This is a genomic window from Lysobacter sp. ISL-50 (assembly GCF_018612875.1).
Taxonomy (GTDB): Bacteria; Pseudomonadota; Gammaproteobacteria; order Xanthomonadales; family Xanthomonadaceae; genus Lysobacter.
Map to the genome: position 1 here is coordinate 1 of NZ_JAGGRI010000005.1, position 115,343 is coordinate 115,343.

General features: G+C 67.1%; 93 protein-coding genes and 1 riboswitch (1 of these 94 running past the window's edge). Of the genes, 43 read left to right on the forward strand and 50 right to left on the reverse strand.

The window, feature by feature from the left end:
* From J7J50_RS03685 to sctT, 3 genes are all read left to right on the forward strand, one after another.
* The coding region (locus J7J50_RS03685) for a hypothetical protein (RefSeq protein ID WP_215097459.1) at positions 1-527 on the forward strand (527 nt) is incomplete at its 5' end.
* A 135-nt stretch (positions 528-662) separates the two neighbouring features.
* Positions 663-929, forward strand: coding sequence for a type III secretion system export apparatus subunit SctS (sctS, locus tag J7J50_RS03690; RefSeq protein WP_057941203.1), 267 nt, complete (start codon positions 663-665; stop codon positions 927-929).
* 46 nt (positions 930-975) lie between these two features.
* A complete protein-coding gene (gene sctT / locus J7J50_RS03695) occupies positions 976-1,761 on the forward strand; it encodes a type III secretion system export apparatus subunit SctT (RefSeq protein WP_215057828.1) in 786 nt (261 codons plus the stop codon).
* A gap of 222 nt (positions 1,762-1,983) precedes the next feature.
* On the opposite strand, the gene sctU is transcribed toward sctT, so the two are convergent.
* Positions 1,984-3,084 carry a type III secretion system export apparatus subunit SctU gene (sctU, locus tag J7J50_RS03700; RefSeq protein WP_215057827.1) on the reverse strand — a complete coding sequence of 367 codons (1,101 nt, stop codon included), beginning with the start codon at positions 3,082-3,084 and terminating at the stop codon, positions 1,984-1,986.
* Between the two features lie 282 nt (positions 3,085-3,366).
* Here sctU and J7J50_RS03705 point away from each other — a divergent pair, with 282 nt between their 5' ends.
* The 4 genes from J7J50_RS03705 (at position 3,367) to J7J50_RS03720 (ending at position 5,703) form a co-directional block, all read left to right on the forward strand.
* Positions 3,367-3,690, forward strand: a complete 324-nt coding sequence (locus J7J50_RS03705; RefSeq protein ID WP_215057826.1) for a hypothetical protein — start codon at positions 3,367-3,369, stop codon at positions 3,688-3,690.
* Between the two features lie 149 nt (positions 3,691-3,839).
* On the forward strand, positions 3,840-4,520 hold the full coding sequence (locus tag J7J50_RS03710) for a hypothetical protein (protein ID WP_215057825.1): 681 nt from the start codon (positions 3,840-3,842) through the stop codon (positions 4,518-4,520).
* A gap of 99 nt (positions 4,521-4,619) precedes the next feature.
* On the forward strand, positions 4,620-5,243 hold the full coding sequence (locus J7J50_RS03715) for an SCO family protein (protein WP_343222427.1): 624 nt from the start codon (positions 4,620-4,622) through the stop codon (positions 5,241-5,243).
* Between the two features lie 7 nt (positions 5,244-5,250).
* Complete coding sequence (locus tag J7J50_RS03720) at positions 5,251-5,703, forward strand: copper chaperone PCu(A)C (RefSeq protein WP_215057824.1); 453 nt, start codon at positions 5,251-5,253, stop codon at positions 5,701-5,703.
* A 148-nt stretch (positions 5,704-5,851) separates the two neighbouring features.
* Here J7J50_RS03720 and J7J50_RS03725 read toward each other — a convergent pair whose 3' ends face one another.
* Positions 5,852-6,445, reverse strand: coding sequence for a response regulator transcription factor (locus tag J7J50_RS03725; RefSeq protein ID WP_215057823.1), 594 nt, complete (start codon positions 6,443-6,445; stop codon positions 5,852-5,854).
* Positions 6,446-6,630: 185 nt separating this feature from the next.
* Positions 6,631-8,994, reverse strand: a complete 2,364-nt coding sequence (locus tag J7J50_RS03730; protein WP_251044582.1) for a glycoside hydrolase family 3 protein — start codon at positions 8,992-8,994, stop codon at positions 6,631-6,633.
* Between the two features lie 370 nt (positions 8,995-9,364).
* Here J7J50_RS03730 and J7J50_RS03735 point away from each other — a divergent pair, with 370 nt between their 5' ends.
* Positions 9,365-10,390, forward strand: coding sequence for a LacI family DNA-binding transcriptional regulator (locus J7J50_RS03735; protein ID WP_215057821.1), 1,026 nt, complete (start codon positions 9,365-9,367; stop codon positions 10,388-10,390).
* Between the two features lie 125 nt (positions 10,391-10,515).
* Here J7J50_RS03735 and J7J50_RS03740 read toward each other — a convergent pair whose 3' ends face one another.
* The 8 genes from J7J50_RS03740 to glnA all read right to left on the reverse strand — a co-directional run bounded on the left by J7J50_RS03740 (position 10,516) and on the right by glnA (position 22,599).
* Positions 10,516-12,078 (reverse strand): sodium/sugar symporter, encoded by a 1,563-nt coding sequence (locus J7J50_RS03740; protein WP_215057820.1) that lies wholly within the window; start codon positions 12,076-12,078, stop codon positions 10,516-10,518.
* A gap of 497 nt (positions 12,079-12,575) precedes the next feature.
* Positions 12,576-15,245, reverse strand: a complete 2,670-nt coding sequence (locus J7J50_RS03745) for a TonB-dependent receptor (protein ID WP_215057819.1) — start codon at positions 15,243-15,245, stop codon at positions 12,576-12,578.
* A gap of 516 nt (positions 15,246-15,761) precedes the next feature.
* A complete protein-coding gene (locus tag J7J50_RS03750) occupies positions 15,762-17,159 on the reverse strand; it encodes a S8 family peptidase (protein ID WP_215057818.1) in 1,398 nt (465 codons plus the stop codon).
* A gap of 509 nt (positions 17,160-17,668) precedes the next feature.
* On the reverse strand, positions 17,669-19,039 hold the full coding sequence (locus J7J50_RS03755; RefSeq protein WP_285222303.1) for an ammonium transporter: 1,371 nt from the start codon (positions 19,037-19,039) through the stop codon (positions 17,669-17,671).
* A 37-nt stretch (positions 19,040-19,076) separates the two neighbouring features.
* Positions 19,077-19,415, reverse strand: coding sequence for a P-II family nitrogen regulator (locus J7J50_RS03760; protein WP_057941192.1), 339 nt, complete (start codon positions 19,413-19,415; stop codon positions 19,077-19,079).
* 37 nt (positions 19,416-19,452) lie between these two features.
* Positions 19,453-20,259, reverse strand: coding sequence for a TorF family putative porin (locus tag J7J50_RS03765; RefSeq protein WP_215057817.1), 807 nt, complete (start codon positions 20,257-20,259; stop codon positions 19,453-19,455).
* 198 nt (positions 20,260-20,457) lie between these two features.
* The gene (locus J7J50_RS03770) at positions 20,458-20,916 is read right to left on the reverse strand and encodes a GNAT family N-acetyltransferase (RefSeq protein ID WP_215057816.1); all 459 of its coding nucleotides are present in this window, start codon (positions 20,914-20,916) and stop codon (positions 20,458-20,460) included.
* Between the two features lie 273 nt (positions 20,917-21,189).
* Positions 21,190-22,599, reverse strand: coding sequence for a type I glutamate--ammonia ligase (gene glnA, locus J7J50_RS03775; RefSeq protein WP_057941189.1), 1,410 nt, complete (start codon positions 22,597-22,599; stop codon positions 21,190-21,192).
* 290 nt (positions 22,600-22,889) lie between these two features.
* Between glnA and J7J50_RS03780 the strand changes: the two genes are divergently transcribed.
* The 4 genes from J7J50_RS03780 (at position 22,890) to J7J50_RS03795 (ending at position 25,815) form a co-directional block, all read left to right on the forward strand.
* Complete coding sequence (locus tag J7J50_RS03780; protein WP_215057815.1) at positions 22,890-23,696, forward strand: undecaprenyl-diphosphate phosphatase; 807 nt, start codon at positions 22,890-22,892, stop codon at positions 23,694-23,696.
* Positions 23,697-23,727: 31 nt separating this feature from the next.
* Positions 23,728-24,243, forward strand: a complete 516-nt coding sequence (locus J7J50_RS03785; RefSeq protein WP_215057814.1) for a DUF2750 domain-containing protein — start codon at positions 23,728-23,730, stop codon at positions 24,241-24,243.
* Between the two features lie 100 nt (positions 24,244-24,343).
* On the forward strand, positions 24,344-25,192 hold the full coding sequence (locus J7J50_RS03790; protein WP_215057813.1) for an META and DUF4377 domain-containing protein: 849 nt from the start codon (positions 24,344-24,346) through the stop codon (positions 25,190-25,192).
* 68 nt (positions 25,193-25,260) lie between these two features.
* Positions 25,261-25,815 carry a hypothetical protein gene (locus J7J50_RS03795; protein ID WP_215057812.1) on the forward strand — a complete coding sequence of 185 codons (555 nt, stop codon included), beginning with the start codon at positions 25,261-25,263 and terminating at the stop codon, positions 25,813-25,815.
* A gap of 167 nt (positions 25,816-25,982) precedes the next feature.
* On the opposite strand, the gene J7J50_RS03800 is transcribed toward J7J50_RS03795, so the two are convergent.
* From J7J50_RS03800 to J7J50_RS03835, 8 genes are all read right to left on the reverse strand, one after another.
* Positions 25,983-26,456, reverse strand: coding sequence for an RDD family protein (locus J7J50_RS03800; protein ID WP_215057811.1), 474 nt, complete (start codon positions 26,454-26,456; stop codon positions 25,983-25,985).
* 154 nt (positions 26,457-26,610) lie between these two features.
* On the reverse strand, positions 26,611-27,237 hold the full coding sequence (locus J7J50_RS03805; protein WP_215057810.1) for a YbhB/YbcL family Raf kinase inhibitor-like protein: 627 nt from the start codon (positions 27,235-27,237) through the stop codon (positions 26,611-26,613).
* A gap of 176 nt (positions 27,238-27,413) precedes the next feature.
* Positions 27,414-29,486, reverse strand: coding sequence for a tetratricopeptide repeat protein (locus J7J50_RS03810; RefSeq protein ID WP_215057809.1), 2,073 nt, complete (start codon positions 29,484-29,486; stop codon positions 27,414-27,416).
* Between the two features lie 126 nt (positions 29,487-29,612).
* A complete protein-coding gene (locus J7J50_RS03815; RefSeq protein ID WP_215057808.1) occupies positions 29,613-30,647 on the reverse strand; it encodes an NADP-dependent oxidoreductase in 1,035 nt (344 codons plus the stop codon).
* A gap of 114 nt (positions 30,648-30,761) precedes the next feature.
* Positions 30,762-31,361, reverse strand: a complete 600-nt coding sequence (locus J7J50_RS03820) for a TetR/AcrR family transcriptional regulator (RefSeq protein ID WP_215057807.1) — start codon at positions 31,359-31,361, stop codon at positions 30,762-30,764.
* A gap of 73 nt (positions 31,362-31,434) precedes the next feature.
* Positions 31,435-32,424 carry an alpha/beta fold hydrolase gene (locus J7J50_RS03825; RefSeq protein WP_215057833.1) on the reverse strand — a complete coding sequence of 330 codons (990 nt, stop codon included), beginning with the start codon at positions 32,422-32,424 and terminating at the stop codon, positions 31,435-31,437.
* A gap of 7 nt (positions 32,425-32,431) precedes the next feature.
* A complete protein-coding gene (locus J7J50_RS03830; protein ID WP_215057806.1) occupies positions 32,432-33,238 on the reverse strand; it encodes a lysophospholipid acyltransferase family protein in 807 nt (268 codons plus the stop codon).
* A gap of 278 nt (positions 33,239-33,516) precedes the next feature.
* A complete protein-coding gene (locus J7J50_RS03835) occupies positions 33,517-34,836 on the reverse strand; it encodes a sugar MFS transporter (protein ID WP_215057805.1) in 1,320 nt (439 codons plus the stop codon).
* A gap of 428 nt (positions 34,837-35,264) precedes the next feature.
* Here J7J50_RS03835 and J7J50_RS03840 point away from each other — a divergent pair, with 428 nt between their 5' ends.
* From J7J50_RS03840 to J7J50_RS03870, 7 genes are all read left to right on the forward strand, one after another.
* The gene (locus J7J50_RS03840; RefSeq protein ID WP_215057804.1) at positions 35,265-36,326 is read left to right on the forward strand and encodes a glucokinase; all 1,062 of its coding nucleotides are present in this window, start codon (positions 35,265-35,267) and stop codon (positions 36,324-36,326) included.
* A gap of 190 nt (positions 36,327-36,516) precedes the next feature.
* Positions 36,517-39,189, forward strand: a complete 2,673-nt coding sequence (locus J7J50_RS03845) for a TonB-dependent receptor (protein ID WP_215057803.1) — start codon at positions 36,517-36,519, stop codon at positions 39,187-39,189.
* A 242-nt stretch (positions 39,190-39,431) separates the two neighbouring features.
* Complete coding sequence (locus J7J50_RS03850; RefSeq protein ID WP_215057802.1) at positions 39,432-42,044, forward strand: TonB-dependent receptor; 2,613 nt, start codon at positions 39,432-39,434, stop codon at positions 42,042-42,044.
* 412 nt (positions 42,045-42,456) lie between these two features.
* Positions 42,457-44,826 (forward strand): family 20 glycosylhydrolase, encoded by a 2,370-nt coding sequence (locus tag J7J50_RS03855; RefSeq protein WP_215057801.1) that lies wholly within the window; start codon positions 42,457-42,459, stop codon positions 44,824-44,826.
* Positions 44,827-45,035: 209 nt separating this feature from the next.
* On the forward strand, positions 45,036-45,674 hold the full coding sequence (locus J7J50_RS03860) for a tetratricopeptide repeat protein (protein ID WP_215057800.1): 639 nt from the start codon (positions 45,036-45,038) through the stop codon (positions 45,672-45,674).
* 261 nt (positions 45,675-45,935) lie between these two features.
* The gene (locus tag J7J50_RS03865; protein ID WP_215057799.1) at positions 45,936-47,132 is read left to right on the forward strand and encodes an EAL domain-containing response regulator; all 1,197 of its coding nucleotides are present in this window, start codon (positions 45,936-45,938) and stop codon (positions 47,130-47,132) included.
* A gap of 6 nt (positions 47,133-47,138) precedes the next feature.
* Positions 47,139-49,997: an ATP-binding protein gene (locus J7J50_RS03870; protein WP_215057798.1), complete on the forward strand. Its 2,859-nt coding sequence runs from the start codon at positions 47,139-47,141 to the stop codon at positions 49,995-49,997.
* A gap of 189 nt (positions 49,998-50,186) precedes the next feature.
* Here J7J50_RS03870 and J7J50_RS03875 read toward each other — a convergent pair whose 3' ends face one another.
* From J7J50_RS03875 to J7J50_RS03890, 4 genes are all read right to left on the reverse strand, one after another.
* The gene (locus tag J7J50_RS03875) at positions 50,187-50,849 is read right to left on the reverse strand and encodes an ankyrin repeat domain-containing protein (protein WP_215057797.1); all 663 of its coding nucleotides are present in this window, start codon (positions 50,847-50,849) and stop codon (positions 50,187-50,189) included.
* Between the two features lie 301 nt (positions 50,850-51,150).
* Complete coding sequence (locus tag J7J50_RS03880) at positions 51,151-52,629, reverse strand: Mbeg1-like protein (RefSeq protein WP_215057796.1); 1,479 nt, start codon at positions 52,627-52,629, stop codon at positions 51,151-51,153.
* Positions 52,630-53,299: 670 nt separating this feature from the next.
* Positions 53,300-53,959, reverse strand: a complete 660-nt coding sequence (locus tag J7J50_RS03885) for an ankyrin repeat domain-containing protein (RefSeq protein WP_215057795.1) — start codon at positions 53,957-53,959, stop codon at positions 53,300-53,302.
* A gap of 120 nt (positions 53,960-54,079) precedes the next feature.
* Complete coding sequence (locus tag J7J50_RS03890; RefSeq protein WP_215057794.1) at positions 54,080-55,060, reverse strand: Mbeg1-like protein; 981 nt, start codon at positions 55,058-55,060, stop codon at positions 54,080-54,082.
* A gap of 171 nt (positions 55,061-55,231) precedes the next feature.
* On the opposite strand from J7J50_RS03890, the gene ggt reads away from it, so the two are divergent.
* The 3 genes from ggt to J7J50_RS03905 all read left to right on the forward strand — a co-directional run bounded on the left by ggt (position 55,232) and on the right by J7J50_RS03905 (position 59,113).
* Positions 55,232-56,980, forward strand: coding sequence for a gamma-glutamyltransferase (gene ggt / locus J7J50_RS03895; protein ID WP_215057793.1), 1,749 nt, complete (start codon positions 55,232-55,234; stop codon positions 56,978-56,980).
* Between the two features lie 573 nt (positions 56,981-57,553).
* Positions 57,554-57,633, forward strand: a riboswitch (S-adenosyl-L-homocysteine riboswitch).
* A 75-nt stretch (positions 57,634-57,708) separates the two neighbouring features.
* Entirely contained in the window at positions 57,709-58,629 is a 921-nt protein-coding gene (locus J7J50_RS03900) for a hypothetical protein (RefSeq protein ID WP_215057792.1), read from the forward strand.
* A 130-nt stretch (positions 58,630-58,759) separates the two neighbouring features.
* Positions 58,760-59,113, forward strand: a complete 354-nt coding sequence (locus tag J7J50_RS03905) for a gamma-glutamylcyclotransferase family protein (protein ID WP_215057791.1) — start codon at positions 58,760-58,762, stop codon at positions 59,111-59,113.
* A gap of 164 nt (positions 59,114-59,277) precedes the next feature.
* On the opposite strand, the gene J7J50_RS03910 is transcribed toward J7J50_RS03905, so the two are convergent.
* From J7J50_RS03910 to J7J50_RS03940, 8 genes are all read right to left on the reverse strand, one after another.
* Positions 59,278-60,615 carry an XVIPCD domain-containing protein gene (locus tag J7J50_RS03910; protein ID WP_215057790.1) on the reverse strand — a complete coding sequence of 446 codons (1,338 nt, stop codon included), beginning with the start codon at positions 60,613-60,615 and terminating at the stop codon, positions 59,278-59,280.
* The gene (locus J7J50_RS03915; RefSeq protein ID WP_215057789.1) at positions 60,605-61,246 is read right to left on the reverse strand and encodes a hypothetical protein; all 642 of its coding nucleotides are present in this window, start codon (positions 61,244-61,246) and stop codon (positions 60,605-60,607) included. The genes J7J50_RS03910 and J7J50_RS03915 overlap by 11 nt, the downstream gene beginning before the upstream one ends.
* Positions 61,247-61,323: 77 nt before the next feature.
* A complete protein-coding gene (locus J7J50_RS03920; RefSeq protein ID WP_215057788.1) occupies positions 61,324-61,845 on the reverse strand; it encodes a hypothetical protein in 522 nt (173 codons plus the stop codon).
* Positions 61,846-61,911: 66 nt separating this feature from the next.
* Complete coding sequence (locus tag J7J50_RS25080; protein ID WP_285222301.1) at positions 61,912-62,046, reverse strand: hypothetical protein; 135 nt, start codon at positions 62,044-62,046, stop codon at positions 61,912-61,914.
* Between the two features lie 21 nt (positions 62,047-62,067).
* Positions 62,068-62,553: a DUF4189 domain-containing protein gene (locus J7J50_RS03925; protein ID WP_215057787.1), complete on the reverse strand. Its 486-nt coding sequence runs from the start codon at positions 62,551-62,553 to the stop codon at positions 62,068-62,070.
* Between the two features lie 4 nt (positions 62,554-62,557).
* The gene (locus J7J50_RS03930; protein ID WP_215057786.1) at positions 62,558-63,700 is read right to left on the reverse strand and encodes a type IV secretion system protein; all 1,143 of its coding nucleotides are present in this window, start codon (positions 63,698-63,700) and stop codon (positions 62,558-62,560) included.
* A 48-nt stretch (positions 63,701-63,748) separates the two neighbouring features.
* Positions 63,749-64,531 carry a hypothetical protein gene (locus J7J50_RS03935; protein ID WP_251044574.1) on the reverse strand — a complete coding sequence of 261 codons (783 nt, stop codon included), beginning with the start codon at positions 64,529-64,531 and terminating at the stop codon, positions 63,749-63,751.
* 49 nt (positions 64,532-64,580) lie between these two features.
* A complete protein-coding gene (locus J7J50_RS03940; protein ID WP_215057785.1) occupies positions 64,581-65,435 on the reverse strand; it encodes a response regulator transcription factor in 855 nt (284 codons plus the stop codon).
* Positions 65,436-65,515: 80 nt separating this feature from the next.
* On the opposite strand from J7J50_RS03940, the gene J7J50_RS03945 reads away from it, so the two are divergent.
* Entirely contained in the window at positions 65,516-65,746 is a 231-nt protein-coding gene (locus tag J7J50_RS03945) for a hypothetical protein (protein WP_215057784.1), read from the forward strand.
* 10 nt (positions 65,747-65,756) lie between these two features.
* Here J7J50_RS03945 and J7J50_RS03950 read toward each other — a convergent pair whose 3' ends face one another.
* On the reverse strand, positions 65,757-67,244 hold the full coding sequence (locus J7J50_RS03950) for an AAA family ATPase (protein ID WP_215057783.1): 1,488 nt from the start codon (positions 67,242-67,244) through the stop codon (positions 65,757-65,759).
* Between the two features lie 199 nt (positions 67,245-67,443).
* Here J7J50_RS03950 and J7J50_RS03955 point away from each other — a divergent pair, with 199 nt between their 5' ends.
* Positions 67,444-68,352 carry an AEC family transporter gene (locus J7J50_RS03955; protein WP_215057782.1) on the forward strand — a complete coding sequence of 303 codons (909 nt, stop codon included), beginning with the start codon at positions 67,444-67,446 and terminating at the stop codon, positions 68,350-68,352.
* Between the two features lie 497 nt (positions 68,353-68,849).
* Here the strand turns inward: J7J50_RS03955 and J7J50_RS03960 are convergent, their stop codons facing one another.
* A complete protein-coding gene (locus tag J7J50_RS03960) occupies positions 68,850-71,282 on the reverse strand; it encodes a S8 family serine peptidase (RefSeq protein WP_215057781.1) in 2,433 nt (810 codons plus the stop codon).
* Between the two features lie 387 nt (positions 71,283-71,669).
* Here J7J50_RS03960 and J7J50_RS03965 point away from each other — a divergent pair, with 387 nt between their 5' ends.
* The 4 genes from J7J50_RS03965 to J7J50_RS03980 all read left to right on the forward strand — a co-directional run bounded on the left by J7J50_RS03965 (position 71,670) and on the right by J7J50_RS03980 (position 75,744).
* Positions 71,670-72,302, forward strand: a complete 633-nt coding sequence (locus J7J50_RS03965; protein ID WP_215057780.1) for a ParA family protein — start codon at positions 71,670-71,672, stop codon at positions 72,300-72,302.
* A 191-nt stretch (positions 72,303-72,493) separates the two neighbouring features.
* Positions 72,494-72,970 (forward strand): histidine phosphatase family protein, encoded by a 477-nt coding sequence (locus tag J7J50_RS03970; RefSeq protein ID WP_057941152.1) that lies wholly within the window; start codon positions 72,494-72,496, stop codon positions 72,968-72,970.
* The gene (locus J7J50_RS03975) at positions 72,967-73,755 is read left to right on the forward strand and encodes a YceI family protein (protein ID WP_215057779.1); all 789 of its coding nucleotides are present in this window, start codon (positions 72,967-72,969) and stop codon (positions 73,753-73,755) included. The genes J7J50_RS03970 and J7J50_RS03975 overlap by 4 nt, the downstream gene beginning before the upstream one ends.
* Before the next feature lie 12 nt (positions 73,756-73,767).
* A complete protein-coding gene (locus J7J50_RS03980; protein ID WP_215057778.1) occupies positions 73,768-75,744 on the forward strand; it encodes a phospholipase D family protein in 1,977 nt (658 codons plus the stop codon).
* Between the two features lie 575 nt (positions 75,745-76,319).
* Here the strand turns inward: J7J50_RS03980 and J7J50_RS03985 are convergent.
* Complete coding sequence (locus tag J7J50_RS03985; RefSeq protein WP_215057777.1) at positions 76,320-77,057, reverse strand: hypothetical protein; 738 nt, start codon at positions 77,055-77,057, stop codon at positions 76,320-76,322.
* A 391-nt stretch (positions 77,058-77,448) separates the two neighbouring features.
* Here J7J50_RS03985 and J7J50_RS03990 point away from each other — a divergent pair, with 391 nt between their 5' ends.
* From J7J50_RS03990 to J7J50_RS04005, 4 genes are all read left to right on the forward strand, one after another.
* Positions 77,449-78,216, forward strand: coding sequence for a hypothetical protein (locus tag J7J50_RS03990; protein ID WP_215057776.1), 768 nt, complete (start codon positions 77,449-77,451; stop codon positions 78,214-78,216).
* Between the two features lie 234 nt (positions 78,217-78,450).
* Positions 78,451-78,642 carry a hypothetical protein gene (locus tag J7J50_RS03995; protein WP_057941148.1) on the forward strand — a complete coding sequence of 64 codons (192 nt, stop codon included), beginning with the start codon at positions 78,451-78,453 and terminating at the stop codon, positions 78,640-78,642.
* Between the two features lie 287 nt (positions 78,643-78,929).
* Positions 78,930-79,400 (forward strand): hotdog fold thioesterase, encoded by a 471-nt coding sequence (locus tag J7J50_RS04000; RefSeq protein ID WP_215057775.1) that lies wholly within the window; start codon positions 78,930-78,932, stop codon positions 79,398-79,400.
* A gap of 69 nt (positions 79,401-79,469) precedes the next feature.
* A complete protein-coding gene (locus J7J50_RS04005) occupies positions 79,470-80,516 on the forward strand; it encodes a LacI family DNA-binding transcriptional regulator (RefSeq protein ID WP_057941147.1) in 1,047 nt (348 codons plus the stop codon).
* A gap of 183 nt (positions 80,517-80,699) precedes the next feature.
* Here J7J50_RS04005 and eda read toward each other — a convergent pair whose 3' ends face one another.
* The 5 genes from eda to zwf form a co-directional block, all read right to left on the reverse strand.
* Entirely contained in the window at positions 80,700-81,347 is a 648-nt protein-coding gene (gene eda, locus J7J50_RS04010) for a bifunctional 4-hydroxy-2-oxoglutarate aldolase/2-dehydro-3-deoxy-phosphogluconate aldolase (protein ID WP_215057774.1), read from the reverse strand.
* 79 nt (positions 81,348-81,426) lie between these two features.
* Complete coding sequence (locus tag J7J50_RS04015) at positions 81,427-82,107, reverse strand: HAD family hydrolase (RefSeq protein WP_215057773.1); 681 nt, start codon at positions 82,105-82,107, stop codon at positions 81,427-81,429.
* Between the two features lie 319 nt (positions 82,108-82,426).
* Positions 82,427-84,259: a phosphogluconate dehydratase gene (gene edd / locus J7J50_RS04020; protein ID WP_215057772.1), complete on the reverse strand. Its 1,833-nt coding sequence runs from the start codon at positions 84,257-84,259 to the stop codon at positions 82,427-82,429.
* A 295-nt stretch (positions 84,260-84,554) separates the two neighbouring features.
* On the reverse strand, positions 84,555-85,310 hold the full coding sequence (gene pgl, locus J7J50_RS04025; RefSeq protein ID WP_215057771.1) for a 6-phosphogluconolactonase: 756 nt from the start codon (positions 85,308-85,310) through the stop codon (positions 84,555-84,557).
* Positions 85,294-86,811, reverse strand: coding sequence for a glucose-6-phosphate dehydrogenase (gene zwf, locus J7J50_RS04030; protein ID WP_215057770.1), 1,518 nt, complete (start codon positions 86,809-86,811; stop codon positions 85,294-85,296). The genes pgl and zwf overlap by 17 nt, the downstream gene beginning before the upstream one ends.
* Before the next feature lie 148 nt (positions 86,812-86,959).
* Here zwf and J7J50_RS04035 point away from each other — a divergent pair, with 148 nt between their 5' ends.
* From J7J50_RS04035 to nagA, 3 genes are read left to right on the forward strand one after another with little or no spacing between them, the layout of a single operon-like run.
* Positions 86,960-87,712 carry a GntR family transcriptional regulator gene (locus J7J50_RS04035; protein ID WP_215057769.1) on the forward strand — a complete coding sequence of 251 codons (753 nt, stop codon included), beginning with the start codon at positions 86,960-86,962 and terminating at the stop codon, positions 87,710-87,712.
* A gap of 35 nt (positions 87,713-87,747) precedes the next feature.
* Positions 87,748-88,758, forward strand: coding sequence for an SIS domain-containing protein (locus J7J50_RS04040; protein ID WP_215057831.1), 1,011 nt, complete (start codon positions 87,748-87,750; stop codon positions 88,756-88,758).
* 11 nt (positions 88,759-88,769) lie between these two features.
* Positions 88,770-89,903, forward strand: a complete 1,134-nt coding sequence (gene nagA, locus J7J50_RS04045; RefSeq protein ID WP_215057768.1) for an N-acetylglucosamine-6-phosphate deacetylase — start codon at positions 88,770-88,772, stop codon at positions 89,901-89,903.
* Between the two features lie 455 nt (positions 89,904-90,358).
* On the opposite strand, the gene J7J50_RS04050 is transcribed toward nagA, so the two are convergent.
* Positions 90,359-91,804: an amidohydrolase family protein gene (locus J7J50_RS04050; protein ID WP_251044573.1), complete on the reverse strand. Its 1,446-nt coding sequence runs from the start codon at positions 91,802-91,804 to the stop codon at positions 90,359-90,361.
* A gap of 37 nt (positions 91,805-91,841) precedes the next feature.
* Positions 91,842-92,096 carry a hypothetical protein gene (locus J7J50_RS04055; protein WP_215057767.1) on the reverse strand — a complete coding sequence of 85 codons (255 nt, stop codon included), beginning with the start codon at positions 92,094-92,096 and terminating at the stop codon, positions 91,842-91,844.
* Positions 92,097-92,259: 163 nt separating this feature from the next.
* Here J7J50_RS04055 and J7J50_RS04060 point away from each other — a divergent pair, with 163 nt between their 5' ends.
* The 4 genes from J7J50_RS04060 (at position 92,260) to yjjJ (ending at position 99,953) form a co-directional block, all read left to right on the forward strand.
* Positions 92,260-93,954 carry a sulfatase-like hydrolase/transferase gene (locus J7J50_RS04060; protein WP_215057766.1) on the forward strand — a complete coding sequence of 565 codons (1,695 nt, stop codon included), beginning with the start codon at positions 92,260-92,262 and terminating at the stop codon, positions 93,952-93,954.
* Between the two features lie 66 nt (positions 93,955-94,020).
* Positions 94,021-94,377 carry an Imm51 family immunity protein gene (locus tag J7J50_RS04065; RefSeq protein WP_215057765.1) on the forward strand — a complete coding sequence of 119 codons (357 nt, stop codon included), beginning with the start codon at positions 94,021-94,023 and terminating at the stop codon, positions 94,375-94,377.
* A 279-nt stretch (positions 94,378-94,656) separates the two neighbouring features.
* On the forward strand, positions 94,657-98,349 hold the full coding sequence (locus J7J50_RS04070; protein ID WP_215057764.1) for an indolepyruvate ferredoxin oxidoreductase family protein: 3,693 nt from the start codon (positions 94,657-94,659) through the stop codon (positions 98,347-98,349).
* 218 nt (positions 98,350-98,567) lie between these two features.
* Positions 98,568-99,953, forward strand: coding sequence for a type II toxin-antitoxin system HipA family toxin YjjJ (gene yjjJ / locus J7J50_RS04075; protein WP_215057763.1), 1,386 nt, complete (start codon positions 98,568-98,570; stop codon positions 99,951-99,953).
* A gap of 45 nt (positions 99,954-99,998) precedes the next feature.
* On the opposite strand, the gene J7J50_RS04080 is transcribed toward yjjJ, so the two are convergent.
* Both J7J50_RS04080 and J7J50_RS04085 read right to left on the reverse strand, forming a co-directional pair.
* The gene (locus J7J50_RS04080) at positions 99,999-100,757 is read right to left on the reverse strand and encodes an anti-sigma factor (protein WP_215057762.1); all 759 of its coding nucleotides are present in this window, start codon (positions 100,755-100,757) and stop codon (positions 99,999-100,001) included.
* A gap of 124 nt (positions 100,758-100,881) precedes the next feature.
* A complete protein-coding gene (locus tag J7J50_RS04085) occupies positions 100,882-101,397 on the reverse strand; it encodes a sigma-70 family RNA polymerase sigma factor (RefSeq protein ID WP_215057761.1) in 516 nt (171 codons plus the stop codon).
* A 128-nt stretch (positions 101,398-101,525) separates the two neighbouring features.
* Between J7J50_RS04085 and J7J50_RS04090 the strand changes: the two genes are divergently transcribed.
* Positions 101,526-102,620, forward strand: coding sequence for a catalase family peroxidase (locus J7J50_RS04090; RefSeq protein ID WP_215057760.1), 1,095 nt, complete (start codon positions 101,526-101,528; stop codon positions 102,618-102,620).
* Positions 102,617-103,210 carry a cytochrome b gene (locus J7J50_RS04095; RefSeq protein ID WP_215057759.1) on the forward strand — a complete coding sequence of 198 codons (594 nt, stop codon included), beginning with the start codon at positions 102,617-102,619 and terminating at the stop codon, positions 103,208-103,210. The genes J7J50_RS04090 and J7J50_RS04095 overlap by 4 nt, the downstream gene beginning before the upstream one ends.
* 18 nt (positions 103,211-103,228) lie before the next feature.
* Here J7J50_RS04095 and J7J50_RS04100 read toward each other — a convergent pair whose 3' ends face one another.
* The 4 genes from J7J50_RS04100 to J7J50_RS04115 form a co-directional block, all read right to left on the reverse strand.
* Positions 103,229-103,531 carry a putative quinol monooxygenase gene (locus J7J50_RS04100; RefSeq protein WP_215057758.1) on the reverse strand — a complete coding sequence of 101 codons (303 nt, stop codon included), beginning with the start codon at positions 103,529-103,531 and terminating at the stop codon, positions 103,229-103,231.
* A 356-nt stretch (positions 103,532-103,887) separates the two neighbouring features.
* Positions 103,888-105,783 (reverse strand): hypothetical protein, encoded by a 1,896-nt coding sequence (locus tag J7J50_RS04105; RefSeq protein WP_215057757.1) that lies wholly within the window; start codon positions 105,781-105,783, stop codon positions 103,888-103,890.
* Positions 105,784-105,995: 212 nt separating this feature from the next.
* On the reverse strand, positions 105,996-107,432 hold the full coding sequence (locus J7J50_RS04110) for a serine hydrolase domain-containing protein (protein ID WP_215057756.1): 1,437 nt from the start codon (positions 107,430-107,432) through the stop codon (positions 105,996-105,998).
* A 122-nt stretch (positions 107,433-107,554) separates the two neighbouring features.
* On the reverse strand, positions 107,555-109,252 hold the full coding sequence (locus tag J7J50_RS04115) for an NAD(P)/FAD-dependent oxidoreductase (RefSeq protein WP_215057755.1): 1,698 nt from the start codon (positions 109,250-109,252) through the stop codon (positions 107,555-107,557).
* A gap of 345 nt (positions 109,253-109,597) precedes the next feature.
* On the opposite strand from J7J50_RS04115, the gene J7J50_RS04120 reads away from it, so the two are divergent.
* On the forward strand, positions 109,598-111,187 hold the full coding sequence (locus J7J50_RS04120; protein WP_215057754.1) for a glucan biosynthesis protein D: 1,590 nt from the start codon (positions 109,598-109,600) through the stop codon (positions 111,185-111,187).
* A 239-nt stretch (positions 111,188-111,426) separates the two neighbouring features.
* Here J7J50_RS04120 and mnmG read toward each other — a convergent pair whose 3' ends face one another.
* From mnmG to J7J50_RS04135, 3 genes are all read right to left on the reverse strand, one after another.
* Positions 111,427-113,313 carry a tRNA uridine-5-carboxymethylaminomethyl(34) synthesis enzyme MnmG gene (mnmG, locus tag J7J50_RS04125; RefSeq protein ID WP_215057753.1) on the reverse strand — a complete coding sequence of 629 codons (1,887 nt, stop codon included), beginning with the start codon at positions 113,311-113,313 and terminating at the stop codon, positions 111,427-111,429.
* A gap of 645 nt (positions 113,314-113,958) precedes the next feature.
* Complete coding sequence (locus tag J7J50_RS04130; protein ID WP_215057752.1) at positions 113,959-114,462, reverse strand: hypothetical protein; 504 nt, start codon at positions 114,460-114,462, stop codon at positions 113,959-113,961.
* Positions 114,463-114,598: 136 nt separating this feature from the next.
* Positions 114,599-114,754 (reverse strand): hypothetical protein, encoded by a 156-nt coding sequence (locus J7J50_RS04135; RefSeq protein WP_215057751.1) that lies wholly within the window; start codon positions 114,752-114,754, stop codon positions 114,599-114,601.
* A 479-nt stretch (positions 114,755-115,233) separates the two neighbouring features.
* Here J7J50_RS04135 and J7J50_RS04140 point away from each other — a divergent pair, with 479 nt between their 5' ends.
* Positions 115,234-115,343, forward strand: partial view of an ABC transporter ATP-binding protein gene (locus J7J50_RS04140; RefSeq protein ID WP_215057750.1) — the 5' end (the start) only. 565 nt of this gene lie beyond the right edge of the window; 110 of the gene's 675 nt are visible here — the first part of the coding sequence; it begins with the start codon at positions 115,234-115,236; its stop codon lies off the right edge, out of view.

Below are 115,343 nucleotides of genomic sequence, written 5' to 3' on the forward strand. Positions count from 1 at the left end.
CCGCCGTCCCGGCCGCTCCGGCCGCGGTCGCCGCGACGCCGGCCGCGGGCGCCAACGCCAACGCCGCAGCGGCCGCCGCCGGGGCGAAGAAACCCGCGGCGCCGTCGGCCTTGCTCGGCGGCGGCAAGATGGACGCCGCGCGCATGCTCGCGCTGATGGACGCCGGCAAGGAACCGCTGCGCGGCTTTCTGATCAAGCATTCCAGCGACGCCGAGCGCGCGTTCTTCCTGCGCAGCGCGCAGCGCCTGCTGCCGCCGGCCTCGCGCGGCGACATCAGCGTCAACGACTTCCTCGTCATCATCCCCGCCTTCACCGTCAGCGAACTCACCGCCGCCTTCCAGATCGGCTTCCTGATCTTCCTGCCGTTCCTGATCATCGACCTGGTGGTGTCCAACATCCTGTTGTCGCTGGGCATGATGATGCTGTCGCCGACCACGGTCTCGCTGCCGTTCAAGCTGCTGCTGTTCGTGCTGATCGGCGGCTGGGCCAAGCTGGTGCATGGGTTGGTGCTGACGTATGGCGCGTAGCTGCCACGGGAATCGGGAATCGGGAATCGGGAATCGGAAAAGCGGCGTTCGCCGCATTACCGACGTCCCACCCGCCGCCTGAAATCCCGCTCTTCCGATTCCCGACTCCCCATTCCCTATTCCCGGCTTTGACCTATGGGCGACATGCTCGAAATGACCAAACAGGCGTTGTGGCTGACGCTGCTGCTGTCGGGCCCGCCGGTGGTCGCCGCCGCGTTGGTCGGACTGGTCGTGGCCTTCATCCAGGCCGCGACCCAGTTGCAGGAACAGACCTTCGCCTACGCGATCAAATTCACCGTGATCGTGGTGACCTTGTTCGTGACCGCGTCGATGATCGGCGGCACCCTGTACACCTTCGCCGACCGCATCTTCATCGATTTCCCGGGCATGGTCCGGCACTGATGCGCGGCGGCGACACCCGCATCGCGCGGCGCGGACGCGGCGCGCGATGAACATCGATTCCTACGGCAACGTGCTGATCGCGCTGGGGCTGGTGCTGCCGCGCGTGATCGGTTCGTTCATGATGTTGCCGCTGATCACCAGCGAGAACATGCCGCCGCTGGTGCGCAACAGTTTCATGGTGAGCCTGGCGATCATCGCCATTCCGGTGGCGATGAACGGCGTGCCGCTCAATCAGCTCAGCGCGCTGAATTTCGCCCCGATCATTCTCAAAGAGTTGTTCATCGGCGTATCGATCGGCTTCTGCTTCGGCATGGTGTTCTGGGCGATCAGCGCCGCCGGCAACGTCGTCGACACCCAGGTCGGCATGACGCTGGCGCAGGTGTTCGACCCGATCCAGGGCCATCAGGCCTCGTTGCACGGCACGTTCCTGTCGCAGTTCGCGGCGTGGCTGTTCATGGCCAGCGGCGCGTTCCTGGTGTTCCTGGACTTGCTGTTGTCGAGTTACGCGATGTGGCCGGTGGTGTCGTTCTTCCCGAATCTGCATGTCTCGGGCATGGACTTGTACGTCGGCCAGTTCAGTTATCTGATGACCGCGCTGCTGGTGATGGCCGCGCCAGTGATGGTGGTGTTGCTGCTGATTGACCTGTCGTTCGGCCTGGTCAACCGCTTCGCGCCGCAGCTCAACGTGTTCACCATCACCATGCCGATCAAGGCGTGGCTGGCGACCTGGATCATTCTGCTGATGCTGGGCGTGTACGTGGAGATCGTGCTCGATCGGCTGGGGGGGAACCGCAGTCTCCTGCAAGCGCTGCATCGGGTGTTCGGCGGCTGAGCCGCGTGTTCGATCGCGAAGGCTGCTGTTGCCCCCTTTGAAAAAGGGGGCGGACGGCCGCGAAGCGGACGCGGGGGATTTGCTTTTTGCTTTTGCCGTGGCTGTTCGCGAGCAAAAAGCGAATCCCCCCTACCCCCCTTTTTCAAAGGGGGGAACTCTTCGGAAGGTTGGGTAGAGCGGGAGGTTCACGGCTTTGGCCAACCGTGACGATGCCGGCGGAACTCACTCCACCGGCGGCGGCAATTCGATCTCGCTCATGTCGCCCTCGCGCAGACGGCGCACGCCCTCGGCCCAATGCAACACCTCGGCCACCGCTTCAAAGAACTCGCTGCCGATGTAATCGTCCAGCGCCACGTGCTCATGCAGCCCGCGCGCCAGTTCGATGTTCTGCAGGATCGGCACCCCGGCCTCGACCGCGGCGCGCTTGATCTGCTCGGCCATGTAGCCCTCGCCCTTGGCCACCACCACCGGCAAATCGGTGGTGCCGTGCTCGTACTGCAGCGCGATGGCGATGTGGGTGGGGTTGGTCACGACGACATTGGATTGGCGGACGGCATTGAGCATGTTCTGCTGCGACCACTCCTGATGCAACTGCCGACGCCGGCTCTTCACGTGCGGATCGCCCTCGCTCTCCTTGACCTCCTGCTGGATGTCGCGCCGGCTCATCCGCAACTGCTTGGTGTAGGAGAACTTCTGGTACCACACGTCGATCGCCGAGACGAAGAAGAACACGAAGATCGTCCAGATCACGATCCGCACCAAGCCATGCCAGATGCCCGCGCCCATCGCCTCCGGCGGCGCGTACGGCAGCAACATCAGCTGGGCCAGCATCTTGTAGATCACGAACACGCCGATGCCGATCAGCGCGCCGCTCTTGATCACCGACTTGACCAGCTCGACCAGGTTGTCCACGGAGAACATCTTCTTGATGCCCTCGGCGGGATTCATCTTGTCCAGGCTGGGCTTGACCTTGCCCAGGCTCAGGATCGGCCCGACCTGCAGGAATTCGATCACCACGCCCAGAAACACCGCCATCGCCAGCAACGGCAACGACAGCCACAGCAACGCGTCGAACGCGGCCGCGCCGACTTCGCGCAGCGCATCGCCGAAGGGCTGGTTGATCGCGCCCAGGCTGGTCTCGAACAAGCGGATCAGCTTCATGCGCATGAAGTCGAGCATCAGCCAGCCGCACACCACCCAGCCGAGCACCAGCACGGTGCTGGTCAGCTCCTTGCTCTTGGCGACGTTGCCTTCCTTGCGCGCGTCGCGGATCTTTTTCTGGGTAGGCGGCTCGGTCTTGTCGGCGCCCTGGTCCTTCGACATGCGCGGCCCTCAGCGAGAGGACGACGAGGCTAGCATGGGCCCCACGACGCGGTAGTGGCGGGTGTCAGCAATCCACGCGCCATCGCTCGAAGCGGCCGGCCCGGCCCGAACCGCGATCCCCTGGGCCGCTCGTACACCGACGCCGGACCCGCTTGCGCGCCGGCCGCGGCCGGCGACGAATGAACGGGCCGGAACCCACCTAGGGTCACCCCGAGTTGGCCCTTTTCCCCCCGGGCGCTACATTTCGCCCATCCCCCCGACTTCACCCGACAACTGCCCCGCATGAGCACCATCGGCCCCGACTCGCGCATCGACCGCACCGGCTTGGACAGCCAGGCCGCGCTCGAAAGCCTGCGCAGTCGCGAACCGGCCGCGCAAGACCCGATCCAGCATGCCAACGCGGTCTCCGAGGCCGTCCCGGCCTACGCCCCGCCCGCGGTCGATGCCGGCGAAGACGTCCTCAACGCCGATGCCTGGCACGGCGTGCCCTCCGGCGAGCGCCTGCTGGCCGGCGACAGCCGCCTGGAGCACGAACTGGGCTCGCTGGACCTGTCCGCGGCCGCCGATCGCGGCGCCGACGCGGTGATGGACTCGTTCACCGTCTGAGTTTTCCCGGCGCCCCCGCGCCCGGACCGACCGATCCGCGCCGCCGCCTTCCTGATCGCCTCCCGCCGCGGCCGCCACCGTCCGCATCGCCGCGCGAACGCGCGCTGGGCTAGGCTACCGATCTCTCCGCTGCCCGCCTGCGTTGCGCCGTGACCGACGCCGCTCCCTCTCCCGAAGCCCTGCGCGCCGCCGCCGACCGGCTGATTTCGGCCCTGGCCGCGCACAGCGACCCCGAGTACCGGCTGACGGTGCTCAAGCGGGTCGTGCGCCGGCTCGGCGAGGAACGCTATCCCTTGTTCATCCGCCTGCTCGGGGTGGTCGCCGAAAGCGACGACGCCCGCGCCCAGCGCCTGCTCGCGGACACCTTCGGCACCGCGCTGCGGCGCATGGACCTGCCCGGCGGCGCCCTGAGTTCATGGGGCGCCACCCGCCTGCCCGATTCCACCGGCCCGGTCGCGGTCAGCGCTTTGTCCGGGCATTTCTTCGGCGCCACGCCGCGGCGCCTGCTCGGGCCGGTCGAATACCTGACCGTGTGGCATCTGCAGCGCACCCAGCGCACCGCGCTGGGCGCGGACACCTTCCGCACCGCGCTGTCGCGCCTGATCGCCCTGCTCAACCGCAGCGAGGACGCGCGCACGCTGTATCCGCAGAAGCTCGCCTCCGATGCGCAGAACGAACTCGAAGGCGCCTACACCCGCGCCACCCGCGAACGGCTGGCGGCGATCGCCGCGGCCTGGCGCGCGGGCAAATCGCCCGATGCGGTGGCGCAGGCCGCGCTCGATACCGACGCGTCGCCGCATCCCAGCGGTTGGGTGGTTCGCGACTTGTAAGCCCGCGGCGACAGCGCATCGGCGCCTGCGACACTGGGCCACATCCGCGCTCGCAACGACGGTGCTGCAATGCGGTCTTCCGCATCCTTGAGGTGAATCGTGCGCGATCACCGCATTACTTCCGTCCTCGCTCATCGACATGACCGCACGCGCCGTCGCCTGCTCGCCGGCCTGGGCGCGGCGACGCTGCTATCGGCCTGCGGCCGCGCCGCGCCGTTGTCGCTGCACGGCATCGACCTGAGCCATCGCAGCGGTTTCGTCCGCGATTTCCGCCTGCTCGATCCGCAAGGCCGGGCGCGCACGCTGGCCGATTTCCGCGGCAAGATCGTGCTGCTGTTCTTCGGCTTCACCCTGTGCCCCGACGTATGCCCGACCGCGCTGACCCGCGCCGTGCAGATCCGCAAACTGCTCGGCCGCGACGGCGAGCGCCTGCAGGTGATCTTCATCACCCTGGACCCGCAGCGCGACACGCCCAAGGTCCTGCAGGCCTACACCCAGGCCTTCGACCCGGGCTTTCTCGGCCTGACCGCGGACGCGCAAACCATCGACGCGACCGCGAAAGCTTTCCGCGTGGTCTACGCGAAGGTACCGACCGGTTCGACCTACACCATCGACCACTCGGCCTTGAGCTATGTCTACGACGCCGAAGGCGCGCTGCGCATGGCGTTGCGGCACGAGCAAAGCGCGGCCGATTGCGTCCACGATATTCGCCAGATCCTGTGAGGCCGGCATGACTTCGATCCACTCCCTCGCCGCGCTCGCGGCCGCGGTCTTGCTGAGCGCATCGGCCGCGGTGTCGGCGCAAGTGTCGGTGGACGCGCCCTGGGTGCGCGCGACCGTGCCGCAGCAGCAGGCCACCGGCGCCTTCATGCGCTTGACCGCGGCGCGCGACCTGCGTCTGGTCGCGGCGCGCTCGTCGGCGGCGCGGACCACCGAGGTGCACGAGATGGCGATGCAGGGACAGATGATGCGCATGCGCCAGGTATCGGCCGTGGCCTTGCCGAAAGGCCGCGCCGTCGCGCTGGCGCCGGGCGGTTATCACATCATGCTGATCGATCTGAAGCGGCCGTTGAGCGCCGGCGAGCAGGTCGCGATCACGCTGGTGTTCGCCGATGCGCAGGGCAAGCGCAGCGAGCAGACGGTGCAGGCGCCGGTACGGCCGCTGGGCGCCGCGGCGCCCTGAGCAAGCTTTTTGCTTTGTTGCTTTGCTGTGGGAGGGAGCTTTAGCCCCGATGCTTTTGGCTCAGATCACTGTGGATTCCGGCAATCTGAGCCAAAAGCATCGGGGCTAAAGCTCCCTCCTACAGCAAAGCTGCACAATGGCTTCGCGCTTATAAGCCGATCAGACTGCGCTCCGGCCCCGGCCGCTTGCCGAGCTTGCGCTGCAAGGACCGCCGGTGCATGCCGAGCAACCGCGCGGTCGCGGAAATATTGCCGCCGGTGTCGTTGAGCGCCTGCTGGATGTGCTCCCACTCCAGCCGCCGCAGCGGCGTCATCGTGTCGGGCGCTTCCGCCACGGCCGGCGCGTCGGCCGATTCCAATCCCAACGCGGCCAGGATCGCCGCCACGCTGGCCGGCTTGGGCAGATAGTCGTCGGCGCCGCGCTTGATCGCGTCCACCGCGGTGGCGACGCTGGCGTAGCCGGTGACCAGCACGATCCGCATCTGCGCATGCAACTCGCGCAGCGGCCGGATCAGTTGCAGGCCCGACTCGCTGCCCAGCTTGAGGTCGATCAACGCGAACGAAGGCGGCTGCGCCATCGCCAGATCCAGGGCCTGACGCACGCCGGCGGCGGTGCGCGCCTCGATGCTGCGCCGTCCCAGACTGCGCTGCAAGGTCGCGGCGTAGGCCGCATCGTCGTCCACGATCAAACCGCTCACGGCATGCCCGTGGACCACGGTGCGGGAAAAAGTCGTTGCGTTCATGCGCCGCATCCTAATCCCGCCGCCGCGCGGCGGGACTGCGGCAAACCGCCACAGGACAAACTGTCCATGGCTGTGCTGGACAACGGAATCCCGCCATCGCCCTTCTCCCGCGATGGGAACAAGGGCGATCGCCTCGCGCCGCCGGAAACGGCGGCGCGGATCAACACTTCAATGCTTGCCGGCCGTCACTGCCGCTTGCAGTCGACCACCTGTTCGGCATCGGTGCCGTAGGCGACTTCGTGCAGCGTGATCGAAGTTCCCTTCGACGCCTGCAGACCGAACGGCACCTCCAGCTTGCCCATCTCGGCGCCGGCCGCGCGCACGCACTTGAACGGAATGCCGATGCGCTGCCACTGCCCGCGCGGCAGGCCGCGCAGGATATCGCCGAGCGGCATCTTCGCTTCGCACTTGGGACCGGTGCATACGGCGATCAGATTGGTATCGCCGGCGCCGACCGCATCGACCTTGAGCGTGATCAACAACTGCACGTCGCCGTTGGTTTCGCGCACCAGTTCCATCGGCGCATCGGCGACCCACTCCACGCGCGCATCGCCCTTCCAATCCACGCGCCAGGCATCTTCCTGCGCCTTGTAATCCACCGCCGACACCGTCACCGCACCGTCGGCGGTGGCCAGCGGCGGCTTGATCGCATCGGCGCGCTTGCCCTGCGAATCCACGCGCAGCTTCCAACCGCGCGGCAACGCGCCGCGGCCGAGGAACTGCATCGCGCGCTGATCGATATCGGCCGTGCCCGGATCTTCCGCGAGCGCGCCGACCTGGCCCGGCTTGGCGTAGCTCAAGCCATAACCGAAGGCGAACTGCGGCGAATAGTCCTTGTCGCCGACGTTGGCGATCTGCACCGCCGTGCGCGGCCACGAATACGACAGCTTGCCCTTGAAGTCGTGAGCGACGCCGCCGGCGCCGTTGCGCAGCAGCACATCGGCGATGCCGCCGCCTTCCGAACCCGGCAGCCACGCGGCGACGAACGCGTCGGAGGCGTTGATCTCGCGATTGACCCACAACGGCCGCCCGGACAGGAACACGCTCACCACCGGGATGCCCTCGGCCTTGAGCCGCTTGATCGTTTCCAGCTCCGGATTGCGCGTCGGCCGGAACGTCACCGTGCGCAGATCGCCCTGAAATTCGGCATACGGATCTTCACCATAGACGAAGATCGCCACGTCCGGCTTGGTCTTGTACTTGCCGTCCGCGGCCAGCTCGGCCTGTCCGCCGGCGGCCTGGATCTGCTCGCGCAATCCGCTCCAGATCGACTGCGCATGCGGGAAATCGCTGGCTTTCAGCCCGGTGCCCTGCCAGTTCAAGGTCCAGCCGCCGGACTGCTTGGGCAGGTTGTCGGCGCCGTCGCCAAGCACCAGCACGCGCGCCTTGGGCGAAATCGGCAGCACGCCGCTGTCGTTCTTCAACAGCACCAGCGACTCGCGCACGGCCTGGCGCGCGATCGCGCGATGCTCGGCGCTGCCGAGCAATTCGAACTTGCCGCCGAGCGGGCGCTGCGACGGCGCGCCGGCTTCGAATAGCCCCAAGCGCAGCTTCACCCGCAGGATGCGGGTGACCGCGTCGTCCAGGCGCGCCATCGAAATCTCGCCGCTTTTGACCTGCTTGAGCGCGTTGTCGTAGTAACCGCGCCAACTGTCGGGCGCCATCAGCATGTCCACGCCGGCGTTGAACGCGGCCGCGCAATTGTCGTTGCTGCAACCGGTCAGCTGGCCGTGCGCGTTCCAGTCGCCGACCACGAATCCGTCGAAGCCCATGCGCTGCTTGAGTACACCGGTCAGCAAAGCCTGGTTGCCGTGCATCTTCTGGCCCTGCCAACTGGAGAACGAGGCCATCACCGTCTGCGCGCCGGCCTTCAATGCCGGCGGATAGCCGGCGCCGTGGATGTCGCGCAGTTCCTGCTCGCTGATTTTCGCATCGCCCTGGTCGCGGCCTTCGAAGGTGCCGCCGTCGGCGAGGAAGTGCTTGGCCGAGGCGATCACATGGCTGCCGTCGAGGAACTGCCTGGTCCCGATCTTGCCCTGCAGGCCCTCGATCGCGGCGGCGGCATAGCTGGCGACCACCCGCGGGTCCTCGGAATACCCTTCATACGTGCGGCCCCAGCGATCGTCGCGCGGCACCGTCAGGGTCGGCGCGAAGGTCCACTCCATGCCGGTGGTGCGCACCTCGGCCGCGGTCGCCGCGCCGATCCGCCGGATCAACTCGGGATTGCGCGTGGCGCCCAGGCCGATGTTGTGCGGGAACAAGGTCGCGCCGATCAGGTTGTTGTGGCCGTGCACCGCGTCGATGCCGAAGATGATCGGCACGGCGACCTTGCCGTCGCTGTCGTCCATCGAGGCTTTGTAGAATTTGTCCGCGACATCCAGCCATTCCTGCGGCGCCGCGGCGTAATTGCCGCCCGGCTCGGAGATGCCGCCGGGCTCGGAATTGCCGCCCGCCAGCACCGAGCCGATGTGGTACTTGCGCACGTCGTCGGGCGTGGCGCTGTTGATGTCGGCCTGGACGATCTGGCCGACCTTCTCTTCCACGCTCATCTTCGCCAGCAGCTGCGCGATGCGTTTTTCCAGGCGGGCGTCGCGCGCGATCGGCGGTTTCAGGCCAGCCCAATGCGCCGGGTCCACGGTCGCCGCGGCCGCCGGCGCCCCGTCGGCCGCCGCCAGCCCGGGCAGCAGGGCCAGCGCCAACGCGCAGACCAGCCGCCGGCGCCGGGGATATCGCGATTGGGTCGGAAGAATCGCTGCGCGCTGGTGTGCGCTAAGCTCTGCGTTCATGCACTGCTCCTGGTGGCCTGAAAACGACGCGCGGCTTGCGCATGAAAATAGCGAAAGCCGGGCGAAATGGATGAGTATTGGCCGCGCGTTCTGGCAAAATACGCGTAACGCGCGGCAAGGGAAACGACCGGTTATGCGGGTTCGCATCGAAGATGTGGCGGAAGCGGCGGGCGTGTCGATGAAGACCGTCTCGCGCGTGCTCAATCAAGAGCCCAACGTCAGCGAGGACACGCGCAAGCGCGTGGAAGCCGCCGCGCGCAAGCTGCAATACCGGCCCAATCCGTCGGCGCGCAGCCTCGCCGGACAGCGCTCGTTCCTGGTCGCGCTGCTGTACGACAACCCGTCCAGCAACTACCTGATGGAAGTGCAGGCGGGCATGCTCGATGCCTGCATCGCCCAGCACTACAACCTGATGCTGGCGCCGGTCACCTACGGCGAGCGCAAGTTCCTCGCCCACGTGGACGAGATCATCCAGCACTCGCGCGCCGACGGCCTGGTGCTGACGCCGCCGCTCACCGACCATCCCGGCCTGATGAAGCGCCTGGGCCAGCTCGGCATTCCCTACGCCAACATCTCGCCGAAGCTGCGCGGCGGGCGCATCGGCGTGGTGCTCGACGAAGAACGCGCGGTGCGCGAGATGATGGCGCACCTGGTCTCGCTCGGACATCGGCGCATCGCCCACATCAAGGGCCATCCCGAGCACGGCGCCAGCCAGTGGCGCTTGAACGGTTACCGCGACGGCCTGGCCGCGGCCGGCATTGAGTTCGATCCGGAGCTGGTGGTGGAAGGCGATTTCCATTACGACACCGGCGCGATCTGCGCCCAGCGCCTGCTGCTCATGGACAACCCGCCGACCGCGATCTTCGCCGCCAACGACGACATGGCCGCCGGCACCATCCGCACCGCCAGCGAGATGGGCCTGTCGATTCCCGGCGACGTGTCGGTGTGCGGCTTCGACGACACGCCGATCTCGCGGCAGATTTATCCGCCGCTGACCACGGTGCGCCAGCCCACCCGCGAAATGGGCCGGCTGGCCACCAATGAATTGTTCAAGCGGATCAAGGCGCCCGACGGCGGCCAGATGATCACCGCCGGCTACGAGCTGCAGCTGCGCCAGTCCACCGGGCCGATCGACAAGGGCCGCGCGCGACGGCGCTGACATCGCCCGGGTCGGATGCGAGTCCGACGCCGCGGCGTCGGACTCGATCGCAATCGCACCGGTTCGCGCGCGCGCCACGCCCTCACGCAAGACGCGCGAAGCCTGGACGGTGCGCGTCCCCGCCGTCACCAGAACAGCGCGTACAGCGCGATCAGGATCGCGACCACGGCGATCGCGGCGACATTGAACGAAGGCGTGGTGGCGTAGCTGACGCCATCGTTGTGGATGCGGTCCTGGCCGGCGCCGGAGCGCGTCGTCAGCGACACGATCACCGCCAGCGCGGCGGCCAGCACGAACACCACACCGACGCGATTGACGAAGGCAAGCTCCGGCCATGCCAGCTTCAGCGCCACCGACAGCACGAACGAACCGATCGCCGCGGCCAGCGCGCCGGCTTCGTTGGCGCGCTTCCAGAACAGACCGAACAGGAAGATCACCACGATGCCAGGGGTGAAGAAGCCGGTGTATTCCTGGATGTACTGGAAGCCCTGGTCGAAGCCGCCGATCAGCGGCCGCGCGGTCACGATGGCGATGGCGATCGCGATCGCCGCGGCGATGCGGCCTACCCGCACCAGCCGCTGTTCGCTCGCCTGCGGCCGGTACTTGGCGTAGAAATCCAGGGTGAAGATGGTCGCGACCGAATTGATCTTCGACGCCAGCGAAGCGACGATCGCCGCCACCAGCGCCGCGAACACCAGGCCGAGCACGCCGCTGGGCAGCAGCGACATCATCGCCGGGTACGCATCGTCGGAACGCTTCAGGCCCGGCGCCAGCATCACCGCGGCGATCCCAGGCAGCACGACGATGATCGGCAGGATGATCTTCAGGGCGGCGGCGAACACGATGCCCTTCTGCGCCTCGCGCAGATCCTTAGCCGCCAGCGCGCGCTGGATGATGTATTGGTTGAAGCCCCAGTAGCTCACGTGCATCACCCACAGGCCGCCGAGCAGCACGCCGATGCCGGGCAGGTCCTTGTAGTGCGGATTGTCGGGCGACAGGATCATCTTGAAATGATCCGGGTGGGTCGCGATCAACTTGTTGAAACCGGCGATCACGCCGGCGCCGTCGCCGATCTTGCTCAGGGTCAGCCCGGCGACCAGCAGGCCGCCGAGCACCAGCAAGGTCACCTGCACGATGTCGGTCAGCGCGACCGCCTTCAGGCCGCCGTAGAGCTGATAGGCCAGCGCGAACGCGCCCAGCAAGGTCAGCGCCAGCATCTGGTCCATGCCGGTGACTTGCGACACCGCCAGCGAACCCAGCCACACGATCGAGGTGAGGTTCACGAACACGTACAGGCCGAGCCAGAACACCGCCATCAGCGTGCGGATGCGATTGCCGTAACGCTCCTGCAGGAACTGCGGCATGGTGTAGATGCCGTTGCGCAGGAACACCGGCAGGAAGAACTTGCCGACCACCAGCAAGGTGGCCGCCGCCATCCATTCGTAGGATGCGATCGCAAGGCCGAGCGCGTAGCCCGAGCCGGACATGCCGATGATCTGTTCGGCCGAGATGTTGGCCGCGATCAGCGAGGCGCCGATCGCCCACCACGGCAGCGCCTTGCTCGCCAGGAAGTAGTCCTTCGCGGTTTTCTCGTGACCGGATTTTTCGCGCGAGACCCATTGCGCGAGAGCGAACACGCCGGCGAGGTAGACCAGGACGATCAGGGTGTCGAGCAAGGGAAGTTTCATGGAGCTCCGCTGGGTCTGGGCGGGATTGAGGGATGGTTGCTCGTTCGGCTTGCTTTGTTGCTGGTGTGTTGCTGCTGGCGGCTTGTTGTCTGCGTGTTACTGCTTGTGTGCTGTTGCTTGTGTGCTGTTGCCGTGTGATGTCGCCTACGTCTCAGCCGCGCGCATCTTTCCTACCGTCATTCCCGCGAACGCGGGAATCCAGGGCCTTTCGTGCGAGAACCTTTGAAGTCGCTGGATGTTCGGCTCCGCCGAAGTAAAGCGGAGCCCGCGTTCGCGGGAATGACGGTATGGAGAGATGGCGCTGAAGTCTCTGGATTCCCGCCTTCGCGGGAATGACGGCGTGAGGGAAGCGTCGCGCAAAAACGCAACGCCGCCGTCCTCACTCGATAGCCACGTGCATCTACCGCCCAAGACACCCCGCAGCCCCGGCCCCACGCACCGTGGGGGTACGCGCGCGGAAGCCGGAGCGGCGAGGTTGGGACGCGGCGACGCCGTCATCAGAAGTTCCAGCGCACCCGCACGCCGTAGCTGCGCGCGTCGTTGAGGAAGCGCGTGTTCACGCCCGAGCCCACCAGCGCCTTCTGCGATACGTCCTTGTTCGTCAGGTTGCTGCCCCACGCCTCCACCCGCCAGGCGCCGCTGAGCGAGCTGAAACCGATGCCGGCGTTGACCTGGGTGAAGCCCTTCTGCTTGTCGGGGAAACCGGCGGTGGTCGCATCCTCGACCCGCGCCACCGCGCCGGACGCGTCGCGCAGGAAGGTCACGTCGCGGTCGTTGTACTGGGTCAGGAAGAACGAGGAGCGATGCGCGGCCAGGATCTGCCAGTCGAAGGTGCCGCGGCTGAAATCGATCGCCTGCTGCAGGCGCGCGTTGAAGGTGAACTCCGACGACAGCGGCAACTCGTTGCCGGTCAGGTCGATCTGCGAGGTGATGCCGCCGTTGCCGAAATCCTGGCTGCGCACGTCGGCGACCATGCCCTGCTTGATCTGCGTCTTCAGGTACAAAGCGTTGAGGTCGAGGGTGAACCCCGCGCCCAGGCGCAGCCGGCTCTCGGCCTCGATGCCGTACAGCTCGGACTTGCCGACATTGCGGTTGACCAGGGCGAAACCGTTCGGCCTGCCGTCCGGGTCGAACGCGATCGTGGTCAGGTCCTGGAACACCTGATCCTGGTAGTCGTAATAGAAACCGCTGACGTTGAAGGTCGAAGTGCGGCCGAAGAATTCGAACGAGTTCTTCGAACCGATCTCCAGCGCCGTCAGTTCTTCCGGCTTGTAGGTTTCCGGAATGACGTTGACGTCGAAGCTGTCGTTGAAGCCGCCGGCCTTGTGGCCGGTGGAGACGGTCGCGTACAGCAGGTTGCGATCGCTCAGGTCGTACTCGAAGCCCAGGCGCCAGTCGAGGAAATCGAATGCGCTCGAACCGTGCTGCTCGGAAGGAATGCCGAGTGAGATGAAGCTGTGCTGGCCGTTGGCCGGGCAGTTGACGGTGTTGCCGCCGATGTCGGGCCGGTCGATGCAGGTGCCGTTCGGACGGCTGCCATCGACGATGCCCTGCAACTGCTGCTGCATGGTGTCGCGCGCGCCGGCGCGCAGGATGCCGTCCAGCAGATAGCGCGCCTTGTCGGCGTCGGTGACCAGACCGGTGGTGTGGAAGCTGGGGCGATTGAGCAAGCTCGGCATGAAGCCTTCCGTGCCCAGGCGGGTCTGGAACACGCCGCCGTCGCCGCCCAGGCCGATGGCCCAGTTGCCGCCGATGCCGTCGCGCGACTTGCGCTCGTCGGTGTAGCGCAGGCCGCCCTTGACGCGCAGGCGATCGTTGACGTCGAAGGTGCCGTCGCCGAACACCGCCCACGACTTGCCGTCGACATCGGGCATGGTGAATTCGGTGCCCGAGTAGAACGCGCCCTTGTCGGCCAGCGCCATGAAGCCGACCTGCTGCTTCTCATGGAAGTAGAAGCCGCCGGTGGTCCAGCGAAAGCGCGCGTCGTCGTCGGACGACAGGCGCAATTCGTGGGTCTGCGATTGCGAACGCGCCTGCAGATAGTTGGTGCCGAAGTTGTCGTAGTCGATGCCGCCCCAGGTCGCCGGCTGGCCCGGCGGGCGCTCGCGCAGGTCGCGGCCCGGCCAGGTGTTGCCGTCGGCGGCGGAGTTGATCTGGAAGTAGTCGACGTCGCGATAGCTGCCGTTGTATTCCAGGTTCACGCCGCCGAAGTCGTAGCGCACCGTGCCCTGGAAACCCCACAGCTTGTTATCGACCTTGCCCTGCACGCCGCGATACACGACCGCGCGCATGTCGATGTCGTCGGGTTGGAAGCCGGCCCTGGCCGCTTCGAACACGCCCGCGCCCGGATAGCCGGTGCCCAACTCGCGGCCGACGTCGAGCATGGCGAACACCGACAGCTTGTCGTCGGGCTCGTACAGGAACGACAAGCGCCCGGCGCTGTCGTCCTGGATGCCGGCCGACTGGATGTGTTGCCACAGGCCGGCGTTCTTGAAGCCGGCTTCCTTCTCGACGTGATAGCCGGCGAAGCGCAACGCGGCGTATTCGCCCAGCGGGAAATTCACCGCGGTCTCGTAGCCCTTCTGGTCGCGATTGCCGACCTCGCCCTGCACATAGCCGCTGAAATCGCCGCCCAGCTCGGGCTTCTTGGTGATGATGTTGAGCGTGCCGGCCAGCGCGTTGCGGCCGCGCAGGGTGCCTTGCGGGCCCTTGTTGATCTCCACGCGTTCCAGGTCGTAGAACATCGCGCCCAGGCCGCGCGGACGCGGGATGTAGGCGCCGTTGACGTGCGGCGCGGCGCCCGGATCGCCGAGTTCGGTGTTGTTCGACGAGCCCACGCCGCGAATGAAGACTTCGGTCGCGCCTTCCTGGTTGGCGATGCTCAGGCCCGGCACGGCGACCTGGATCTGGCGCAGTTCGTTGTTGATGCCCAGGCCGCGCAGATCGTCCTGCGACAGGGCCTGCGCGGTGCCGGCGAATTTCTGCAGACTCTGCGCGCGGCGTTCGACGGTGACGATCACCGAATCCAGATCGGTCGCGTCCTTGCCCGCGGCCGCCTCGCGCGCGGGCGCGTCGGCGGGCGCGGCGTCCTGCGCGGCGGCGTTGCTGGCGATCAGTGCGGCAAAGACGGCAAGGCTCAAACTCGAACAGCGGTTACGCACGGTCATCAGAACATCCCCTCCCCGGGGTCGGCTTCGCGGCCGATCATGTTGTGGGTGTCGCGGCCATCCGGCGCTCACGCTTCGCGCGGAAGCCGGCCGGTGGTGCGGGACAGCTTGTAGCGCGGCCATGACAGCGCTGTCAACAGAACGGACAGCATGCGGCAATGCAGCATGGGCGCGCGCGACAACCGTCGTTGCGGCAGCGCGCGCGCCGTGGTCCGGCGGTTGCGTGATGCGAATCACGCGCACAGCCCGTTCATGCACGCGTTGCGCGCATTCGCCGCTTCGATGAAGGCGGCAGGTGTAGACCAAAGTCGCGCCCGCGCGTACGTGCGGGCGCACGCGAGAGAGTTCCGATCGGGCCGCGGATTGCGCGATGCATCACGGCCGGTGCGCCCTCTGTCGGCGCAAGCGCGGCGGCGCAACGAAGAACCCCGGCCGAAGCCGGGGTTCAAGATCGCCCGTGCGATCGTTCGCTTCAAACGCGGCCCGGCCGTTGTCGCCGGCCGGTTCGCGCCGCGATCACGGCGTGGCGTCGGTGGCCTTGTCCGCGTTGACGATGCCCGAGCCGATCGTCGGGTTCTGCACCACCGGGAACGGGGTGATGTTCGCCGCCGCCTTGACGATCGCCTCGGCCTGCGCCGGCGTGCGGTCGACGCCCGGCTTGGATTGCATCAGCGCGACCACGCCGGCCACGAACGGCGAAGCCATCGAGGTGCCGCTGTAGCTCGCATAGCTCGCCGCGCCCGGCACGGTGGTGCCGGAGTTGAGCGTCGACAAAATGCTCTGGCCCGGCGCGGCCACATCCACCAGCGGTCCCCAGTTGGAGAAGCTGGCGCGCACGCCGGCCGAGGTGGTGGCACCGACCGTGATCACGTTGGCGCAGCTGGCCGGCTGGAAGCCCGAAGCGTTGGCGTTGCTGTTGCCGGCCGCCACCACCACGGTCACGCCGCGCGCCACCGCGCCGTTGATCGCGGTCTGGAAGGTCGAGCTGCATGCGCCGCCGCCGCCCAGGCTCATGTTGATCACCGTGGCCTTGTTGACGCCGACCGCGGGCACGCCGCTGACGGTGCCGCCCGACGCCCAGGTGATCGCGTCGGCGATATCCACCAGCGTGCCGCCGCAGGCGCCGAGCACGCGCGCGCTGAGCACCTTGGCCTTGAACGCGGTGCCGGCCACGCCGACCGCGTTGTTGGTCACCGCCGCGGCGATGCCGGTCACGTGAGTGCCGTGCCAGCTGGAGTTGGTGGCCGGGCGGCCGGCGCCGCATTGACCGGCGGTGGTCCAGTCGCCCTGATCGGCCGGATTGGCGTCGCGACCGTTGCCGTCGCGCGCGGCGGCGGCGTTGCTGATGAAGTCGTAGCCGGTCGGCGAGGTCAGATTCGCGGCCAGGTCCGGATGGCTGGTGATGCCGGTGTCGATCACCGCGATGATCTTGCCCTGGCCCTGGTAGGTGTTGTCCCACGCGGTGTTGGCGCGGATGCCCCAGGTGCCGCCCAGGCCGAACTGCGAGGGATAGCTGGGATCGTTCGGGGTCAGCGCCGGGTAGAACATCGAGTTGGGCTCGATGTATTCGACCTCGGGATTGGCCGCGATCTGCTGCATCAGCGTGGTCGCTTCGACCACGTCGAGCGGACGGTTGACTTCGATCAGCTCGCCGCCGGTCGACACCGCGCGCACGTGCTTGATCGTCAATCCTTTCTGGCCCAGCGTGCCGGCCGCGATGCTGAGCTGGCGCTGCAGATCCAGGCTCTTGGGCGTGCCGGACTTGTACGCGACGATGAAACCGGCGACCGGCTGCTGGGGGTCCAGGCTGGTCAGATTGACGCGGTCGGCGGCGAAGGCCGGCGCGGTGGCGATGACGCAAACGGTGGCGGCCGCCAGCAGGTGCAGGCGGAAATACTTGGATTGCTGAGCCATTGCGAAACTCCCGTGAGATTTCGTTGAGCCGCAGGTGCGGCGGAACCGTCCTGGTCCCCTCTCGCGATCGAGCGTGTTTGGAATGAGGTCGCCTTGCGCGAGCGCGTCCGGACGTGTCGGCGGACAGCGCTATGTCCGCGTTACGCAGACTAGGCGGGAATATTTATTCGACAATGCGTAAAAGACTATTCGTCACACCGCGTTCGTTGATGCGGATCATGGATTGCGCATCGGCAACTGCGCCGATTGCATGAGTCGGCGCGTGAGCACGCAGCGGCGAAAACCAAACTGCGACGCGCATCGTGAAGCGGCGATAGCGCGTGAATCGTGCGGAAATCGATTACCCAACCCAGAGTGGCGCGGCGGCCGGATCGATGGGTATTAAAAAAATGGATTCGGGCTTGCGCCGGAATCCATTTTGATTCTTGCATGCAACGTCCGCGTCGCCGAAGGCGCATCGCGCGCATTCGTCCAACCCCTCTCCCGCGCACGGGAGAGGGGTTCGCTTGTCAGCTCTCGTACGCCGACTCGCCGTGAGTGGTGATGTCCAGGCCTTCGCGTTCGGCTTCTTCCGGCACGCGCAGACCGATCACCAGCTTGACGATCGCGAACGCGACCACCGACACCACGCCCGACCACACGATGGTGATGCCGACGCCGAGCGCCTGCACGCCCAGCTGCGAGGCGATGCTGTCGTTGCCCGCGCCGAAACCGAAGCCGCCCAGCGACGGCGCGCTGAACACCGCGGTCAGCAACGCGCCGATGATGCCGCCCAGGCCGTGCACGCCGAACACGTCGAGCGCATCGTCCGCGCGCAACAGACGCTTGAGCCCGTGCACGCCCCACACGCACACCGCGCCAGCGATCGCGCCGATGGCGATCGCGCCGAACGGACCGACCGTGCCGCAGGCCGGGGTGATCGCGACCAGTCCGGCGACCACGCCCGAAGCGCCGCCGAGCATCGACGGCTTACCCTTGATCAGCTTCTCCACCAGGCTCCAGGCCAGCGCCGCCGCCGCGGTCGCCAGCAGCGTGTTGAGGAACGCCAGCGCCGCGCCCGCGGTCGCTTCCAGGTTGGAGCCGGCGTTGAAGCCGAACCAGCCCACCCACAGCAACGACGCGCCGATCATGGTGAAGGTGACGTTGTGCGGCTTGATCGCCTCGCGCCCGTAGCCCACGCGCTTGCCGACGAAGTACGCGCCGACCAGGCCGGCGACACCGGCGTTGATGTGCACCACCGTGCCGCCGGCGAAATCGATCGCGCCCTTGGCGAACAGGAAGCCGTCCGGCCCGTACCAGACCATGTGCGCGATCGGCAGATAGGCGAAGGTGAACCACAGCACCGAGAACAGCAGCACCGCCGAGAACTTGATGCGCTCTGCGAAGGCGCCGACGATCAGCGCGCCGGTGATGCCGGCGAAGGTCGACTGGAAGGCGATGAACACGTACTCGGGCAGCGACACGCCGGCGCTGAAGGTCGCCGCCAGCGATTCCTTGTTCACGCCCTTGAGGAACAGCTTGTCGAGATTGCCGATGAACGCATTGCCGCCGTTGAAGGCCAGCGAGTAACCGTAGACCACCCACAACAGCACCAGCAGCGAGAACACCGCCAGCACCTGCATCAGCACCGACAGCACGTTCTTGGAGCGCACCAGTCCGCCGTAGAACAGCGCCAGGCCGGGCACGGTCATCAACAGCACCAGCAGGGTCGAGGTCAGCATCCAGGCGACGTCGCCTTTATCGACGATGGGTTTGGCCGCTTCCGCGGCCGCCGCGGCGTCCTGCGCATGGGCCGGGGCGAGGGCGAACAAGGCCGCCGCCGGCAACGCGCTCCAGGCCAGGGTTCGCAGCATCCGCTCGCGCGAGCGGGGTTCGAGCATCGTGTCGTACTTCATGTTCGTCTCTCGCAGGCAGGGGTCAGAGGGCATCGTCGTCGAGCTCGCCGGTGCGGATGCGCACCGCGCTTTCCACCGGCAGGACCAGGATCTTTCCGTCGCCGACCTTGCCGGTGCGCGCGGCGTTCTGGATCGCTTCCAGCGCGGCGTCGAGCAGGCTCTCGGGCACGGCGCATTCGATCTTCAGCTTGGGCAGGAAATCGACGACGTACTCGGCCCCCCGGTACAACTCGGTATGGCCCTTCTGGCGCCCGAAGCCCTTGACTTCGGTGACGGTGATGCCCGATACGCCGACTTCGGTCAGCGCTTCGCGCACCTCGTCGAGCTTGAACGGGCGGATGATGGCGGTGATCAGTTTCATCTCGCGGCTCCGGTGGTTTCGATCAATGCGCGCGGCGTCAGAACGCCTTGCTAACGGTCAAGGTGAAGGCGCTGTCGGCCAGGAAGTTGTTGTGGGCGTTGGTGTAGAGCGCCTTCTCGGCATCGGTATCGCTGTAAGCGGCGGCCACGGAGAAGCCGCTTTCGAACGTCTTGGTCACCCCGAGCTTCCAGTCGGTGTATTCGAAGGCTTCGTTGTTCTCGATCCACTGCTTGCCGCCGTGCAGGTTGAGCGTCCAGCCCGGCTGGAAGGTCCAGTTGAGGTTGGCGTCGATATAGCCGCTGCCGTCGGAATCGGCGTAGCCGAACAGATCGGTGACGGAATAGGAGTATTTCAGGCCGACCGACACCGTTTCGCTGGGCGCGAGCGTGCCGCCCAGATAGATCTCGGTGGTGTTCGGGCTGTTGAAGCCGGACGGGTAGTCGCCCGGGTAGTAGTAGGTCAACACGCCGACGTCGTACGAGAAGATCTCGCCGGCCTTGCCGCGATAGCCCAGATAACCGTCGAGCTCCAGGCTGCTGGAGATGTCGTCGCCGACGACGACCGTGTCCGACAGCCAGCTGATGTTGCTGCCCCAGGCGCCGACATAGAAACCGCTGTCGTGCGCGTATTCGATACCGCCCTGCAGGGCCGGCTCCTGATTGGTCTGCGAGACCCCGCGAAACAGGTAGTCCGAGGTCAGACTGATCGAGCCCGTGGTTCCGGCGCGCGCTTGCGTCGCCGCGAGCGCGGCGCAGGCGAGCGCGAGTGCGAGCGTCGCCTTGGCGACGGCATGGGCATGCGCGTATGCGGCGTTGTGGTTTTCAGTCTTGAGATGAGACGACATGACGCAGGCTCCTCATAAGCGGTGGCCCCTCCCCGGTCATTGCGATGTGCTCGGTATCGCGGGGCGCTTCGTAGTCGCCCTCGCTGTTTTTCGGAAACAAGCCGCCCCGCGGCGGGCCTGGCCCGTCGTGCGTGTCCTCATGGGTTGTCGGTGGAAAACGAAAACGGCCCGGGGCATGCGCCCCGGGCCGTGTGTGGGTTACAACGCCTTGCTCATGAACACGCTGTTGGGATCGTCGCGATATCCGGCGAAGGGCCCGCAGTAGTCGAAGCCGTAACGCGCGTACAGGCTGCGCGCCGGCTCGAATCCATCCATCGAGCCGGTTTCCAGGCTCAGCCGCCGATACTCGCGCCGGCCGGCCTCGCCGAGAATGTGTTCGAGCATCGCCGCGGCGACGCCGCGACGCCGATGCGCGCTGGCGGTGCGCATCGATTTGATTTCCCCGTGCCCGTCGTCGAGCCGCTTGAGCGCGCCGCAGCCGAGCAGATCCTCGCCTTCGCCCCAGGCGCTCCAGAACGTGATGTCCGGATGCTTGAGCCCGTCCAGGTCGAGCGCGTGGATGCTTTCCGGCGGCGACAGTTCGGCCATGCCCTGCAGGTGTTCGCGCAACAGCGCGATCACTTCGGGATGGTCGAGTTCGCCGGTACGGATGTGCATCGGGCGTTGCTCTCCTGGTTCACGACGGTGCGCGTCATTACTCGGCGTATCAGCGGCGTATCGGTCCGCGACGGCAAGAACATTGCCGTTGCGGACCTGATGCGCACGCCGTGGCCGCTTAGACGGCGTAGTACATCTGGTATTCGAGCGGGCGAACCGGGAGCTTTCCGGAATGCGTTGAAGCGCATTCCGGCCCGGTGAGCGCCCGGTCCGCGAGGACCGGGCCGGACATCCGCCGATCCGAAGACCCGATATACACATGCAGCAACTGCTTTAGACGGCGTAGTACATCTGGTATTCGAGCGGATGAGTCGCGGCGCGGAACTTAGTCACTTCCTGCATCTTCAGCGCGATGTAGCCGTCGATGAAGTCGTCGGTGAACACGCCGCCGGCCTTGAGGAACTCGCGATCCTTGTCCAACGCTTCCAGCGCCTGGTCGAGCGAATGGCACACGGTCGGGATGCCCTTCTCCTCTTCCGGCGGCAGGTCGTACAGATCCTTGTCGCTCGGGGCGCCCGGGTCGATCTGGTTCTTGATGCCGTCCAGGCCGGCCATCATCAGCGCGGCGAAGGTCAGGTAGCCGGACTGGATCGGATCGGGGAAGCGCATTTCGATGCGGCGCGCCTTCGGATTGGCCACGTACGGAATGCGGCAGCTCGCCGAACGGTTGCGCGCCGAGTAGGCCAGCATCACCGGCGCTTCGAAGCCCGGGACCAGACGCTTGTAGCTGTTGGTGCCGGAGTTGGTGAACGCGTTGATGGCGCGCGCGTGCTTGAACACGCCGCCGATGTACCACAGCGCCATCTGCGACAGGCCGCCGTAGCCGTCGCCGGAGAACAGGTTGACGCCGCCCTTGGCCAGCGACTGGTGCACGTGCATGCCGCTGCCGTTGTCGCCGACGATCGGCTTGGGCATGAAGGTCGCGGTCTTGCCGTTGCGGTGGGCGACGTTCTTGATGATGTACTTCATCGTCAACAGCTCGTCGGCCTTGGCGACCAGCGAGTTGAACTTGGTGCCGATCTCGCACTGGCCGGCGTTGGCGACTTCGTGGTGGTGCACTTCGACTTCGATGCCGACCGCTTCGAGCGTCTTGCACATCTCCGAGCGGATGTCGTGCAGCGAGTCCAGCGGAGCGACCGGGAAATAGCCGCCCTTCACGCCCGGACGGTAGCCGCTGTTGCCGCCTTCGTACTCCTTGCCCGAGTTCCACGCCGCTTCTTCCGAATCGATATGGAAGAAGGTGTGGCCCATCTCGTTGGCGTAGCGCACCGAATCGAAGATGAAGAATTCCGGTTCCGGGCCGAAGAAGGCCTGGTCGGCGATGCCGCTGGACTTGAGGTAGGCCTCGGCGCGCTTGGCGACGCCGCGCGGATCGCGCGAATAGGCCTGCATGGTGGCCGGGTCGAGGATGTCGCAGGTCAGGATCAGGGTCGGATCGGCAGTGAACGGGTCCAGGACCGCGGTCGAAGCGTCGGGCAGCAGGATCATGTCCGACTCGTTGATGCCCTTCCAGCCGCTGATCGAGGAGCCGTCGAACATCTTGCCGTCTTCGAACAGCGCCGGCTCGACGATCGACTTGGGGAAGGTCACGTGGTGCTGGACGCCACGCATGTCGGTGAAACGCAGATCGATGAATTCGACCTTGTGATCCTTGACGAGCTTTTCGACGTGTTCGAGAGACATGGGTTCTTCCGGGAATGGGGAATCGAGAATGGGGAATCGTGCAACGCGAGGGCGTTGGAGTCGCCTGCCCGTTGTACAAGCAAACGGTGTGCCAACTATTTTTCTATCGCAAGCCAATGATTTAAATAGATATAACTATTTAGCTCATCGCCGCACGCATTTCTTTGGTGCATAAATTCCGACATCTGCACCAATTTGGAACATCGCACTTTCCGCTATCCTGGCGCGCCGTCGCGGCTCCCCCGGGCCTACGTCGATTCCCCATCCCCCTCCCCGATTCCCCACCCCCAATGACCGATCTGCTCGCCGCCCTTCTCCTCGGCATCATCGAAGGCATCACCGAATTCCTGCCGATTTCCAGCACCGGGCATCTGCTGATCGCGCAGCACTGGCTCGGCCCTCGCTCGGACCTGTTCAATATCTCGATCCAGGCCGGCGCGATCCTCGCGGTCGTGGTCATCTACTGGAAGCGGCTGTGGGGGCTGGCGACCGGCTTCACCCGCCGCGACAACCTCGACTACCTGCTCAAGCTCGGCCTGGCCTTCGGCATCACCGCGGTGCTCGGCGTCGCGGTCAAGAAGGCCGGCTTCGCGCTGCCCGATCACGTCACCCCGATCGCCTGGGCGCTGGTGCTGGGCGGCGTGTGGATGATCGCGGCCGAGCATTTCGCCGCCAAGCGCGCGGCCGCGCTGGGCGAACGCAGCCAGATCACCTGGACCGTGGCCACGCTGGTCGGCGTCGCCCAGGTCGTGGCGGGCGTGTTCCCGGGCACCTCGCGCTCGGCGGCGACGATCTTCATCGCCTTGCTGGCCGGCACCACCAGCCGCGCGGCGGCGACCGAGTTCGCCTTCCTGGTCGGCATCCCGACCATGTTCGCGGCCACCGGCTACGAGCTGATGCACGTGGCCGGCACTCCGGCCGCGGCCAGCGAGGACTGGAGCGCGCTGGCGGTGGCCTTCATCGCCTCGGCCGTGACCGCCTTCATCGCGGTGAAGTGGCTGTTGCGTTATATCCAGAGCCATCGCTTCACCGCGTTCGCGATCTACCGCCTCGCCTTCGGCGCGGCCTTGCTGCTGTTGATGCCCACGGGCAGCTGATCCGCACCGATCCCTTGCCGGAACCTCGCCGATGAACGAACAAGACCGCCTCGCCGAACAGCAGTTGCTGGAGTACGTCCAGCTGTCCAGTCCGGAGCGTTACGCCGCGTTCCTGGAATCGGTGGCGCGCACCGGGCGGTTTTGGATCGCGATGTCGGGCGAGTTCGTGCTGACCTTGTTCGACGAAGACGGCCAGGAACTGCTGCCGGCCTGGCCCTCGGCCGCGACCGCGCGCGCCTCGCTCGCGCAGGCGCCGCAACTGCGCGAGTACGCGCCGGCCGAGCGCGAACTGGGCCCGTGGCGCGAGCAAACCGCCGCCGCGCTGACCGAAGCCAAGGTCGCCGTCGGCGTGTTTCCCAGCGACCGCATGCAGAGCGTGACGGTCGATGCAGGCTTGCTGCTGTCGCATATCGATGAAGTGATCGCGGAGGATGCCGCGCTCGACGACGACACCGTGGACGACGAAGCCGACGGCAGCGGCGGCCTGGATCTGGAACGCGCGCAGCGCGAGCTGATGCGCAAGTTCGCCAAGCCGCCCAAGTCCTGAGCCTCGTCGCCGCCGACCGCCCGCTGAACGCGCGCAACCCCATCGCCCGCGCCGGCCCGTTGATCCTGTCTTCGCAACGCAACCCGGATCATTGCGCCCCATGAACATCACCCGCCCGCTCGTCCTCTCCGCCGCCGCGCTGTCGCTGGCCCTGCTCGCCGCCTGCGCCGCGCCCTCGCACAACAACGCCGACGGCGCCGCCGCCGCGCCCGCTGGCGATTCCGCCGACACCGGTTTCGCCAAGTCGTCCATCGACCTGGGCGCGTATCGCTGGAACCTCGACACCGCCAGCGACGCCGCCGGCAAGCCGATCGGCGTGCTGCAGCGCGAAGGCAAGTACGGTCTGCAGCTGAGCTTCCTCAAGGACCGCCTGGGCGTGTCCGGCGGCTGCAATCACGTCGGCGCGACCTATGCGCTCAACGGCGACAAGATCGAGGTCAAGAATTTCCAGACCACGCTGATGGCCTGCCAGGACCCGCGCCTGATGCAGATGGACAGCGAGATTTCCAAGCAGCTCGAAGGCAGCACCGTGTTCGCGATCGAAGGCCAGGCGCCGCAACCGCGCCTGCTGCTGACCACCGCCTCGGGCAGCAAGCTGGTCCTGAGCGGCCAGCCGACGCCGGAAACGCGCTACGGCGGCGCCGGCACGACGATGTTCTTCGAAGTCGACGCAAAGCGCCGCAGCTGCCCGCATCCGCTGATGCGCGACTACCAGTGCCTGTGGGTGCGCGAGCGCAAGTACGACGCCAACGGCGTCGCCCTGGCGCCGGCGGAGGATTGGCATTTCCTCTACCAGGACATCGAGGGCTACACCCACGAAGCCGGCGTGCGCAACGTGGTGCGGATCAAGAAGTTCGACATCAAGAACCCGCCGGCCGATGCCTCGTCGGTGGCGTATGTGCTCGACATGGTGGTCGAGAGCGAATTGGTTCCGCCGCCCAAGTCCTGAGGCAGCTGCGCGGGCGCGCCTTGATGCGCGTCCGCGCTATCGCGGCGAGATCGTGGATAGGGGAAACGATGGCTCTGGATTATCGCCGCGTTGCACGAACGCATCCTTCATTTAGCCTCGCGCTGGCATTGATTGTCAGCGCCCTGGCGTCATGCAGTACGACCGGAGCAAGCGTGTCCGGGCAGCAAGCATCTGCGAGCGCGAAGGACGCGATAACCATCGAGCATTTGTTGCGGTGGTCGCTCGATGGCGAAGCAGGCAAGAACAGGATCAAAGCCGCATTGGGCAGTGTTCTGGATTTAGAGCCGCTTCCGGGACAGGATCTTTCCGGACAAGGGCCAGCCAGACTGGAAGACGGCTACGTCCTGAGCTTCGGCTCGATAGGACAGTTGACCGGTCAGATCGATATCGGCGTTGCGCCGGCGCCCTGCCTATCCCCGGAACTCGCCTCCAAATTGCTCGGCGCGCAAGGCAAGCCGACCGTCGATGCGCATGGCGAAGATCGAGGAAAAACATACACAACGCAGCGCTCCGGCAATTGGATCAACTTCACCACCACGCCGCCGACTTACCGTTGCGTCGACTCGATCCACATCCACCCGATACGCGCTTCACGTCCGTGAGCAGCCGCGCTCGAGCGTTCAGGACTTCCTGATCACCCGCGTCTCGGACAGACGATCGTGCCAGGCGATGCGATCTTCGCCGGAGAAGAAGATCGAGAACGGTTCGAACGGGATGCAGCGGCCCAGGGTGCGCACGATGACGCCGCCCCAACCGGGCGGCTGGCGCTTCAGCGCGCCCGCACCACCAGGGTCTTCGGCAGGCGATCGTGCCAGGCGGCGACGCGCTGGGTTCCGGAGAACAGGATGGTGAACTGTTCGAACGGGATCAGCCGCGCGGCGGTGCGGCCGAATACCTGGCCCCAACTCGGCGGCCGGCCTTGTTCGTCCACCACCCGGGTATTGGTGACCAGCTTGCCCAGGGTGACGCCGAACATGCCTTCCATCGGCACGTAATAGATCAGCAGCGCGATCGGCGTCATGACCCAGTCGCGGAACAGGTTCGGCTCGCGCAGCGAGTTCACCACGGCTGGATCGTAGGCGGTGTACAGCGTCAGCGCGCAGACGATCAGCGCGACGCAGGCCAGCGAGTCGATCAGGTAATTGATCAGGCGCTGGCCGCGCGTGGCGGTGACCAGTTGCGCGATGCGTTCGGCGCGCACCTGGGTCTGCGGTGCGTCGTAGGGGTTGTGCGGGTCGTTCATTTCGTCGCTCGGTGAACAATCGCCGCGCGCCGTGGATCGGCGGCGGCGCGGTCGGTCAAAGGTAAGCCGGATCGGCGCTCACAGGTTGCGGGTCTGGCCGCGGCCGACATCGACGATGCCGCTGACCAAGGCCACGCGCGTCGCGCTCATCGGCTCAGCCCTTGACCGCGGGGTTGAGCGAATACGTGCCGTAGATCGAGGCCTCGCCCAGCACGTGGCCCTGCATCGCGTTCAACACGTCGGCGGCGGTGAAGCGCGCGTCGAGTTCCAGCCGCTCCACGTCCAGGGCGAACACGCGGAAAAAATAACGATGCAGGCGCAGATCGTTCGGCGGCGGGAACGCGCCGTCGTAGCCGTACCAGTCGCCGGCCATGTCCGGATCGCTCGCGAACCAGCCGGTGTAGTCGTTGAGGCCCTGGCGCGAGCCGCGCGGGCCGGACGGATCGCGCTTGCCGTGCGCGGTCACGCCGTCGCTGCAGCTGCCGGCGGCGATCTCGCCCACGTCGGCGGCGATGTCGGCGACCACCCAGTGGATGAAATCGGTGCGCACCTGATGCTCGGGAATCTGCACGTCGCTGCGGCCGACCATCTCGGCCACGGTCGGCACGTCCGGGTCGATGCACACCAACGCGAACGAACGCGTTCCCTGCGGCGCGTCGTCCCAGGCCAGATGCGGATTGCGGTTCGGCGCGAAGCCATAGCCGTCGCCGCTGGCCTGGCCGGCGGCGAATTCGGCCGGCAGGCGTTGACGGTGCTGGAAGCTGTTGCTGTGAATGCGCATGAAGGGCTCCTGGGCGCGGCTGATTCGCGGTGCGGGCATCGCACCAAGACGGTGAGGGTGCACGATAACGCGCGTTATCGATCCGCGACGGATCGATAACGCGCGGGGAAGTATTCCGCAGCCGGCCGCCGCGAACCGGGTGGTCGATCGCAGCGGCCGTTGCTACCGGCGCGCGCTCAGGCCTGCGGATAGCCCAAGCGCTTGGCCACCGGCGCGAGCAGGGCGAACGCTTCGCCCAGCGCGCCCTGATACGCGCGCCAGCGGCCGTTGCCGAGGCGCTCGTTCATCACGATGCCGCCGGGCAGCGATACCTGCACGCGCAGGGTGTCGGCGATGATCTGCGCGATCGCGCCGGAGTCTTCGCCGGTTTCGTCCAGACGCACCAGGTTGTGCGGGAACAGATTGCCTTCGTGCAGATCGGCGATCTGGTCCAGGCACTGCGCCAGCCAGCGCGCGCCGTCTTCGGGCGTGGGCAGCGCATACGGCGTCGGACTGCCGCAGGCCAGCCAGTCCAGCAGCATGTCGCGCGGATCGCGGATCGGAATCAGCAGGAACGCTTCCGACAAGTACGGACGCAGCGCGCGCAGCAGCGCGTTGTCCCACCACAGCAGCCAGTCGAACACCGGGCCGTCGGCGGCGCCGCGCGCGGGCAAGGCGGCGCGGTACATCTTGATCAGGAACGCCGGATCGAGCGAACCGGCGAGCAGTTCCTCGACCGTGCCGTAGCGCTGCATCGGATCGGTCGGCGGCTGCGGGCCGTAGCGATCGACCAGCAGCGGCGCGCCGACCGCGCCGAGCACCTGGGCGATGCGCTCCACCCGCGAACCCGGCGCGCCCCACAGCAGCAGGATGCCGCGGGTGCCTTCGGCGATGGTGGCCATCGCCGGCCAGTCGCTGCCGCTGCGCGCGCTGATGGGGTTGAACGGCAGGCGTTGATCGACGACTTCGGCGTGAAGCTCGGCCCAGGTCGCCGCGGCCGCTTCGGGCTGCGCGGCCAGATCCAGGGTGCGGCCGAGCAACTGCCGCAGCTCGCGCTTGGCGGCCGGATCGACGGCCTGTCCGATCAGGCGTTCTATGCGCTCGGCGGCGGCGTCGGGATCGCGTTCGGTCAGGCCCTGGACGATGCGCATCTCGGCGGCGACATCGCCCGGGCTGAGTTCGACGATGCGTTCGGCGATGGCTTCGGCCTGGCTGTGTTCGCCGAGTTGATCGTGCACCGCCGCGCGCGCTTCCAGCGCGGCGAGGTTTTCCGGCATGGCCTGCTGCCAGCGGTCGAGGACCGCCAGCGCCGACGGCTCGCCGAACGGTTCCAGCACCAGCCGCGCGCGCCACAGGTCCTGCTGCTGCGGATGCGCGGCGAGCGCGGTTTCCAGCGACTGGCGCGCGTCGTCGATGGCGCCGAGGCGGCGCCAGGCTTCCATGATCGCGTTGAGCGTGCGCGGATCGTAAGGCTGATCGTCGAAGGCCTCGCGCAGCAGCGACAGGGCGCGGTCGTTGCGGCCGGCGTCGAGTTCCAGCTCGCCGGCCCAGCGGCGCACGCCGAAGCCGGCGTCTTCGCGCTGCGCCACCGGCGCGATGCGATCGGCGGCTTCGGCATAGCGCGATTGCAGGCGCAGCAGATCGGCGATCAGCAGTTGCAGCGTGGGCTGGTCCGGGCTGCGTTCGGCCAGCGCGGTGAAGGCTTGTTCGGCGAAGGCCAGATGGCCCTTGGCCAGATAGGCGAAGCCCAGGCCGTGCAGCACCTGCGGATCGTCCGGCGCCTGCGAGGCGGCGTGGCTGAGGATCGCCAGGGCGCGGTCGGCGTCGCCGCGGCGCAGCGCCAGCACGCCTTCGATCGCGGCGACCTGCGGGTGATTCGGGGCGATGCGCGCGGCGGTGCGGCCCAGGCGCTCGGCGTCTTCGAGGTCGCCGCGCACGATGGCGAGCTGCGCTTTGACGACGTAGGCCGGGAACTGGTTCGGGTCGAGCCCGATCGCGCGCGCGAGCGAGGCCTGGGCCTCGTCGAGGTGGCGGCCGTCGAGCAGCGCGCCGGCGCGTTCCAGATGCAGTTGCGCATCCTCGGGCGTGAGGCCGATGGCGCGATCCAAGGCCGCCACGGCGCTGTCGCGATCGCCGTTCAGACGCAGGGCGGCTGCGTGCAGGCGATGCAGGCCGGCGTCTTGCGGGTCGGTGCTCAGCGCTTGTTCGGCGGCGGCCAGCGCTTCGGCGGGGGTGCCGCGGCGCAGCGCGTCGAGAATGGGTTCGTACATTCGTGTGCTTCGGACGGGATAAGAGGAGGGGGATTGTAGGGGCGCGCGCGGTTTCGCGCTTTTTATGCGCTGGCCGCTGGCCGCGATCGATCCCTGCCCCCCTCGCTCCGTCCCGCCCGGCCGGGCTCAGGCCTGCGCCACGCGCACCACCAGCTTGCCGAAGTTATGCCCCTGCAGCAGGCCGATGAACGCGGCCGGCGCGTTCTCCAGGCCGTCGACGCGGTCCTCGCGCAGCTTGACCCGGCCGGCGGCGACCCATTCGCCCATCTCGCGGCGGAACGCCTCGAAGCGCTCGGCGTAGTGGTCCAGGATGATGAAGCCCTGCAGGCGGATGCGTTTTTGCAGCAGCGTGGTCATCAGATGCGGCAGCGGGTTGGGCACCGGCGGCTGCGCTTCGTCGTTGTAATGCGCGATCACCCCGCACACCGGCACGCGCGCATGGTGGTTGAGCCGCGGCAGCACCGCCTCGAACACCGCGCCGCCGACGTTCTCGAAGTACACGTCGATGCCGTCCGGGCAGGCCTGGGCCAGGCGTTGCGCCAGCCGCGGATCGTGGCGGTCGATGCAGTCGTCGAAGCCGAGTTCCTCCACCGCGTAGCGGCACTTGTCCGCGCCGCCGGCGATGCCGACCACGCGCGCGCCCTTGAGCTTGGCGATCTGCCCGACCACCGCGCCGACCGCGCCGGTCGCCGCCGCCACGACCACGGTTTCGCCCGGCTTGGGCTGGCCGATGTCGAGCAGGCCGACGTAGGCGGTGAAGGCGGGCATGCCCAGGCCGCCCAGCGCCAGGGACGGTTGCGCCATGTCGCCGAGCGCGGTCAGGTCGGTGCCGTCCGACAGCGCGTAGTCCTGCCAGCCGGCGTTGCCCAGGACCAGATCGCCGGCCTTGAACTGCGGATGATCGGAGCTGACCACCCGGCTGACCGTGCCGCCCACCACCGGCGCGCCCAGCGCGATCGGCGGCGCGTAGCTGGTGCCGGCTTCGTCCATGAGATTGCGCATGTACGGGTCCAGCGACAGATACAGCGTGCGCAGCAGCAGCTGGCCCGGGCCGGGCGTCGGCGCGGCGGTTTCTTCCAGACGCAGGTCCTGCGCGGTCGGCACGCCGGTCGGGCGGGCGGCGAGGACGATGCGGCGATTCACGGGTTGGGGCTGCGACATGGGGGCTCCTATCGGGTGCGTGGGGTGGGTTCGGACGACTTGGGCGACGCAAATAGACCGGTCGCCTAGTAATTGGGTGCAAAAAATCGCGGCCGGCATTCACGCCGTCCCGCTTCAAACGTTTTGGGTCAGGCCGAGCAGTTGCCGGGTGCCGGCCATGGCCGTGTCCAGCGGCGCGCGGTCGCGGGCGATCTTGGCCAGCAGGCTGGCGCCGAGCCAGTTCTGGTAGAGCGTCACCGCCGCGGCGCGGCTGTCGGCCGGCGCCGACAGGGAACCGTCGGCGCGGCCGGCATCGATGCAGCGCGCCAGGCGCTCGGTGATGCAACGGGTGCCGCGTTCCAGCGCCGCGCGCATGCTCTCGGACAGGTCGCTGACTTCCGCGCCGAGCTTGACCACCGGACAACGGCTGCTGGCCTCGTCGCCGGTCTGCGAGTCGAGCCAGTCGTGGAAGTAGCCGCTCAGCCGCTGCGCGGCCGTGCCCGGTTGGCTCAGCAGCAGGTCCATCCGCGCCAGATACCCGGCGAAATAGGTCTCCAGCACCGCCTCGCCGAAGGCTTCCTTCGAGCCGAAGTAGTGATAGAACGAGCCCTTCGGCACCTGCGCGGCGGTCAGCACCTCGGTCAGGCCGACCGCGGTGAAGCCTTTGCGCAGCAGCAGCGGCAAGGCCACATCGAGGATGTGCTGGCGGACGTCGCTGGGGGCGGTGGAGGTCATGGCGGCACTCTAGACCCAATTAGACCGGTCGTCTAGAGGTGCTGCGAATGATCGCCGGGTCAGCGGCGACGGCTCAGACCGAAGCCAGCTTCTCCAGGCGGTCGGCGATCCAGCGCTCGGCGAAGCCGTCCAGCTGGGCGTTCTCCAGGAACCCGCAATGCCCGCCCCAGGACGCGACTTCCAGCCGCGCGTCGGCGGGCAGCTCCAGTTCGCGGAAGCCCGCCACCGGAATCACCGGATCGTCGGCGGCCATCAGGATGCTGACCGGCACCTGCAACCGCGCCAGGCGCTGGCCGGCGACCGAATAGCCGTCGAAATAGCGATCCAGGGTGCCGAAGTCGGTATGGCGCTCGACCATCCACTGGGTCAGCGGACGCATGCTCAGGCCGAGCGTGCGGTCGTCGAAGTTGTGCACGCCCGGAAACAGCTCGCGTTTGCGCGCCAGCGAGTCGCGCCATTTGCGTTCGAAGTACCACAGGTAAAAACGCAGGCCGTTTTCCATCGACTCCATCGTGCGCGCCGGGTCCAGCACCGGACACACCGAGGCCACGTGCGCCAGCGGCAGCCCGGCCTCGGGCGCGCGCAGCGCCAGGCGCAGGGCGAAGTTGCCGCCGAGCGAATACCCGGCCACCGACAGCGGCCGCAGCGGAAACATCCGCGCGATCTGCGCGGTGGCCTGCACCACTTCGTCGATGCGGTTGGAGTGGAACAGGCCTTCGTTGAGGTGATGGGTGTCGCCGTGATCGCGGAAGTTGAGCCGGAACACTTCGAAGCCGCGCGCGAGCAACTGCGCCGCGGTCAGGCGCATGTAGTTGGAATCCACGCTGCCTTCCCAGCCGTGCAGCAACAGCACCAGCCCGCGCGGCGTGACGCCGTCCACGGCGCTGTGCAGGCCGTGCAGGCGCACGCCGCCGTCGGTCTGGATGATGTGCGCCTGGGTGCGCGCGCCGATCGCCGCCAGCCGGCGTTCGGCGTTGCGGCGGCGCAGGGGACTGGAACCCAGCGCCGATTGCACGTGGGCGTTGCGCAGCCAGCGCGGCGGAGCGTAATCGGCTGCAGTCAACATGGGATCAGCTCGCCATCGCCTCGATGATGCGCAGCCGCGCCAGTTCGGCGATGCGGCGCCGTCCATCGGCTTCGCCCGGGCCGATCGGTGTCAGGAAATGGATTTCGGCCACGCGCCCGGGTTCGCCGAGCAGGCGCAGGAAGTTGGCGAAAAAGCTTTCCTTGTCCTGGAACGCGACCACCGCCTGGGCGTCGCCGCGCTCGCCGTAGCGCAGCGCCACCGGCTGCACCGGCACGCCGGCTTCGACCGCGGCCAGGAAGATGCGCGCGTGGAACGGGCCGATCTCGCGGCCGCCGCGGGTGCCGCCTTCGGGAAACACGCCGACCGCACGGCCCGCGCGCAGGCGCGAGAGCATTTCGTGCAGCACGCCGCCGAGCGACTCGGTGTTGCCGCGGTGATGGAAGATGGTCTGGCCGCGCGCGGCGAGCCAGCCCACCACCGGCCAGCCGGCGATTTCGCGCTTGGCGACGAAGCCCATCATGCGTTGGCTGTGCAGGATCTCGATATCGACCCAGCTGACGTGATTGGCGACGAACAAGGTCGCCCCGGCCAGCGGCGTGCCGATCCGGCGCAGGCTGAAACCGAAGATGCGCATCAGGCCGCCGGCCCAGGCGCGGATCAGGCGTTCTTCCAGGGTTTCCTCGCCCAGCGGCAGCCGCGAGGTCGGCAAGGTGATGAGCAACAGCACCAGCGGCAGGTGGATGAGCAGATGCCACACCAGCAGCGGCACACGGATCAGGTAACGCAGCGCGCGCGCGGCCGACGCACCGGGAGGCGCGACCGCGCCGGCGTGGGGAGGCGGCGCATTCATTGTGTGCACGATACCGAAGCGATGTCGCAGCGGCCAGCGGCGATTGCGGGTGGCGGCGGCGTTTTAAACGCGGTGGTGAAAATTTGACCGTCCGGGTGGGGCTGAATGGGTGCGCAGAGGGGTTAAAGGCTTAACAGCTTCAAGAGCGAATCCCCCCTGCCCCCCCTTTTTCAAAGGGGGGAACAGCCTCGGCGAAGGTGGGTCCGCAAGGCCTCCGGATTCCCCCCTTTGAAAAAGGGGGGTTAGGGGGGATTTGCTTTTGCCTTCCCCCAGCAACCTCAATTCGAAGAAGCCGCCACCGCCCCATTCGACGACACCGCGCCGCGATCGCGCAGCCCGACCTTATGCCCGGCCTTGGCGAAGTACAGGATGTACAGATAGCAAGGCACCATCAGCAGCAAGAACACCAGCTGGAAGTCCATGTGCTGCTTGAGCGCCGCGAACAACTGCGGCACCACCGCGCCGCCGGCGATGCCCATCACCATCACCGCCGAACCGACCTCGGTATGCCGTCCCAGTCCGCGGATGCCCAGCGGGAAGATCGCCGGCCACATCATCGCATTGGCGAAACCCAGCGCGGCGACGAAGGCCACCGACACATAGCCGTGGGTGACGAAGGCGCCGACCGACAACACCACGCCGAGCACCGCCGACAGGCTCAGGTAACGCTCCTGCGAGATGAAACGCGGAATCACGATCAGCCCGACCACGTAGCCGACCAGCATCCCGCCCAGCGTCAGCGAGGTGAAGAACTTGGTCTTGTCCAGCGGCAGGCCGAAGCTGTGGCCGTAGGTGCCGATGGCGTCGCCCGCCATCACTTCCACGCCGACGTAGACGAAGATGCACAGCGCGCCCAGCCACAGGTGCGGGTACTGGGTCAGGCGGGTGCGGCCGTCGTTTTCGCCGTTCGAGGCGCGATTGGCCTCGGCCGCGCGCAGTTCCGGCAACGGCGAGAACAGCACGCCGACCGCCAGCAACGCCAGCAATCCGGCCATGACCAGATACGGCGCGTGGATGCTGGACGCGAAGGTATCGAGCAACTGCGCCTTGGTCGCCGGATCGGCCGCCTTGACCTGCGCGGCCAGATCGCCCATGCCGTGCAGCACCAGCGCGCCGAGCAGCAGCGGCGCCAGGATGCCGGCGATCTTGTTGCAGATGCCCATCACCGCGATGCGCTGCGCCGCGCCTTCGATCGGGCCGAGGATGCTGATGTAGGGATTGACCGCGGTCTGCAGCACCGCCAGGCCCGCGCCGATCACGAACAGGCCGCCGAGCGCGCCCGGATACCAGCGCTGGGTCGTGTACTCGCCGAACACCGCCGCGCCGATCGCCATGACCAGCAGGCCCAGCGCCATGCCGCGCTTCATGCCGGTGCGGCGCAGGATCGCCGACGACGGCAGGGCCAGGAAGAAATACGACAGATAGAACGCCATCGGCACCAGGAAGGCGCCGACCTCGTCGAGGTCGAAGGCGAGCTGGGCGAAGGTGATCAACGGCCCGTTGAGCCAGGTGACGAAACCGAACACGAAGAACAGCGCGCCGATGATCGCGATCGAGCCGAGATACCGCGGCTGAGCGCTGGCGTTGGAAACCGACATGAGACATCCCCTCCCAGAGCAGCGGGTGACGCCCGCCACGCGTCGCCTGTCCCGGTTGACCGGCACGACAAGCGACCGCCCAACGTTGTCACATCTGCCCGGGTCCTGCCAACACAACCGGGGCGAATGGGCTGAAACCCGCGCCAGAACGTGATCTCAGGCGCGCGACGGCATGTTGCGCCGCATCATTAAAAATGGCGCGAGTACACGGTTTGCGCAAGCAGATGACACTTTTGACGACGTTTGTTGACAACGTTGTCAAAGCCGGAGCAATCTCGGCGCCGCCAGGGGAAACCGATGGGCAGCCGTGGAGGGCGCATGCAGTGGGACGGGCTGTTGAAGGCATTGTTTGGGGGAAGCAGGCACGGGGTTTCGACGCCCCGGCACGAACGCATCGGCGCGACCGCGCCGGGCGGATGGGTGCGAGCATGAGCGCTGCGCCTCAGCTCAAGCGAACCATGCCCGCGAACATGAATACTTTTATCGCCGCCGATGTCGGCGGTACGCACACCCGTGTCGGCCTGGTACGTCCAGGCCATGGCGGCGAATCCACCGTGGCCGTGCTCGCGCACCGCAAGTACGTGTGCGCCGACTACCCCGGCCTGGCCGCGATCCTGGCCGAATTCATCGCCGGCAACGGCGTCGGCGTGGACCGGGTGGTGATCGCCACCGCCGGCGTCGTGCTCGACGACGAGGTGGTCAATTCCAATCTGCCCTGGCGCATCTCGCTGTCGCAGCTGCGCAGCGAACTGGGCCTGCACGAAGTGCTGGTCATCAACGATTTCCAGGCCAACGCCAACGCCGCGCAATGCATGGCGCCGGACGACTCCACCTTGCTCACGCCGGGCGTGAGCGAAGCCGACTCCGGGCCCGGTCCGGTGCTGGTGATCGGCCCGGGCACCGGCCTGGGCGCGGCGCTGCGCATCCCGCACGGCCACTCCACCGTGGTGCTGCCGACCGAACCGGGCCATACCGCGTTCGCGCCGGGCAACGGCCGCGAAGTGGACATGCTGCGCCTGGCCCAGCAACGCGGCCAGACCCACGTGCCGACGGAATACTTCGTCTCCGGTCCCGGGCTGGTGAACCTCTACAGCGCGCTGTGCACGCTCAGCGGCGTGGAAGCCTCGCTGCGCGCGCCGGCGGCGATCACCGAAGCCGCGCGTCGCGGCGAAGCGCTGGCCCGCGAAGCGGTGCTGACCTTCTGCGCGCTGCTGGGCAGCGTGATCGGCGATCTGGTGGTGATCAGTCGCGCCAACGCGGTGTTCATCGCCGGCGGCATCCTGCCGCAGCTCAAGGACTTCGTGCCCGACAGCGCGTTCCACGCGCGAATGCTCGACAAGGGCGTGATGCGTCCGGTGCTCGAACGCGTGCCGGTGCGGTTGATTGAGAACGAACGCCTCGGCGTGATCGGCGCGGCGAGCTGGTACCTGGAACACCTGGCGCAGTCCGGGCAAGACGCTCTAGCCGCGCCGCGACAACACCCGCAGTAACCGCGCGTCCGCCCTGCCGCCGACCGCGAGCGGGCGGCGAACGCGAAACACCGCTGCACACCGGGCGACGCCTGCCCGGAACGGTTCGGCAACATCCAGCTGCACGCCTGATTTCGCACAACCGGCTTCGCGACGAACCGACCTGCCCGGTCGATCGCCGAGCCCATCCATGTCGAGGGAGGAGTAGCCAATGAAAGCGCGCAAAACCATCCTGTCCGCCAGCATCTTCGCGATTTTGGCGATGGCTTCCTCCATCGCCCCGGCACAGGACGCCGCGCAGCAGACCGCCGCTCCCGACGCCAAGCCGACGACGGATGCGACCGACATCGACGCGGTGGTGGTGCAAGGCATCCGCGCCAGTCTGCAAAAATCGTTGGAGACCAAGCGCAACGCCGACGCCGTGGTCGAGGCGATCACCGCCGAGGACATCGGCAAGTTTCCCAACACCAACGTCGCCGAAGCGATGACGCAGATTCCCGGCATCACCATCGACCGCCGTTTCGGCCAGGGCGAGCGCGTCAGCATCGACGGCACCGACCCCAGCCTCAACCTGACCTTTCTCGACGGCCATCCGCTGGCGCAAACGCCGTGGCTGCACGGCGAGCAGCCCAATCGCGGTTTCGACCACACCCTGATCGCGTCCGAACTGATCGGGCGCATGGAAGTCTATAAATCGCCGGAAGCCAAGCTGCCCGAAGGCAGCCTCGGCGGCACCGTGCTGATGTATACGCGCAAGCCCCTGGACCTGGACGCAAACACCTTCAGCGGAACCATCGGCTACAGCTACAACGACCAGGCCAGCAAGGGCAAACCCACCGCCTCGGGCCTGTACAGCTGGAAGAACGCGCAGGAAACCTTCGGTTTCAACGTCGCCGCGCAGCATTTCGAAGAACGCGTGGACCGCCAGGGCGTGGAGATCTTCAGCTACGTGCCGCCGTCGACGTTTCCCAACGCCGCCGCGCAAGTGCCGGCCGGCGCGCGCGTGCCGAACTTCGTCAACGCCGCCTGGTTCCAGCAGGATCGCGAACGCGACAGTCTCGCGCTGAACCTGCAGTTCAAGCCGAGCAGCGCGCTGGAGTTCAACCTCGACACGCTGTACATCAAGGAAAGCTTCGACAACTACAACCAGTCGGTCTACAACTTCCTCAGCGATCGCGCCGATTCGGTCGATCAGCTCAAGCTCGGCGCCGGCAACGTGGTCACCAGCGGCCACTCCGGGCCGAACGCGCGGGTGTTCTACGACGCCAACGCGCGCGTGTCGGAAGTGGAAACCAAGGGCGTGGACCTGCGCGGCAGCTTCCGCGGCGATGGCTGGAAGGTCAACGGTCAGGTCGGCCAGAGCAAGGCCACCAACGACAACATGCGCACGTACTTGTTGCAGTCGACCTACACCGGCGCCTACCGCTGGGACATCGGCAAGGGCGTGTTCTTCGACGACGTCGCCGGCTCGCGCGATCCGCGCAATTGGGGCGCGACCGATTCCATCGGCAACGTCAACTTCTTCCAGATCGAAGCCAAGGACCGTTACGCCCAGGTCGATTTCAGCGTCAACTTCAACGGTTTCTTCAACCAGCTGGAAGTGGGCCTGCGCCGGCACAAGCACGAGGAGTCCAACAGCCTCAACGTGTTCGACATCGCCGCCAACACCACCCTGGCCGATATCGGCACCTCCGGCTACACCGACATCCTCAAGGATTTCGGCGGCTTCTCGCCCAGCCACGCGCACCATCTGCAGCTCAGCCGCAGCGACGTGATCAACTGGGTCAACGGCCGCAACATCGATTACTCGTTCAACAACAGCGATCCGGGCAACTACCTCAACAACACCTTCCACGTCGAGCAGACCAACACCGCGGCCTATGCGCAGCTGAACTTCAGCCAGGACCGCCTGCACGGCAACCTCGGCGTGCGCCACGTCCAGGCCGATATCGAAACCAGCAGCTACGAGCTCGCCGGCGCCCAGCCGGTGCTGCCGCCGCGGGCCGGATGGTGGGTCACGCGCAGCAACAAGAACGACTACTGGCTGCCTTCGCTCAACGTGGTCTACGACATCGCCGACGACTGGGTGATCCGCGCCAGCGCCTCCAAGGTCGTGGCCTGGGCTCCGTACCGCCAGCTGGTGGACGCGACCTTCCTCGACGACGGCCTGCTCACCGGCACCGGCGGCAATTCCAAGCTCGACCCGTATCAGTCCAACAACTTCAACGCGTCGCTGGAGTGGTACTTCGCGCCCGAATCGGCGCTGGCCTTGTCGGTGTTCTACAAGGACATCAGCAACTTCGTGAACCTGGACAACGGCAAGGAGCGTTACTTCAACTCCCTGCGCGATATCGATCCGGCGCGCTGGAACAGCGCCCTGCTCGGCCGCAACGGCTGCACCGCCGACGGTTTCTGCGACTACGCGGTGCTGCGTCCACGCAACGGCGGCGCGGCGACCATCAAGGGTTTCAACCTGGCCCTGCAGATGCCGTTCGGCGAAACCGGTTTCGGCATCACCGGCAACTACACCTATGCCAAGGGCAAGAGCGAGCAGGGCGACGAGCTGCCGTATCAGTCCAAGGAGTCGGTGACGGTCAGTCCGTATTACGAGAAGGGTCCGCTGACCGCGCGCATCAGCTACGGCTGGCGCAGCCATTACCTGGCCGGCGGTTACGTCGCCGGCGCGCCGCCGGCGAGCGTGGACGACTACACCGACCTGGGCGCCAGCGTCGGCTGGGCGTTCAACGAGCACTGCACCGTGCGCCTGGACGCGCAGAACCTGCTCAACGAGAAGTACACGCAGTACCTGGGCGACAAGAGCCTGCCCTTGAACGAATACACCAGCGGCCGCCGCTACATGGCGTCGATGAGTTTTTCGTTCTGACCCTACCTTCGTCGCCGGCGCGGCCGGCGACGCAGCGGTAAACGGCGCACCGCCGCGCATTGCACGCGGCGGCGCGACGAAGCGGTAAGCGGTATCGGCAACATCCGGCGCGGCCGGGCGGTCACCCGCCACCGTGTCGCGCAAGGCATCGAATCAAAAACGTTTCGCAACGAAAACAGGACTTCGCGACGAACCGGTTCCCGGACGATCGCAGAGCCATCACCGCCCGAGGGAGGAACAAAATGAAAGCGCGCAAGACCATCTTGTCAGCCAGCATCGTCGCAGCTCTGTGCATGGGCCCCGGCCTGGCGATCGCCCAAGACGCCCAGCCCGCCGCAACGCAGGCCACCGACCTCGACGCCGTCGTCGTCACCGGCATCCGCGCCAGCCTGGAAAAGTCGCTCGACACCAAGCGGGCCAACGTGACCGTGTCGGAGGCGATCACCGCCGAGGACATCGGCAAGTTCGCCAACACCAACGTCGCCGAAGCGATGTCGCAGATTCCCGGCGTCTCGCTCGACCGCCGTTTCGGCCAGGGCGAACGCGTCAGCATCGACGGCACCGACCCCAGCCTCAACCTGACCTTCCTCGACAACCATCCGGTCGCGCAATCGATCTGGTTGTACGGCGAGCAGCCCAACCGCGGCTTCGATTACACCCTGCTCGCGCCGGAAATCCTCGGCCGCCTGGAAGTGATCAAGTCCTCGGAAGCGCGCATCACCGAAGGCAGCCTCGGCGGCACCGTGCTCATGCACACCCGCCAGCCGCTGGACATGGACGCCAACTCGATCGCCGGTTCCCTGAGCTTCAACAAGAACGATCAGGGCGGCGACACCCGTCCCAGCGGTTCGATCGTCTACAGCTGGAAGAACAGCGACAGCAACTTCGGCTTCAACATCGCCGCGCAGCATTTCGAAGAAGACGTCGATCGCCAGGGCACGGAAGTGTTCGGCTACGTCAAGGCCAGCGCGTTCCCGAACCAGACCGGCGCGGCGGCCAACATCGACGTGCCGAACTTCATCAACGCCGCCTGGTTCCAGCAGAGCCGCAAGCGCGACAGCCTCAACGTCAACCTGCAGTTCAAGCCCAGCGACGAGCTGGAGTTCGGCCTGAGCGGGCTGTACATCAAGGAAAGTTTCGACAACTACAACCAGTCGGTCTACAACTTCCTGACCCAGCGCCCGGACGCGGTCGATCGCCTCGCCACCTCCGGCGGCGTCGCCACCGGCGGCCACAGCAACGCCAATCCGGTGTTCTACGACAACAACGTGCGCGCCTCCGAGCCCGTCACCAAGGGCGTGGACCTGCACGGCAAGTTCCAGACCGATACCTGGGGCGTGTCCGGCCAGATCGGCGCGAGCAAGTCCGACAACACCCTGGAACAGTGGTTCATCGAACCGGTCTTCCTCGGCGGCTACAGCTGGGACGCCAAGCGCGGCCTGAGCTTCGACAACCCGGCCGCGGCGCAGAACCCGGCCAACTGGGCCGGCGACGGCTTCATGGGCAACTACGGTGTGATCGACACCGAGACCAAGGACAGCTACGCCCAGGTGGACTTCAACGTCCGCTTCGACAGCGTGTTCAACAACCTGCAGTTCGGCCTGCGTCGCGGCAAGCACGAGGAAGACTACGTGCAGAACGTGTACGTGGGCCTGCCGGTCGCCGATCTGAACACCGTCGGCACCATCGGCGCGACCAGCCTGCGCGATCTCAACGACGGCTCCGGCCGCCACGTCCAGGTCGGCCGCCAGAACGTCATCGACTACGTCAACCAGTACCGCGGCATCCTGCGTCCGGACGCCGCCAGCTTCCTCAACAACACCTTCAACGTTGAGCAGACCAACACCGCCGGTTACGCGCAGCTGGATTTCTCCTCGGGCGGATGGCGCGGCAACTTCGGCGTGCGTTACGTCGAATCCAAGACCGACGCGGTGGCCTTCGAGCCCGGCGGCGCGCCGAGCCTGGACAACCTCGCCTCCAAGCAGCGCCACACCTCGAAGAAACAAGACTTCACCCTGCCGTCGTTGAACGTGGTCTACGACACCGGCGCGGACGTGCTGTTCCGCTTCGGCGCGGCCAAGGTGGTGGCGTGGGCGCCGTACAACCAGCTCACGCACAACACCTTCCTCAACGATTCGACCTTCACCGGCTCGGGCGGCAATTCGGCCCTGGACCCGTACGAATCGACCAACTTCAACCTGTCGGCCGAGTGGTACTTCGCCCCGCAGGCGGTGTTGGCGGCGTCGGTGTTCTACAAGGACATCGACAATTACATCGCCAGCGACGCGGCGACCGAGCGTCAGTTCAACTCCAACGCGCAGACCACGCCGGAGCGTTACCAGAGCCAGATCGTCGGCACCAACGGCTGCACCACCGACGGCTTCTGCGACTACAGCATCATCCGTCCGAAGAACGCCGGCAAGGGCAAGGTCAAGGGCTTCAACCTGAGCTACCAGCAGCCCTTCGGCGACACCGGCTTCGGCCTGACCGCGAACTACACCTACGCCGACGGCGAAGGTTCCGGCGGCACCAAGCTGCCGTACCAGTCGCGCGACAGCGTCGCGATCAGCCCGTACTACGAGCGCGGCCCGTTCGCGGCGCGCCTGTCGTACAACTGGCGCAGCGATTACCTGGCCGGCGGTTACGTCGCCGGCGCGCCGCCGGCCAGCGTCAACGATTACGCCGAACTCGGCGCGAGCGTGAGCTGGACCTTCGACGAACGCCTGACCGTGTCGCTGGAAGGCATGAACCTGCTCGACGAAGAGTATCTGCAGTACCTGGGCCGCGAAGAACTGGTGGCGCAGCGTTTCCACACCGGCCGCCGCTTCATGGCCTCGTTCCGCTTCAAGTTCTGATCGGCAAGTCCTGCGATCGATGCGATACCGCGCGCGCCGGCCATCGGGCCGGCGCATGGCGGCGGCGAGGCGAAAGCGTTCGCGCAGTCGTCTGGCCGGTCACATCCGAAGCCCGGTACTCGCGTGCCGGGCTTCGGCGCTTTGAAGATGCCCGATTCATCGTCGCGGAATCTTTTGTAGGAGGGGCTTCAGCCCCGATGCTTTCCGGAATCTTTTGTGGGAGGGGCTTCAGCCCCGATGCTTTTCTTTCTGATCACCGCGTCGGAGCGGAAAGCATCGGGGCTGAAGCCCCTCCTACAAAAGACCCCGCACAAAAGACCTCGCACACTTTTGTTCGCACGCCTCACACAGCGCCGATCGAACACCGCTTTCCAACCTGTTCGCACGACGCCTTCCACGGAGCCAGTCCACGATGAAGACGCGCACGACCCGCCATCTGTTCGCCGCCGCCACCCTCGCCGCCGCGTTGGCCGCCTGCACCAGCGCCGCGCCGCGCCGCGACAGCGCCCCGACCGGCGACACAACGGCCGCGCCCGCCGAGTCGAACGCCGCCCATCCCAGCGCGATCATTCCGCGCCCGCTGCGCCTCGTCGCCGGCCGCGGCAGCTTCGTCTTCGACGCGAATACGCCGATCCGCATCAAGCCTGGACAGCCCGGCGAGCGCCGCGTGGCGGAGTACTTCGCCCAGCGCGTGCACGCCCTGCGCGGCTTCGCGCCCGCCGTCACCGAAGCGCCCGGCGGCCGCGGCTCGGTCTGGCTCAGCCTCGATCCGAACCTGACGATCGGCGATGAAGCCTATGCGCTCGACGTCCAGGCCGACACCGTGCGCCTGAGCGCGCGCACCGAGGCCGGGCTGTTCTACGGCGCGGTCAGCCTGTGGCAGCTGGCCACCGCCGACGGCGGCCAGGGCGCGACGCGCATCGCCGCGCAGCGCATCGACGACGCGCCGGCGTTCGTCTGGCGCGGGCTGATGCTGGATGTCGCGCGCCACTTCCGCAGCGTCGATGAAGTCAAATCGGTGCTCGACCAGATGGCGCTGCACAAGCTCAACACCTTCCACTGGCATCTCACCGACGACCAGGGCTGGCGCATCGAGATCAAGCAGTACCCGCGCCTGACCGAAGTCGGCGGCTGCCGCGTCCTGGCCGGCGCCAACGGCCGCGGCGCCGACGGCAAGCCGCAGCCGTACTGCGGTTACTACACCCAGGAACAGATCCGCGACGTGGTCGCCTACGCCGCCGCGCGCCACATCACCGTGGTGCCGGAAATCGAGATGCCCGGGCATGCGCAGGCGGCGATCGCCGCCTATCCCGAGCTCGGCGTGACCGACGTGGTGCGCAAGGCGCCGCGGGTGTCGCCGGACTGGGGCGTGCACACGTATCTGTTCGGCGTGGACGATTCGACCTTCACCTTCCTCGAAAACGTGCTCGACGAAGTCGCCGGCCTGTTTCCCTCGAAGTACATCCACATCGGCGGCGACGAGGCGGCCAAGGACCAGTGGATCGCCTCCCGGCAGGTGCAGGCCAAGATCAAGTTGCTGGGCCTGAACAACGAGATGGCGCTGCAGAGCTGGTTCGTCGGCCGCATCGGCAAGCATCTGCAGGAGCACGACCGGATTCTGCTGGGCTGGGACGAAATCCTCGAAGGCGGCAAGCTGCCGGCGAGCACGACGGTGATGTCCTGGCGCGGCGACGCCGGCGCGCTGGAAGCCGCGCGCGAAGGTCACGACGTGGTCGTATCGCCGGATCGCAAGCTGTATCTGGACTACGTGCAGAGCGATCGCGACGACGAGCCCAGCGGCCGCTTCCCGGTCAGCACGCTGCGCGCGTTCTACGACTTCCAGATGATTCCGCCGGGACTCGATGCGCAGCAGGCCAAGCGCGTGATCGGCGGGCAGGGCAACTTGTGGGTCGAACACAGGCGCACCTTCGACTTGGTGCAAAAGGCGCTGTACCCGCGTCTGGACGCGTTGTCGGAAGTGGTCTGGTCGCCGGCCTCGGGCCGCGACTGGAACGATTTCCAGCACCGCCTGGCGCCGCAGTTCGCGCGCTATCGGGCGCAGGGCGTGCAGGCCAGCGACGTCGCCTACGCGGTGGACTTCAAGGCCGACCACGCGCAGCTGGCGCTGTCCAACCAGGCCGGCTTCGGCGAAATCCGCTACCGCACCGACGGTGCCGCGCCGGACGCCGCCTCGCCGCTGTATTCGCAGCCGCTGCCGGCGACGACGCCGCTGGAGGTGGTCGCGACCACCTTCCTGGACGGCCGCGCGCTGTCGGCGCCGCGCCGGTTCAGCGCCAAGGACCTGTCCGACCTCAGCGCCCGCGGCAGCGCCGCGCTCAAGCCCTGCCGCGAAGGCTACAACCTGCGCCTGGAGGACGACGCCGCGCGCGACGGCGGCCGCGACGGCGCGCGCGCCGCGCTCACGGTCAACCTGATCGACCCGTGCTGGATCTACCCGGCGGCGCAGCTCGACGGCGTGGCCCGCATCCAGGCCACGGTCGGGCAGGTGCCGTACAACTTCCAGCTGTGGCACGACACGAACAAGATCGTGACCCGCAAGGCCACCCTCGGCGGTTCGCTGGAAGTGCGCCTGGACGACTGCAAAAGCACGCCGATCGCGCGCCTGCCGCTGAGCGCGGCGCGCCAGTCCGACGGCCTGACCACGCTGGAGGCCACGCTGCCCAAGCTGGAAGGCCGCCACGACCTGTGCTTCGTGTTCGCCAGCGGCGGCCACGATCCGCTGTGGGCGCTGGACCGGGTAGTACTCAAGCCGGCCGAATAAGCCGCGCGGCGCGGCGATTCCGCCTCCCACGGCCCGGCACCGGGCCGTCCCGGCAGCGCGGCGGGCGGCGTGAACTGCGTCGCCATTCGCCGCTGCGAGCACGCCGGATCAGCCCGGCGCCAGCATTTTTTAAAGAAAATATGTGCGCGGATTCATAGATCGTGCATGTCAGCGGTTAGCATGTAGCCGCCCAAGGGGGACCCACGTACATGCCTATCCGCAATCTGCTGTTGGCCGCGGCACTCGCCACGGCTCTCGCGTCCGGCGCCGCCGGCGCGCAAAACCTGCCCAAGCCGAACGAATTCTATTTCGATGCCGACGCCCAGACCGTCAAACCGGTGATCGCCGTGCGCGAAACCGGCGAAGCGGCGATGGAGCGCCTGGCCAAGATCCTCGAGCGCAAGGCCCACGCGCCCAACGAAGCCGCCCAGCTGGGGCATCTGGCGATGGAGGCCGGACGCAACGAACTCGGCCGCCAGCTCTACGCCCGCGCCCTGCGCGAAGTGGACAGCGGCAGCACCTACTGGCGTTCCATCACCTGGAACTACGCCTGGGATCTGTACCGCTCCGGCGCCGGCGAGGAAGCCTTCCGGCAGTGGACCACCCTGCACAACGCGCGCACGGTCAACGCCTCGTGGATGCCGCCGACCTACGCCGTCGCCCTGTGGACGCTCGGCCGCAAGGACGAGGCGGTGCAGTGGTACGCCGCCGCGGTGCGCAGCGAGCCGGACCAGTGGCGCGACACCTCGGCCTACGCCAGCTTGCTGCCGGACTGGCGCGCGGCCGATCGCGCCACCCTGGGCGAAGTGCAGAAGGCGTGGACGGCCAACCCGCCGGCCTGGCCCTGAGCCGGCGCTGACAGCGCGCGATGCGGGCAACGGCGACGCCCGTTCCCGCCTCGGTTTAGAAGACGCGCGGGCGTCGATGCGACGCCCGATGCGCAACCGCTACAAGGTTCACACCGCGCCCGCGGCGTGATCGGTAACGTCGCTGGCGACCGTTCGTCGCCGCCGTTCCCGTTGACTCAGGGACGCGGCTAAAGTCGGCCGTCCAAGACCGTGCGCGCGGCGTAGCGCCGGTCTGTCGTTGCATGCGCGGTCGGGGAGCGGATGTCCATATCGGCACTGAGTGTCCTGGTAGTCGAAGACCACGGCTTCCAGCGCCGCATGGCCTTGCGCCTGCTGGCCGAACTGGGCATCGACCGTTTGCTGGAAGCCGCCGACGGCGCCTCGGCCTTGCGCCTGTTGCAGGCGCAGGCGCAACCGCCGGACGTGGTGATGGTCGATCTGGACATGCCCGGCATGGACGGAATCGAATTCATCGACCATCTGGCGCGCGAGCAACTGGCGCGTTCGATCCTGGTGGTCAGCGCCCTCGACGCCGCCTTGCTCCACACCGTGCAGACGATGGCCCGCGCCTGCGGCCTGCGCGTGCTCGACGCGGTGCCCAAACCGCTGACCAAAGCCAAACTGTACGAAGCCCTGTCCACCCTGGGCCAAACCAAGGCCAGCGTAGAAAAAGAAGCCCCCCGCGAAATCCTCCCCACCGAACTGCGCCAAGCCCTGACCAACGGCGACATCGTCCCCTGGTTCCAACCCCAGGTCGAACTCAGCAACGGCCGGGTCATCGGCGTGGAAGCGCTGGCGCGCTGGTGCCACGGCGATGGCCGGGTGATCCTGCCGCAGTACTTCATGCCGGTGCTGGAAGGCGAAGGCCTGCTCGACGAACTCACCGAACGCATGCTCGCCCGCGCCTGCCGCTGGAAGCGCGAATGGGACCGCGACGGCCTGCGCCTGAAACTGTCGGTCAACGTCTCGGCCTCGACCCTGGACGACGCCGGCGCCGCCGACCGCTATCAGCGCATCGTCCGCGAGGCCGGCGTGGACGCCGGCGAAGTGGTGCTGGAACTGACCGAAAGCTCGCTGATGGCCGACGCCGCGCGCGGGCTGGGCGTGCTGGCGCGCTTGCGGCTGAAAGGCTTCGGCCTGTCGATCGACGACTTCGGCACCGGCTGGTCGTCGCTGTCGCAACTCTCGCAGGTGCCGTTCACCGAATTGAAGATCGATCAGGAGTTCGTCGCCGGCGCCTGCCAGCAGCCGCGCAAGCGCGCGGTGGTCGAAGCCAGCCTGGACCTGGCGCGCAAGCTCGGCCTGGACGCGGTGGCCGAGGGCGTGGAAACCATCGAGGACTGGCAGATGCTGGCCGACCTGGGCTGCGCGATCGCGCAGGGGCGGCTGATCGGCGATGCGGTGCCCGGCGAGGAATTGCCGGCCATGCTCGGTCGCTGGCGCCGGCCCGGGTACTGAGGCGCCATGTTCGCCTGGCTGGACCGTTACAGCATCCGCCGCCAGCTCTGGGGCCTGTTCGCCTTGTTCCTGTTCGCCGGGACCAGCGTGCTGCTGCTCGACGAGTTCGAGCAGTACCGCGCGCGCCGCACCCTGCAGACCTTGCAGGACGACGCTCTGCTCGGCTTGCGCCTGATGAAGACCGTGTCCGACGCCTACGGCCTGGACGTGGTCGATACCACCTTCCGCGTGCGCAACAATCTGGTCGCCTGGGACGAGGGCCTGGAACGGGTCGATAACGCGCGCCGCCGCATCGACCAGGCCTGGCTGCGCCTGCAATCGCTGCCGCACACGCCGCAGGAAACCGAGCAACTGCACGCCGCCGCGCAGGCGCGCCGCACCGCCGACGCCGCCGCGCTGGAACTGCGCGGCATCCTGCACCGGCGCGATCTCAAGGCGCTGGGGCAGTTCGCCGATCACCGCCTGTATCCGGCGATCGATCCGCTGACCCAGCGCATGCAGATGCTGTCGGACCTGGAGCTGGCCCAGGCCGACAACGTGGTGCGCGCCGACATCGTGCGCAGCGAGCGGATCAGCATGCTGCGCATCGCGGTGTCGCTGCTGGCGCTGACGATCGCCGCGCTGGTCGGCCGGCGCGTGCTGCGCAACGCCTCGCGCGGCATCGACAAACTCACCTGGCTGGCGCGGCGCATGCGCGAGCACGACTACACCGCCGAACCCGGCGAACTGCCGCCGGGCGAGCTGGGCGTGGTGATGCAGGCCTTCATCGACATGCGTCGCGACGTGCTGGGCTTCGAAACCGAACTCACCGGCCAGCTGATCCGCAACGAACGCACCCGCGCCGAACTGGAACGCCGCGAACGCTTCCAGGCCTCGCTGCTGGATTCGGCGCAGACCGCGATCCTGGCGGTCGACGCCGAGGGCCGCTTCACCCTGGTCAATCCCTTCGCCGAACGCCTGCTCGGCATCCGCGAATCGGAGTTGATCGGGCGCGAGCACCTGCATCGCATCTTCGAAGCGCGCGCGCTGCAGACGCTGGCGAGCGAGCTGAGCGATCGGTTGGGCCGCGCGGTCGCCGCCGACTGGACCGCGCTGCGCGAACTCGCCCGTGCCCAGGCCGAGCCGCGCGAAACCCGGCTGCGTCATCGCAACGGCACCTGGGTGCCGGCGCTGGTCGCGGTCTCGGCCACCCGCGAGGGCGAGGACGAAGCGCCGGGCCTGCTGGTGGTCGCCACCGACCTGAGCGCGCTCAAGCGCCTGGAACGCGCGCTGCGCGCCAGCGAAGCGCGCGCGCAGGACGCCAGCCGCGCCAAGTCGTCGTTCCTGGCGGCGATGAGCCACGAAATCCGCACGCCGATGATCGGCGTGACCGGGATGATCGAAGTGCTGTCGCATTCGCGCCTGGATCCCGAGCAGCGCCGCGCGCTGGAAGTGATCCAGCAGTCCTCGCAATCGCTGCTGCGGATCATCGGCGACATCCTGGATTTTTCGAAGATCGAAGCCGGGCGGCTGGAGCTGTCGCCGGAACCGGTGGACCTGTCGGCGCTGCTGCGCACCACGGTCGCCGGTTTCCTCGGCGCGGCGGCCAGCCGCGGCGTGCAGATGAGTTGCCACATCGACGAGGCGATCGCGCCGGCGCACTATGCCGATGCGCTGCGGCTGCGGCAGATCCTCGGCAATTTCCTCTCCAACGCGGTGAAATTCACCGAACGCGGCATGATCCAGGCGGCGCTGGAATACGAAGGCGCGGCCGACGCGGACCCAGCCGGCCAGCCACGCGATCGCATCTGCCTGCGCGTGACCGACACCGGCATCGGCGTCAGCGCCGAACAGCAGCGGCATTTGTTCGAACCGTTCCAGCAAGCCGAAACCGACACCACGCGCCGCTACGGCGGCACCGGCCTGGGTCTGGCGATCTGCCGGCGTCTGGCCACGCTGATGGACGGCGAGATCCGCATGGACAGCGAACCGGGCGTCGGCACCACGATGCGCCTGCGCGTGGCGCTGCCGCGCGCGGCCGCCGACGCGCTGGCCGCGGCGCGGGCGTCGGCGCCGGCCAGCGAGACCTTGATTCCGCGCGCGCTGCCGGATCTGGCGACGGCCGAGCGCGAGCGCAGCCTGATCCTGTTGATCGACGATCATCCGACCAATCGGCTGGTGATCGCGCGCCAGCTCGCCCTGGCCGGTTACGCCTGCGAAGCGGTCGACGGCGGCGAAGAAGGCCTGCGGCGCTGGCGCAGCGGCCGCTACGCGCTGGTGTTGTCGGACGTGCACATGCCCGGGCTGGACGGTTACGGTCTGGCGCGGGCGATCCGCGCGGAGGAGGCGCGCTCGGGCGACGCGGCGCGCACGCCGATCGTCGCGCTCACCGCGTCGGCGTTGAAGGGCGAGGCCGAGGCCTGCCTCGCCGCGGGCATGGACGACTGTCTGGTCAAACCGGTCGCGGTCGCGCGCCTGGCCGCGACCTTGCGCCGCTGGCTGCCGCATACCGCCGCCGTCGCCGACAGCGCGCCATCGGCGCTGGACGAAGGCCACGACTGCGTTCGCGTGCTCGATGTCGGCGTATTGCAGCATCTGCTCGACGATGTCGGCGGCGACGCGGCGCAGGTGCTGGCGGATTTCATCGGCGCCTGCGAACAGGATCTGCACGGCCTGCAAGCCGCACGCAACGAGAGCGATCTGTCCGGGGTGCAGCGGCATGCGCACCGGATCAAGGGCGCGGCGCTGCTGGTCGGCGCGCAGGAACTGGCCGAAGCGGCGCAGGCGCTGGAGCAGGCCGCGCAGGCGCAGGACTGGGGGCTGGTGCTGCCCTTGCTCAGCGATGTGGAGACGGCGCTGGAGCGGGTGCGGCGGGTGCCTTGGTAGGGATTGGGCGGAAGAGCGAATCCCCCCTGCCCCCCTTTTTCAAAGGGGGGAACAGCAACGGCTCAAGGGGGCATGCACCGTCGGGCGAAGCCCACGACACATCGCCCCCTTTGGAAAAGGGGGCTGGCGCCTGCGCGCCGTCCAATGCCGAGACCCCCGCCGCGCCGGGGGATTCGCTCTTAAACCAGACTACTTGGCCTGCGCATCCTCAATCGGAATCTGATGCTCGCGCAGCCACGCGATCACCGCCTCGCGCTCGCCGCGGGTGCGCGAGTTGAGGGTCTTTTCCGGCGTCATGAACATGAAACGCTGGAAACTCGCGCCCTGCACATTGCGCGCGTTGGGACTGGCGCCGGCCTGCAGCAATTCCAGCGCGTGGCCGAATTCGTTGATCTTGGCCGCCTGATGCAAGGGCGTGTTGCCCATGCGATCGGCCGCATCGGGCTTGGCCCCGGCCTTGAGCAAGGCCTCGAAATTCTCCGCGCGCTCGCCCATCAGCGCCGACACCAGCGGCGTCGCCTGGGTCACCGTGTTGGGCGTATCGGCGCTGGCGCCGTGTTCGAGCAGCAATCGCAGATAACGCGGATCGTCGGCCATCGCCGCCAGATGCACCGCGGTCATGCCGTCGTCGGCGCCGACCGCAGGGTCCGCGCCGGCGCCGAGCAGGGCCTGCATGCCGGCCACGCTGTGCTTGTACAGCGCCCACTGCAGCGGCGTGACGCCCTTGGCGCCGCGGTCGTTGGCGTTGGCGCCGGCCGCGACCAGTTCGCGCACGCGCGCCGCGTTGCCGGCGGCGGCGGCTTCGGCCAATTCCGCGCTGCGCACATCGGTGAAGACTTCGCTGGCTTGCATCGATCCTTTCCCCGGGCCCGCACACGCCGTGCAGACCTGCAGCATAAGCAAGACGGCGGCGGCCATCACCCGCGATCGCACGCGGCGCGGCATCAATCGAGCAAGGAGCATGGCGCGAGGCCTCCGGTGTCGTGACCGTGGCCGGATCGTAACGCACTGCCGCGGCGGGTAATGCGAAGCACGCCGGGTTCACGCCGCGCGCGGCGCGAACGGCGCGCGGGCCGGGCGGCCGCGCGCGATGCGATCACAGGACAGCGCCGACGGCGAGGCTTATACGTCGCCGCCGCGCGAACGGGCCGGATCAATCGAACGGATTGAGGAAGCCGCCGACGTCCTTGACCACGTTGACGCCGCCCTCGACCACGTCGCCGGCGAAGTCGAAGGTCACCTCGGCCGCGGTGCCGACGCCGTCGATCACGGTTTCGGTCAGGCCGCCCAGGTCTTCGGCGCGATGGCCGAGCCATTCGCCGCCGTCCTCGACCCAACCGGCGACGGTGTCGCCGGCGCCTTCCAGGCCCGCATACTCGCCGACGTCGCGGATCAGTCCGCCGGTCAGCTCGCCCGCGCCCTGCAAGGTGTCGCCGGCCAGATTGAACGCGCCGTGGGCGGAATCGCCGGCGAAGTTCAGCACGCCTTCGGTCAGATCACCGGCCAGCTTGAAGGTGCCGTCGAAGTAGCGGCCGTCGGCGTATTCGTGGTTGGCCACGTTCTTGACGTCGCCGACGAAGTTGGTGCCGTGCCGGTAGCCGTTGACCATCAGCTCGCCGAACTCGTTGCCGGCGTCGCCGACCAGGTCGAGCGCGGTTTCCGACACGTCCTCGGCGGCGCGATCGAGCAGGCCCAGTTCGTCGCCCTCGATGCTCGGGGTCGGCGTGGGGGTCTGGGTCTTCATCGCTTCGATCACCGTCGCGCAGCCATGCGCGGTGAGCGGGTTGGCCCAGCCGCCGGGATGGGCGAGGTTGAGTTCGTAGCCGACCGCGTCGGGCATGCCGTTGATCAGTTCCACGCCCTGCTGCGCGCCGGTCAGCGGATCGCCATCGACGTTGTAGCGGCGGATCTGGCCGTCCTCGGCCTGGGAGCGGGCGTCGTGCGGAGTGAAGCCCAGATCGCGCAGGGTGTCGTTGCTCAGGCCGGCGGCGTTGAAGGTGACCGCGGTGTTGCCGGTGGCCAGCGCGGCGGTCGAGGCCAGGCCGCCGCCGAGCGAGTGGCCGGTGAACACGACGTTGTCGCCGAACGCGGCTTCGGCTTCCTTCGCCAGGGTTACCGCCTGGTTGTACTGCGGCGTATTGATGCCGAAGCCCTGGCCGCCATCGGCGATGAGGTCGCCGCCGGCGTCGTTGGTGCCGGCGAAGGCGACCACGTACTGGCCGTCGCCGTTGGTGTAGACCGCGGCGCGGAAGCCGCTGCCGGTGGTGTCCAGCGAGGCCGGATCGATGCCGGCGGGCTTGCCGTCGGCGCCCTTGAGGTTGATCAGCTGATCGGGAGTGAGCTTGGTCCAGCCGGCGGCGCCGGTGCGCGAGGGCTCGTAGACGTCGCTGGACAGCTCGGCCAGCGCGGTATCGATTTCCTTCTGCGGCTGCTGGCCGCGCAGCTGATCGCTGAAGGGCGTCTGCTGCGCCTGCGGTACCGGCACATGCGGCGAATACGGCAGCTCGACCTTGGTTTCGACCGGCGGCGGCGGCAGCGGCGCGGGCAAGGGCGGCGCCACCGGGAGCGGCTGCTGATGCAGGTACTGGTCGATCGCGAAACGCAGCGGATTGGTGATATCGGTCCAGCTCATCGGTGCCGTCTCCTCAGTCTTGACGCCAGCGTATGGGGAGAGATTGTGCAGAAATAGCTGGTACGGGCCCGAGCTAGGGGTGGCCCTAGGGGGAGGGGCGGTTGTGGTGAGTGGGGGCGTCGGGCGCGATGCGTCTGCCTGCCGTTATTGCCAGGCTACGCGCGACGTACTTACCTACCGCCATTTCCGCACAACAAGCGCGACGTACTTACCTACCGTCATTCCCGCGAACGCGGGAATCCAGGGCCTTTCGAGCGAGAACGCCTGAAGTCTCTGGATTCCCGCGTTCGCGGGAATGACGGCCAGGAAAGATGACGCTGAAGTCTCTGGATTCCCGCGTTCGCGGGAATGACGGACTGTAGGGATGGCGCTGAAGGCCCTGGATTCCCGCGTTCGCGGGAATGACGGCCTGGAGGGATGGCGCTGAAGGCTCTGGATTCCCGCCTTCGCGGGAATGACGACCTGGGGAGATGGCGCTGAAGGCCCTGGATTCCCGCCTTCGCGGGAATGACGGCCTGGAGGGATGTCGCTGAAGGCCCTGGATGTTCGGCTCCGCCGAAGTAAAGCGGAGCCCGCGTCTGCGGGAATGACGGCCTGAGGGAGATGGCACTGAAGGCTCTGGACGAACTCCGCCTTCGCCGAAACGACTGTCTGGCAAGACGCTGCCCCCTCAACGCCCCCTCATCTCCAACTCCACCTCATGCTCCTCCAACCACGCCGCCACCGCCGCGCGCTCGCGCCGCGCCTGCGGGTTGAGCTTGTCGTCGGGCAGCTTGAACAGAAAGGTCTGGAAGCTGGCGCCCTGGCGGTTGCGCGCGCGCGGGTCGGCGCCGGCCTTGAGCAGGGACAGCACTTGCCCGGAGGCGTTGAGCTTGGCCGCCTGATGCAACGGCGTATTGCCCATGCGGTCGGCGCGGCCGGGGTCGGCGCCGGCCTTGAGCAAGGCGTCGAACTGAGTCTGGTAACGCGGGCCGGCCGCGTCCGCCAACGCGGTTTCGCCGGTTTCGGCGTGGACCGCGTTCGGGTCGGCGCGATGCGCCAGCAGCAGGTCTAGGTATTGCGGATCGTTGGCGATCGCCGCGCCGTGCACGGCGGTGCTGCCGCCCATGCCCGGCCGCGACGGGTCGGCGCCGTTGTCGAGCAGGGCCTGCAGGCCGCGCGGGCTCTGCGCCAGCATCGCGTACTGCAGCAGATTCACCCCGCGATCGCCGTGCGCGTTGGGATCGGCGCCGGCCTGGATCAGGCTGCGCACGCGCGCGGCGTCGCCGTCGGCGGCGGCCTGCGCCAGTTCGGCGCTGCGCGGATCGGGAAAGGCCTGCTTGGCGTCCATCGCTTCTCCTCGGCAAGCGACGCCGGCCAGGGCCAGGCAAACAATCGTCAACGCGGGAAGCGTGGCGGCGCGCATACGGCGATTGTCACCACGCCAGCGACGCCTGCCAAGCCAAGCGCGTCACTTCCACGGCTGCTGGGTCTGCATCGCCTCGATCAACGGGCCGATGGCATGCAGCTCGCCCGGACGCTTGGCCTTGTCGGCCACGTACTCGGCGGTGCGCTTGGCCATCTCGATCGGATTCCAGGTGAAGTCCGGAGCCTTCGGCGGATGCGGATCGTTCAAGGTGATCTCGTGGCCCGGCGCATCGGGAATCTTGTTGAGCAGCGGCACGTCTTCCTGCGCCGCGGTCAGGATTTCGCCGCCGACGTTGTAGCGGCGGATCTGGCCGTTCTCGGCATCGCTCTTGACCGCGCCCGGGTCCAGGCCCAGCCCGCGCAAGGTGTCGTCGTGCACGCCGGCGGCGTTGAAGGTCACCGCGGTGGTATCGGTGGCCAAGGCCGCGGCCGCGGCCAGCCCGCCGCCGAGCGAATGGCCGGTGATGACCATGTTCTCGCCGAAGGCTTCCTGCGCGTCGCGCGCCAGCTGCACGGCCTGGTCGTACTGCTTGGAATCCCAGCCGATGCCCTGGCGCGCGTTGTTGATCCAGTCCTGCACATCGTTGGAACCGGCGTAGGCGACCACGTACTTGCCGTTGCCGTCGCTGTAGATGCCGGCGCGGAAGCCGGTATCGGAATTTTCCAGCGACTTGGGATCGATGCCGGCCTGACTGAGCTGCGCGTCGTCCAGACGGGTCCAGTTGCCGACCTGCCTGGTGCCGGGGTTGTAGACCGCCTGCGACAACTCGGCCATCTGCAGGTCGATCGGCTGCGAATCCTTGCCGCGCAGTTGTTGGTCGAACGACAGCGGATCGGGCGCGGCGTTCGCCGCCGGTCCCGGCCGCGCGTTCACGCCCAGCAGTTGCGGGTGATAGCTGGCTTCCAGCGTGAACGGGCCGGCCTCGGGCTGCAGCAGCGGCAGCGGCTGCGCCGCCGGCGGCAGCACCTCGGCCGGGTTTTGCCAGTTGGGTTGAAGCTGGGTCGGCTGCAGCTGGACGCTCATCTGGTGCTACTCCCCGGTCGCTTGGTCACAAACCTACGCGGCCGTACGCAGACGCGACAACTGGGGCGGACCCGAGAGCCGCGTATTCATGTTCGACCGACCTCGACCTTCGGCCTGTGCGGGCGAGCGCATGCCTGCGCTATCGTCGGCGTTCATCTGGAGAGACCCGCAATGTCATCACCGAACACCGCACCGCGTCGCCGCAAGGCGCTGCTCGCGCCGCTCGCGCTCGCCCTGGCCTGTGTCTTCGCCCTGCCCTCCACCGCCAGCGCCGCCGACCGCATCAGCGGCAAGCCCTTCGCCACCCGCAGCGAGGTCTACGCGCCGCATGCGATGGCCGCGACCTCGCATCCGCTGACCACGCAGATCGCGCTGGACGTGATGAAGGCCGGCGGCAGCGCGGTGGACGCGGCGATCGCCGCCAATGCCGCGCTCGGGCTGATGGAGCCGACCGGCAACGGCGTCGGCGGCGACCTGTTCGCGATCGTGTGGGACCCGAAGACCAAAAAACTCTACGGCTACAACGGCTCGGGCCGCTCGCCCAAGTCGCTGACCCTGGCCGAATTCCAGAAACGCGGCCTCAAGGAAATCCCGCCGACCGGCCCGCTGCCGGTGACCGTGCCGGGCACGGTCGACGGCTGGTTCGCCCTGCACGAGCGCTTCGGCCGCAAGCCGATCGCCGAGGATCTGGCGCCGGCGATCCGCTACGCCCGCGAAGGCCATCCGGTGCACGAGGTGATCGCCTACTACTGGAACGCCTCGGTGCCCAAGTTGTCGAAGTGGCCCGGCTTCAAGGAGCAGTTCACCATCGACGGCCGCGCGCCGCGCGTGGGCGAGATGTGGAAGAACCCGAATCTGGCCAACACGCTGGAACAGATCGCCAAGGGCGGCCGCGACGCGTTCTACAAGGGCGACATCGCCCGCACCATCGACACCTATTTCAAAGCCAATGGCGGCTTCCTGAGTTACGAGGACCTGGCCTCGCACCACGGCGAGTGGGTCGAACCGGTCAGCAGCAATTACCGCGGCTACGATTTGTGGGAACTACCGCCCAACGGCCAGGGCATCGCCGCCCTGCAGATCCTCAATATCCTCGAAGCCTACGACCTGAAGTCGTACGGCTTCGGCAGCGTCGAACACGTGCACTTGTTCACCGAGGCGAAGAAGCTCGCCTTCGCCGACCGCGCGCGCTGGTACGCCGACCCGGCGTTCGAAACATCCTCGCCGGTGGCCAAGCTGATCTCCAAGGACTACGCCGCGCAGCGGCGCAAGCTGATCTCGATGGACAAGGCGCTGCGCGAAGTGCAGCCGGCCACGCCCAAGCAGCTCGATCAGGGCGACACCATCTACCTGACCGTGGCCGATGCCGACGGCATGATGGTGTCGCTGATCCAGTCCAACTATCGCGGCATGGGCAGCGGCATGGCGGCGCCGGGGCTGGGCTTCATCTTCCAGGACCGCGGCGAACAGTTCGTGCTCAAGGAAGGCCATCCCAACTCCTTCGCGCCGGGCAAGCGCCCGTTCCACACCATCATTCCCGCGTTCGTGACCCGGCAGGGCAAGCCGTGGCTGTCGTATGGCGTGATGGGCGGGGCGATGCAGCCGCAGGGCCATGCGCAGATCTTGATGAACCTGATCGACTTCGGCATGAACCTGCAGGAAGCCGGCGACGCGCCGCGCATCCAGCACGACGGCTCGACCGACCCGGCCGGGCAGGCGGAGGCGATGAGCGACGGCGGCGAGGTGGATCTGGAAACCGGGTACCCGTACGAAACCATTCGCGAACTGATGCGGCGCGGGCACAGCGTGCGCTCGGCGCTGGGGCCTTATGGCGGGTATCAGGCGATCATGGTGAATCCCAACGGCGGCTACGTCGGGGCGAGCGAGTCGCGTAAGGATGGGCAGGCGGCTGGGTATTGAGGGGAAGGGGTTGAGGTGAGGGAGTGCGCTCACGGCTCCCCTCCAGAAAAGCGAGTTCCCCCCTTTGAAAAAGGGGGGCCAGGGGGGATTCGCTTTTGCCCTGGCTCTTGCTCGCCATTCCCGCGAAAGCACGAATGCCGCGACTTCAAGCGTTCTCGCACGATAGGCACTGGATTCCCGCGTTCGCGGGAATGACGTTCTTGGGGAATGGCGCTGAAGTCTTTGGATGTTCGGCTACACCGAAGTAAAGCCGCGCCCGCCTTCGCGGGAATGACGTTCTTGACAGATGACGCTGAAGTCTCTGGATGTTCGGCTCCGCCGAAGTAAAGCCGCGCCTATCTCCGCGCGGATGCCCGCTTCACCGCAACACACTCGAACCCGCGCGCATCCAACAGCGCCAAATTCTTGCACCCATCCAAACCCGCGCGCGAAGCTTTCGCCATTTCGCGCCGTCGCCGCGATCGCGCGCAGAATCGGGTTGACACATCGCGACCGCCTGTCGAACCATTGGCCTCGCATCGTCCACAACGCGATGCATTCCACGCGCCGCCGGCCCTCGGCCGCGGCGCGATCCGGGCCGAGGGGTGCTGCGACGGAGTCCACACGCTCCGCCACGCTCGATCCGCGATGCCGAGCAAGGGCGCCCTCCCGATCAAGGAGGCGTCATGCCTGCGTCCAATGTTCCCACTCCCGGTTCCCTCTCTCCCACTGCCGTATCGGGCGAACCCATGTCGATCCAATCACTACGCTTCGATCCCCCGCTGTCCATCGCCCTGGTCACCTCGCACGTCCATCCCGACATCGATACCGACGATCACGGCCTGGTCGCCGCGCTGCGTGCGCACGGCATCGAGTCCACCGCGCGCATGTGGAACGACCCGTCGGTGGACTGGTCCGCGTTCGATGCGCTGCTGGTGCGCAGCACCTGGGACTATTTCCAGCACTACACCGAGTTTCTCGGCTGGTACGAGCACATCGCCAAGATCGGCGCGGTCATCGTCAATCCGCTGCCGCTGCTGATCTGGAACAGCGACAAGCGCTATCTGCTCGATCTGGCGAAACTCGACGTGCCGATCATCCCGACCACGCTGGCGCGCGGCGTCGAGCTGGAAACGGCGCTGGCGTCGATGAGCGGCGAAGTCGTGGTCAAGCCCAGCGTCAGCGGCGGCGCCTGGCATACCGTGCGCGGCCGCGTCGGCAGCGCCGAATTCCAGCAAGCGCTGGCGTCGCTGCCGCGTGAGCTCGACTATCTGGTGCAGCCGTTCATGCCGCAGATCGTCGAGGAAGGCGAGTGGTCGCTGCTGTTCTTCGGCGGCGTCTACAGCCACGCGGTGCTCAAGAAGCCCGGCAGCGACGACTACCGCGTGCAGACGTATTTCGGCGGCACCGCGGATGCGACCGCGCCGAGTCCGCACATTCTCGCCTCGGCCGAGCGCGCGCTGCGGGCGGTGGCCGAGCTGGGCCATCGCGATCAGGCCTATGTGCGCGTGGACGGCGTCGTGGATGCGGGCGTGTTCCGGATCATGGAGCTGGAATTCATCGAACCGTTCCTGCACTTCGCCGCGCATCCGCCGGCTGCGACCTTGTTCGCCGCGCAGTTGGCGCAACGCTGGCAGACATTGCGCAAGCCCGCGGTCGCTGAGGCCTGAGCCCGCGGCACCGCGTCATCGTCACGGCGTCCGCGCCGTGCCGATGACGCGACCGCCGATGCGGCCCGCGCCCGACCCGCGTATCGTCGCATCGACTTCGCCGCCGCGGCCTCGCCGCAATGGAGCCCTCATGAGCGACAGCTTCGTCGTCCGCCTGTTTTCCTACGGCACTCTGCAATTGCCGTCGGTGCAGCAAGCCACCTTCGGCCGCGCCTTGCAGGGCGAGGCCGACGCCTTGGTCGGTTATCGCCGCACGATGGTCAAGATCGACGACCCGCAGGTGGTCGCGACCAGCGGCGAGGCCTATCACCCCATCGTCGAAGCCAGCGGCGACGCGAACGATCGCGTGGACGGCACGGTGTTCGCCATCAGCGCCGAAGAACTCGCCCGCGCCGACGACTACGAGGTGGACGACTACGAACGCGTCGAAGCGGCGCTGGCCTCGGGCCGGCAGGCGTGGGTGTACGTGAAGCGCGTGCGCTGAGCCACGGCTCGAGCGGACTCACACCGAGCGCGTGGCGGAACTAACCGGCGCAGCCAGCTCCGTAGCAGTGGCGTCATGCACAGCAAGGAATGAGATCGGAACACGAAGCGCTCCTGGCCGTCCCTTGCGGGGCGGTGCAGCTGAGGTCGGATTGGAGAGGAAACTTAGACGGTGCGGGGCGTTTGGTTTCGGGTTTGTTCCTGGCTTTGTTCTTGAGCCAAAGCCGCCCGTTGGTCAGCCGCCGCCAGCTTCTGGAAAGACACTTCGACGGGAATCTGCGCGGCGATCACGGTGTTCACATGGGCGCGTTTGTGCGCCGGATCGTGCAGTTCGCCCTGCACCGCGAAGACATCGGTTCCGGCCGGCGTGTTACGGCCCGGGATCACATGGTTGATCTGCTCCAGCCCCGCCAGTCGCGAGCTCACCAGCAGCGCTGCCGTGGTGCGCTCGGCGGTCGCGTCCAGCGGACGCCCCTGCTCGGCGAAGACACGCCCGACACCCGCGTCGAGGGTGCTGTGCATCGAATGGTTCGGATGGTCCCGATGGCGCGGGTCGGGTACACGGCTCTCCGGCGCGGGCACTGCACCGTGTGCATCCTTGAACGGGCTTTCGGGCGTCTTCTCGGGCAGGCGCCGCCCGATCTCTTCGGCGATGCCCATCGGCCCACGCAGGACGGCCGACCCGATCGATGCGCCTTCCTGCGTGGCCCAAATGTCGCCACGGAACTTCTCGATCATGGGTTCAAAGCGATGGGCGTTGACTCGGGTTTCGGGATCGCGCAACACCGAGATGTCCTTCGTCTGCCCCGGTCCTGCATCGCGGAAATTGTGCAAGCTGTGCGAGAGCGCGCCAGACGCCAAGGCCACCGGCAGGTTTCGCTCATCGATGAGGCGTGCATCGTTGTTGGCGTAGCCCGCGACCGACAGCGTGTTGATGTCGTGCCGGCTCGCGTACACCCGCACCTCGCCGAAGTGGTGGCTGCCGGAACTGACGAAGTCGGCGGCCATGACGTGGTTGACGACTTGATGGCCGCCTTCGGGGATACGCATATTCAGGTCGGCCGCGCCGTAAGCGTTGAAGGTCTCGCCTTGCAGGCCCAGCTTGGCGGCGGTGACCTGGGCCAGGCAGCCGCCGAGGGAGTGGCCCGTCACCGTGACAGGAACGCCTTCGGCCCCCGCTTTTTCCATAGCTTTACGCGTGAATTCAAGCGCGTCGTCGGCCTGCTGGTTGGCACGCCGTCCCACCATACCGCCATCCGCACGCAACACGTCGTCGATGAACTCGCGTGTGAATTCGGTACCACGATGAGCGACGACGATTTCACCAGTATCCTCACGCTGAATCATCACGCCTTGGTAGCCAAACGACTTGTTGTCCACTACTTCCAGCACGTTGAACGTAACGCCGCCGATGTCGATGTTGCGCTTACCATCTTTGCTAAACGGTGGCGGATCGTAAGCAACTTCGGACAGTTCTGCGTATTGCTGGCTACTAATTGTCATGACCCTGTTCCTTGGCCTCTAGCATGATGATGAAGGTGTTAGTCGGCTCGGTTTTGTATCTGCTTCTAAAATGCTCTTTCTTGAGGGCTGACTCGAATGCAAATACGGGATCAGAGGGCTGGGTGCCATAAGAATCACGCCGGACATACAGGGAAATGGGCAGTTGATCGATAACCTCCGAATGGCCTATGTGCGCGACGAACTTCTGCTCTTTAGGATCGTCGGTCGGCTTCAATGTCAAGCTGACACTCTCGATTTCCCAAGTGCACACTCCCTTTCCGAAGTAATCTTTTTCGGCCACCGCATCCAGATACACATCGAATCGGTACTCGGTCTCTGAAATCTTGTGCAATGGCGGAACGACATCGAAACTGCTCGGAGTAGGGAATGTGCCTGAGAATGGCTCGGCGTCAGGCATGCATTCCTGGGCGGGCCCCACCTTGTAACGGATGTCGGCCGAGGCGCCCTTGAACGGCCCTGGCGCACCTTCGATCTTTGCGGTGACAACGTACTTCTGACGCGGGTTGGGATTGCGCTCGTACTTCGGGTCCATGACCGCGTTGGAGCAGCCGGTTAGCATCACTGCCATAGCGGCGAGTGCGAGGACTGCAAGGGGCGCGTTCGGCTTCATCTGCGATTGACTCGATTCGTATGGCGCTGGTTGAAGGGCTGGGTTGCGAACATCGCATCTCGCCGGTCGGCACCGGCTCAAAGCCAGACGGCGCCTGTGCCTGGGCTCGACTCTCTGAAGCGGATGATCAAAGAACGAGTTCTGGATGCGTATCGCGCGGTGAACAGCGAGAGCGCGACCATTGCGAAGGTGCCAACCCACAACATTGGGAAGAGCAGCGCAAGCTGCCCTAGTACCACGACCAGGAGGGCCGCGCTCTGACTGACGAAGCCCAGCAATGTTCCGTACTTCGCACGCGAATGCAGCCCGCTTCCCGCATAGTCCGGGACGGTCTTCAGCGCTTTGAGAGACTCCCAGTAGACGCCTCCCAGGCACCCCATGGACAGGGTGTGCAGAGCAGCTGAGCCGAAAGCCAACGGGACCGCAGCCACAACGAAATGAAGCGCCGAGAACACATGACCTGACAGAAGCAACACGACAAAACTGATGAGCGCACCGCTTGACAGCCGGGACCACCACGCAGCGCGCGCGCTCTCCGCGCCGATCTTCTCCAGGATTTCGGCGGCGGCCGGGGGTGTTGCGTTGAAAAGAAAATTCATCGGGCGCTCCATGGCTATTCGTTCACCAGCACTGCGATCTGTAGCGACCGCGGTGCACTTACCTCGTCAGCGGACTTTGGCGGGCAGGCTGCACGCCGCGTAATAGACGTGGCGGTCGGTGTCGCCACGCTTCTGGCAAACCGCCATTTCCATCTCCGACGCGTCCTGTGTTGATTCTGCTTGATGCCGTTTGATACTCATCGCGATGACTTTTCTTGATGTTCAACGAACTCGAACAGGGAGACTGCACCCACTGTAGTAAATCCAGCATTCGCTTTCGCTGCTTTTTCTGCACACTTGATTCGCGTTTTCCAATGCTTCCTCGAGCGTTGCCGCACTTTCGGAGAATGAGGCCGTGCGGGACGCCACCACCACGGCGCACTGGTTTTTGTATGCAAAAGACAGACGACATTTATTCTTGGTGCTGCGGTCGCGGCATTCCTTAAGCGCTTGAGCCTTGGCTGCGGACTTGCTGTCGACCTCAGCAACAATGCCAAATGCGCCAGCGTCATCGGTAGCAATAGCTCCCCACCTGCTTGCCCACGAGGGGCCAGGGGATGCAGGAGTGCTCACTCCTTGAATCGGACCGCAAGAACCTAACGATGTACCGCTGTAGGGGATTTGTCCGGGAGGACATCCACCTTCCGCCTTTGACGGGCCAGTTGGAAGAGCAACCAGCACGGCAAGTAAGAGCACTACCTTTTTCATGACCTTAATCCCTCGTCACTTCGTCAGAAGACTTGATGCGCTGCTCATGTACCGGCGGCGTCCCGGTAATTCGATTGCTGTGGTTGTATGTGGCACTAGCCGCCTCAGCCGGCACGTAGGACTTGTCTGACCGGTGGCTATCGTTGCGGGCCTGCGGTGAGTAAGAACCTGGAGGCTGCCCTTGCGGCCCCGGCGAACCGCCACCACCACCCGCGCCGCCTGATAACGCGGAGAAGTGCATGAAGCTGCCGAGTTGCCCCTGGAAGAAGTTGGCCAGCGATTGAGGAACCGTGATCAGCAGCGCGGTCGCCAACAACCCGATACCCCCTTGTTGCAGGGCTTGGCTGCTGATGCCCTCGACCTCGATACCCACTATCGAAGCCAGCTTCGCCACCCATAGGCCCGCCGCGATGCGCGCGACGAGTTCCAGAATCACGCCCGACATCACGCTCAGGCATCCCATCGAGAAAATCGTCCCTATTGTGTAGTTCAGCCATTTCACGAAATGGCCCTTTGTCTGGTCGAACATCAGACACAGGATGAATATCGGCCCCAGGGCCATGGAGAAGGCCATCGTGCATTTGAATGTGAGGTACAGCACGCCGGAAACCATGGCTGGCCCGGCAAGCCCGAATCCGGCAAACACAAGCGCACGGGTCTTCTGATCTTGCAGGGTCGGATCGTCCTTTGAAACTTGCACGCCATCTATCGCCGTAAGCGCGACTTGCAAGTACCCAAGATTCTTGTCGATGGCATCGGCCGTGCTCTGGTTCTCATGCCCGGAAAACAGGCCATGCACGGCTCGGTCCATATCTTGAGTAAAGAGTTGATACACATTGGTACCGCCGAAGGACATGGTGGTCGCGGCTGTAATGATCAGCACGTTCCGCAGCGAGCCAACCAACAGGCTCCTCAAGGTGCCGTTCGACTGCCCGGTGACCATGCGGTAGCCCATGATCATGATCCACAGCACGACGAGCGTTCCCGCGATGCTGGCCGCCCATGACATCGTCCTCTCCATCATGGCGAAGCCGATGTCATCGATTTGGCGAGTCAAGTAGTCGTTAATGATGCGAAAGATCGCGTATTCGCCGAGTCCCGCCTGGCTTGAAGGGGACAGCAAGTCCGACATGCGGCTGAAAGTCATGGTTTGAATCCGTTCTGGAATGGGCAGGCGTGTGCGTCGGCTGGCAGGTCAGTTGCCGAGCGCTGCCTTGATGGCAACAGCCTGAATGACTTGCCCGCCGATTCCGGTTCTGTTTCCCTCCAGGGCACGTTTGGCCAAGCGAGCCTGGTCCTGTTTGAGCGACTCGATGTAGTCCTCGTAGGCCTTCATGCGCGCCTGCCAGTAATCGAGGTCCAGCTGATTTCGCGCGACGAACCGATAGGCCTCGTTGTCGTTCGCGGCTAGCGCGCCCTGACTGCCGTTGACGCTGTCGCGCTGGCTCTCGATCTGCGCGAATTCCTGGTTTCGCCGCATGAGCCTGCGCAGCATCTGCACCGACTCGTTGTACTTCATGTTTTCCGCATGGATCATGCGCTGGCAGATGGATTGCTGCTCGCCGATAACGTTCCCGCCAAGCTTGGGCGCGGCTTGCTGAAACACGGTCGTCAACTGTCCCTTGATGCCTTCGCCCCGTCCCGGACACATGTCCTCCATACCGTAGTCGGCCGGGCGCGGCGGGAAGCTGTCTTCCATACGAGACTGCCCGAAGTTCAACCGCTGCAGTCGGATCAACTGTTGCTGGTAGTGGGTTACGGTCTTCTGATACTGACTCGCTGTCTCCTGCCAGCGCTTGCTCTGTTTGCCGTATTCGACGGAGTCTTCGCTCGTCTGCTTCAACTTCGCCATGAGACCGAACGGGTCTTTGACGATCATCTGTGCACTGGCTTGATGGCTCGTGAGAACGCCCAAGGCGATGGCAGTGATTGCAGCCCCCCTGATGGAGCGACGATTCACCCTGCTGCGATTCCTCATGTTCGACTCCGTGTCGTGTTGAAGGTACGGCCGACGTCGGCCCCGTGATTCAGTCGTCCAACAAATGCATCAGCCCTTTTTCGTAGAAGTACTTCGCCAGTTCGGCTTCGTGGCGGATGCCGAGCGCCTTCTTCGCCTTCGACCAATGGGTCCAGATCGTGTCGTAGGTCTTGCCTTCGCGTTCGGCGATCAGGCCGATCGATCCGTGGCGCAGGATCGACACGCACACGCGCTGCTGTTTCGGCGTCAGCGACGACCACGGATCGGCGTTGGCGCGGCCGAAATCGATGCGCGGGTCGTAGAAGGTGTCGCCGGCCCGTGCGTGCTGGATCGCCTGCAGCAGGAATCGCGTCGGGCTGGTCTTCAGCACGTAGCCGTCGACGCCTTCGGCGATGAGTCGCGCCGCCAGAAACGGGCTGTCGTCGCTGGCATAGACGATGAGCCTGGCCGGCGGGCATCGCTGCCGCAGCGCGCGCACCAGCGCGATGCGCTTCAAGCCCGCGATGGCCGGATCGAGTATCACGATGTCTGCACTAACCTCCGATTCGCTCAGAACGTCGAACAACCGTTCGCTGGATCGCACCGCGCGAATCTCGTCGGCGATGGGTCCACGCGCACTCTTCAACAACCGCTCGACCAGCATCGCCATCGCGGGCTGGTCGTCTGCGACCACGTACTTCATGCACTGATCCTTATGCTCGTTTCGTTTGGCATCCTGCCAACTCTCGGTAGGCATAGTGTTGCTAACACAGGGCCGCTTGCCAAGCCGGAAAAACTCCACGAATCGATGCGGCGTCGCATGTGTTTTATTGGCACACAGAGATACATCTCGCGGCATATGATTGGCCGTATGCTCGTATTTACCGTGGTTTTTTACCGGACTATTCGCGCGCTCGGCGCGCACCCCGGACTGCCGGCGAATGCCGGACAGGTACGGTCATGCGTGCTCGCTCGCGTCGCGATGCGCGCCGGGATGCGATGGGAATGTTCGATGCGTGTCGCCCGCCGATGCGGGACGACGCGCTCGATCCACGCCAGCAGCGGCTGCCCGAACGCATGCAGGCCTGGATAGACAAGGCCAAGGCGGTGTTGCTCGGCGCAGGATGGGGCGAGGTCGAGCACGCCTGCTTCCACCTCGCCGCGCCCGGCGGCAGCACGCAACTCGACGGGCGGCCGGCGACGGTGTTCGAAAGCCTGTTCGCGGAAATCGTCTGAAGGCCGGGCCTCAGTCGGCCGACACCGTGCGGCCGCGCGCCCATTCGCGCAAGGATTCGACCTGCTCGGCCATCAGCACCGACAGCGGCCGGGTCTGCTTGAGTTCGGCGCGCAATTGGAAGTCCGACAGCGGCGCGCCCGCGGCGTGCGCGGCGTACATCGCCGCGACGATCGCCTGCTCGATTTCGGCACCGGAAAATCCGTCGCTGGCCGCGGCCAACGCCGGCAGATCGAAGGACTCCTCGCTCAGCGAGCGCCGCCGCAGATGGATCGCGAACAACTCCGCGCGCACCTCGGCCACCGGCAGGTCGACGAAGAAGATTTCGTCGAAACGGCCCTTGCGCAGCAGCTCCGGCGGCAAGGCGTCGATCTGGTTGGCGGTGGCGACCAGGAACAGGCGCGATTTGCGTTCGGCCATCCAGGTCAGCAGATAGCCCAGCACGCGCCGCGACACGCCGCCATCGCCTTCGCCGTTGTCGCCGGCCAGGCCTTTTTCGATTTCGTCGATCCACAGCACCGCCGGCGACAACTGCTCGGCCGAAGCCAGCGCCGCGCGCAGGTTCTTCTCGGTTTCGCCGTGGAATTTGTCGTACAGCGTGCCGAAATCCAGCCGCACCAGCGGCACGCCGAAACCGGCCGCGACCGCCTTGGCCAGCATCGACTTGCCGCAGCCCTGCACGCCCAGCAGCAGCATGCCCTTGGGCGGATCGAGCCCGGGCGGCGCCTCGCCGCTGACGAACACGGCGCGGCGTTGTTCGACCCAGCGCTTGAGCCGGCGCGCGCCGGCGACATCGCTCATGCGCGCGGCGTCGTATTCGTAATGCAGGTGGCCGGAGCGGTTGAGCAATTCGAACTTCAGCTTGGCCAGTTCGGGCAGATCGCCGGCGTTGAGCGCGCCGTCGCGGAAGATCAGATGGCGGGCGATGCGGCGCGCATCGACCGGATCGATCCCGCGCAGGTTGCGCACGATCTGCTTCACCGCTTCGCCATCGACCTCGACCCGGCGCCCGCCGTTTTCGCGCGCGAAGTTTTCCGCTTCCTCGCGCACCAGTTTCAGCAGCGCGTTGGCGTCGGGCAGGCTGGGCGTGTAGCGCACCGCCAGCGAATCCAGGTCCGGCGGCAGTTCCAGCTTGTGGCCGATCAGCACCAGCACGTGCGGCTCGCAATCGCGGCGCTGGGCGATTTCGCGCAGCTGGCGCTGGGTGCTGGCGTAGCCCAGGTAGGGGTGGGCGTCGAACAACAGGTAGATGCCGCGCTGATCGGCGTCGCGGATCGCCTGCAAGGTGGTGGAGATGTCCGGGGCGACGTCGGTTTCTTCCTCGCGGTCCAGATCGACCCGGCGCAGGCCCTCGGTGATCGACCAGCGGTACAGCGCGCGCCACACGTTCATCAGCGCCTGGCGGAACAGTTCGACCACGCGCGCCTCGTCGCGAGTCTCGATCACGATCAGCGGGGTGTTGGAACGGATCAGCGCGGTCAGGTCTTGCAGGTCGCTCATGGGACAGGGTCTTCCGTGGACGCGACATGATACGGCCCGGCGCCCTTCGGCACCCGCCGGGTGGATTGGGTGCGCTGAAGCGGCCGCGGCGGGCCGGCACCGCGGCATCGCACGCAAGCGCAAAGCCGGGTTGAGCCCGGGCCCGGCAACCGCGACCATGGCCGCATCGCGCCGCTGCGGCGCGCGGAGTCGGTCGGCGATGGCTTTCGACGCGTTTGCCCTGGTGCTGGCGATGCTGGCGCTGGGTTACCTGTTCCTGCGGCTGCGCGCGCTGCCCGACAACGCCGCGCAGACGCTGAATCTGGTCGTGCTGTACGTCTGCCTGCCGGCGGCGGTGCTGCGTTACGCGCCGCGCCTGCATCTGGAACCGGCGCTGCTGGGGGTGGCGGCGGTGCCGTGGCTGCTGCTGGGCGCGACCGTGCTGCTGGTCGGCGCGCTGGCGCGCGTGCTCGGCCTGCGCCGCGACGAACACGCGGTGCTGCTGCTCACCGTCGCCCTGGGCAACACCAGCTTTCTCGGTTATCCGCTGACCCGCGCGCTGATCGGCGAACACGCGCTGCCGTATGCGGTGGTTTACGACCAGTTCGGCGCGTTCCTGATCCTGTCCACCTTCGGCCTGTGGGTGCTGGCGCGCTACGGCGGCGACGCCCCGCCCAGCGCGCGGGCGATGGTGCTGCGGGTGTTGAAGTTTCCGCCGCTGTGGGCGCTGCTGATCGGCTTCAGCGTGATGCCCGAACAGCCGCCGAGCTGGATCGCCGGCGGCCTGCAGCGCCTGTCCGACGCGCTGCTGCCGCTGGCGATGCTGACCATCGGCCTGTCGGTGAAACTGGCCTTGCCGCGCGAGGAGCTCAAACCGCTGATCGCCGGGCTGGGCCTGAAGCTGGCGCTGATGCCGGCGCTGGCCTGGGTGCTGGTGCCGATGCTGGGACTGCACGGCGAAATGGCCCGCGCGACCGTGCTGGAAGCGGCGATGCCGCCGATGGTCACCGCCGGCGCCTTGGCGATCGCGCATCAACTGGCGCCGCGGCTGGCGGCGGCGATGGTCGGCTATGGCCTGCTGCTGTCATTGCTGACCTTGCCGCTGTGGGCGCAGGTGGCGGTGGGGTGATGGGGCGGGAATCGGGAATCGGGAATCGGGAATCGGGAATCGGGAACAGCGTACTTGCCTACCTTCATTCACGCGAAGACGGACGGGGCTTCACTTCAGCGGGGCCGAATATCCAGGGCTTTTCGTGCGAGAACGCTTGATGTCTCTGGATGTTCGCTCCGCCGAAGTAAAGCAGAGCCCGCCTTCGCGGGAATGACGGCAAGAAGCCGCGCTGTTGTTGAGGGCATCACATCAAGCCCCTCAGACCGGCTGCCGATTCCCGATTCCCGCCTCAATAATCTGCCGGATCGGAGGCTGTGTTGTTGGCGGTGCCGAACTAACCACCGGCCTGTCGGTGCCGTCGATGGCTACCGCCGGCACGCTTGCCTTGCCCATGGCGTGGTGCGCGTCTGGCCGCGATGGGTGCGCACGGCGGTGGGCCGACAAAAAAACGGCGCCGGATTTCTCCGGCGCCGTTGCCTTACCCGCGCACGGGACGCGGACCAGGAGGCTTCAGTTCACGGTGCGCCCGCAGATCCCGTGGAAGCGATGGAACCCGCAGGAACGGGAACCGTGGAACAGGTGGCGGCGTTGCTAGTCTGCTGCTGGTCGTAACTTTGTTGCCCTGCCGGCAGCGGCGAGGCTTGCACCGGAAGCAGCGAACGGTACGCCGGGGCGTACAGCGCCGACAGCACGCAGGCCTGCGACTGGGCATGGAACTTCAGCTGTCCGGTGCCGAAGCTGTCGTCGAAGCCGGCATCGCCCAGGTCGTTGCCCTGGGTGCCGGCGACTTGCACCAGCGCGTCGTAGGTCGCGTCGGCCAGCTGGCTGCGGCGCTGTCTCAGCGCAACGACGCGATCGGCCTTGTCCTGCTCGGTCCCCTCGGCGGGCAACGGCGCCAGCTCGGTGGCGCTGGTCAGCTGGCGCTGGTGCTGCAGGCCCAGCAGCGCCAGCGCAGCCACGTGCGGAGCAGCGGAGGAGGTGCCGCTGAAGCCGTTCTCGCCGTAGGACAGGGTGTCGACTTTGGCGTAGCTGCTCAGGTCCGGCTTGGCATTGCCTTCGGCCTGGCCGGCCGGACGCGCGCCGCCGGGGGCCAGTACCGGTCCACGCGAGCTGTAGAGTTCCAGCGCCGAATTCGCCGCGTTCAGCGCCGCCACCGTCACCACGCTGGCCGAGTCGGCCGGGAGCAGGAGGGAACGCTTGTTCTGCGCGTATTCCAGCGGCAACTTGGTGGTGACGATGCGCAGGAAGTTGGCCGCGCTCGCGGTCTTGCGCACCACGCGTAGGGCGAAAATGCCGCCGCCGCCGGTGGTCGTGGTGCTGAACAGGCCGGCGCAGCGGGTGGTGGCCGTCTCCGCCGGCGGCACGTAGGCGACCACTTCCAGCGGCTCCTGGCCGGCGCCGCCGTTCTGCGCGTTGTCGGACTGCTGCGCCAGTTCCCAGCCAGCCGGGGTCACGGTCTCCACGTAGCGGAAGGTGCTTCGGTCGAAAGTGCGGGTACGCACTTCGTCGCGCCAGCGGACCAGTTCCAGCCTGTAGTCGGTGTCGACGGTGTTGCCGGCCGAGGCCCAGTCGTTCCAGCTCAGCGAGGCGCCCACGCGCTTCGCGCTGGCGCTGGCCGCGTCCTTGATGCCCACCGGCGTGCACTGGCCAGAACTGGCCACGACATTGGTGTCCTGCACGCCGGCGGTGGCCGGGTCGAAGTCCTGGGCCACATCGACCGCGGCGCCGCCGTCGCTGTCGCCATCCCAATGCGCCTGGGCGTGGTTGCCCGCGGCGTTGATCACCAGCACGCCGTTGCGCTTGGCGGCGTCGATCGCGTCGTACAGGCCCTTGTAGGCGCCCGAGGTGGCCGTGCCGTCGCCCGGCGCGCCGGCCATGCCGGCTTGCGAGGCGGTGATGACCTGCGCGCGCGGCTCGCCCAGCGGCTGGTTCTGCGCGTCCAGATTGGCCGCGTCCTGGATGCCCTTGACCCAATCGCCGACGGCGCCGGCGTCGTAGAGCCGGAACTTGGCCTTGGGCGCGATGTCGTAGGCGATCTCGGTGACCGCGTTGCCGTGCTTCTGCCCGACGGCGGCGCCGAAGGTCTTGCCGGTCGGCGGGGTCATCACGATGTTGTCGGTCGCGGTGGCGGTGTTCTTCGGCCATTCGCCCGCGGTCTGCAGCGAGGCGACCTCGCCGTTGGTGTTGCCGAACTGATCCATGATGGCGATGGTCAGGCCCTCGCCTTGCAGGCTGCGGCGCAGCCCTTCCGGCACTCCGGCGTAGTTGCCCAGGCCGCGCAACTGGTCGATGCCGCTGGCGGTGGCGCCGTCGGAGAAGGCCACCGTGTCGGCGATGTTCATCAGGCCCACGCGGGCGACGCCGGCGTGACCGGCCACCCATTCCAGCTGCGCCAGCGGCACCAGGGCCTCCAGGGTGGGCGAACCGGGGATTTCGTGCGCCTGGATACCGCCAGCGCGCAGCGCGGCGACCAGGCCGCCGGCGGCCTGCGCCAGCAGCCTCGCGTTCTGGATGCTGGCGTAGTCCAGGGCCAGACCGACATTGATCTTGACCTTTTCGCCTTCGCGCCATTGCAGCGGAATGCCGGCGCGGTCCAGCGCGGCGATCTGCGCGCGCACCGAGGCGGCCTGCGCCGGCCCGGTCGGCGTGCCCTGCGCGCCCGCCGGTGTGCGCAGCTGCGGCGCCAGTGCCTGCACCGCCTGCAGCAGCTGGCCGGCGCCGAGCTTGGCCTGCACCGCGGTCCGCGGCATCGGTGCGGCATAGGCCACCGGCAACGAGGCCGGCGACACGGCGACGCCGCTGCCGATCGCACCCGCGACCGCGGCGACCGCGGCGCCTTGCGCGTCATCGGCGGCGGAGGCCGCATCGCGCTGCGACCACAACAAGATCGCGGCGCAGGCGGCGGTCAACCCGATTACGGTGTTCTTCTTGCTAGGAGCCTTCTTCATTACGGTATTCCTGGTTGGCCGTAGAGGGCCCGCTGCGCCCGCACGTTCGTGCACAGGGGTATGCCGGACGCGGCGCGCCTCGTTGCGATCGAGACGGCGCGGCGGTTCGACATACGGCCAAAAACGCGACGCAGCCCGCAGTTCCCTACCCAAAAATTTTCATTTTGGAGAATATTTTTCTGTACGGCACATGCTAGGTGCCGGGAAACGTGCGATCTACAGAAATCGCTACGCGCGCAGCCGACCTGCCGAGGGAACCGGACGTGCGCGCCGGCCTGTGCGGGCAAAACAGCTCAGGCGGACGCTTCTCGGCGGCGGCGCTCAAGTCGTGATGACCACGTCCACGATGCCGGTGTACGCTGCGGCTTCCGCCCGAAGGGAGCTCGCATGAAGACCGTGCTGGTGGCCAGTTCCAAGGGAGGCGTGGGCAAGACGACCATCGCCACCCATCTCGCTGCGCAGTCGGCTCTGGAAGGCCTGCGCACGGCCTTGATCGACGCCGACCCGCAAGGCTCTTCGACCCGTTGGGCGCAGCGCCGCTCGGTCCTGGAAAGTGCGGTGCTGGCGCTGGACGGCACCCGCCGCAAGGCCTGGCGCAAGAACCTGCCCGACGACGCCCAGCGCGCGATCATCGACGCCCCGGCCGGGGCGATGGCCGACGACCTGGAAAGCTTCCTGGAGATCGCCGACGCGGTGGTCGTGCCGGTGCAGCCCTCCACGCTCGACATCGAAGCCACCGTGCCGTTCCTCGATTCGCTGGCCCGGCACCCGCGGGTGCGTCGCGGCCAGCTGCGGGTCGGCCTGATCGGCAACAAGCTCAAGCCCTGGACCAACGCCTCGCAGCAGGCGGTGGAGCTGCTCAGCGAATGGCCGTACCCGGTGATCGGGCAGATCCGCGACAGCCAGGCCTATGTGGTCATGACCGCGCTCGGCAAGAGCCTGTTCGACTACCACTCGCAGCAGATCCGCGAGCATCAGGCCGACTGGCAGCCGCTGCTGAAGTGGCTCGGCAAGAAGTGAGGCCGGGCCGATAGACGCTGTCGTGCAACCGGACCTGTCCGCGCCGCGCGCCGACCGGGACGATCCCGCGGCCGCGCCGTCCGCCGGCCGGCGAACCCGGCCCTCGCCCCCGCTACCCATCCGCCCCCTCGACAGGCATCCTCTACCTTGCGTTCGCGCACTCCCCTCATCACTCGTTCTGGCTCTGACTCATGCGCGAATTGATCCTGCTCCGCCACGCCCACGCTGAACCCGCGGGCCAAAGCCAGGCCGACCTCGACCGGCCGCTGTCCGCCGAAGGTCTGGCCGAAGCCGAAGCCGCCGGCCGCTGGCTGGCGGAGAAAAAACTGATCCCCGACTGCGTGCTGTGCTCGCCCTCGCGGCGCACGCGCGAGACCCTGGAAGCGGTGCTCGGCGCCATCGGCTATGTCGAACAGCGCATCGAACCGTCGATCTACGACGCCACCCCGGGCACCCTGATCAGCCTGGCCGACACCCACATCGAGGTCGAGCGGCTGATGCTGGTCGGCCACAACCCCGGCCTGGAACGCCTGGCCGCGCTGCTGCACAGCGGCCAGTCGGGCGATTACCGCGGCATACCGCCGGGCGGCGTCGCCGTCCTCAGCGTACCGGCCGGCACCGCGTTGGAACCGGGCGTCGCCCAGCTCAGCGAGTTTTGGTGGCCGTGAACCGGTCGCCGCCGCGCTTGCGGCGGTGGCACGGTCGAACCGCCGCGATCGGCAGCATCGGGGCCGGCCTGGCCCTGATGTCGGTGGGGCTTGTCGCCCAGGCCGGTGTCCAGCAGTCGTCCCCGACCGAAACGCGCGTCTGGGCGCCGCGGCCAGCCGAGGCCCGCGCCGCCGAGTTCCGGGCCACCGACGCCAGGCCGCCCGAGCCCAAGCCGGTGCAGCAGGGCTTCGATCCGGAACACACCCGTTTCAGCTTCGAACTGCGCACCCGCTGGGGCCAGCGCATCGCCGGCGAGTTCCCGCGCTACGACGGCGAACTCACCGTCCTGGCCGACGGCCGCCATCAGGTCCGCATCCGCCTGGCCACCGCCTCGGTCGTGGTCGGCGAGTCCGAGCGCTACGCGCGCATGGCCCGGGGCGAGCGCTTCTTCAACGCCCCGAGCTATCCCTTCATCGAATTCCTGTCCGAGCCGCACCCGGCCGACCTCGCCCGCACCGGCGGCGTGCTGCGCGGACGGCTGACCTTGCATGGGGTGAGCCGCATCGAAAGCTTCATCCTGGCCCCGGCGGCCTGCGTCAAACCGGGCGAAGACTGCGACGCGATCGCGCACGGCAGCGTCAGCCGCGACGACTACAACCTCGACGGCTGGCAACTCGCGCTCGGCGACCGGGTACGCTTCACCATGCAGGTACGCCTGCAATCCACGCAAAATAAGCTGATCCCGTCGAAACCCGCGCCGCCCAGGACTCCGGAACCCTTTCCGACCCGGGTCCCGACGCGTTAAGGAGCCACCCTGTTGAACCCCGTGTTGCGCGGCCTCGCGGCCCTGCTCGCCCTGTCCCTGTCGGCCTGCGCCTCGCTGAGCCCGGCCCAGCGCGACCGCGCCAGCGCGATCGCCGCCGCCGCGCGCTCGCAGCAGATCGACTGCCAGGGCGAGAACGCCTGCGCCCAGCCCTCGCCGCTGTACGAGCTGGGGCGCAAAGCGATGGCGCAGTCCACGCCCGAGCGCCCGCGCCACTACGCGCTGATCCTCGATCGCGGCCCCGACGCCTTGCTGGCGCGCATCAACCTGATCCGCAGCGCCACCCACAGCCTGGACCTGCAGACCTATATCTTCGACGAAGACGACGCCGGCAAACTGGTGCTGGACGAAGTGCTCGCCGCCGCGCGCCGCGGCGTGAGCGTGCGCCTGCTGCTCGACCAGCTGGCGGCGATGCGCCACATCGACACCCTGGCCGCGCTGGCGGGCGCCCACGCCAATTTCGAGGTCAAGCTGTACAACCCGGTGCTGCACCGCGCCCGCATCAACTACCCGCAGTACGTGCTGGCCGCCGCCTGCTGCTGGCGCCGGCTCAACCAGCGCATGCACACCAAGCTGCTGCTGGCCGACAACCGGGTCGGCATTTCCGGCGGCCGCAATTACCAGGACGACTATTACGACTGGGACGACCAGTACAACTTCCGCGATCGCGACGTGCTGGTCGCCGGACCGGTCGCCGACATCATGGGCACCGACTTCGAAGTGTTCTGGAGCGACCGCCGCAGCGTGCCGGTGGAGCGCCTGGCCGACGTGGGCAAGCGCCTGATCGACGGCGGCGTGCCGGTCCTGCCCAAGACCGAATTCGAACGCCCGCAGCGCGCCCAGGCCATGCGCGACGCCGCCGCCGACGAGGCGCAGATCAACGAACGCCTGGTCTCGCACGCGATCGAAGTCGGCGCGGTGCGCTACATCTCCGACACCCCCAACAAGCATCGCGAGAACAGCGACGCCAATGCCCTGGCCTCGGATTCGCTGCGCAGCCTGATCACCCATTCGAAAGAAGAAGTGATCCTGCAGACGCCGTACCTGGTGCTGTCCAAATCCGCGCAGCAATTGTTCCGCAGCCTGCACGACCGCCCCGACCGGCCGCGCGTGATCGTGTCCACCAACAGCCTCGCCGCGACCGACGCCTTCATCGCCTACGCGCTGTCGTACAAGTACAAGCGCCGTTACTTGCGCGAATTCGGTTTCAACATCTACGAGTACAAGCCGTTCCCGGCCGACGCACCGATCGACATCGCCGCCACCGGCGCCACCTTGCCCGACCTGGGCCTGGACGGCCTGGGCGAACGCGACGGCCGCGCCGAGCCCGAATCGGTGCAGGGCGCCGGATTGGCCGAATCGCGGCGCCAGCGCCGCGAACTCGACCGCAGCAGCGTGCTCTACCGGCAACGCTACCGGCAACCGCTGGCGCGCGAGTACGCGGCGATGCGCTATGCGCGCCGCCGCACCAACGAACCGGTGCCGCTCAAGCGCGCCGGCGTGCGCATCGGCATGCACGCCAAGTCGATGGTGATCGACGAACGCATCGGCGTGATCGGCACGCACAACTTCGATCCGCGCGGCGATCACTACAACACCGAAAGCGCGGTGGTGATCGACGATCCCGTGTTCGCCCAGGCCCTGGCCGCGAGCATCCGCCGCGACATCGCGCCGGCCAACTCGTGGGTGATCGCGCGCCGCGACAAGCCGCCGATCTTCTCCGGGCTGGAGTATTCGATCGCGAAGATTTCCGAGCACCTGCCGATCTTCGACCTGTGGCCGGTGCGCTACGCCACCAGCTACGAATTCGTGCCCGGCCCGGCCTGCCCGTCGCCGCTGTACCGCACCGACCCGGGCTTTCGCGCCTGCTACAAACCGGTCGGCGACTTTCCCGAGGTCAACCTCGGCGTGAAGAGCCTGACGACGCGGATGTTCACCGCGTTCGGGGCGGGGTTGGCGCCGATTCTTTGAAGCACGTTCTTTGAACCTTGAACGATATAGCTAATCATCCGCGGCATATCCGAGTCCCGGCCCTATATAGCGGCCGTCGGAAACAAGAACGCCCCGCTTGATGTGGGGCGTTTTTTGGTTGAACCTATTGAAGTCCGAGAACTTGGGTCAGGGCTTAATCGGCTTCTCTGCTCCGATGATTACCTTGCCTTCGCACTCTCCTTCGCAACCCCCACCACCGACACCCGACCAACTGCCTCCACTTCCACCTCCGCTACCACCCTCGCCGCCGGACCCGCCGGTGCCACCGCTACTTCCTCGCGGCGTTTTGGAAATCTGCTTCATACCCGGGATACCGGCTGCGACAGAAATCATCTGATACGTAGAGCACGCACTTGCATTACAGATCGTAACGGTATCCTTGGCTCTCCATTGATTGACCGTAACGTTCACCGTGGACACGATGAATCCGGCAGTGTCGGGATCTGGTGTATCTCCATCCAATGTGCAATCCGCACAGTTGAATGTCCCGTAATGCGCAGCTATTGCTATCCCCAATGCAGTCAATGCCAACAACCCTACTAACCATCTAGATTTCATTTTCCATTGCTCCTGCTGATTGCGCTGGCGGCCATCGCGTCCGCACTCTTTAGCTGTTGAGCTGTCAACTCACGACCCCACAGATCCACATACTTAGATGCCACTTTGGTTCCGCCGCTGTATTGCAGGGCTCTCATGTACGCGTAGGCCTTCACTGCATCGCGCTTGGTCAAAGTCCCATCGTGATAAGCGCTGGCAAGATTGAACAGCGCGGTGCGATTTCCCTGCGACGCCGCCGACGTCAAGTGCGTCAATGCTTCGGCCTTGATATGCACAAGTTCGTCGGCGCCAGCCACCAGTTTTTCTGGCGTATCGAATTTCTCCGTGGCAACAGAGAAATATGCGAGTTGCGCCTCTACATGGCCTAGCCGAGCAGCCTTCGTAGTCCAGTACTCGCGCGAAGCCAACTGCTCTTTACTAAGCCCGAGACAGATCACGCGATCCTCAGCCAGTTGCCGGACCACGTCTGATGTCAAAACTTCGTCGTCTAGTGACGCCGCGGCCTCTTCCATAGATTCTTTTCGCTCTTGGAGCGAAGTACACCGCAAGAGATCGCGATACAGCTGATAAGCGGCCTGTGCATTTCCGAATTCTGCCTGTTCCGCCAGCATCGAGTACGTGTCTGCATAACGCCTTCTGTCAGCAACAATCCTTGTCACGGTTTGCGCTTGGTCCGCGACAATCTCAGGCTTTTGCGGGGCGTCGTTCTTGCGGACGCTTTGGGGATCGCTCATGACGATGGACCGCGTAGGCTCACGGTCGCCGCGATCGCATCCAATCACCGCGACCAAGGCGACAAAGAGAAAGACAGCGCGACAATTTCCTCGGAGCATCGTTAGCTTCATTTGCGATATTCGGTTCAAGGGCTGTGCGGCTACCGTATACCGACGGGACTGATCGATTCGAGTATTGAAACGCCCGATCACGCGGATGCCCCTACTCAGACTCGTCCCAAAAACGTCACCCCAACCACCTCGCCCCAAGCCGAGCACCCCGGGGACGTTCGTGCGGCCGGCAGCTGATCCGGCTGCGAACGCACGCGGCGCAGCCGCCACGGGATTGAACTCGCCCGGCCGGATCGGGTCTGAGCGACTGCGATTCAGACCCAAGGAACGGAGTCCCTCGATGCGTATCGTCGCTTTGCTGGTGAGTGTGTTGGGCGCGTTGGTGTTCGGCGGCGCGCTGATCTATTCGTTCGTGCGCCCCGTCGCGATCGAATCGCTGGCGCGCGACCTGATCCAGGTCGAGGTGCGGCAACGCGTCGGCGAAACCCTGCGCTCGCTGGACGACACCGCGTTGTCGCCGATCGCCGCGCGAATGTCGGAGCGAGGCCGCGCGCGGGCCGCGCAGATCCGCCGGCAACTGGATGAGAATCTGCCGCGCCGCGTGGCCGAGATCGCCACGCAAATGCGCGATCCGGACTGCGCCTGCCGCGCCAGGATCGAAGCCGGCGCCACCGCCGTGCTGCAAGCGCAACGCGAGCGGCTGCTGGATCTGGACACGCGGCTGACCCGCGCCATCGGCCACCGCTACATGCAGGTGGCCGATGCCTTGATTCGCGAGTTCCGCATCTTCAGCGGCGCGAATCTGCTGGTGTTCGTGCTGCTCGGGGCGGTGACGCTGGCGCAGCCGCGCGCGGGCGTCCATCTGTTGTTGCCGCTGCTAGTGCTGGTCGGCGCGGCCTGCCTCACCGCGTACTTCTATCTGTTCCAGCAGGACTGGCTGCGCACCATCGTGTTCGGCGACTACGTCGGTTTCGCCTATCTGGCGTACCTGGGTCTGGCGGGGCTGTGGCTGAGCGACATCGCCTTCAATCGCGCGCGCCTGACCACGGCGGCGATCAACGGCGCCGGCGAGGCGATCGGGCTATCGCTCAACGTCGTGGCCTGCTGAAGCGCCGGCCGCCGCCTAGGTCGTCAGTCATGGGTCCGCGATTGCAACCCTCGCCGTCCCCGGCTCATCTCTATCCGTGAACCCGGACGGTGCGCCCCACCGTCCAGCCAGCCCGGAAGCTCCAGGGCATGACTAAAGGGGGATATGACTTCCAGCACATATCAAGTTCTACCTAGGTGTTGTAGATTACCAACACACCGAATCACTACCACCCCACGACACAGGACACCCGCCATGAACGCTCTGACCACCCGCACCGTCACCACCACCCCGAATTCGGCTCCGGCCACCACCGTCAACGCCGCCCCGGTCCGTCACCAGCACCGCCAGCGCGATTTCGGCGTCGGCTACGGCAACAGCAGCGGCTACGCCAGCAACCGCAGCTACACCAGCAACTGGGTCCAGCCGCGCTTCCGCTTCGCCTGATCCCGGATTGCCGTACATGGACCGGCCGTCCGTCGTGAACACCGACCGTTTCGCTTTCCGACCCGGACCGGCGCGCGTAGCTCCCTGTTTCCCCTGCGCGCCGTTCCGGGCTTTTTGAAACGCCCGGCGCTCCCGGCCAGACCCCGCCCGTCCCGCCGCACCCGTACACCGCACACCCGCTTGTAACGCCGCACCGATCAGGCCCTTCCGCCGCAACGGCGGTCCCGACGCCTGGTTTCCCACGCCCCCGGCTGGTCCGGCCGCTGCATCGCCGCTATCGTGAAGCGATGAACGCATCCGACCCGACCCGCCCCGAGGCCGCGACGCCCGTCGCCAAGTCCATCTTCCGCAGCGCCGATACCGTCGATGATCTCAACCGGTATTCGCGCAACACCTCGATCGAACAACTCGGCATCGTCTTCACCCAGATCGGCCCGGACTACGTCCGCGGCACGATGCCGGTGGACGCGCGCACCCATCAGCCCTACGGCCTGCTGCACGGCGGCGCCTCGGTCCTGCTCGCCGAAACCCTGGGCAGCAGCGCCGGCAACCTGTGCTGCCCCGAGGGCAAGATCTGCGTCGGCATCGAGATCAACGCCAACCATGTGCGCGGCGTGCGCAGCGGCACGGTCACCGGCACGGCGCGGCCGATCCATGTCGGCGGCAGCACCCAGGTCTGGGAGATCCGCATCGAGGACGAAATCGGCGCGCTGGTGTGCATCTCGCGCCTGACCCTGGCCGTGGTACCCAAGCTGTAAGCCGGCGAGTAGGCTAAGGCTCCGTCCGGCACGCAGTTACCGCCGGCACCGTGCCCTACGCGAGGCCCCGTGCGCCGACCGACCATCAAAGATGTTGCCGAACTCGCCCAGGTCTCGTTGAAGACCGTCTCGCGGGTGATCAACGACGAATCCGGCGTGCGCGCCCGCACCCGCGCCCGCGTGCACGAGGCGATCGCCGAACTCGAATACCGGCCCGACCCGTCCGCGCGCAGCCTGCGCAGCGCCCAGCCGTATGCGCTGGGGGTGGTCTACGACAATCCGAATCCGTACTACATCATCAGCGTCCAGAACGGCGTGCTCGCCGCCTGCCGCGAAACCGGCTACGGCCTGCAGATCCATCCCTGCGATTCGTCCTCGCCGTTGCTGGCCGCCGACCTGATCGATCTGGTCCAGGGCGCGCGCCTGGCCGGGCTGGTGCTGGCGCCGCCGATGTCCGAGCGCATGGAGCTGGTCAGCGAACTGGTCGCGCACGGCATCAAGCTGGTGCGCATCGTTTCGGCCGCGGAAGACCCCAAGGACGGTTCGCCCTGCGTGTGGGTGGACGACCGCGATGCCGCCTACGACATCACCGAGCACCTGATCCAGCTCGGCCACCAGCGCATCGGTTTCCTGTGGGGCGGTAAATCGCACCGCTCCAGTTGGGAACGTTACAAGGGCTACGCCCAGGCGCTGAACGACTACGGCATCGCCGAGGACGAAAACCTGGTGTTGCCGGGCGACTATTCCTTCGACGACGGCTTCCGCGGCGCGCGGCGTTTGTTCGCGCTGCCCGACCGGCCGACCGCGATCTTCGGCAGCAACGACGAAATCGCCGCCGGCGTGCTGGCGGCGGCGAAGTCCTCCGGCATGCACGTGCCCTACGACCTGTCGATCGCCGGCTTCGAGGACAGCCCGTTCTCCAAGCAATCGTGGCCGACCTTGACCACGGCGCGGCAGGCGACGGAAGAAATCGCGCGCCATGCGGCGTATCGGTTGATCGCGGAGTTGCGGCGCGAAGGCGGGGACAAGCCGATGGACGTTCCGGCCAACGAAGGTTTCAGCCCGATCCTGGTGGTTCGCGGATCGACGGCGCCGCCGCGTCCGGCGCAGGGCTAAGGCGCGCGGCGTGCGCGCCGCGGTTTTCCTCCTGATCTCCCCCGCTTTTGCTGTTCCCCCCTTTGAAAAGGGGGGCAGGGGGGATTCGCTGTTGCTGTTGCTGCTAAAGGCAAAGGCAAAGGCCAATCCCCCCTGCCCCCCTTTTTCAAAGGGGGGAACAGCAAAAGCCGGAGCGCTACTTCTTCAGCGCCCCAACGCCGCCGCTTCCCTCGCCAGCATCTCGATCTTCGCCCAATCGCCGGCCTTCACCGCCGCCGTCGGCGCCACCCACGAACCGCCCACGCAAGGCACGTTCCTGAGCGCCAGATATTCGTGCGCGTTATGCACGCCGATGCCGCCGGTCGCGCAGAAACGCAGTTCCGGCAACGGCCCGCCGAGCGCCTTCAACGCCGTCGCGCCGCCGACCGACTCGGCCGGGAAAAACTTGAGCTGGGTGTAGCCGTGTTCCAGCAAGGCCATCGCTTCCGACGCCGTCGCCGCGCCCGGCAGCCACGGCAGATCGATGTCGCGCGCGGCCGCGACCAAGCCCGGCGCGCTGCCCGGCGATACCGCGAAGGTCGCGCCGGCCTTCAGGGCATCGACGAAATCCGACGGCCGACGCACGCTGCCGACGCCGACCGCCGCGCCCTCGACCTCGGCCGCGATCGCGCGCACCGCGTCCAACGCCACCGGCGTGCGCAAGGTCACCTCGATCGCCGGCAAACCGCCCGCGACCAAGGCCCGCGCCAGCGGCACCGCGTCCTTCAGCTCGTCGATCACCAGCACCGGCACCACCGGCGCCAGCGCCAGCACCGCGGCGATACGCGTTTGCAGATCCTGCATCGAACTCATTGCCTGACTCCAATCGTTTTCGGAACGGTGATGCTTTGATTCATTCGCGCATCTTTCATATCGTGAGCGAACGCGGCGCTCAAGGCCGCGCAGCCACTTCGTCGATGTGCTTGAGCAGATCCGCCGGGTCCTCGTACACGCGGAACCCGCCAGCGCGTTCGAGTTCATCCTGGCCGTAACCGCCCGACAACAGCCCCACGCCGAGCGCGCGCGCGCGACGCGCGGCGAGCAGATCCCAGATGCTGTCGCCGACCACGACCGAGTGCTCGATATCGGCGCCGAGCTTGTCCGCGGCGGCGAGGAACAAATCCGGATCGGGCTTGGCGTACTTGACCATGTCGCGGGTGATCACCACCGACACCGCCGGATCGACGCCGAGCGCGACCAGATTGTGGCGCGCGGTTTCCATGCGGCCGCTGGTGGCGATCGCCCACGGGATCTTGTTTTCGGTCAGATAGGCGAGCAACTCGACCGCGCCCGGCAACGGGCGAATTTGCGTGGCCTGCTGGCCGTAGGCTTGCGCATGCAGCCGGTGCAGGCGCTCGATCCGTTCCGGAGTGATGTCGATTCCGGTCTCGCGCAGCAGGATGTTGGTGAACAAGCCGCCGCTCATTCCGATCTTGCGATGGATGCGCCAGACCGACAGCGGAATGCCGTCGGCGTCCAGCGCCTGTTTCCAGGCCAGCACGTGCTGGTAGACGCTATCGACCAGGGTGCCGTCGAGATCGAACAGGAAGGTGGTGCGTGCAGGGGCGGGCATGGCTTGCTCCTGGGAGCGGGGATTCGGGATTCGGGATTCGGGATTCGGGATTCGGGAACAGCGTACTTACCAACCGTCATTCCCGCGAAGGCGGGAATCCAGGGCCTTTCGTGCGAGAACGTTTGAAGTCGCTGGATTCCCGCGTTCGCGGGAATGACGACTTGGAGAGATGGCGCTGAAGTCTCTGGATGTTCGGCTCCGCCGAAGTAAAGCAGAGCCCGCCTTCGCGGGAATGACGGCCGGGTGGATTCGAAGTTGGTCATCAGCAATGCCGCATCCGCGACATCGCAATCAATCAAGCGATCGCATCCACCAACCCTCAAAGCGTCACCGTCCCAAACACCCCCGCGCCGCGATCGGCCGGTGCGGCGTAATCGCGGAACGCGGCGAACAACTCGCGCCCCACGCCGGCATGATGCGAGGACAGATCCGCCGTCGCGCATTCGCGCGAAGCCCAATCGGCCGGCTCGATCACCTGCAAGGTGCCGGCCACCGCATCCACCCGCAGCACGTCGCCGTCGCGCAGCTTCGCCAGGGCGCCGCCGCTCATCGCTTCGGGGGTGACGTGGATCGCCGCCGGTACCTGGCCCGAGGCGCCGGACATGCGGCCGTCGGTGACCAGGGCGACGCGATGGCCGCGCTTTTGCAGCACCGACAAGGTCGGGGTGAGCTGATGCAGTTCCGGCATGCCGTTGGCGCGCGGGCCCTGGAAACGCACGACCACGATCACGTCGCGATCCAGTTCGCCGCGTTCGAACGCCTGCTTCACTTCATGCTGTTCGACGAACACCCGGCACGGCGCTTCCACGATCCAGCGGTCTTCCGGCACCGCCGAGACCTTGATCGCCGCGGTGCCCAGATTGCCGCTGAGCACGCGCAAGCCGCCGTCGGCGCGGAACGGTTCGGCGACCGGCCGCAACACCGCGGTATCGCAGCTTTCGCGCGTGCTCGGCACGTACGCCACTTCGCCGTCTTCGCCCAACCGCGCTTCCACGCGATACCGCGCCAGCCCCGGGCCGGCGACGGTTTCGACGTCGCCGTGCAACAGGCCGTGATCGAGCAATTCGCCGATCAGGTACGCCAGCCCGCCGGCGGCGTGGAAATGATTCACGTCGGCGCTGCCGTTCGGATACACGCGCGCCAGCAGCGGGATCGCCGAGGACAGCGCATCGAAATCCTCCAGGCGCAGATCGATCCCGGCCGCGGCGGCCATGGCGATCAGGTGCAGCAGGTGATTGGTCGAACCGCCGGTGGCGTGCAGGCCGATCACGCCGTTGACGATCGCGCGCTCATCGACGATGCGGCCGATCGGCCGGTAGTCGTCGCCCAGCGCGGTGATCTGCGCGGCGCGCGCCGCCGCCAGCGCGGTCAGCGCATCGCGCAGCGGCGTATTGGGATGGACGAAGCTGGAACCGGGCAGGTGCAGGCCCATCAGCTCCATCAGCATCTGGTTGGAATTGGCGGTGCCGTAGAAGGTGCAGGTGCCTGGGCCGTGATAGCTGCGCGCCTCGGCTTCCAGCAACTCCTCGCGCGAGGCCTCGCCGGTCGCGTAGCGCTGGCGCACGCGCGATTTTTCGTCGTTGGGCAGGCCCGAGGTCATCGGCCCGGCCGGCACGAAGATGCCCGGCAGATGGCCGAAATGCAGCGCGCCGATCAACAGCCCCGGCACGATCTTGTCGCACACGCCCAGGTACAGGCCGGCGTCGAACATGTCGTGCGACAGCGCGATCGCCGTGGACATGGCGATGACGTCGCGCGAGAACAGCGACAACTCCATGCCGTCGCGGCCCTGGGTGACGCCGTCGCACATCGCCGGCACGCCGCCGGCGACCTGCGCGGTGGCGCCGCAGTCGCGCGCGGCGGCCTTGATCAGATCGGGAAAGCGCTCCAGCGGCTGATGCGCGGAGAGCATGTCGTTGAACGAGGTGACGATGCCCAGGTTGGGCGCGTAACCGGTTCGCAGCGCGGCTTTGTCGCCGCTGGCGCAGGCGGCGAAACCGTGGGCGAGATTGCCGCAAGACAGGCGTCGCCGGTGCGGGCCGCTGCTCTGCGCCGCGTCGATGCGGGCGAGATAAGCATTGCGGCGCGCGCGGCTGCGTTCGGCGATACGGTGCGTGACTTGCGCGACAACGGGATGCAGTTGGGTATTCACGAGTACTCGGTCGGTGCGAGGCGCCGCACGCGGCGCGAAACAGTTCCCCCCTTTGAAAAAGGGGGGTTAGGGGGATTTGCTCTTCCTACACCTTCCTGAGAAGCAAAGGCAAAAGCAAATCCCCCCGCGCCCGCTGCGCGGACGCGGCCCCCTTTTTCAAAGGGGGCGACAGCAAAAGCCGTGGCTGGGAGGGGAGGGAGCTATGGCTTGGCTGTCTCAAGAGCCCAATAGGTCGCGGGCCCCAATCGAACACTCGACCTCGGCCGGTCGGAACTCAACCGGCCTCGGCAAAAAATCAAGGACTCCAATACAAGGTAGGCGCCACCGGCGCGCCGCTGAGCACCGAGCGGATCGGCAGCGCGCTGCGCGGATCGCGCTGCGCGCCTTCGAGCACGGCGCGCTTCTTCTCGCCTTCGATGTGCAGATAGATCGCCGGCGCGGTGAAGATCGCGCTCAGGGTCAGGGTCATGCGCGGCTCGGGCATCGCCGAGGTGCGCACCGACATCACCGGCGCGCGGCCGCGCGGCTGCAGGCCGATCTCGCGCAGCGCCGGATTGTCGTAGCCCAGGTCCGGGAACAGCGAGGCCACGTGGCCGTCGTCGCCCATGCCCAGCACCACCACGTCCAGCGGCAAGCCTTCGTTGGCGATCTTGGTCAGCACCGGCATCAGCGCCGTTTCCGGGGTCGGCGTCGGCCGGTACATCGGCAGCAGGCGGGCGACGGCGGCGTTGTTCTTGAACAGATGCTCGCGCAGCAGGCGCTCGTTGGAACGCGGATGCTCCGGCGGCAGCCAGCGCTCATCGACCGGCAGCACGGTCACCCGCGCCCAGTCCAGCGTCTGCGTCGACAACGCGTCGAAGAAACGCTTGGGCGTGTTGCCGCCGGACAAGGCGATGCAGGCCTCGCCATGCCGCGCCAGCGCGCCGCGCAGATCGGCCGCGACCTGTTTGGCCAGGGCCTGCGCGAGCTGTTCGCCGTCGTCGAACACGCGCTCATGCAACGGCAGCGGCAAGGGTTCGATCACTTTGAGTCGCTCAGCCTGCATCTTCATGCCACGTTCTCCCATCGCGTTCGATCAGCGCCACCGCGGCGCTCGGACCCCAGCTGCCGGCCGTGTACGGACGCGGCGCTTCGGCGCCCGCGGCCCAGGCGGCGCGGATCGGGTCGATCCATTTCCAGGCCGCGTCGACTTCGTCGCGGCGCATGAACAACATCGGATTGCCGCGCACCACGTCCATCAGCAGACGCTCGTAGGCGTCGGCCTGACGGCCGCCGAAGGCGGCGGCGAAACTCATGTCCAGCGGCACGTGGCGCAGGCGCAGGCCGCCGGGGCCGGGCACCTTGTTCATCAGCCACAGCTTCACGCCCTCGTCGGGCTGCAGGCGCAGCACCAGCTTGTTGGGTTGCAGGCGGCTGGACGGGTCCTGATCGGTCAGATCCTCGAAGATCGAATGCGGCACCTGACGGAAGGTCACCACGATCTCCGACACCCGCTCGCCCAGGCGCTTGCCGGTGCGCAGGTAGAACGGCACGCCGGCCCAGCGCCAGTTCTTCACTTCGGCCTTGATCGCGACGAAGGTTTCCGTCAGCGACTGCGCGCCCAGTTCCTGCGCGTAGCCCGGCACCGCGGTGCCATCGACCGCGCCGGCCTTGTACTGGCCGCGCACGGTGGACTGCGCGGCGTTGCCGTTGACGATCGGACGCAGCGCGCGCAGCACTTTCAGTTTTTCGTCGCGGATCGCGTCGGCGGCGAGCGAGGACGGCGGCTCCATCGCCACCAGGCACAGCAGCTGCAACAGATGGTTCTGGACCATGTCGCGCAGCGCGCCGGATTTGTCGTAGTACGGCGCGCGCGATTCCACGCCCACCGTTTCGGCCACGGTGATCTGCACGTGGTCGATGTGCTCGGCCTTCCACAGCGGCTCGAACAGGGCATTGCCGAAGCGCAGCGCGGTGAGGTTCTGCACCGTCTCCTTGCCCAGGTAATGGTCGATGCGGAAGATCTGCGTTTCGGCGAACACGCGCGCCAGCGCGTCGTTGATCGCGTCGGCGCTGACGCCGTCCTTGCCCAGCGGTTTTTCCACCACCACGCGGGTCTTGGGATTGACCAGACCGTGCGACTGCAGGCGGTCGGCGACCACGCCGAACAGGTCCGGGCCGACCGCGAGGTAGAACACCCGCACGCGTTCGTCGCCGGCGAATTCGGCGGAGAACTCCGGCCAGCCGCTGTCGGAGCTCAGATCCAGGCGGCGATACAGCAGCAGCGACAGGAAGCCTTCCACCGACTGCGACTCGCGCGCGTCCAGATTGGCGAACTTGGCCAGCGCGTCGCGCACCCGGCCGCGGTAGTCCTCGTCGCTCTGGGTGTCGCGGGCGATCGCCACGATGCGGGTGCCGGCGACGATCTGGCCGTCGGCATAACGATGGAACAGCGCCGGCAGCAGCTTGCGCAGGGCGAGGTCGCCGGTGCCGCCGAAAATCACCAGATCGAACGGGGCCAGCGGCGCCAGATGCGGGGCTTGTGAGGGAGTCGGCACGGAGTAGACGCTCATGGACGGGCTCGGACAGGTCTGGATGAAACCATACCAGCAAAGATACCAGTAAGATACCACTTCGGCAAATTAACCAGAAATCAATTGGTTACAACGGCGTTACAGGCCTTTGTTGCCGCCAATGGTCTGCGACTGGTATCTTTTTGTCATGCAGGCCTATCTGGAAAGCGAATTCCGCCGCCAGTCCGACGCGCGCCGCGCGCCGGCGTACCAGCACCTGCGCCGGACCCTGCAGCACGCGATCGACAACGGCGAACTGACCGCCGGCCAGGCCCTGCCCGGCGAGCGCGAGCTGGGCAAGCTGCTGGACCTGTCGCGGGTGACGGTGCGCAAGGCCATCGCCGGGCTGGTCGAGGACGGGCTGCTGGTGCAGCGCCAGGGCGCCGGCACCTTCGTCGCCGAACGCATCGTCAAATCGTTCTCGCGCCTGACCAGCTTCACCGACGACCTGCGCGCGCGCGGGCTGGACCCGCGTTCGACCTTCCTCGAACGCGGTGTCGGCGAGGTCACGCCGGAAGAAGCCATGGCGCTGAATCTGTCGCCGGGCGCGCAAGTGATCCGCTATTACCGTTTGCGGACTGCCGAGAACGTGGCGCTCGCACTCGAACGCACGGTGGTCCCCGTAGCGGTGCTTTCGAATCCTGATTTGGTGGAAAACTCGCTGTACGAAGCCTTCGCCAAGCTCGGCATCCGCCCCGCCCGCGCGCTGCAGCGTCTGCGCGCGATCGCCTTCGACGCCGAACAGGCGCGGCTGATGAATCTGCCCGAAGGCGCGCCCGGCTTGTTCATCGAACGCCGCACTTTCCTCGACGACGGCCGCGTCGTCGAGTTCACCCGATCCTTCTACCGAGGCGACGCGTACGACTTCGTCGCCGAACTGCAGAGCGAAACCACCCCGTGAGCACCGACACCTTGCTGGACGCAACAAGCACGCGCATGTACGCCGAAGCCGACGAGTCGGGCGACGCGGTCGCGCGCCAGTTCGCGGCCAACGCCGACATCATCGACGACCTGGTCGAACGCCTGCGCAAACAGCCGCCGCGCTTCATCGTCACCTGCGCGCGCGGCAGTTCCGATCACGCCGCGACCTACGGCAAATATCTGTTCGAAACGCAGCTGGGGCTGGTCACCGCTTCGGCCTCGCCCTCGGTCGGTTCGGTGTACGCGATCAAGCCCAAGCTCGACGGCGCGCTGTTCGTGGCGATCTCGCAGTCGGGCAAGAGCCCGGACCTGCTGCGCAACGCCGAGATCGCCAAGGCCGCCGGCGCGCACGTGGTGGCGCTGGTCAACGTCGCCGATTCGCCGCTGGCGCAGTTGGCCGATACCGTGCTCGGCCTGCACGCCGGCCCGGAGAAAAGCGTCGCCGCGACCAAGAGCTATCTGTGCTCACTGGCCGCGCTGCTGCAACTGACCGCACGCTGGAGCAACGACGCCGGCCTGTTCAACGCCGTGCATGCGCTGCCCGAGGCGCTGCGCGAAGCCACGCGACAGGATTGGTCGGCGCTGGTCGAAGGCCTGGTCGATGCGCGCAATCTGTTCGTGCTCGGCCGCGGCCTGGGCTTGGCCGCGGCGCAGGAAGCGGCGCTGAAGTTCAAGGAAACCTGCGGCCTGCACGCGGAGGCCTTCAGCAGCGCCGAGGTCAAGCACGGGCCGATGGCGATCGTCGGCCCCGGTTTTCCGGTGCTGGCGTTCGCGCAGGACGACGGCACCGGCGACAGCACGGTCGCGGTCGCGCGCGAGTTCCGCGCGCGCGGCGCGCCGGTGTGGCTGGCCGCGCCGGGCATCAGCGGCGGCGATGCCTTGCCGCTCGCGCGCTCCTCGCATCCGGCGATGACGCCGCTGATCACCGTCGCCAGCTTCTACAAGGCGGTCAACGCGCTGTCGGTCGCGCGCGGGCACAACCCGGACCTGCCGCCGCATTTGAACAAAGTCACCGAAACGGTTTGAGGAACGCCCGCATGTCCGCCACCGCCTTCGTCAACGGCCGCGTGCTCAGCGAGCGCGGATTCGAATCCGATCTGAGCGTCATCGTCGAAGACGGCCATATCGTCGCGGTCCTGCCGGGCGCGGCGCCGCGCGGCGCGGACACGGTGGATCTGCAGGGCCGCTACCTCGCGCCCGGCTTCATCGACACCCAGGTCAACGGCGGCGGCGACGTGCTGTTCAACGACGCGCCCAGCGTCGATGGCCTGCGCCGCATCGCCGCCGCGCACCGCAAGTTCGGCACCACCGGCCTGATGCCGACCCTGATCAGCGACGATGTCGCGGTCATGGCGCGGGCGATCGACGCGGTGCGCGAAGCGATGCGGCAGAATGTGCCGGGCATTCTCGGCATTCACCTGGAAGGTCCGTACCTGGCCGCGGCGCGCAAGGGCGTGCACAACCCGGACAAGTTCCACACGCCGGGCGAAGACGAACTCGATCTGGTCGCGTCCCTCGGCGTCGGCAAGACCATGCTGACGCTCGCGCCCGAGCGCTTCGGCAACGACACCCTGCAGGCGCTGGCCGCGCGCGGCGTACTGGTCTGCGCTGGCCACACCGCCGCCGACTACGGCCGCCTGCGCGAAGCCTTCGCCCACGGCGTGCGCGGCGTCACCCACCTGTTCAACGCGATGACCCCGCTGGGCAGCCGCGAACCCGGCGGCGTCGGCGCCTGCATCGAAGATCCGGATTCGTGGTGCGGCGTGATCGTCGATGGCGAACACGTCCACGACGCCTCGCTGCGCATCGCCATCGCGGCCAAGCCGCGCGGCAAGATCATGCTGGTCACCGATGCGATGCCGCCAGTCGGCGGCGACGCCGAGGACTTCGTCCTGTACGGCGAAACCATGACCTGCCGCGACGGCAAGTGCACCACCGCCGACGGCACCCTGGCCGGCTCCGCGCTCGACATGGCCGGCGCGGTGCGCAACACCGTGCAGCGCCTGGGCTTGCCCTTGGACGAGGCCTGCCGCATGGCTTCGACGTATCCGGCGCAGTTCCTCGGCCTCGGCCACGAACTCGGCCGCATCGCCCCGGGCTACCGCGCCGATCTGATCGCGCTGGACGATTCGCTGCACGTCACCGACAGCTGGATCGGCGGCGCCCGCTGAGCCCACCGCCCCACGCGTAAGCCCCGAGGTTTTTTGTAGGAGGGAGCTTCAGCCCCGACCAACGAAGCCGCGCATCGCCAAAATCGCCGGCCCCTCTCAGGCGAGCGGAAGCAGAGTCCTCACCAACACCAGCAGCAAGATCGGCGACGACGCGCTGAGCCCACCGCCCTAGGCGTAAGCCCCGAAGTCTTTTGTGGGAGGGAGCTTCAGCCCCGCCCCACGAAGCCGCGCATCGCCGAATTCGCCGGCACCTTATGGCCGAGCGGAGGCAGAATCCTCACCAACACCAGCAGCAGGATCGGCGGCGCGCGCTGAGCCCACCGCCCCACGCGTAAGCCCCGAAGTCTCCGTGGGAGGGAGCTTCAGCCCCGACCAACGAAGCCGCGCATCGCCAAAGTCGCCGGCACCCCATAGCCGAGGCCGATGAAGCCACCAAGAGCGAGCCGACGCACCGCTCAATGCAACCCCACCCGCCCCTTCATCGCCTCAAAAATCGCCTCGGTCCGATAGCCCCTACCCGCCTTGAACACCAGCGGCATGCGCTCGATCGCGCGCACATCGCGGGTCGGATCGCCATCGATCACGACCACATCCGCGCGCTTGCCGGCCTCCAGACTGCCGACGCTCTTATCGCGCCCCAGATAACGCGCGCCGTTCAAGCTCGCCACGCGCACCGCCTGTTCGAAGCTGAAACCGGCCTCGACCATCAACTCGATCTGGCGCTTGCTCGCATAACCCGGAATCACGCCGCCGTAGCCGGTCGGGTCCGAGCCGGCCATCAACAACCCGCCGGCAGCGACGAAACGCCGCTCCCACTGCCCGAGCTTGGGCAACAGACGCGCCCAGTCCTGGCCGCCCGGCTTGGATTGCACCGCCGTCCAGCCCGCTTCGTACTGCTCGCGCACTTCCGGCAGCAGCAACGACAGCGCCGCCTCCGACACCTTGGGCCGCTGCGCCGCCAGGGTCTCGATCACGGTCAACGTCGAAGTCAACGCGACCTTGCGCTCGACCAGCAACTCGATCAGTCGCTGCATCCGCGGATCGTCCACGTCCAGGTCGGCGAGCGATCGGGTAATCGACGCCGGACAGACATCGGCCTGCTTGTCGGCGACGAAGTCCGAGGCGAAGGCGAAGCCGTGCTCCAGATTGTCGATGCCCATCGCCGAGGCTTCGGCGAAAGTCACCGAACACAAATGCGCGGTGACCTTGCGCGAACGCCGGTGCGCGACTTCGATCATGCGCTGCAATTCGTCGCGGCGGATCTGCATGTAAGCCTTGTACGAATCCACGCCTTCGTCGGCCCAGTAGTTCACCGCGCGCTCGGCATCGTCGGCGCCGTCGAGCACCTTCACCGCCAGCACCGGCAGGCCGGGGCCGTTGAGCAGGGGCGAGGTCACTTCCATGTCCGGGCCGATGATGGCGCCGTCGGCGATCTTCTTGCGCATGTTGAGATCGGCGTAAGGCTGCATCGCCGCGGCCGTGCGCAAGGTGGTGACGCCGCCGGCGAGATACAGCGACGGGAAGCTGTGCACCATCTCGGAATAGTTGCCCTGCCCGGTCGGATAGAACATGTGCTCGTGCATCATCACCAAGCCGGGCAGCAGGGTCTTGCCCTTGGCGTCGATCACGGTCGCGTCCTTGGGCACGGCGAGCTTCGCGCTGGCGCCCAGCGCGCGGATTTTTCCGTCTTCGATCAGCAAGGTCTGATCGCGCCGGATCGGCGCGCCAGTGCCGTCGATCACGTCGGCATGGGTGAATGCCAGCAGCGGCTGGTCGTAAGCGACGAACGGCGGATCGGCTTTCGCCGCGGGTGCCGCCGCGGGCGCGGCCGGCTCATGGGCGATGGCGAGCGCGGACAGGCCGCAGGACATCAGCAAGGCGATCGAACCTTTCCACTTCATGCAGACTTCCGGCCGGCGGCGAATTGAACGACGGCGATCAGCGTATCGCATCCGTTACGGCATATCGATCAGTCGCATGAGTGTCGCGGCGCGGCGAACAGCATCCGGCAGCGTTCGCGCAATCGCGGCTCATCATGGCCTCGCCGGCATCGATATGTCCGCGCTCGCAAGCACCGGCGACGCGCGCGATCGAAAACAGTTCGAACTCGCTCGCGGCATGCGCAATCGCGATTGTTTTTTTACGCATCGACTTGCGGATATTCCAGCCAATATTCGCAACGGCGGCGTCCACGGAAATGAACGCTGATTAAGAGTTGTCACGCGCGATCCGCCATCCGCGCATGCAAACGATGTCGCCGCCGCACACACGCCCGCGTACGCCGGCCATCGGCTGATCCCGGTCGCTTGTCGAGCCCCTAACGTGTCGCGCCAATCCTCCGGCGATCACGACGTCCATGCAAGTTCTGCGGGAACCGGCTTTCCTCGCACCGTCGAACCCATGCGGCCGGGTGTCGCTGTCGCGGCGAATCGCGCTGTTGCTGTTGGTCAGCGCCGCGAGCACTTCGCTGCTGTTGCTGGACGACCGCCTGCAGCAATTGGTCAATCCGCACAACCTCGCCGCGCTCAAGCCGGGCTGGTGCGCGGCGCTGATGCTGGTCACCACCTGTTTGTGGCTGGGCGGCAGCCGGATCGCGGCCAACGCGGTGCTCGCCTTGTTCGCCGGCCTGCAGTTGCTTCAGCTGTGCCATATCGCCGCGATCGGCCGTCCGCTGTCGCCGCTGGACATCGCGATGATTCCGCATCAAGCGCACGACATCGGCGAAGGAGTGCGCGCCGAGATCGGCGAGAACTGGACCACGTTGCTGGCCGGCGGCGTGCCGTACGCGCTGGCGTTCGCGCTGTTCAATCTCGGCCTGCCGCGCCTGAAACTGCCGCGCTCGCGCTGGGCCTTGCTGCTGGTGGCGCTGAGCCTGGCCTTCATCCCCTACGGCGCTTCGCACCGCAATATCACCCATTATCTGCCGCAGCCCAAGCGCAGCTCTCTGCACAATTCGCTGATGGCGTTCGGCTATTACGTGGCCAACCTGAGCGGCTCGTCGGTTCGGCGCGACGCCGATGCGTACCGCCCTTATCGGGTCGAGCCCGACGCGCGCGCGGCAACGGTCAGGCCGCGCTCGATCTGGCTGGTGATCTTCGACTCCACCCGCGCCGATCACTGGGGCGTGGCCGGCTACGCGCGCGACACCACGCCGGTGATGTCGCGCTGGGTCGCGCGGGGCGATGCGCGCTGGCATCGCGGCGTCGCCGGCGCCGCGGCCACGCGCGCGGCGATGGCGTTGCTGCTCAACGGCGTGCGCGAACCCGGCCATCTCGAACAATTGCGCTCGCATCGCGGCAATCTGTTTCGGCTGGCGAAGCAGGCCGGCTATCGCACCTACTGGCTGTCGACCCAGTACGGCCGCGATCTGCTGGAAGACCAGGACAAGGCGAGCATCGACGTCACGCGCACACGCGAAACCGATCCGGAGCGGGTCGCCGCGGTCGGCGACGATGCCATCATCGACATGCTCGCGCCGCTCAAGCCCGGCGAGCCGCGATTGATCGTGCTGCTGCTGCGCACCGCGCATATTCCGTACGAAGACGCTTATCGGCGGCGCGCCACGCCGTCGCCGCGATGGCCGGATGCGTCGGCGTCCGCGCTTACGCAGAGCAAGATCGACACCTACGATCACGCGATCGCCTACCAGGACGATCTGGTCGGCCGCCTGTACCAGCGCTTCGAGGCCCTGGACGAACACGGCCTGTTCGTGGTGACCTCCGATCACGGCCAGATGCTCGGCGAAGACGGCGTGTCGGGCCACAACGTGCTGACGCCGCAGATCGCGCAGGTGCCGATGCTGGTGCGCAGCCGCGGCCCGGCGCAAGCGCCGCTGGGCGAGAACGGCGAGTGGATATTCCATCACCAGCTCGCGCTTGCGCTGGCCGCGCGCATGGGCTATCGCATCGACAATCCCAATGCGCAAGCGGGCCGGTACTTCCTGCAAGGCCCGGACGCGTTCGGCGACATTCTGTTTCGCGAAGCGCGCGTGACCGATGGCCGATTGGTGCTGGGCGAATTGTCGGGCCTGCGACCGGCATCGTCGCGCTGACGCACCGACACGGTCGCGGACTATCATCGGCCACGGACACCACCGCCTCTCGACGAAGGATTCGACATGAGCGACGACCACACCGACCACAGCAGCTACGCCCCCTTCATCCTCATGGACCGCGGCGGCTATCGCTCGCTGCTGCTGACCGAGCCGGGCATGGAAGCGAAACAGCAGGTGTTCGCCGAACACGAGGCCGCGGGCTGGAGCGGCAACGGCTACGACTGGAGTTCGATCGCGCAAGTGGTGGTGGCCGAGCGCCTGCCGCGCTTGCAGGGCCGGCTGTCGTTCGATCCCGAGGCTGGCATGCTGTCGGTGTCCGGCGAACGCGCCGACCTGGAAGCGCTGGGCACGGCGCTGCGCGCGGTGTATCGCGACGAGGCCGACCTGCGCGACCTGCTCTCGCGCGCGGAACTCGACTGACGCGCGACGCGGTCGGCGACCGCACGCGCGAGCTTCGTTGCCCGCGTCGTTCCTGAACAGGGATAGCGCCGGATGCGTTCATCGCAGGGCGAATCCGTGCGTGTGGTCATGCCTCGCGAGTTCGCGCCCACAGGGCACACCGGCGGCGCCTAGCGGCCCGATTGAGCACACAAGCTATAATTCCGAGTCTTTGCTCGGTCCCGGCGCGCCACCGCCGGCCCGCGCGCATCGCCGAACGCCCCCGCCAGCCAACCCGCGGCACCGCCGCGAGAGCCCGCCATGACCAGCACCGCAGAACTCAGCTCGCCCTCGTCGGCGAATACGTCCCTGACCAACTCCGTCCTCGATCCGGATTACTCGCTCGAGCACAAGTACACCCGTCAGGAAGGCCGCATCTATCTGTCCGGCGTGCAGGCGCTGGTGCGTCTGCCGCTGATGCAGCGCCTGCGCGATCAGGCCGCGGGCCTGAACACCGCCGGCTTCATCTCCGGCTACCGCGGCTCGCCGCTGGGCGGCTTCGACCTGGAGCTGTGGCGCGCGCGCAAGCACCTGGAAGCGGCCGGCGTGAAGTTCACCCCCGGCCTCAACGAAGACCTGGGCGCGACCATGGTCTGGGGCACGCAGCAGACCAATCTGTTCCCCGGCGCCAAGGTCGAAGGCGTGTACGGCATGTGGTACGGCAAGGGCCCGGGCGTGGATCGCACCGGCGACGTGCTCAAGCACGCCAACGCCGCCGGCACCAGCAAGTACGGCGGCGTATTGGCGCTGGCCGCGGACGATCACGCCTGCCGCTCCTCGACGCTGCCGCACGGCTCGGAGGGCGAATTCACCAGCGCGATGATGCCGATCCTCAATCCGGCCGGCGTGCAGGACATCCTCGACATGGGCCTGATCGGCTGGGCGATGTCGCGCTACACCGGCCGCTGGGTCGGCTTCAAGACCATCGCCGAGACGGTGGAATCCTCCGCATCGGTGGACGTGAATCCGCTCGCGCTGAACATTCTCACCCCGGACGATTTCATCCTGCCGCCGGGCGGCCTGAGCATCCGCTGGCCCGATCCGCCGATGGATCAGGAAATGCGCCTGCACCAGTACGCGGTCAAGGCCGCGCAGGCGTTCGCGCGGGCCAACAAGATCGACCGCATCGTCATCGATTCGCCTAACGCGCGCCTGGGCATCATCACCACCGGCAAGAGCTACCTCGACGTGCTGCAGGCGCTGGAGTACCTGGGCCTGGACGCGCGCGCGTGTTCGGACCTGGGCCTGCGCGTGTACAAGGTCGGCATGACCTGGCCGCTGGAACCGGTCGGCCTGCGCGCGTTCGCGCGCGGCCTGGACGACATCCTGGTGGTCGAGGAGAAGCACGCCTTCATCGAAAGCCAGATGAAGGAGTCGATGTACAACTGGGACGGCGAGCGCCGTCCGTCGATCGTCGGCAAGTACGACGAAAGCGGCGAGTGGATCCTGCCGTCCACCGGCGAGCTGACCCCGGCGCGCATCGCCGGCGTGATCGCGCGCCGCATCCAGCGCTTCCACAACTCCGAGCACATGGAAAACGTGTTGCGCTGGATGGAAGAGAAGGAAAGCGAACTCGCCCTGCCGCGCGCTTCGTTCCCGCGCGTGCCGCATTACTGCTCGGGCTGCCCGCACAACACCTCGACCGTGGTGCCGGAAGGCTCGCGCGCGCTCGGCGGCATCGGTTGCCACTACATGGTGACGTGGATGGACCGCGACACCAACACCTTCACCCACATGGGCGGCGAAGGCGTGACCTGGTCGGGACAGGCGGCGTTCACCGAAACCCAGCACGTGTTCCAGAACCTCGGCGACGGCACCTACTTCCACAGCGGCTCGCTGGCGATCCGCCAGTCGGTCGCCACCGGCGTCAACATCACCTACAAGATTCTCTATAACGACGCGGTCGCGATGACCGGCGGCCAGCCGGTCGACGGAACCTTGTCGGTGCCGCAGATCGCGCACCAGGTGCGTTCCGAAGGCGTGCACACCATCGTGCTGCTGTCGGACGACATCGCCAAGTGGAACAGGCGCGAGCTGTTCCCCAGCGACATGGAATTCCACGATCGCAAGGAACTCGACGCGGTGCAAAAGCGCCTGCGCGAGGTCAAGGGCACCAGCGTGCTGATCTTCGACCAGACCTGCGCGACCGAGAAGCGCCGCCGCCGCAAGCGCGGCAAGATGGTCGATCCGCAAAAGCGCGTGATGGTCAACTCCCTGGTCTGCGAAGGCTGCGGCGATTGCGGCAAGAAGTCGTTCTGCGTGTCGGTGCTGCCGAAGGAAACCGAATTCGGCCGCAAGCGCGAGATCGATCAGTCCAACTGCAATAAAGACTATTCCTGCGTCAACGGCTTCTGCCCGAGCTTCGTCACGGTGGAAGGCGGCGGGCTGAAGAAGAAGAAAGGCTCTTCGGCCAAGGATCGCCTGACCAATCTGCCGATGCCGCCGCTGCCCGCGCTGGACCAGCCCTGGAACATCCTGATCACCGGCGTCGGCGGCACCGGCGTGGTCACCATCGGCGCGCTGCTCGGCATGGCCGGGCATCTGGAAGGCAAGGGCGCGAGCGTGCTCGACCAGACCGGCCTGGCGCAGAAGGGCGGCGCGGTCACCACGCATATCCGCATCGCCAAGACCCCGGCCAACATCCACGCGGTGCGCATCGCCGCGGGCGAAGCGGATCTGGTGCTGGGTTGCGACATGGTCGTGGTCAACGACTACTGGGCGCTGTCGAAAGTGCGCGCCGGCCGCAGCCAGGTCGTGCTCAACAGCTACGAAGCGATGCCGGGCACCTTCACCACGCGTCCGGACATGCAGTTCCCGGCGACCGACATCGTCGCGGCGATCAAGCAGGCGCTCGGCGGCGAAGATCCGCTGATCGTCGATGCGACCCAGCTGGCCACCGCGCTGCTCGGCGACGCCATCGCGACCAATCTGTTCATCCTCGGCTACGCCTGGCAGCGCAGCCTGGTGCCGATCGCGTTCGACGCGCTGATGCGCGCGATCGAGCTCAACGGCGCGGCGATCGAAATGAACAAGACCGCCTTCGCCTGGGGCCGCCTGGCCGCGATCGATCCGCAGTCGGTGGCGCAGGCCGCCGGCGTGACCCGCAAGGTGCCCACCGCCGCCGAAGCCACTCCGCGCGACCTGCCGCATCTGGCGCCGGGCGAGTGGGAGGGCAACGAATGGGGCGCGACCTCGGCGCCGCGCGCGACCCGCAACGAAGACGAACTGCGCCACGTGCCGGCGCGCGCCGACGGCGACAACCTCGCGTTCCTGCCGCTGGACGATCTGCGCCTGTCGCGTTCGCTGGACGAACTGATCTCGCGCCGCGTGTCGTTCCTCAGCGAGTACCAGGACGCCGCCTACGCCAAGCGCTATTCCGATTTCGTCGCCAAGGTGCGCGAAGCCGAGCAGAGCAAGGCGCCGGGCTCGACCGATCTGGCCGAGGCGGTCGCGCGCTACTTCTTCAAGCTCATGGCCTACAAGGACGAGTACGAAGTCGCGCGCCTTTACACCAGCGGCGAATTCCAGCGCAAGCTGGAGCAGCAGTTCGACGGCGACTACAAGCTCAAGTTCCATCTCGCGCCGCCGCTGCTGGCCAAGAAGGACGCGCAGGGTCGCTTGATCAAGCAGGAATTCGGCCCGTGGGTGTTCACCGCGTTCAAGTGGATGGCCAAGCTGCGCAAGCTGCGCGGCGGCAAGCTCGACATCTTCGGCTATACCGAAGAACGCAAGATGGAGCGCCAGCTGATCGCCGACTACGAGCAGACCGTCGGCGGCCTGCTGGCGTCTTTGGACGGCGGCAACGTCGATCTGGCCGCTGAAATCGCCAGCATCCCCGAGCACATCCGCGGCTACGGCCACGTCAAGGAAGATCACCTGCACAAGGCCAAGGCGCGCGAGGCGGAGTTGATCAAGGAGTTCGGCAATCCGTTGCGGATTGTGCGGGCGGCGTAAGGCATCGGCCCGCTTTGACAGCCGATTCCCCACTGAGCATGCTCGGCGCTGCGTACGCGGCGCCGAGCATGCTCGGTAATGAGCTAAAAACTCTGCCCATAAATATTCAAGTATCTATTCACGCATGGCCTGACTTTGGCGGAAGTTTCCGCCTTACCCCTTGAGATCTCAGGCCATCAGATTTGACTATCTATTCATAAATAGATTCAAATCGACGCATGGCCGACCATGCCCAGGCAATAGAAACGCTGCTGCGTACCGGCCCGCGAACCGCGGCCGAGCTGGGCGCGGCCTTGGCGATCAGCCAGCCCACCGTGTCCAGAGCCCTGGCCGGACTCAAAGAACGGCTGGTCCGCATCGGTCGCGCCCGCTCGACTCGCTATGCATTGACCTGGCCGCTGGGACGCGCCGGAAGCCATTGGCCGCTATACCGCCTGACCCCAAACGGTCGCCCGGATCCGCTGGGCGAGGTATTCCGGCTTCAAGGGGGCGGCTGGTTTCTGCAACCGACCCGTCCCTTGCCGCTGTTTCTGCACGGCGAGTTCGCCGACGGCCTGTATCCGGACCTGCCTTGGTTTCTCGACGATCTGCGCCCCCAGGGCTTCCTTGGGCGTGCGTTCGTCCATCGCCACACCGCCGAGCTGGAGGCGCCGGACGACATCATGCGATGGCGAGCCGAAGACGTGATCACCGCGCTATTGCGCCGCGGCAGCGATCTGCCGGGCGATCTGGTATTGGGCGAGCCGGCACTGGAGCAAGCATTGCTGGACGCGCTGCAGGGCGATCCGGATACGATCATCCAGCCCGACCTGCGCGAATTCTTCTATCCGCAGCGCGCGGGCCAGGCCGAAGCCGGCGAAGTCGCCGGTTCTTCCGCGGGCGGCGAACAGCCCAAGTTCACCGCGGAGTTGGAGCCGGTTTCGGGCGAACGCGAATCGGTGATCGTGAAATTCGCGCGCCGCGATCCCGACAACGCGACCGCGCGGCGCTGGGTCAATCTATTGGCTTGCGAACATCTCGCCGCCGAGGTGCTGTCCGAACACGGCATCGCCGCGGCAACCACCGAATTGATCGACAGCGACGATTGGCGCTTCCTGCAATCGAGCCGTTTCGACCGCACCGCGCAGCGGGGTCGCGTGGGCATCGTATCGATGCGCTCGCTGGATGCGGCCTATGTCGGCAGCGATCCGGGCAACTGGCCGGCTTCGGCGATCGCGCTGCGACGCGAAGGCATCCTCGGCGATGACGATGTCGAGCGGATCACGCGACTGCATCTGTTCGGGCGTTTCATCGGCAACACGGACATGCATTTCGGCAATCTGAGCTTTTATACCGACCTCGACCGATTGCCGGTTTCGTTGGCGCCGGTCTACGACATGCTTCCCATGCATTACCGTCCGGGCGCGGGCGGGGCGGTGCATGATCGCCCTTATGATCTGCCGTTGCCGGTAAAGAACCTCGAACACTGGCAGTGGGCGGGAAATGCCGCATGCGCGCTATGGCAGCGCGCAACGAACGACGAGCGTATCGGCCCGGCATTTCGCGCCATCGCCGAAGACAACAAAGCGCGCATCGCGCAGATGCTGCGCCGTTTCGGCCGATAAACGGCTGACTGCGTCGATACTCGGCCGCGAACAATCCCGCCGGATTCAAATCGCCCGCAACGCCCGCGTCACCACCCGCGTGCTGCCGTCATCGCTGCCGCTCACCATCGCGTAGTTGTAGCCGCCGCGCGACCAATACTGCGCGAGCAGGTCGCCGTCGCGGCGGTCGCCGCGCGGCAGCAGGTGGCGGTGCGGACCGGGGGGACGGATGTAGAAGCTGATCGCGTTGCCGGCGGCGTCTTCGTACACGATCAAGGCGGCGGCGCCCTGGTCGGTGGCGAGCAGGCGGCCGCCGACTTGCCTGAAGCCCGAGCCGCTCAGGTCGGGCAGTTTCATCGGTTGGCGGAAGTTCGCTTCCAGCCACGGCTGCAGGTCGGAGGCGGCGCGGTCGGGCTGCAGGTCGTGGCGCACGGCGAACAGGCGATGCGCCTGGATCGCATCGGCCATCGGCGCCGCGCTCGCCACCGCGGGCGGCGCGGTCGGTTGCGACCATTCGCGCGCCTGCCAACCGCCCAGGCCGCCCACGCCGACGCTCAACAGCACCGCCGCCGCCATCGCGTAGCGCGCGTTGCGCCGGCGCGCGAGTGCGCCGCGCACGCGCGCGGGATCGAGTGCGGGCGGCGCCGCCAGGCTTTCGCCGGCCAAGGCGGCGCGCAGTTGCTGCGCGTCGCGCTGCCAGGCCTGGATTTCCGCCAGCCGTTCGGGATGGCGGCTCAACCACGCCTCGACATCGGCGCGGCTGGCGGCGTCCAGGCGTCCATCGACGTAGGCATGCAGATCGTGTTCGTTCGGGGGCGTGCTCATGAGGCGCTCATCGGGGCGATATCGAACCGATCGCGGCGCCGATCGGATTCGTTGCGAACAAGGGAAACGGTGGCGGCCACGCATCCGCGCGCGCAAGGCCGAATTGCGCGAATGCCGCAAGCGCTCATTTCAACAACCTCAACGCCGGTGCCGGCGTTTCGCCGTCGCTGAGCCGGCGCAAGGCCTGGCGCGCGCGCGACAGCCGCGACATCACCGTGCCGATCGGGACCTGCAGAATCTCCGCGACCTCCTGATAGCTCAGGCCCTCGACCGAGATCCACAGCAGCAGGATGCGTTGCTCCACCGGCAACCGTTGCATCGCTTCCAGAGTGGAGCGGGCGAGGAACTCGCGCTCGGCCGACGGCTGGCTCTCGGCGCCGGCGATGCCCAGCCGCGCCAGCAGCCCGGCATAGCGCTGCGAATGGCGCTGGCCGTCGAGGAACTGGCGGTAGACGATCGCGAACAGCCACGGCCGCAGCGCTTCTTCGTCGCGGCGGCCGGCCCAGCGGGTGATCGCGCGCTCCATCGCCGCCTGCACCAGATCGTCGGCGGCATGCGGGTCGCGCGCCAGCCAGCGGGCGAAACGCCGCAGCGAGGGCAGCTGTTCGCGCAGGGCGGCATCGATTTCGCTGGCGGACATGGTGCGGGACCGGCTGGAGGGGACTGTCCTGAGTGGGACGCCGCTGGCCGCAGTTTATTCCGCGGCCGATGGAATAAATCGCGGCGGCGTGCGTCGTACCGGTATCGCGCCCCCACCGAGAAGCCCGCATGCCGCCGCCCGATCCCGTCGATACCACCCCCTCCGTCTCATCTCCGCCGTCGCGACCGCTCGGCCGCTGGGCGCTGATCGCCTTCGCGGTGAGCGCGCTGGCGGCCGCCTTCGGCTACGTCGCCGGCCCTCTCGACCCGAACCGGCTCACTCCGAAGCGGGTGGTCGATACCTTGCAGAACAATGGCGGCCTGCATCCGGGCTATCGGCGCAATCACGCCAAGGGCGTGTGCGTGATCGGTCGCTTCGACAGCAACGGCCAGGCCGCGGCGTATTCGAAAGCGCCCTTGTTCGCGCCCGGCGCCACGCCGGTGGTCGGACGCTTCGCCCTGCCCGGCGGCAATCCCTACGCGCCCGACGGCGGCGTGCCGATCCGCAGCTTCGCCCTGCGCTTCACCCAGGCCGACGGCCAGCAGTGGCGCACCGGCATGAACAGCATGCCGGTGTTTCCGGTCGCCACGCCGCAGGCGTTCTTCGCGCAATTGCAGGCCGGCGCGCCCGATCCGGCCACCGGCAAGCCCGATCCGCAGAAACAGAAAGCGTTCTTCGCCGCGCATCCGGAAACCGCCGCGTTCCGCGCCTGGGCCAAGGACCGCAAACCGTCGGCGAGCTACGCCACCGAGGCCTACTACGGCCTCAACGCGTTCTATTTCGTCGATGCCGGCGGCGCGCGCCATGCGGTGCGCTGGCGGGTGGCGCCGGACAACGGCGCGGCGGCCGCGCCGCTGTCGGCGCAGGATCACGATGTGCTCGCGCGCGAACTCGACCAGCGCCTCGCCAGCGGCCCGCTGCGCTGGCGATTGCTGGTGACCCTCGCCGCCGCCGGCGATCCGACCGACGACGCCACGCGCGTGTGGCCGGCCGATCGCAAGGAGATCGACGCCGGCACCGTGGTGATCGAGCGCGCGCAATCGCAGGACGCCGGCGAATGCCGCGACATCAACTACGATCCGCTGATCCTGCCCGACGGCATCGCCGGCTCCGACGATCCGCTGCTGCCGGCGCGTTCGGCCGCCTATGCCGATTCCTACCGTCGCCGCACGTCCGAGGAAGCCCGGGCCGGCGGCCGTCCGCCGCAGGAGACGCCGCGATGAACCGCGATCATGAAATGTTTTCGCTGCCGGCGCGGGTGCTGCACTGGCTGATGGCGGCGATGATCCTGACGATGCTGTTCGTCGGCGCCGGCATGGTCGCGACCGTCTCGGACAAGCACACCTGGCTGCTGGCGCTGCACAAGCCGCTGGGCATCGCGATCCTGGCCCTGGCGGTGCTGCGATTGCTGCTGCGCCTGGCGCGCAAGCCACCGCCGTTGCCGGCCAACATGGCGCCGCTGCAGCGCTTCGCCGCGCTCGCCTCGCACTGGCTGTTGTATGCGCTGATGTTCGCGCTGCCGCTGATCGGCTGGGCGATGCTGTCGGCCGGCGGCTATCCGGTGAGCCTGGGCGCGGGCGTGCAACTGCCGCCGATCGCGCCGTTCGACGCGAGCGTGTTCGCGACCTTGCGCTGGTTGCATCGCGCCCTGGCGTATCTGCTGTTCGCCACCGTGCTGGTGCACCTGGGCGCGGCGCTGTACCACGGGCTGATTCGCCGCGACGGGGTGCTGCGCAGCATGACGTGGCGGGGTCGGGCGCGCGGCGCGGCGAAGGTGGATTCGCAGGCGCGGCCGGTCGTGCCCGGCGATTGATCGGCGCGCGGGACCGCGTCAGCGCGCCGCGGTCAGGCCGTGGCCGCCGACCGGTTCGGTTTCGAAATGCGCCTCGAAGCTGGCGATCATCGGTTTGGCGCGCTCGATCGCCGCGCGCACCTGCGGCAGCGACAGCGAGGCGCGGTGGCTGTCGGCGCTGTCCCAGACTTCGCTGATCCAGATCGCGTCGTCGTCCTTCGGATCGCGGGCGACGATGTAGCTCAGGCACCCGGGCATGGCGCCGACGTCTTGCAGCAGCAGATCGATCAGCGCATCGCGCTGGCCGGCGGTGGCTTTCATCTTGCCGATCAGTCCGTACATGGCGGCGGTGCTCTCAGGTGTCGGGAAGGGGAGCGCCGGCGCATGCGGGCCAGGCCAGCGCGAATGCGGCGGCGGCGGTCGTGACGATGAATTCGCGTCGGCCGGGGTGCATGCGGGCGCAGCGCGGTGAACGTCGCGGCGACTTTAGCTCGCAATTGCGGACAGATTGCGGACATGGCCTGAGGTTTGAACTTGGTTGGAAGGACTGTCGCTTTCAACTCCCTCTCCCGCTCGCGGGAGAGGGAACGGTACGCGCGATCGATTGGTCATCGGCGCAGGTGGCTTCGAAATCGATCAGCAGGTAGCGCGTCGGTGTCCTGGTGGGGTGATGACGATCATCGTGGCCGCGCCGCGTTTCACTTCGGCGCGAAGATCTTCGACAAACGGTCCGGCGTGCCTTCGATCCGCTCCAGCTTGGGATAACGCAAGCCGCCGCGGTAATCGATGCGCACGGTCTTGATCACGTCGGCGTTCTTGATGATCAGCTCGATCGGATGCTGCCCGTCTTTCGCAGCGGTCACCGCGTCCTTGAGCCGTTCGCCGTTGCCGGCATAGCCGTTGACCGCGATCAAGGTGCTGCTCGGCGCGATGCCGGCGTTGAACGCCGGGCCGTCCCAGCGCACCGCGTTGATGGTGCCGTCGCTGGCCAGATTCAGGCCCAGCGAATAGGTCAGGTCGGTGTACTTGCGATCGGCCTCGGCGAATTTGACGAAATCGCCCGGCGTGTCGGTGTAGACCAGCTTCCAGCCGCTCGCCGCCACGCCGTCCAGCGGCGAGGCCTTGGCGCCGATGCGCTCGCGCAGGAAAGCGGCCCAGTCGAAATGCGCGACCTTGTTCAAGGACGCGACCACGTCCTCGAATTCATACGGCTTGACCTCGTAGTCGCCGTTCTCGCCGCCGAAGAAATCGCGGGCGAAATCGTCGAGCGACCGCTTCTCGCCGGTCAGCGCGCGCAGCTTGGCATCGACCGCGAGCCAGACCAGCTGGCCGCCGCTGTAGTAGTCCTCGCTGAGCTGATAGCTCTGGTACGACTTCGGCCGGCGCATCGCGATCACCGGGTCCATGGTGGTGTCCTGGATCGAACGCCAGGCCAGGCCGGGGCGATCGTCGGCGTAGCGCGCCACCACCATCGCCAACGCCTCGCGCGCCATCTCCGGCTTCCACAACCCGGCGCGCGCGGTCAGCACATAACCCCAGTACTGGGTCTGGCCTTCGTAGACCCACAGCAGGCCGTCGCTGAGCGGCTGATTGAAATTGCTGGCGGTGATGCCGGCCGGACGACGGTATTTGCCGTTCCACGAGTGCACGAACTCGTGCGCGAGCAGATCGCGGCCGGTGACGCTGGCGCCGTCCCAGCCGGTGAAGTAATCCGTGTCCACGCCGTTCTCGCTGGAACGGTGGTGCTCCAGGCCGTTGCCGCCCATCTGCGCGGACAGCGAGAACAGGAAATCGTAGTGATCGTATTGATGCGAGCCGAACAGCTTGTAGGCCTGCGCGACCAGTTCGCGATGCGGCTTGATCTGCTCGGGCTTGGCTTCGAGAAACTTCGCCGCGTCGGCGACGACGTTGAGCCGCACCGGGGTTTTCGCGCCCGGGTCGAGATCGATCTGCTTGTAGTAGCGGCCGGCGTAAACCGGCGAGTCGAGCAACGTGTCGAACGGCACCGCGCGATAACGCAGGGTGTCGCCCTGGCGCGATTCCAGTTCGAGCGCGGTGCCGGCCTGCCAGCCGGCCGGCAATTTCAGGGTCGGCGCGATCTGGATGCCGCGCGCGTAGTAACCGGCCGGATACAGCGCGACCTGGTTCCATTGCACGTTGAGCATGTCCGCGGTCATCACCACCCGGCCCTGGTTGTTGCCGGTCGGGGTGAGCATGTCGAAGTTCAGCTCGATCTCGCTCACGCCCTGCGGCACGTCGAGCTTGAAGGCGTAGACGTCGAGCGGATCGCGCGACCATTCGATCGGCTGGCCGTTGCCGCTGATGCGCAGGCCGGCGAGCTTGTCGATCGGCCCGGTCGGCGAGTGATTGCCCTGGATCCACTGCGGGAACAGCAAGGTCAGCGGCCCGGCCTGGACCGGGATGCGCTGATGCGCGTGCAGCACGCGCCGGGCGATGTCGGTGGCATCGACCTGCAGCTGCAAGGTGCCCGGATACGGCGTATCGCGCGGCGCCGCGGTTTGCGCGCGCGCGGCCGACAGCGGCAGCGCCGCGGCGATCATCAGGGGCAGCAGGGCAAGGCAGGGTCGAAGCATGGACGGAACTCCGGCGACGCGCGGGACTGGATTGAGCATCCTAACCATGCGCCCGCGCTTGCCCCCTGCCATTGGGCATAGAAGCGCGAAGCCGGCGCGGGGGCGACTGATTGCGCACACCGCCTGCGCATGATGGGGAATCCTTGCGCGCGGCGAGACCGGCATCGCGGCGCCGGCGCCGCCTCAGGCGCCGGGACGGCCCGCTCGACGGGTCACGGCTTGGGCAAGGGCTCGTCGCTGCGCGCGGTCAGCTGGCTCTCGCCGATGCCGTCGGCGAAGTAACGCATGGCGGTGACGGTGCCCTGGCCGTCGCGCTGCAACTGCAGCCGCGACAGGCCGTTGAGATAGGCGTAGGTATCGCGCGCCACCGGCGTGAGCGCGATGCGCGAGCCGCCCAGGCGCTGCTGGGTCAGCACGCCATCGACCACCCGCAGGGCCCAGGCGTGCTGCGGGTTCTTGCGGTACACGCCTTCGGCCTGCGTGAGCGTGGCCGCGTCCAGCGGCACGGCGATTACCGCCGGATACGGATCGCCGAGCGCGACCGCGGCCAGCTTGCGCGCCAGTCCTTCCGGATTGACGCCGTCCTTGAGCGCGGAATCGGAATTGGACAGCACCGCCACCGTGGTCTTGCCGTCGGGCAGATAGAGCAGGAACGTGGCGAAACCGAAGATGCCGCCGCCGTGGCCGAGACCGCCGTGGCCGTGCGCATAGGCCTTGGCGATGCCGTAGCCGTAGCCGCCTTCGCGCGCCTTGCCTTCGGGCGTGGTCATCGCCCGATAGCTGTCGGGCTTGAGCACCTGGCCGTTGTGCAGGGCCAGGTTCCAGCGCAGCAGATCGTCGAGCGAGGACACCAGCGCGCCGGCCGCGTGCGGCTGGCTCATGTCGAGATAGTTCATCGGCGCATTGCCGCCGTCGCCGCGGGTGTAGCCGCCGACGTAGCCCGGAATCAGCGCGTGCACGTCGCCGTAGCGCGTGTGCTTCAGGCCCAGCGGCTTGAACAGGGCCTGGTCGAGATAGTCGTACCAGCGTTGTCCGCTCGCCGCCTCGATCACCGCGCCGACCAGCACATAGCCGGAGTTGTTGTAGGCGTAGCCCTGCCCCGGCGCGAAATCCACCGGCAGGTTCTTGAACACATCGATCAGCGCCTGAGTGCTCAGATCGCGCTTGATCGACTCGTTCATGTAGCCGTCGATGCCGGTGTAGCTCTTCACCCCGGAGGTGTGATTGAGCAACTGGCGCACGCTGATCGCACCGCCGCTGGGGAAATCCTTGACGTATTTGGACAGCGGATCGTCGAGACCGACCTTGCCGGCCTCGACCAGTTTCATCACTCCGGCCGCGGCGAATTGTTTCGTCACCGAGCCCAGGCGGAACACTTGATCTGGCGCCAGCGGCACGCCGAGTTCGATGTTGGCCAGCCCGCGCGCGCCGCGATACAGCACCTGATCGCCGCGCGCGACCAGGACCACGACGCCCGGCCCGCCCTCGGGGACGCTGTCGGCCAGCAAGGTCTGCGCATAGATCGCGACGTCGGCCGCGGAGGCGGGCCTGGACGCCTCGGACACCGCCGTCGCCGCGGCCGCCGATGCGAACGACAACGGCGCGACACACAGGCCGGCGCACAGCGCGGCCGAGAACCATAGGCGCATGACCACTCCCTTTGCATGGATGTGGCACGACCATACGTGGCGTGGCGGCGCCGCGACATGGCCGGAAGTCAGGGCATGCGGCGACGCGATGCGCGGGGCGGACGGCGCGGGCGCGCCGCGGTTTACGCCGGGCGCGTCGCGCCGGCCATGAGGCTCATCGCCACCGCTTCGGCGGCCTTGATCCCGTCCACCGCCGCCGACAGGATGCCGCCGGCATAACCGGCGCCCTCGCCGGCCGGGAACAGGCCGCGCGTGTTGAGGCTGTGGCCGTCGGCGCCGCGGGTGATGCGCAGCGGCGAGGACGTGCGCGTCTCCACGCCGGTGAGCATCGCATCGGCCATGGCGAAGCCCTTGATCTGCTTGTCGAAGGCCGGCAGCGCTTCGCGGATCGCGGCGATCGCGTAATCGGGCAGCGACGCGCTCAGATCGCTCAGGCGCACGCCCGGCGTATATGAGGGTTGCACCGCGCCGAGCGCGGCCGATGCGCGGCCGGCGAGGAAATCGCCGACGCGCTGGCCCGGCGCTTCGTATTCGCCGCCGCCCAGGGCGAAGGCCTGCGCCTCCCAATGCCGCTGCAGGGCGATGCCGGCCAGCGGGCTGCCGCTGTCGTCATAGGGCTTGAAGTCGTCCGGGGTGATGCCGACCACGATCGCCGCGTTGGCGTTGCGTTCGTTGCGCGAGTACTGGCTCATGCCGTTGGTGACCACGCGGCCGGGCTCGCTGGCGGCGGCGACCACGGTGCCGCCCGGACACATGCAGAAGCTGTAGACCGAGCGGCCGTTGCGGCAGTGATGGACCAGCTTGTAATCGGCGGCGCCGAGAATCTCGTGACCGGCCTGCGGGCCGAAGCGCGCGGCGTCGATCAGCGATTGCGGGTGCTCGATGCGGAACCCGATCGAGAACGGCTTGGCCTCCATGAACACGCCGCGCTCGTGCAGCATCGTGAAGGTGTCGCGCGCGCTGTGGCCGACCGCGAACACGACGTGGTCCGCGCGCAGTTGCGCGCCGTCGGCCAACGTCACGCCGCGTAGTTGCCCGTCTTCGATCAGCACGTCCTCGACCCGCTGCGAGAAGCGGATTTCGCCGCCCAGCGATTCGATCGTCGCGCGCATGTTCTCGACCATCGACACCAGGCGGAAGGTGCCGATGTGCGGCTTGCTGACGTAGAGGATTTCTTCCGGCGCGCCGGCCAGGACGAATTCGGTCAGCACCTTGCGGCCGTGATGCAGCTTGTCGCTGATCTGGCTGTAGAGCTTGCCGTCGGAGAACGTGCCCGCGCCGCCTTCGCCGAACTGCACGTTCGACTCGGGATTGAGCACGCGCTTGCGCCACAGGCCGAAGGTGTCCACGGTGCGTTCGCGCACGGCCTTGCCGCGTTCGAGGATGATCGGCTTGAAGCCCATCTGCGCCAGGATCAGGCCGGCGAACAGGCCGCACGGGCCCATGCCGATCACGATCGGCCGCAGCGGCAGCGCGGCCGGCGCGCGGGCGACGAATTTGTACGCGGTGTCGGGCGTGGGCAGCACCTTGCCGGTATCGGCGGGGGCGGCGTTCTTGCCGTTGTTCTTGCCGGCCTTGGGCGCCGGCGCGGCGGGCGCGTCGGGGCCCAGGCGCTGGAGGATTTCCGCCTCGCGCGGCGTGTCCACGTCCAGCGAATAGATCAGCACGATGCCGCCGCGCTTGCGCGCATCGTAGCTGCGCTTGGCGATGGTGTAGCCGGTCAGGTCGGCCGCGGCGATGCCCAGGCGGGCGAGGATGGCGTCGGTAAGCGCGCTGGCCGGGTGGTCGAGCGGCAGGCGGAGGTCGGTGAGTCGAAGCATGGGCGATATTCTAAGAGGCTTCGGTGGTGGGTGTTTTTTTGCCGAGGTTGCGCGTGCCCTCACCCCGGCCCTCTCCCGCAAGCGGGAGAGGGAGCAAACACAGCGCATCCCTTCTCCCGCAAGCGGGAGAGGGAGCAAACACAGCGCATCCCTTCTCCCGCATGCGGGAGAGGGAGCAGACACAGCGCATCCCTTCTCCCGCATGCGGGAGAAGGTGCCCGAAGGGCGGATGAGGGCCCGCGCCCGCAACCGCGACACACACCCCGCCCTAGACACCGCCCTAACCACCATCGCACCCGGATTGGCTAGCATGCTCAACCCCCTTGCCACGACGTCGCCGGCCCCATGATCCGACGCCAGTTCCTCAAATCCGCGGCCGGCGCCCTGGCCGCCTTCGGCCTGCCCTTGCCCGCGCTCGCCCTGACCGGCCCGGCCGCGACCCAGCTCGGCGCGGCGCAGCCGTTCGACTTCGCCACCCTCAAGGGCCAGGCCCGCGCGCTGGCCTCGAAGGCCTACGCGCAGCGCAGCACCACCCTGCCGCCGGCGCTGGCGGCGTTGAACTGGGACCAGTACCAGTCGATCCGCTTCCGCCGCGATCACGCCCTGTGGGGTGGCGGCGACGGCAAGTTCCTGGCGCAGTTCTTCCATCTGGGCCTGTTCTTCAAATCGCCGGTGCGCATGTACGAACTCGCCGGCGGCCAGGCGCGCGAGATCGCCTACGACCCGGAAATGTTCGACCGCGCGCGCAGCGGCATCCAGGGCAAGCCATTGCCGGCCGACCTGGGCTTCGCCGGTTTCCGCCTCAACACCCGCAAGGACCCCGAGCGCGATTTCGCCGCGTTCCTGGGCGCGAGCTATTTCCGCGCGGTCGGCGTGGAAGGCCAGTACGGCCAGTCCGCGCGCGGTCTGGCGATCGACACCGGCACCGGTCACGCGGAGGAGTTCCCGGACTTTATCGCCTACTGGCTGGAACGCCCGTCGGCCGATTCCGACACCGTGGTGGTGTACGGCCTGCTCGATTCGCCCAGCGTCGCCGGCGCGTACCGTTTCGCGATCACGCCGGGTGAGGTGCTGCTGATGGACATCGATTGCGCGCTGTACCCGCGCAAGAGCATCGAGCGCCTCGGCCTGGGCCCGTGCACCAGCATGTACCAGGCCGGCGAGAACGACCGCCGCATGGACTGGGACTGGCGCCCGGAAATCCACGACACCGACGGCTTGGCGATGTGGACCGGCGGCGGTGAATGGATCTGGCGCCCGCTGTGCAATCCCGAACACCTGCGCTTCAACATGTTCAGCGACGAAAATCCGCGCGGCTTCGGCCTGTTGCAGCGCGACCGCAACTTCGATCATTACCAGGACGACGGCGTGTTCTACGACAAGCGCCCGTGCCTGTGGGTCGAACCCAAGCAAGGCTGGGGCGCGGGCTCGGTGCAGTTGGTCGAGATTCCGACCCTGGACGAAACCTTCGACAACATCGTCGCGTTCTGGAACCCGCGCGAGAAACCGCAGGCCGGGCAGGAGCTGCTGTACGGCTATCGCCTGTACTGGGGCGCGCAGCCGCCGGCGTTGCCCAAGCTCGCCCATTGCGTCTCCACGCGCACCGGCCTGGGCGGCCGCATCGGCTTCAAGCGCGATTATTTTTCCCAGCGCTTCGCGGTGGATTTCGCCGGCGGATCGCTGGCGCCGTTGGCCAGGCGCGACGCCACCGTCGAGCCGGTGATCCAGATCGGCAAGGGCACGCTGGAAACCGTGTCCTGCCGGCCGTTGCACGAAATCGACGGTTATCGGGTGATGTTCGACGCGGTGCCGCCGGGGGATTCGACCGAGCAGATCGATTTGCGCCTGTTCCTCAAGAACGACAGCGGCGCGCTGAGCGAAACCTGGCTGTATCAGTGGTCGCCGCCGGCTAAGACGGATCGCAAGGTTTATTGAGGTTGGGGTTTGTCGTCGGTGGAAGCAAATCCCCCCTGCCCCCCTTTTTCAAAGGGGGGAACAGCAAAAGCGACAGCGAGCTAGCTCCTGACCATCGACCAAGCGCGTCAATTCGCCCCCTTTGAAAAAGGGGGCCAGCGCCCGACGAAAAAGATCGCCGCGCGAAACCTCAGCGCGGGGGATTTGCTCCGGCGACGAAACACTTCGGAAACCGAACCGCCCTCATCGCCCGAAGAAAATCACGCCACCCGCGCCCGCCGCGCCCGCGTCAAATGCACCAGCAGCAGCGAAATCGCCGCCGGCGTCATGCCCGGAATGCGCTGCGCCTGGCCCACGGTCTGCGGCCGCACGCGCTCCAGCTTCTGCTGCACTTCCAGCGACAACCCGCGCACCGCGGCGTAGTCGAACCCGTCCGGAATCGGCGTGCTCTCGTTGCGCTGCTGGCGCTCGATCTCATCGCGCTGACGATCCAGATACCCGGCGTACTTCACGCCGATCTCGACCTGCTCGGCGACCTCGGCCTCCGCCACGGCCGGACCCAGCGACGGCACCTGCATCAGCTTGGCGTAGTCGATCTCCGGACGCTTAAGCAGATCGCGCGCGCTGCATTCGCGGCTGACCTCGATGCCCAGGGTCTGCGCGATCTCGCGGCCGAGCGCGTTGTTCGGCGCCGCCCACACGCCCGCCAGGCGCGCGCTCTCGCGCTCGACCGCCTCGCGCTTGCGCTCGAAGTGCGTCCAGCGCGCCTGCTCGACCAGTCCCAGCTCGCGCCCGACCGGGGTCAGGCGCAGATCGGCGTTGTCCTCGCGCAGCTGCAACCGGTACTCGGCGCGCGAGGTGAACATGCGATAGGGCTCGCTGGTGCCGTGGGTGATCAGATCATCGACCAGCACGCCGATGTAGGCCTCGTCGCGGCGCGGGCTCCAGCCGTCCACGCCGCGCACGAAGCGCGCCGCGTTGACGCCGGCCAACAGGCCTTGCGCCGCGGCTTCCTCGTAACCGGTGGTGCCGTTGATCTGGCCGGCGAAGAACAAACCGGCCACGGCCTTGGTCTCCAGCGTGGTCTTGAGGCCGCGCGGATCGAAGAAGTCGTATTCGATGGCGTAGCCCGGCCGGGTGATGTGGGCGTTCTCGAAGCCGCGGATCGAACGCACCAGGTCCAGCTGCACGTCGAACGGCAGCGAGGTCGAGATGCCGTTCGGGTAGATCTCGGCCACGTCCAGGCCCTCGGGCTCGACGAAGATCTGGTGGCTGGCCTTCTCCGCGAAGCGCACCACCTTGTCCTCGATCGAGGGGCAGTAGCGCGGGCCGATGCCTTCGATCTGGCCGGTGTACAGCGGCGAGCGGTCCAGCGCGCCGCGGATGATCTCGTGGGTGCGCTCGCTGGTATGGGTGATCCAGCACGAGACCTGACGCGGATGGTCGGCCCGCGTGCCCATGAAGGACATGACCGGACGCGGATCGTCGCCCGGCTGCTCTTCCATCACCGAGTAGTCCAGGCTGCGCCCGTCGATGCGCGGCGGCGTGCCGGTCTTCAGGCGATCGACCGCGAACGGGCCTTCGCGCAGGCGCGCGGCCAGCGCGGTCGCGGGCGGATCGCCGGCGCGGCCGGCGGCGTAGGTGGTCTGGCCGACGTGGACCTTGCCGGCGAGGAAGGTGCCGGCGGTCAGGACCACGGCCGGCGCGTCGAAGCGCAGGCCGGTCTGGGTGACCACGCCGGTCACGCGGCCGTTGTCGAAGGCGATGTCATCGACCGCGGCCTGGAACATCGTCAGTCCCGGCTGCGCTTCGACCGCGCGGCGGATGAAGGCGCGGTACAGCGCGCGATCGGCCTGGCAGCGGGTGGCGCGCACCGCCGGGCCCTTGCTGGCGTTGAGCCGCCGCCACTGGATGCCGGCGGCGTCGGCCGCGCGCGCCATGACGCCGCCGAGCGCGTCGATCTCCTTGACCAGATGGCCCTTGCCGATACCGCCGATGGCCGGATTGCAGCTCATGGCGCCGACCGTCTCGACCGAATGCGTCAGCAACAAGGTGCGCGCACCGGCGCGCGCCGAGGCCAGCGCGGCTTCGGTGCCGGCATGGCCGCCGCCGATCACGATCACGTCGTATTGGTAGAAGTCGCTCATGGGGCCGGGAATCGGGAATCGGGAATCGGGAATCGGGAATCGGGAATCAACAGCGTAAAGCCGCGATTGCTCACGGGACATGATCTCACGCTGCCGCGCTTTACCTGTTCCCGATTCTCAATTCCCGATTCCCGGCCCGCCTCACTTGGCACGGTTCATGCGTAGCTACTCATGCACCTTGCGGGGCAGGCGCTAGACGCCGGCTGGAATTGGAACAGGGGCTGGCCAAGCGCTCGCGGGGGAAGCCGGGGGGCCGAATGTCGGGGGACATTCGGCCCCTTTTTATTGCCCGCGCGCTGCGCGCCGGGCGGCTGCGCAGCAGCCACGCCACGGCGTTCGCCAATGTGCGGGGCCCGCAACCAACTTACTGATCTCAAACGAAAAAGCGCGCGTGGATACGCGCGCTTTTTCGTTTTGCCCCGCTCGCGGGGAAATGGGCGCCGACGCCTGACGGGGACGGAACAGGGGGGATCCGTGATTCCTCGCCAGGCGCCGACATAGAAGCCTGTGCTTACCGAAAACGTCCAAATACGACGTAAGCGGTCAGTAGCGGTAGATTGCGGTCACTCCGGCCCGAACGCAAGTGCGCCCCGTTCCAATTCCGGCGACTGCCGGGGCAAGCCCCGGCAGCCGGCAAGTCACTGTTCAGCGTTCGGCGTTGCGCCATTCCTTCCAGCTGCGGCCACCGTCGGCGCGTCCGGACGGTGCCGAGGGCGCCGACATCCGCGGTTGCGGCATCGAGCGCGGCTGCGGCATGGAGCGCGGTTGCTGCATCGCCGGGTTGTCGTTGCGCGGCGCCCAGGCGCCGCCGCCGATCGGACGCGCGTCGCGCCAGGACACGCCGCCGTCGGCGCGCGTGGACGGCCGCGACGGATAGCCCGGGTTCGGGTTCGGGTTCGGATTGCTGGGCGGCCGGTGCGGACGGCTGGGGTAGTAGTAGCGCGGGTAGCCGTAACCGTACGGATAGCCGTTGTAGTACGGATAACCGCCGTAGTAGCCGTAACCACCGTTGCGATAGCGATAGGACTCGCCGTACGGGTAGTACCCGTAGCCGGGCGCGTAACCGCCGTAGCCGCCGTAGTCGACGCTGGGACGGCCGTAGTAGTACGAACCGCCGCCGCCTCCGCCGCGCAGGGAATAATCGGACACGCAACCCGCCAACAGGCCGGCTGCGACTAATGGAACTATGAGTTTACGGATCATGGCAGACCCCCCGGGTAGGATTTCAGAGTCTGCCTGATGCGTTGAACTCGGGCTTAACTCAGCCCGGCAACGCTTATACGGTTCAGGCCTGGGTTTCGCCCGGCGCGGAGGGCGTATCGGCCTGCAGGTCGATGTGCGCCGGCGCCTGGGTGACGTTGTCCAGGGCCGGCGGCGGATCGCAACCGGTGAGCAGGACGACCAGACCGACGGCAAGGCAGAACGAAAATTTGCGGAACATGGCGGAATCCCCTGTTGTGGGTCTCGGGTGAGTCGTACTGGATAGGTCCGTCCGCGCAAGGCGCGGCGACGGACATAGCGCCGGCTGTCCTGATGGTCCCGACCGCGGACGATCCCGTCCGCGCGAACCGGAAGCTCTGGAAGGGCTCCGCAGCCGATTCCTCGCGAGGCACCGTGCGGCAAAACCTTCGATCAGCGCAATACCTAAACTAACGATGACTGACATCGCAATTGCGGCACGGGTTCACAGTTCGCCGGGTGTAAGACGTTTGCTCTATATCGCCGGTCAATGAGCGCGTCGTCTGCGCGGTAAGCTAAACCGCGCAGACGACGGACCCACGCGCGCTGTCTGGTACGGCGTGCGAGCGCGTCGGGCCGGGAACCTGCGCGCGGCTTGCGCGGTCACTTCCTCTATGACGGTTCGACGGCCGCCGCTTGGGCCCGTCGTGGTGCTTTCCTTGAATTCTGGCCTGGTTTTCGATGATCGAATTGGATGCGGTCCATCGTCGCTACGAGATGAATGGGCAGGCGGTGAACGCATTGGCCGGAGTGGATCTGAAGATCGCCGCCGGCGAGTTCGTGGCCATCAC

Bases quoted from the DNA above. Each gene is read 5' to 3' on its own strand.
- J7J50_RS03870 (WP_215057798.1), top strand. From the start codon at position 47,139: ATGTTCGCCTGGCTGGACCGTTACAGCATCCGCCGCCAGCTCTGGGGC.
- J7J50_RS03955 (WP_215057782.1), top strand. From the start codon at position 67,444: ATGGCTTTCGACGCGTTTGCCCTGGTGCTGGCGATGCTGGCGCTGGGT.
- J7J50_RS03800 (WP_215057811.1), bottom strand. From the start codon at position 26,456: ATGAACGACCCGCACAACCCCTACGACGCACCGCAGACCCAGGTGCGC.
- J7J50_RS03885 (WP_215057795.1), bottom strand. From the start codon at position 53,959: ATGGACGCCAAGCAGGCCTTTCCCGATCCGCGCAGCGCCGAACTGGCG.
- J7J50_RS04050 (WP_251044573.1), bottom strand. From the start codon at position 91,804: ATGAAGTGGAAAGGTTCGATCGCCTTGCTGATGTCCTGCGGCCTGTCC.
- J7J50_RS25080 (WP_285222301.1), bottom strand. From the start codon at position 62,046: ATGAGTATCAAACGGCATCAAGCAGAATCAACACAGGACGCGTCGGAG.
- J7J50_RS04015 (WP_215057773.1), bottom strand. From the start codon at position 82,107: ATGCCCGCCCCTGCACGCACCACCTTCCTGTTCGATCTCGACGGCACC.
- J7J50_RS03925 (WP_215057787.1), bottom strand. From the start codon at position 62,553: ATGAAAAAGGTAGTGCTCTTACTTGCCGTGCTGGTTGCTCTTCCAACT.
- J7J50_RS03810 (WP_215057809.1), bottom strand. From the start codon at position 29,486: ATGTACGAACCCATTCTCGACGCGCTGCGCCGCGGCACCCCCGCCGAA.
- J7J50_RS03735 (WP_215057821.1), top strand. From the start codon at position 9,365: ATGCGGGTTCGCATCGAAGATGTGGCGGAAGCGGCGGGCGTGTCGATG.
- J7J50_RS04090 (WP_215057760.1), top strand. From the start codon at position 101,526: ATGCCGCCGCCCGATCCCGTCGATACCACCCCCTCCGTCTCATCTCCG.
- J7J50_RS03890 (WP_215057794.1), bottom strand. From the start codon at position 55,060: ATGAGCGTCCAGCTGCAGCCGACCCAGCTTCAACCCAACTGGCAAAAC.
- J7J50_RS03905 (WP_215057791.1), top strand. From the start codon at position 58,760: ATGAGCGACAGCTTCGTCGTCCGCCTGTTTTCCTACGGCACTCTGCAA.
- J7J50_RS03915 (WP_215057789.1), bottom strand. From the start codon at position 61,246: ATGAAGCCGAACGCGCCCCTTGCAGTCCTCGCACTCGCCGCTATGGCA.
- J7J50_RS03935 (WP_251044574.1), bottom strand. From the start codon at position 64,531: ATGAGGAATCGCAGCAGGGTGAATCGTCGCTCCATCAGGGGGGCTGCA.
- J7J50_RS03790 (WP_215057813.1), top strand. From the start codon at position 24,344: ATGAACATCACCCGCCCGCTCGTCCTCTCCGCCGCCGCGCTGTCGCTG.
- J7J50_RS04035 (WP_215057769.1), top strand. From the start codon at position 86,960: ATGCAGGCCTATCTGGAAAGCGAATTCCGCCGCCAGTCCGACGCGCGC.
- J7J50_RS03755 (WP_285222303.1), bottom strand. From the start codon at position 19,039: ATGCTCGAACCCCGCTCGCGCGAGCGGATGCTGCGAACCCTGGCCTGG.
- nagA (WP_215057768.1), top strand. From the start codon at position 88,770: ATGTCCGCCACCGCCTTCGTCAACGGCCGCGTGCTCAGCGAGCGCGGA.
- J7J50_RS03730 (WP_251044582.1), bottom strand. From the start codon at position 8,994: ATGAGCGTGGAAGAGAAGGTCGGCCAGATCGTCCAGGCCGACATCAAC.
- ggt (WP_215057793.1), top strand. From the start codon at position 55,232: ATGTCATCACCGAACACCGCACCGCGTCGCCGCAAGGCGCTGCTCGCG.
- J7J50_RS03865 (WP_215057799.1), top strand. From the start codon at position 45,936: ATGTCCATATCGGCACTGAGTGTCCTGGTAGTCGAAGACCACGGCTTC.
- J7J50_RS04080 (WP_215057762.1), bottom strand. From the start codon at position 100,757: ATGAGCACGCCCCCGAACGAACACGATCTGCATGCCTACGTCGATGGA.
- sctU (WP_215057827.1), bottom strand. From the start codon at position 3,084: ATGTCGAAGGACCAGGGCGCCGACAAGACCGAGCCGCCTACCCAGAAA.
- J7J50_RS03990 (WP_215057776.1), top strand. From the start codon at position 77,449: ATGCGTATCGTCGCTTTGCTGGTGAGTGTGTTGGGCGCGTTGGTGTTC.
- yjjJ (WP_215057763.1), top strand. From the start codon at position 98,568: ATGGCCGACCATGCCCAGGCAATAGAAACGCTGCTGCGTACCGGCCCG.
- J7J50_RS04040 (WP_215057831.1), top strand. From the start codon at position 87,748: ATGTACGCCGAAGCCGACGAGTCGGGCGACGCGGTCGCGCGCCAGTTC.
- J7J50_RS03835 (WP_215057805.1), bottom strand. From the start codon at position 34,836: ATGTCGGTTTCCAACGCCAGCGCTCAGCCGCGGTATCTCGGCTCGATC.
- J7J50_RS03970 (WP_057941152.1), top strand. From the start codon at position 72,494: ATGCGCGAATTGATCCTGCTCCGCCACGCCCACGCTGAACCCGCGGGC.
- J7J50_RS04060 (WP_215057766.1), top strand. From the start codon at position 92,260: ATGCAAGTTCTGCGGGAACCGGCTTTCCTCGCACCGTCGAACCCATGC.
- J7J50_RS04085 (WP_215057761.1), bottom strand. From the start codon at position 101,397: ATGTCCGCCAGCGAAATCGATGCCGCCCTGCGCGAACAGCTGCCCTCG.
- J7J50_RS03750 (WP_215057818.1), bottom strand. From the start codon at position 17,159: ATGGCTCAGCAATCCAAGTATTTCCGCCTGCACCTGCTGGCGGCCGCC.
- J7J50_RS03900 (WP_215057792.1), top strand. From the start codon at position 57,709: ATGTCGATCCAATCACTACGCTTCGATCCCCCGCTGTCCATCGCCCTG.
- J7J50_RS03995 (WP_057941148.1), top strand. From the start codon at position 78,451: ATGAACGCTCTGACCACCCGCACCGTCACCACCACCCCGAATTCGGCT.
- J7J50_RS03840 (WP_215057804.1), top strand. From the start codon at position 35,265: ATGAGCGCTGCGCCTCAGCTCAAGCGAACCATGCCCGCGAACATGAAT.
- J7J50_RS03920 (WP_215057788.1), bottom strand. From the start codon at position 61,845: ATGAATTTTCTTTTCAACGCAACACCCCCGGCCGCCGCCGAAATCCTG.
- J7J50_RS03780 (WP_215057815.1), top strand. From the start codon at position 22,890: ATGACCGATCTGCTCGCCGCCCTTCTCCTCGGCATCATCGAAGGCATC.
- J7J50_RS04065 (WP_215057765.1), top strand. From the start codon at position 94,021: ATGAGCGACGACCACACCGACCACAGCAGCTACGCCCCCTTCATCCTC.
- J7J50_RS03745 (WP_215057819.1), bottom strand. From the start codon at position 15,245: ATGACCGTGCGTAACCGCTGTTCGAGTTTGAGCCTTGCCGTCTTTGCC.
- J7J50_RS03985 (WP_215057777.1), bottom strand. From the start codon at position 77,057: ATGAGCGATCCCCAAAGCGTCCGCAAGAACGACGCCCCGCAAAAGCCT.
- J7J50_RS03880 (WP_215057796.1), bottom strand. From the start codon at position 52,629: ATGAGCTGGACCGATATCACCAATCCGCTGCGTTTCGCGATCGACCAG.
- J7J50_RS04115 (WP_215057755.1), bottom strand. From the start codon at position 109,252: ATGCTTCGACTCACCGACCTCCGCCTGCCGCTCGACCACCCGGCCAGC.
- J7J50_RS03930 (WP_215057786.1), bottom strand. From the start codon at position 63,700: ATGACTTTCAGCCGCATGTCGGACTTGCTGTCCCCTTCAAGCCAGGCG.
- glnA (WP_057941189.1), bottom strand. From the start codon at position 22,599: ATGTCTCTCGAACACGTCGAAAAGCTCGTCAAGGATCACAAGGTCGAA.
- J7J50_RS03875 (WP_215057797.1), bottom strand. From the start codon at position 50,849: ATGCAAGCCAGCGAAGTCTTCACCGATGTGCGCAGCGCGGAATTGGCC.
- sctS (WP_057941203.1), top strand. From the start codon at position 663: ATGGGCGACATGCTCGAAATGACCAAACAGGCGTTGTGGCTGACGCTG.
- J7J50_RS04135 (WP_215057751.1), bottom strand. From the start codon at position 114,754: ATGTTCCGCAAATTTTCGTTCTGCCTTGCCGTCGGTCTGGTCGTCCTG.
- J7J50_RS03765 (WP_215057817.1), bottom strand. From the start codon at position 20,259: ATGTCGTCTCATCTCAAGACTGAAAACCACAACGCCGCATACGCGCAT.
- J7J50_RS03910 (WP_215057790.1), bottom strand. From the start codon at position 60,615: ATGACAATTAGTAGCCAGCAATACGCAGAACTGTCCGAAGTTGCTTAC.
- J7J50_RS03795 (WP_215057812.1), top strand. From the start codon at position 25,261: ATGGCTCTGGATTATCGCCGCGTTGCACGAACGCATCCTTCATTTAGC.
- sctT (WP_215057828.1), top strand. From the start codon at position 976: ATGAACATCGATTCCTACGGCAACGTGCTGATCGCGCTGGGGCTGGTG.
- pgl (WP_215057771.1), bottom strand. From the start codon at position 85,310: ATGAAGATGCAGGCTGAGCGACTCAAAGTGATCGAACCCTTGCCGCTG.
- J7J50_RS04110 (WP_215057756.1), bottom strand. From the start codon at position 107,432: ATGCGCCTATGGTTCTCGGCCGCGCTGTGCGCCGGCCTGTGTGTCGCG.
- J7J50_RS03830 (WP_215057806.1), bottom strand. From the start codon at position 33,238: ATGAATGCGCCGCCTCCCCACGCCGGCGCGGTCGCGCCTCCCGGTGCG.
- J7J50_RS03815 (WP_215057808.1), bottom strand. From the start codon at position 30,647: ATGTCGCAGCCCCAACCCGTGAATCGCCGCATCGTCCTCGCCGCCCGC.
- J7J50_RS03770 (WP_215057816.1), bottom strand. From the start codon at position 20,916: ATGCACATCCGTACCGGCGAACTCGACCATCCCGAAGTGATCGCGCTG.
- J7J50_RS03820 (WP_215057807.1), bottom strand. From the start codon at position 31,361: ATGACCTCCACCGCCCCCAGCGACGTCCGCCAGCACATCCTCGATGTG.
- zwf (WP_215057770.1), bottom strand. From the start codon at position 86,811: ATGAGCGTCTACTCCGTGCCGACTCCCTCACAAGCCCCGCATCTGGCG.
- J7J50_RS04070 (WP_215057764.1), top strand. From the start codon at position 94,657: ATGACCAGCACCGCAGAACTCAGCTCGCCCTCGTCGGCGAATACGTCC.
- J7J50_RS03965 (WP_215057780.1), top strand. From the start codon at position 71,670: ATGAAGACCGTGCTGGTGGCCAGTTCCAAGGGAGGCGTGGGCAAGACG.
- J7J50_RS03855 (WP_215057801.1), top strand. From the start codon at position 42,457: ATGAAGACGCGCACGACCCGCCATCTGTTCGCCGCCGCCACCCTCGCC.
- J7J50_RS03720 (WP_215057824.1), top strand. From the start codon at position 5,251: ATGACTTCGATCCACTCCCTCGCCGCGCTCGCGGCCGCGGTCTTGCTG.
- J7J50_RS03760 (WP_057941192.1), bottom strand. From the start codon at position 19,415: ATGAAACTGATCACCGCCATCATCCGCCCGTTCAAGCTCGACGAGGTG.
- J7J50_RS03950 (WP_215057783.1), bottom strand. From the start codon at position 67,244: ATGAGCGACCTGCAAGACCTGACCGCGCTGATCCGTTCCAACACCCCG.
- J7J50_RS04095 (WP_215057759.1), top strand. From the start codon at position 102,617: ATGAACCGCGATCATGAAATGTTTTCGCTGCCGGCGCGGGTGCTGCAC.
- J7J50_RS04105 (WP_215057757.1), bottom strand. From the start codon at position 105,783: ATGCTTCGACCCTGCCTTGCCCTGCTGCCCCTGATGATCGCCGCGGCG.
- J7J50_RS03850 (WP_215057802.1), top strand. From the start codon at position 39,432: ATGAAAGCGCGCAAGACCATCTTGTCAGCCAGCATCGTCGCAGCTCTG.
- J7J50_RS03705 (WP_215057826.1), top strand. From the start codon at position 3,367: ATGAGCACCATCGGCCCCGACTCGCGCATCGACCGCACCGGCTTGGAC.
- J7J50_RS04000 (WP_215057775.1), top strand. From the start codon at position 78,930: ATGAACGCATCCGACCCGACCCGCCCCGAGGCCGCGACGCCCGTCGCC.
- eda (WP_215057774.1), bottom strand. From the start codon at position 81,347: ATGAGTTCGATGCAGGATCTGCAAACGCGTATCGCCGCGGTGCTGGCG.
- J7J50_RS04100 (WP_215057758.1), bottom strand. From the start codon at position 103,531: ATGTACGGACTGATCGGCAAGATGAAAGCCACCGCCGGCCAGCGCGAT.
- J7J50_RS03785 (WP_215057814.1), top strand. From the start codon at position 23,728: ATGAACGAACAAGACCGCCTCGCCGAACAGCAGTTGCTGGAGTACGTC.
- mnmG (WP_215057753.1), bottom strand. From the start codon at position 113,313: ATGAGCGACTTCTACCAATACGACGTGATCGTGATCGGCGGCGGCCAT.
- J7J50_RS03960 (WP_215057781.1), bottom strand. From the start codon at position 71,282: ATGAAGAAGGCTCCTAGCAAGAAGAACACCGTAATCGGGTTGACCGCC.
- J7J50_RS03860 (WP_215057800.1), top strand. From the start codon at position 45,036: ATGCCTATCCGCAATCTGCTGTTGGCCGCGGCACTCGCCACGGCTCTC.
- J7J50_RS03805 (WP_215057810.1), bottom strand. From the start codon at position 27,237: ATGCGCATTCACAGCAACAGCTTCCAGCACCGTCAACGCCTGCCGGCC.
- J7J50_RS03725 (WP_215057823.1), bottom strand. From the start codon at position 6,445: ATGAACGCAACGACTTTTTCCCGCACCGTGGTCCACGGGCATGCCGTG.
- J7J50_RS03845 (WP_215057803.1), top strand. From the start codon at position 36,517: ATGAAAGCGCGCAAAACCATCCTGTCCGCCAGCATCTTCGCGATTTTG.
- J7J50_RS04120 (WP_215057754.1), top strand. From the start codon at position 109,598: ATGATCCGACGCCAGTTCCTCAAATCCGCGGCCGGCGCCCTGGCCGCC.
- J7J50_RS03740 (WP_215057820.1), bottom strand. From the start codon at position 12,078: ATGAAACTTCCCTTGCTCGACACCCTGATCGTCCTGGTCTACCTCGCC.
- J7J50_RS03945 (WP_215057784.1), top strand. From the start codon at position 65,516: ATGTTCGATGCGTGTCGCCCGCCGATGCGGGACGACGCGCTCGATCCA.